Source organism: Tenacibaculum skagerrakense (assembly GCF_004345825.1).
Taxonomy (GTDB): domain Bacteria; phylum Bacteroidota; class Bacteroidia; order Flavobacteriales; family Flavobacteriaceae; genus Polaribacter; species Polaribacter skagerrakensis.
Map to the genome: position 1 here is coordinate 115343 of NZ_SLXM01000006.1, position 115343 is coordinate 230685.

Annotated in this window: 101 protein-coding genes and 6 tRNA genes (2 of these 107 running past the window's edge); 62 read left to right on the forward strand and 45 right to left on the reverse strand. The window is 31.0% G+C overall.

Translation table 11 applies throughout. The features are described from left to right. Nucleotides 1-95 carry the 3' portion of a tetratricopeptide repeat protein gene (locus EV195_RS10795; RefSeq protein WP_132794970.1) on the forward strand. Its footprint begins 1150 nt before the window's first position, so the window shows 95 of its 1245 coding nt (coding positions 1151-1245); its start codon lies beyond the left edge, outside the window; the stop codon is at nucleotides 93-95. Nucleotides 96-154: 59 nt separating this feature from the next. Here the strand turns inward: EV195_RS10795 and EV195_RS10800 are convergent, their stop codons facing one another. Continuing rightward, nucleotides 155-922 (reverse strand): C40 family peptidase, encoded by a 768-nt coding sequence (locus EV195_RS10800; protein WP_132794971.1) that lies wholly within the window; start codon nucleotides 920-922, stop codon nucleotides 155-157. 18 nt (nucleotides 923-940) lie between these two features. Beyond that, the gene (locus tag EV195_RS10805) at nucleotides 941-2116 is read right to left on the reverse strand and encodes an acetyl-CoA C-acyltransferase (RefSeq protein ID WP_132794972.1); all 1176 of its coding nucleotides are present in this window, start codon (nucleotides 2114-2116) and stop codon (nucleotides 941-943) included. Nucleotides 2117-2218: 102 nt separating this feature from the next. Here EV195_RS10805 and EV195_RS10810 point away from each other — a divergent pair, with 102 nt between their 5' ends. The 4 genes from EV195_RS10810 to EV195_RS10825 all read left to right on the forward strand — a co-directional run bounded on the left by EV195_RS10810 (nucleotide 2219) and on the right by EV195_RS10825 (nucleotide 4634). After that, on the forward strand, nucleotides 2219-4279 hold the full coding sequence (locus tag EV195_RS10810; RefSeq protein WP_132794973.1) for an HD family phosphohydrolase: 2061 nt from the start codon (nucleotides 2219-2221) through the stop codon (nucleotides 4277-4279). Nucleotides 4280-4362: 83 nt separating this feature from the next. Further along, a tRNA-Ser gene (locus EV195_RS10815) sits at nucleotides 4363-4445 on the forward strand. Between the two features lie 24 nt (nucleotides 4446-4469). Then, a tRNA-Pro gene (locus EV195_RS10820) sits at nucleotides 4470-4544 on the forward strand. Nucleotides 4545-4560: 16 nt separating this feature from the next. Beyond that, a tRNA-Arg gene (locus tag EV195_RS10825) sits at nucleotides 4561-4634 on the forward strand. Between the two features lie 57 nt (nucleotides 4635-4691). Here EV195_RS10825 and EV195_RS10830 read toward each other — a convergent pair. Together EV195_RS10830 and EV195_RS10835 are read right to left on the reverse strand one after the other, a co-directional pair. Then, nucleotides 4692-5864 (reverse strand): S1 family peptidase, encoded by a 1173-nt coding sequence (locus tag EV195_RS10830; protein WP_132794974.1) that lies wholly within the window; start codon nucleotides 5862-5864, stop codon nucleotides 4692-4694. 1 nt (nucleotide 5865) lies between these two features. Next, nucleotides 5866-8733 (reverse strand): rhoptry family protein, encoded by a 2868-nt coding sequence (locus EV195_RS10835; RefSeq protein ID WP_132794975.1) that lies wholly within the window; start codon nucleotides 8731-8733, stop codon nucleotides 5866-5868. A 500-nt stretch (nucleotides 8734-9233) separates the two neighbouring features. Between EV195_RS10835 and EV195_RS10840 the strand changes: the two genes are divergently transcribed. The 15 genes from EV195_RS10840 (at nucleotide 9234) to EV195_RS10910 (ending at nucleotide 28189) form a co-directional block, all read left to right on the forward strand. After that, on the forward strand, nucleotides 9234-10949 hold the full coding sequence (locus EV195_RS10840; RefSeq protein ID WP_132794976.1) for a hypothetical protein: 1716 nt from the start codon (nucleotides 9234-9236) through the stop codon (nucleotides 10947-10949). A 4-nt stretch (nucleotides 10950-10953) separates the two neighbouring features. Then, nucleotides 10954-13656, forward strand: a complete 2703-nt coding sequence (locus EV195_RS10845) for a hypothetical protein (RefSeq protein ID WP_132794977.1) — start codon at nucleotides 10954-10956, stop codon at nucleotides 13654-13656. A gap of 6 nt (nucleotides 13657-13662) precedes the next feature. Next, nucleotides 13663-14298, forward strand: coding sequence for a hypothetical protein (locus EV195_RS10850; protein WP_132794978.1), 636 nt, complete (start codon nucleotides 13663-13665; stop codon nucleotides 14296-14298). 183 nt (nucleotides 14299-14481) lie between these two features. Next, nucleotides 14482-14901: an HYC_CC_PP family protein gene (locus EV195_RS10855; RefSeq protein WP_449649455.1), complete on the forward strand. Its 420-nt coding sequence runs from the start codon at nucleotides 14482-14484 to the stop codon at nucleotides 14899-14901. An 85-nt stretch (nucleotides 14902-14986) separates the two neighbouring features. Continuing rightward, entirely contained in the window at nucleotides 14987-18718 is a 3732-nt protein-coding gene (locus EV195_RS10860; protein WP_132794980.1) for an efflux RND transporter permease subunit, read from the forward strand. Further along, entirely contained in the window at nucleotides 18705-19946 is a 1242-nt protein-coding gene (locus EV195_RS10865) for a TolC family protein (RefSeq protein WP_132794981.1), read from the forward strand. Before EV195_RS10860 ends, EV195_RS10865 begins: the two co-directional genes overlap by 14 nt. A 4-nt stretch (nucleotides 19947-19950) precedes the next feature. Further along, nucleotides 19951-20676, forward strand: a complete 726-nt coding sequence (locus EV195_RS10870) for a heavy metal translocating P-type ATPase (protein WP_132794982.1) — start codon at nucleotides 19951-19953, stop codon at nucleotides 20674-20676. A gap of 5 nt (nucleotides 20677-20681) precedes the next feature. After that, entirely contained in the window at nucleotides 20682-21392 is a 711-nt protein-coding gene (locus EV195_RS10875) for a PepSY domain-containing protein (protein WP_132794983.1), read from the forward strand. Nucleotides 21393-21395: 3 nt separating this feature from the next. Then, nucleotides 21396-23099 carry an efflux RND transporter periplasmic adaptor subunit gene (locus EV195_RS10880; protein ID WP_132794984.1) on the forward strand — a complete coding sequence of 568 codons (1704 nt, stop codon included), beginning with the start codon at nucleotides 21396-21398 and terminating at the stop codon, nucleotides 23097-23099. Between the two features lie 10 nt (nucleotides 23100-23109). Further along, the gene (locus EV195_RS10885; RefSeq protein ID WP_132794985.1) at nucleotides 23110-23544 is read left to right on the forward strand and encodes a heavy-metal-associated domain-containing protein; all 435 of its coding nucleotides are present in this window, start codon (nucleotides 23110-23112) and stop codon (nucleotides 23542-23544) included. 133 nt (nucleotides 23545-23677) lie between these two features. Then, nucleotides 23678-24007: a YegP family protein gene (locus EV195_RS10890; RefSeq protein WP_132794986.1), complete on the forward strand. Its 330-nt coding sequence runs from the start codon at nucleotides 23678-23680 to the stop codon at nucleotides 24005-24007. A 276-nt stretch (nucleotides 24008-24283) separates the two neighbouring features. After that, nucleotides 24284-24697 carry a response regulator gene (locus EV195_RS10895; RefSeq protein ID WP_132794987.1) on the forward strand — a complete coding sequence of 138 codons (414 nt, stop codon included), beginning with the start codon at nucleotides 24284-24286 and terminating at the stop codon, nucleotides 24695-24697. Between the two features lie 122 nt (nucleotides 24698-24819). After that, nucleotides 24820-27129, forward strand: coding sequence for a PAS domain-containing sensor histidine kinase (locus tag EV195_RS10900; RefSeq protein WP_132794988.1), 2310 nt, complete (start codon nucleotides 24820-24822; stop codon nucleotides 27127-27129). 7 nt (nucleotides 27130-27136) lie between these two features. Beyond that, on the forward strand, nucleotides 27137-27454 hold the full coding sequence (locus EV195_RS10905) for an Hpt domain-containing protein (protein ID WP_132794989.1): 318 nt from the start codon (nucleotides 27137-27139) through the stop codon (nucleotides 27452-27454). Between the two features lie 15 nt (nucleotides 27455-27469). Continuing rightward, complete coding sequence (locus EV195_RS10910) at nucleotides 27470-28189, forward strand: LytR/AlgR family response regulator transcription factor (protein ID WP_132794990.1); 720 nt, start codon at nucleotides 27470-27472, stop codon at nucleotides 28187-28189. An 876-nt stretch (nucleotides 28190-29065) separates the two neighbouring features. Here EV195_RS10910 and bglX read toward each other — a convergent pair. Both bglX and EV195_RS10920 read right to left on the reverse strand, forming a co-directional pair. After that, on the reverse strand, nucleotides 29066-31366 hold the full coding sequence (bglX, locus tag EV195_RS10915) for a beta-glucosidase BglX (RefSeq protein ID WP_132794991.1): 2301 nt from the start codon (nucleotides 31364-31366) through the stop codon (nucleotides 29066-29068). A 129-nt stretch (nucleotides 31367-31495) separates the two neighbouring features. Then, on the reverse strand, nucleotides 31496-32368 hold the full coding sequence (locus tag EV195_RS10920; RefSeq protein WP_132794992.1) for an AraC family transcriptional regulator: 873 nt from the start codon (nucleotides 32366-32368) through the stop codon (nucleotides 31496-31498). Nucleotides 32369-32582: 214 nt separating this feature from the next. Here EV195_RS10920 and EV195_RS10925 point away from each other — a divergent pair, with 214 nt between their 5' ends. The 9 genes from EV195_RS10925 to EV195_RS10965 all read left to right on the forward strand — a co-directional run bounded on the left by EV195_RS10925 (nucleotide 32583) and on the right by EV195_RS10965 (nucleotide 49180). Next, the gene (locus tag EV195_RS10925; protein WP_132794993.1) at nucleotides 32583-35615 is read left to right on the forward strand and encodes a SusC/RagA family TonB-linked outer membrane protein; all 3033 of its coding nucleotides are present in this window, start codon (nucleotides 32583-32585) and stop codon (nucleotides 35613-35615) included. A gap of 22 nt (nucleotides 35616-35637) precedes the next feature. Then, nucleotides 35638-37179, forward strand: a complete 1542-nt coding sequence (locus EV195_RS10930; protein WP_132794994.1) for a RagB/SusD family nutrient uptake outer membrane protein — start codon at nucleotides 35638-35640, stop codon at nucleotides 37177-37179. A 118-nt stretch (nucleotides 37180-37297) separates the two neighbouring features. Further along, a complete protein-coding gene (locus EV195_RS10935) occupies nucleotides 37298-40591 on the forward strand; it encodes an FG-GAP-like repeat-containing protein (protein ID WP_132794995.1) in 3294 nt (1097 codons plus the stop codon). Continuing rightward, nucleotides 40591-41562, forward strand: a complete 972-nt coding sequence (locus tag EV195_RS10940; protein ID WP_132794996.1) for an SMP-30/gluconolactonase/LRE family protein — start codon at nucleotides 40591-40593, stop codon at nucleotides 41560-41562. The genes EV195_RS10935 and EV195_RS10940 overlap by 1 nt, the downstream gene beginning before the upstream one ends. 16 nt (nucleotides 41563-41578) lie before the next feature. Continuing rightward, complete coding sequence (locus EV195_RS10945) at nucleotides 41579-43840, forward strand: glycoside hydrolase family 3 N-terminal domain-containing protein (protein ID WP_165915720.1); 2262 nt, start codon at nucleotides 41579-41581, stop codon at nucleotides 43838-43840. Further along, entirely contained in the window at nucleotides 43833-45704 is a 1872-nt protein-coding gene (gene gnd / locus EV195_RS10950; protein ID WP_132794997.1) for a decarboxylating NADP(+)-dependent phosphogluconate dehydrogenase, read from the forward strand. The genes EV195_RS10945 and gnd overlap by 8 nt, the downstream gene beginning before the upstream one ends. Continuing rightward, nucleotides 45704-47050, forward strand: coding sequence for a GntP family permease (locus EV195_RS10955; RefSeq protein WP_132794998.1), 1347 nt, complete (start codon nucleotides 45704-45706; stop codon nucleotides 47048-47050). Before gnd ends, EV195_RS10955 begins: the two co-directional genes overlap by 1 nt. A gap of 26 nt (nucleotides 47051-47076) precedes the next feature. Further along, the gene (locus EV195_RS10960) at nucleotides 47077-48474 is read left to right on the forward strand and encodes an MFS transporter (protein ID WP_132794999.1); all 1398 of its coding nucleotides are present in this window, start codon (nucleotides 47077-47079) and stop codon (nucleotides 48472-48474) included. Then, nucleotides 48461-49180, forward strand: a complete 720-nt coding sequence (locus tag EV195_RS10965) for a hypothetical protein (RefSeq protein WP_132795000.1) — start codon at nucleotides 48461-48463, stop codon at nucleotides 49178-49180. Before EV195_RS10960 ends, EV195_RS10965 begins: the two co-directional genes overlap by 14 nt. 200 nt (nucleotides 49181-49380) lie before the next feature. On the opposite strand, the gene EV195_RS10970 is transcribed toward EV195_RS10965, so the two are convergent. The 6 genes from EV195_RS10970 to EV195_RS10995 form a co-directional block, all read right to left on the reverse strand. Further along, complete coding sequence (locus EV195_RS10970) at nucleotides 49381-51480, reverse strand: thioredoxin domain-containing protein (protein WP_132795001.1); 2100 nt, start codon at nucleotides 51478-51480, stop codon at nucleotides 49381-49383. A gap of 90 nt (nucleotides 51481-51570) precedes the next feature. Then, a complete protein-coding gene (locus EV195_RS10975) occupies nucleotides 51571-51996 on the reverse strand; it encodes a DUF2147 domain-containing protein (protein ID WP_132795002.1) in 426 nt (141 codons plus the stop codon). Between the two features lie 77 nt (nucleotides 51997-52073). Beyond that, entirely contained in the window at nucleotides 52074-52523 is a 450-nt protein-coding gene (locus EV195_RS10980; RefSeq protein WP_132795003.1) for a DUF1772 domain-containing protein, read from the reverse strand. Between the two features lie 72 nt (nucleotides 52524-52595). Continuing rightward, nucleotides 52596-53171 carry a Crp/Fnr family transcriptional regulator gene (locus EV195_RS10985; protein WP_132795004.1) on the reverse strand — a complete coding sequence of 192 codons (576 nt, stop codon included), beginning with the start codon at nucleotides 53169-53171 and terminating at the stop codon, nucleotides 52596-52598. 20 nt (nucleotides 53172-53191) lie between these two features. After that, nucleotides 53192-53719: a KdsC family phosphatase gene (locus tag EV195_RS10990; protein ID WP_132795005.1), complete on the reverse strand. Its 528-nt coding sequence runs from the start codon at nucleotides 53717-53719 to the stop codon at nucleotides 53192-53194. Beyond that, complete coding sequence (locus tag EV195_RS10995) at nucleotides 53712-54506, reverse strand: Rossmann-like and DUF2520 domain-containing protein (RefSeq protein WP_317128222.1); 795 nt, start codon at nucleotides 54504-54506, stop codon at nucleotides 53712-53714. Before EV195_RS10995 ends, EV195_RS10990 begins: the two co-directional genes overlap by 8 nt. 97 nt (nucleotides 54507-54603) lie before the next feature. Here EV195_RS10995 and EV195_RS11000 point away from each other — a divergent pair, with 97 nt between their 5' ends. From EV195_RS11000 to EV195_RS11020, 5 genes are all read left to right on the forward strand, one after another. Beyond that, nucleotides 54604-56013 carry an MATE family efflux transporter gene (locus EV195_RS11000; protein ID WP_132795006.1) on the forward strand — a complete coding sequence of 470 codons (1410 nt, stop codon included), beginning with the start codon at nucleotides 54604-54606 and terminating at the stop codon, nucleotides 56011-56013. Nucleotides 56014-56072: 59 nt separating this feature from the next. Further along, nucleotides 56073-57224 carry a trans-sulfuration enzyme family protein gene (locus EV195_RS11005; RefSeq protein WP_132795007.1) on the forward strand — a complete coding sequence of 384 codons (1152 nt, stop codon included), beginning with the start codon at nucleotides 56073-56075 and terminating at the stop codon, nucleotides 57222-57224. A gap of 9 nt (nucleotides 57225-57233) precedes the next feature. Next, complete coding sequence (locus EV195_RS11010) at nucleotides 57234-57872, forward strand: hypothetical protein (protein WP_132795008.1); 639 nt, start codon at nucleotides 57234-57236, stop codon at nucleotides 57870-57872. Continuing rightward, the gene (bshB1, locus tag EV195_RS11015; RefSeq protein WP_132795009.1) at nucleotides 57869-58585 is read left to right on the forward strand and encodes a bacillithiol biosynthesis deacetylase BshB1; all 717 of its coding nucleotides are present in this window, start codon (nucleotides 57869-57871) and stop codon (nucleotides 58583-58585) included. Before EV195_RS11010 ends, bshB1 begins: the two co-directional genes overlap by 4 nt. A gap of 55 nt (nucleotides 58586-58640) precedes the next feature. Then, nucleotides 58641-58716 (forward strand) — tRNA-His (locus EV195_RS11020). A gap of 149 nt (nucleotides 58717-58865) precedes the next feature. Here EV195_RS11020 and EV195_RS11025 read toward each other — a convergent pair. After that, nucleotides 58866-59768, reverse strand: coding sequence for a lysophospholipid acyltransferase family protein (locus EV195_RS11025; RefSeq protein WP_132795010.1), 903 nt, complete (start codon nucleotides 59766-59768; stop codon nucleotides 58866-58868). Between the two features lie 91 nt (nucleotides 59769-59859). On the opposite strand from EV195_RS11025, the gene EV195_RS11030 reads away from it, so the two are divergent. Next, entirely contained in the window at nucleotides 59860-60504 is a 645-nt protein-coding gene (locus EV195_RS11030; RefSeq protein ID WP_132795011.1) for a rhomboid family intramembrane serine protease, read from the forward strand. 38 nt (nucleotides 60505-60542) lie between these two features. Here EV195_RS11030 and EV195_RS11035 read toward each other — a convergent pair. Beyond that, nucleotides 60543-60615, reverse strand: a tRNA-Gly gene (locus tag EV195_RS11035). Nucleotides 60616-60678: 63 nt separating this feature from the next. Beyond that, nucleotides 60679-61125, reverse strand: coding sequence for a GNAT family N-acetyltransferase (locus tag EV195_RS11040; RefSeq protein WP_132795012.1), 447 nt, complete (start codon nucleotides 61123-61125; stop codon nucleotides 60679-60681). A 27-nt stretch (nucleotides 61126-61152) separates the two neighbouring features. On the opposite strand from EV195_RS11040, the gene EV195_RS11045 reads away from it, so the two are divergent. Continuing rightward, nucleotides 61153-61590 carry a GNAT family N-acetyltransferase gene (locus EV195_RS11045; RefSeq protein WP_132795013.1) on the forward strand — a complete coding sequence of 146 codons (438 nt, stop codon included), beginning with the start codon at nucleotides 61153-61155 and terminating at the stop codon, nucleotides 61588-61590. Nucleotides 61591-61807: 217 nt separating this feature from the next. Here EV195_RS11045 and EV195_RS11050 read toward each other — a convergent pair. Further along, nucleotides 61808-61881, reverse strand: a tRNA-Met gene (locus tag EV195_RS11050). A 105-nt stretch (nucleotides 61882-61986) separates the two neighbouring features. Between EV195_RS11050 and EV195_RS11055 the strand changes: the two genes are divergently transcribed. Together EV195_RS11055 and EV195_RS11060 are read left to right on the forward strand one after the other, a co-directional pair. Next, the gene (locus EV195_RS11055; protein ID WP_132795014.1) at nucleotides 61987-62370 is read left to right on the forward strand and encodes an START-like domain-containing protein; all 384 of its coding nucleotides are present in this window, start codon (nucleotides 61987-61989) and stop codon (nucleotides 62368-62370) included. 96 nt (nucleotides 62371-62466) lie between these two features. Beyond that, nucleotides 62467-63294 (forward strand): aminotransferase class IV, encoded by an 828-nt coding sequence (locus tag EV195_RS11060; RefSeq protein ID WP_132795015.1) that lies wholly within the window; start codon nucleotides 62467-62469, stop codon nucleotides 63292-63294. On the opposite strand, the gene EV195_RS16705 is transcribed toward EV195_RS11060, so the two are convergent. The 3 genes from EV195_RS16705 to uvrA all read right to left on the reverse strand — a co-directional run bounded on the left by EV195_RS16705 (nucleotide 63291) and on the right by uvrA (nucleotide 67106). Then, complete coding sequence (locus EV195_RS16705; protein ID WP_165915722.1) at nucleotides 63291-63446, reverse strand: hypothetical protein; 156 nt, start codon at nucleotides 63444-63446, stop codon at nucleotides 63291-63293. The genes EV195_RS11060 and EV195_RS16705 overlap by 4 nt on opposite strands. A 145-nt stretch (nucleotides 63447-63591) precedes the next feature. Next, a complete protein-coding gene (locus tag EV195_RS11065; protein ID WP_132795016.1) occupies nucleotides 63592-64149 on the reverse strand; it encodes a YqgE/AlgH family protein in 558 nt (185 codons plus the stop codon). A 170-nt stretch (nucleotides 64150-64319) separates the two neighbouring features. Next, nucleotides 64320-67106, reverse strand: coding sequence for an excinuclease ABC subunit UvrA (gene uvrA / locus EV195_RS11070; RefSeq protein WP_132795017.1), 2787 nt, complete (start codon nucleotides 67104-67106; stop codon nucleotides 64320-64322). A 255-nt stretch (nucleotides 67107-67361) separates the two neighbouring features. Here uvrA and EV195_RS11075 point away from each other — a divergent pair, with 255 nt between their 5' ends. Beyond that, nucleotides 67362-67946 carry an RNA polymerase sigma factor gene (locus tag EV195_RS11075; RefSeq protein WP_207899785.1) on the forward strand — a complete coding sequence of 195 codons (585 nt, stop codon included), beginning with the start codon at nucleotides 67362-67364 and terminating at the stop codon, nucleotides 67944-67946. Between the two features lie 244 nt (nucleotides 67947-68190). Here the strand turns inward: EV195_RS11075 and nth are convergent, their stop codons facing one another. Next, nucleotides 68191-68847: an endonuclease III gene (nth, locus tag EV195_RS11080; RefSeq protein ID WP_132795018.1), complete on the reverse strand. Its 657-nt coding sequence runs from the start codon at nucleotides 68845-68847 to the stop codon at nucleotides 68191-68193. A gap of 35 nt (nucleotides 68848-68882) precedes the next feature. On the opposite strand from nth, the gene bcp reads away from it, so the two are divergent. Next, nucleotides 68883-69335, forward strand: coding sequence for a thioredoxin-dependent thiol peroxidase (bcp, locus tag EV195_RS11085; RefSeq protein WP_132795019.1), 453 nt, complete (start codon nucleotides 68883-68885; stop codon nucleotides 69333-69335). 50 nt (nucleotides 69336-69385) lie between these two features. Here bcp and EV195_RS11090 read toward each other — a convergent pair whose 3' ends face one another. The 5 genes from EV195_RS11090 to EV195_RS11110 form a co-directional block, all read right to left on the reverse strand. Then, complete coding sequence (locus EV195_RS11090; RefSeq protein ID WP_132795020.1) at nucleotides 69386-70324, reverse strand: sterol desaturase family protein; 939 nt, start codon at nucleotides 70322-70324, stop codon at nucleotides 69386-69388. 62 nt (nucleotides 70325-70386) lie between these two features. Next, the gene (locus EV195_RS11095) at nucleotides 70387-71022 is read right to left on the reverse strand and encodes an alpha/beta hydrolase (protein ID WP_132795021.1); all 636 of its coding nucleotides are present in this window, start codon (nucleotides 71020-71022) and stop codon (nucleotides 70387-70389) included. A gap of 5 nt (nucleotides 71023-71027) precedes the next feature. After that, nucleotides 71028-71357 (reverse strand): hypothetical protein, encoded by a 330-nt coding sequence (locus EV195_RS11100; RefSeq protein WP_132795022.1) that lies wholly within the window; start codon nucleotides 71355-71357, stop codon nucleotides 71028-71030. A 4-nt stretch (nucleotides 71358-71361) separates the two neighbouring features. Beyond that, on the reverse strand, nucleotides 71362-72621 hold the full coding sequence (locus tag EV195_RS11105; protein ID WP_132795023.1) for a dihydroorotase: 1260 nt from the start codon (nucleotides 72619-72621) through the stop codon (nucleotides 71362-71364). Beyond that, complete coding sequence (locus tag EV195_RS11110; protein ID WP_132795024.1) at nucleotides 72618-74555, reverse strand: BatA domain-containing protein; 1938 nt, start codon at nucleotides 74553-74555, stop codon at nucleotides 72618-72620. The genes EV195_RS11105 and EV195_RS11110 overlap by 4 nt, the downstream gene beginning before the upstream one ends. Nucleotides 74556-74672: 117 nt before the next feature. Between EV195_RS11110 and bshC the strand changes: the two genes are divergently transcribed. Further along, on the forward strand, nucleotides 74673-76283 hold the full coding sequence (bshC, locus tag EV195_RS11115; protein ID WP_132795025.1) for a bacillithiol biosynthesis cysteine-adding enzyme BshC: 1611 nt from the start codon (nucleotides 74673-74675) through the stop codon (nucleotides 76281-76283). Between the two features lie 7 nt (nucleotides 76284-76290). Here the strand turns inward: bshC and EV195_RS11120 are convergent, their stop codons facing one another. The 6 genes from EV195_RS11120 to EV195_RS11145 all read right to left on the reverse strand — a co-directional run bounded on the left by EV195_RS11120 (nucleotide 76291) and on the right by EV195_RS11145 (nucleotide 81132). Further along, nucleotides 76291-77202: a peptidoglycan DD-metalloendopeptidase family protein gene (locus EV195_RS11120; protein WP_132795026.1), complete on the reverse strand. Its 912-nt coding sequence runs from the start codon at nucleotides 77200-77202 to the stop codon at nucleotides 76291-76293. A gap of 64 nt (nucleotides 77203-77266) precedes the next feature. Further along, nucleotides 77267-78577 (reverse strand): M23/M56 family metallopeptidase, encoded by a 1311-nt coding sequence (locus EV195_RS11125; protein WP_132795027.1) that lies wholly within the window; start codon nucleotides 78575-78577, stop codon nucleotides 77267-77269. Then, the gene (locus tag EV195_RS11130) at nucleotides 78570-78953 is read right to left on the reverse strand and encodes a BlaI/MecI/CopY family transcriptional regulator (protein ID WP_132795028.1); all 384 of its coding nucleotides are present in this window, start codon (nucleotides 78951-78953) and stop codon (nucleotides 78570-78572) included. Before EV195_RS11130 ends, EV195_RS11125 begins: the two co-directional genes overlap by 8 nt. 99 nt (nucleotides 78954-79052) lie before the next feature. Beyond that, nucleotides 79053-79592: an RsmD family RNA methyltransferase gene (locus tag EV195_RS11135; protein WP_132795029.1), complete on the reverse strand. Its 540-nt coding sequence runs from the start codon at nucleotides 79590-79592 to the stop codon at nucleotides 79053-79055. Continuing rightward, on the reverse strand, nucleotides 79593-80420 hold the full coding sequence (locus EV195_RS11140) for a DUF3822 family protein (protein ID WP_165915723.1): 828 nt from the start codon (nucleotides 80418-80420) through the stop codon (nucleotides 79593-79595). Further along, nucleotides 80395-81132 (reverse strand): hypothetical protein, encoded by a 738-nt coding sequence (locus EV195_RS11145; protein ID WP_132795031.1) that lies wholly within the window; start codon nucleotides 81130-81132, stop codon nucleotides 80395-80397. Before EV195_RS11145 ends, EV195_RS11140 begins: the two co-directional genes overlap by 26 nt. 106 nt (nucleotides 81133-81238) lie before the next feature. Between EV195_RS11145 and EV195_RS11150 the strand changes: the two genes are divergently transcribed. The 5 genes from EV195_RS11150 (at nucleotide 81239) to EV195_RS11165 (ending at nucleotide 87232) form a co-directional block, all read left to right on the forward strand. Beyond that, nucleotides 81239-82666 (forward strand): ATP-dependent DNA helicase, encoded by a 1428-nt coding sequence (locus EV195_RS11150; RefSeq protein ID WP_132795032.1) that lies wholly within the window; start codon nucleotides 81239-81241, stop codon nucleotides 82664-82666. 144 nt (nucleotides 82667-82810) lie between these two features. Beyond that, a complete protein-coding gene (locus EV195_RS11155; protein WP_132795033.1) occupies nucleotides 82811-85312 on the forward strand; it encodes a PIG-L family deacetylase in 2502 nt (833 codons plus the stop codon). Nucleotides 85313-85397: 85 nt separating this feature from the next. Further along, nucleotides 85398-86354: a hypothetical protein gene (locus EV195_RS11160; RefSeq protein ID WP_132795034.1), complete on the forward strand. Its 957-nt coding sequence runs from the start codon at nucleotides 85398-85400 to the stop codon at nucleotides 86352-86354. Between the two features lie 220 nt (nucleotides 86355-86574). Continuing rightward, nucleotides 86575-86721: a hypothetical protein gene (locus EV195_RS16710; protein ID WP_165915724.1), complete on the forward strand. Its 147-nt coding sequence runs from the start codon at nucleotides 86575-86577 to the stop codon at nucleotides 86719-86721. Between the two features lie 40 nt (nucleotides 86722-86761). Next, nucleotides 86762-87232 (forward strand): Hsp20/alpha crystallin family protein, encoded by a 471-nt coding sequence (locus EV195_RS11165; protein WP_132795035.1) that lies wholly within the window; start codon nucleotides 86762-86764, stop codon nucleotides 87230-87232. Nucleotides 87233-87313: 81 nt separating this feature from the next. Here EV195_RS11165 and EV195_RS11170 read toward each other — a convergent pair whose 3' ends face one another. The 4 genes from EV195_RS11170 to EV195_RS11185 form a co-directional block, all read right to left on the reverse strand. Continuing rightward, complete coding sequence (locus EV195_RS11170) at nucleotides 87314-88930, reverse strand: class I SAM-dependent methyltransferase (protein WP_132795036.1); 1617 nt, start codon at nucleotides 88928-88930, stop codon at nucleotides 87314-87316. Between the two features lie 130 nt (nucleotides 88931-89060). Then, the gene (locus tag EV195_RS11175; protein ID WP_132795037.1) at nucleotides 89061-89825 is read right to left on the reverse strand and encodes a hypothetical protein; all 765 of its coding nucleotides are present in this window, start codon (nucleotides 89823-89825) and stop codon (nucleotides 89061-89063) included. 41 nt (nucleotides 89826-89866) lie between these two features. Further along, nucleotides 89867-90412, reverse strand: coding sequence for an NUDIX hydrolase (locus tag EV195_RS11180; RefSeq protein WP_132795038.1), 546 nt, complete (start codon nucleotides 90410-90412; stop codon nucleotides 89867-89869). 2 nt (nucleotides 90413-90414) lie between these two features. Beyond that, nucleotides 90415-91575, reverse strand: a complete 1161-nt coding sequence (locus EV195_RS11185; protein ID WP_132795039.1) for an aminotransferase class V-fold PLP-dependent enzyme — start codon at nucleotides 91573-91575, stop codon at nucleotides 90415-90417. 125 nt (nucleotides 91576-91700) lie between these two features. Here EV195_RS11185 and EV195_RS11190 point away from each other — a divergent pair, with 125 nt between their 5' ends. Continuing rightward, nucleotides 91701-92876, forward strand: coding sequence for a cytochrome-c peroxidase (locus EV195_RS11190; RefSeq protein WP_132795040.1), 1176 nt, complete (start codon nucleotides 91701-91703; stop codon nucleotides 92874-92876). 71 nt (nucleotides 92877-92947) lie between these two features. Here EV195_RS11190 and EV195_RS11195 read toward each other — a convergent pair whose 3' ends face one another. Genes EV195_RS11195 through EV195_RS11205 form a run of 3 tightly spaced genes read right to left on the reverse strand, consistent with a single transcriptional unit; the run spans nucleotide 92948 to nucleotide 95554 of the window. Continuing rightward, on the reverse strand, nucleotides 92948-94039 hold the full coding sequence (locus EV195_RS11195) for a M42 family metallopeptidase (RefSeq protein ID WP_132795041.1): 1092 nt from the start codon (nucleotides 94037-94039) through the stop codon (nucleotides 92948-92950). 37 nt (nucleotides 94040-94076) lie between these two features. Further along, nucleotides 94077-94880, reverse strand: coding sequence for a lysophospholipid acyltransferase family protein (locus EV195_RS11200; protein ID WP_132795042.1), 804 nt, complete (start codon nucleotides 94878-94880; stop codon nucleotides 94077-94079). A 38-nt stretch (nucleotides 94881-94918) separates the two neighbouring features. Next, nucleotides 94919-95554 carry an NUDIX hydrolase gene (locus tag EV195_RS11205; RefSeq protein WP_132795043.1) on the reverse strand — a complete coding sequence of 212 codons (636 nt, stop codon included), beginning with the start codon at nucleotides 95552-95554 and terminating at the stop codon, nucleotides 94919-94921. A gap of 82 nt (nucleotides 95555-95636) precedes the next feature. Here EV195_RS11205 and EV195_RS11210 point away from each other — a divergent pair, with 82 nt between their 5' ends. Beyond that, entirely contained in the window at nucleotides 95637-95939 is a 303-nt protein-coding gene (locus tag EV195_RS11210) for a hypothetical protein (protein WP_132795044.1), read from the forward strand. Here the strand turns inward: EV195_RS11210 and EV195_RS11215 are convergent. Both EV195_RS11215 and EV195_RS11220 read right to left on the reverse strand, forming a co-directional pair. Next, a complete protein-coding gene (locus tag EV195_RS11215) occupies nucleotides 95936-96247 on the reverse strand; it encodes a DUF6787 family protein (protein ID WP_132795045.1) in 312 nt (103 codons plus the stop codon). The genes EV195_RS11210 and EV195_RS11215 overlap by 4 nt on opposite strands. Before the next feature lie 91 nt (nucleotides 96248-96338). Next, a complete protein-coding gene (locus tag EV195_RS11220; protein ID WP_132795046.1) occupies nucleotides 96339-96980 on the reverse strand; it encodes a DUF937 domain-containing protein in 642 nt (213 codons plus the stop codon). A 175-nt stretch (nucleotides 96981-97155) separates the two neighbouring features. Here EV195_RS11220 and EV195_RS11225 point away from each other — a divergent pair, with 175 nt between their 5' ends. The 6 genes from EV195_RS11225 (at nucleotide 97156) to EV195_RS11250 (ending at nucleotide 102820) form a co-directional block, all read left to right on the forward strand. Continuing rightward, nucleotides 97156-98481: a dicarboxylate/amino acid:cation symporter gene (locus EV195_RS11225; protein WP_132795047.1), complete on the forward strand. Its 1326-nt coding sequence runs from the start codon at nucleotides 97156-97158 to the stop codon at nucleotides 98479-98481. A gap of 132 nt (nucleotides 98482-98613) precedes the next feature. Next, nucleotides 98614-99645 carry a glutathione synthase gene (gene gshB / locus EV195_RS11230; protein WP_132795048.1) on the forward strand — a complete coding sequence of 344 codons (1032 nt, stop codon included), beginning with the start codon at nucleotides 98614-98616 and terminating at the stop codon, nucleotides 99643-99645. Beyond that, nucleotides 99635-100477, forward strand: coding sequence for a sulfurtransferase (locus tag EV195_RS11235; protein ID WP_132795049.1), 843 nt, complete (start codon nucleotides 99635-99637; stop codon nucleotides 100475-100477). The genes gshB and EV195_RS11235 overlap by 11 nt, the downstream gene beginning before the upstream one ends. A gap of 2 nt (nucleotides 100478-100479) precedes the next feature. Then, nucleotides 100480-100806, forward strand: coding sequence for a hypothetical protein (locus EV195_RS11240; RefSeq protein ID WP_132795050.1), 327 nt, complete (start codon nucleotides 100480-100482; stop codon nucleotides 100804-100806). Continuing rightward, nucleotides 100807-101637: an N-formylglutamate amidohydrolase gene (locus EV195_RS11245; RefSeq protein WP_132795051.1), complete on the forward strand. Its 831-nt coding sequence runs from the start codon at nucleotides 100807-100809 to the stop codon at nucleotides 101635-101637. A gap of 25 nt (nucleotides 101638-101662) precedes the next feature. Then, the gene (locus EV195_RS11250; protein WP_132795113.1) at nucleotides 101663-102820 is read left to right on the forward strand and encodes a flavohemoglobin expression-modulating QEGLA motif protein; all 1158 of its coding nucleotides are present in this window, start codon (nucleotides 101663-101665) and stop codon (nucleotides 102818-102820) included. Here EV195_RS11250 and EV195_RS11255 read toward each other — a convergent pair. The 3 genes from EV195_RS11255 to EV195_RS11265 are packed head-to-tail and all read right to left on the reverse strand — an operon-like array spanning nucleotide 102798 to nucleotide 104577. Beyond that, entirely contained in the window at nucleotides 102798-103511 is a 714-nt protein-coding gene (locus EV195_RS11255) for an SMI1/KNR4 family protein (protein ID WP_132795052.1), read from the reverse strand. The two genes, EV195_RS11250 and EV195_RS11255, sit on opposite strands and share 23 nt — an antisense overlap. Beyond that, nucleotides 103511-104161 carry an HAD family hydrolase gene (locus EV195_RS11260; protein ID WP_132795053.1) on the reverse strand — a complete coding sequence of 217 codons (651 nt, stop codon included), beginning with the start codon at nucleotides 104159-104161 and terminating at the stop codon, nucleotides 103511-103513. Before EV195_RS11260 ends, EV195_RS11255 begins: the two co-directional genes overlap by 1 nt. Beyond that, a complete protein-coding gene (locus tag EV195_RS11265; RefSeq protein WP_132795054.1) occupies nucleotides 104161-104577 on the reverse strand; it encodes a thiol-disulfide oxidoreductase DCC family protein in 417 nt (138 codons plus the stop codon). Before EV195_RS11265 ends, EV195_RS11260 begins: the two co-directional genes overlap by 1 nt. Before the next feature lie 130 nt (nucleotides 104578-104707). Between EV195_RS11265 and EV195_RS11270 the strand changes: the two genes are divergently transcribed. From EV195_RS11270 to EV195_RS16910, 6 genes are all read left to right on the forward strand, one after another. Continuing rightward, entirely contained in the window at nucleotides 104708-105409 is a 702-nt protein-coding gene (locus tag EV195_RS11270; RefSeq protein ID WP_132795055.1) for an ABC transporter ATP-binding protein, read from the forward strand. Nucleotides 105410-105419: 10 nt separating this feature from the next. Then, nucleotides 105420-106649 (forward strand): ABC transporter permease, encoded by a 1230-nt coding sequence (locus EV195_RS11275; protein ID WP_132795056.1) that lies wholly within the window; start codon nucleotides 105420-105422, stop codon nucleotides 106647-106649. Between the two features lie 2 nt (nucleotides 106650-106651). Beyond that, nucleotides 106652-107893 (forward strand): ABC transporter permease, encoded by a 1242-nt coding sequence (locus tag EV195_RS11280; protein ID WP_132795057.1) that lies wholly within the window; start codon nucleotides 106652-106654, stop codon nucleotides 107891-107893. A gap of 31 nt (nucleotides 107894-107924) precedes the next feature. Further along, on the forward strand, nucleotides 107925-109043 hold the full coding sequence (locus tag EV195_RS11285) for an efflux RND transporter periplasmic adaptor subunit (RefSeq protein WP_132795058.1): 1119 nt from the start codon (nucleotides 107925-107927) through the stop codon (nucleotides 109041-109043). Between the two features lie 190 nt (nucleotides 109044-109233). Next, complete coding sequence (locus tag EV195_RS11290; RefSeq protein ID WP_132795059.1) at nucleotides 109234-111807, forward strand: DUF6923 family protein; 2574 nt, start codon at nucleotides 109234-109236, stop codon at nucleotides 111805-111807. 181 nt (nucleotides 111808-111988) lie between these two features. Continuing rightward, the gene (locus EV195_RS16910) at nucleotides 111989-112111 is read left to right on the forward strand and encodes a hypothetical protein (protein WP_262708535.1); all 123 of its coding nucleotides are present in this window, start codon (nucleotides 111989-111991) and stop codon (nucleotides 112109-112111) included. 138 nt (nucleotides 112112-112249) lie between these two features. On the opposite strand, the gene EV195_RS11295 is transcribed toward EV195_RS16910, so the two are convergent. Then, entirely contained in the window at nucleotides 112250-113137 is an 888-nt protein-coding gene (locus EV195_RS11295; protein ID WP_132795060.1) for a 3-hydroxybutyryl-CoA dehydrogenase, read from the reverse strand. Between the two features lie 26 nt (nucleotides 113138-113163). Then, nucleotides 113164-114129, reverse strand: coding sequence for a Gfo/Idh/MocA family protein (locus tag EV195_RS11300; RefSeq protein WP_132795061.1), 966 nt, complete (start codon nucleotides 114127-114129; stop codon nucleotides 113164-113166). A gap of 119 nt (nucleotides 114130-114248) precedes the next feature. On the opposite strand from EV195_RS11300, the gene EV195_RS11305 reads away from it, so the two are divergent. Together EV195_RS11305 and EV195_RS11310 are read left to right on the forward strand one after the other, a co-directional pair. Further along, nucleotides 114249-114890, forward strand: coding sequence for a protein-L-isoaspartate(D-aspartate) O-methyltransferase (locus tag EV195_RS11305; protein ID WP_132795062.1), 642 nt, complete (start codon nucleotides 114249-114251; stop codon nucleotides 114888-114890). 44 nt (nucleotides 114891-114934) lie between these two features. Beyond that, a protein-coding gene (locus EV195_RS11310; protein WP_132795063.1) for a T9SS type A sorting domain-containing protein crosses the window boundary here: on the forward strand, nucleotides 114935-115343 show its 5' end (the start). It continues 2588 nt past the right edge of the window; the window shows 409 of its 2997 coding nt (coding positions 1-409); it begins with the start codon at nucleotides 114935-114937; the stop codon falls past the right edge of the window.

The following is a 115343-nucleotide window of genomic DNA, read 5'->3' on the forward strand; positions in this document are numbered from 1 at the left end:
TAGATACAGTTAAGTCTTTAATGAGTATTTATGAAGTACTTGAGATGCAAGATAAAGCAAAAGAATTTAGAGATTTATATAAATCGATGCAATAATCTCTATTCACTAACATATAAAAAAAGAGAAGCAAAAATTGCTTCTCTTTTTTTTGTTGTTATATCATCTTTTTTATAACTCGTAATCGGTGACTGTGTTGATGAGTATCTGTATTGTAAATTCCACTATGGTCGAGTTTGTCAATCCTAACTTTACCATGAGCATGAATGATGTTGTAATCATTCATAATTATTCCAACGTGGGTAATAACGCCTTCATCATTATCAAAAAAAGCTAAATCTCCAGGTTCACACTCTTCAATAAAGCTCAAAACTTCCCCTTGACTAGCTTGCTGTTTAGCATCTCTTAATAAATTGTATCCACAGAGTTTATAAACTGTTTGGGTAAAACCAGAGCAATCAATACCAAAAGGAGTCTTTCCACCCCATAAATAAGGTGAATTTAAAAACAAATAGGCTGTTTCTACAATGGCGTTCTTTGTTAGTTTTTTTCCAGCTATTTTACCTTCGTATTTATAAAGAGTATTATTAATACTAAAAATACTGTCTTTTAAAAAAGGTAATCTAGCTCCAATAGGAATAGTAGTAAGATTGTTCTCAGAACCTGTAATAAAATCAATTAAATCACCTGAAAATATTGGTTCTTCATTTTCAAGTTCGTTAAATAAATTTTCAGAAATTTCTTCATACTGTTTATTGTCAATAAAACCTTCGTAACCATCAAAAGCTAGCTTTATTTTACTCCATTTCTTGGTTTTTTCAAGTATTTGAAAATGCTCTCCAAAAATAACTTGACTTACCATTTCAGAAACATCATTAGCTTCCGATCGTAAAGGAACAATACTTAAATTACAGATTCCGAACAAAAATATACCTTTTAATTATTAAATTCTTTCGATTACCATTGCACTAGCACCACCACCACCGTTACATATTCCAGCAGCACCAATTTTAGCATTGTTTTGCTTTAGAATAGAGGTAAGTGCTATGATAATTCTAGCTCCAGAAACGCCTAATGGGTGCCCTAATGAAACTGCACCACCATTAACATTAACTTTATCTGATGATAATCCTAAGATTTTCATGTTAGCTAATCCTACTACAGAAAAAGCTTCATTTAATTCAAAATAATCCACTTCATCAATAGCAACATTTGCCTTAGCTAGGGCTTTTGGTAACGCTTTTGCTGGAGCAGTAGTAAACCATTTTGGTTCATGAGCAGCGTCTGCATAACCTCTAATTTTAGCTAACGGTTGAATTCCTAATTCTTTAGCTTTTTCAGCCGACATTAATACTAAAGCAGCGCCTCCATCATTTATGGTTGAAGCATTTGCGGCAGTTACAGTTCCTTCCTTAGTAAAAGCAGGGCGTAAAGCAGGAATCTTATCCATTTTTACATTTTTGTATTCCTCATCTTCACTAAAAATAATTGGCTCTCCTCTTCTTTGTGGAATCTCTACTGGTACTACTTCATCTGCAAACTTTCCTTCGCTCCAAGCTTTAGCAGAACGATTGTAAGATTCAATGGCAAAAGCATCTTGGTCTTCTCTCGAAAAGTTATATTCAACAGCACATTCATCTGCACATACTCCCATAGCTACTTTTTCGTAAGCATCAACTAAACCATCTTTCTGCATTCCGTCTTCCATAGTAACCGGGCCAAATTTAGTAGCAGATCTAGCATGTTGATAATGTGGAATCATACTCATGTTTTCCATACCTCCAGCAACAACAATATCAGCATCACCTAGTGCAATTGCTTGGGCTCCTAACATAATAGACTTCATACCTGAAGAACAAACTTTGTTTACTGTTGTACAAGGAACCGTGTCTGGTATACCAGCCATAATAGCCGCTTGTCTAGCAGGTGCTTGCCCTAAACCAGCAGACACTACATTTCCCATAAATACTTCATTAACCATTTCTGGTTGTAAGTTGATTTTATCTAGAGCGCCTTTAATAGCAACAGCTCCTAGTTTTGGAGCAGGAGTACTTGATAATGTTCCTAAAAAACTTCCAATTGGAGTTCTTGCTACAGATGCAATTACTACTTCTTTCATGTTATGTTTGTTTGTTAAATAATGCAATGCGAAAATAACCATTTTATACTTAGAACTCAAATAATACTAAAAGGTTATATTTACGCTAAGAAACAAAATGAAATGAAGAAATTGATAAGCTATTTATATAGAAATAATTCCATAGTTTATAAAGTCTTATTATTTATTAGCACAGCTTTTGCCATTGTATATTTTTTTCCGAAAGGAGGTAAGTTTAGATATGATTTCTCAAAAGGAAAACCTTGGCAGTATGAAAATTTATATGCACCTTTTGATTTTGCTATTCAAAAATCAGAAAAAGAAATTAGTGATGAAATAACTCAAATTACTTCGTTGTCCAAACAATATTTTCTTTATGATACTCAAAAAACTAAAGCGATAGAGCAAAGTTTTGTTGAAAAGATGAAGGAGATTGATCCATCGGATAGTTTGACAGAAGAAGAAATAAAGAAGCTTACAAAGAGTGGTTTAGAATTAATAAAAACTATCTATAAATACGGTTTTATAGATGATGTTTCAAAAAATAAAATCAATAAAAGCGCTATAGTAATATTGCGTAAAAATGATGTTATTGAAGAAATTGCTTTTCAGAATTTGTTTCAATCGAAAGATATTTTAACAACTATAAACGATAAGTTTACTGATTACAAAAACTCTAGAGGTAAAAATTATGTTTTCGAGATCTTATCTGAGTTAATTCAGCCAAATGTAAGTTTTGATGCTGAGTACACTCAAAAAGAATTGGACGAAAATTTAAATGATGTTTCATATACCAAAGGAATGGTGTCTAAGGATGCATTGATTATTCAAAAAGGAGATATTGTAGAAGGAGAAAACTTAAATGTCTTAAAATCTTTTAAAGAAGCTTCTAAATCGCTAATTTGGAATAAATCCAACTACAATTGGTTAGTGTTAGGATACACTCTTCTTGTTTCATTAGCTTTATTGATGTTGTTGTTGTTTTTAGACAAGTATAGAAGAGAGATTTTTTTAGATAATACAAAAGTTACTTTTATCTTTTCTAATGTATTGTTAATGATTGTCGCACAGACAGTAATGGTAAAATACAATCCAGATTTTTTATATGTAATTCCTCTAAGTATTTTGCCTATTGTATTAAAGGCGTTTTTTGATGCTAGATTAGGTTTATTTACTCATGTGCTTACAGTTTTATTACTAGGATTTATTGTTCCAAATAGTTTTGAGTTTATTTACTTACATATCATAGCAGGAATCGTTACTATTTTATCGGTTACCGAATTGTATAAGCGAGCAAGTTTATTTATGTCAATTGCCCAAATAACGCTCATCTATATGATTACTTACTTTGCTTTTTCTATCATCAAGGAAGGAAATATAACGAATATAAAATGGATGTATTTTGGACTGTTTGCTGTGAATGGACTATTGTCGTTTTTAGCTGTTTTCTTTATTTATTTTTATGAAAAAGTATTTGGATTGGTATCAGATGTTACGTTGCTAGAATTGTCTAATACAAACTCTAAACTGTTAAGAGAACTTAATGAAAAAGCACCAGGAACTTTTCAACATTCTATGCAGGTTGCTAATTTAGCAGAAGCTGCTGCTAATGAAATTGGAGCCAACTCTATGTTAGTTAGAACAGGAGCTTTATACCATGATATTGGTAAAATGAAGAACCCAAAATTTTTCACTGAAAACCAAATTACTGGAGTAAATCCACACAACGATTTATCTCCTACAGATAGTGCTCGAATCATTTTAGATCATGTGATTAACGGAATAGAAATAGCTAAGAGAAATAATATTCCAGACCGTATTATTGACTTTATACGAACACATCACGGAACAAGTTTGGTGTATTATTTTTATATGAAGGAAAAAGATAGAAATCCAAATTTAGAGGTAGAGGAGAAGAAGTTTAGATATCAAGGTCCAATTCCGTTCTCAAAAGAAACAGCAATATTAATGATATGTGATGCAGCAGAAGCAGCATCTAAAAGCTTACAAAATCCTTCAGCACAATCAATAGATGAGTTAATAGATAAAATAGTAGAAGGACAAAAAGCGAATAATCAATTCATAAATTCGAATATTACCTTTAGAGAAATAGAAAAAATTAAAAAGGTGATAAAAGGTAAATTAATGAATATCTATCATTTACGAATTGAATATCCAGAATAGTGTTTTTTTTTGGTTAAAATATTTGTGAGATTGCTTTTCTAATGTTACATTTGCACTCGCAATTTTTAACTCTTTTGAGTTAAGGAGAGGTGGCAGAGTGGTAATGCAGCAGCCTGCTAAGCTGTCATCGTTTTTCGATGCCCGGGTTCGAATCCCGGTCTCTCCGCAAAAAATTGCAGATAACCATTTTCGGGGTGTAGCGTAGCCCGGTCATCGCGCCTGCTTTGGGAGCAGGAGGTCGCAGGTTCGAATCCTGCCACCCCGACAAAAAAATAGTTATTGGTCGCGTAGCTCAGCTGGATAGAGCATCTGCCTTCTAAGCAGACGGTCACAGGTTCGAATCCTGTCGCGATCACAATAAGCCTTACTAAAACTAGTAAGGCTTTTTTGTTTTATAAAATTATCTGTTTTTTTAGTTTTTTATGATATTTTCAATGCGCACCACTTTTTCGCCTAAACATTGAGGATATTTACATAAAGTAGTTTTGTAACAACTTCCATTAAACTCATAATCTAGTTGTCCAGAAACTAAAATTCCTATTACTTTATTTGAACATAAATTAAAAACGGGTGATCCTGAATTTCCTTGAAAGCTATCCAAAGAAGTATAAAAGAATTGTAGTTTAGAGTTGTCTATAATATCAGCATTTAAGGCAGCTTTTTTAGGTAATCCTGTAGGATGACCAATCATGTAAATTTCGTCTTTTTTTTGGAGCGTTCTAGAGTTTTCCCATTCTAATATAGGAATGGATTTTGGGAAAGTTCTATCTACTTTAAATTGTACTACATCTAACTCTTCAAACTCTTTTTCAATTTTAGTAGGGTAATAAATATTAGATGCAAGTACAATTGATGAAATCTCTTTTTTTTCATCTAAGAATTGAAAACCAAATACGATGGCATAATCATTTATTGATCTTTCAAAAACATGCTTTGCGGTAATCATTGTTTGTTCACTAATAACAAAAGCGGTTCCAGAGCCTACAACAGGTTGATTGGTAAAGGCTTCATTAGCACATAAATTATATGTTTTTTGCAACGTATTGTAAAAATCTAATTGATATTCAAAATTAGAAATAGCATGTAATCGTTCCTTTTCTATAATCATAGCTACAGATTTTGACGTTTTAATAATTGAAGATTGCCATTTTACGAGTGAATCTAATGCTGTTATTTCTAATCTACTATCGTATTTTCCTATTCCTTTTAACCGTTCCACTCTTTTTCCACAGGAGGTTATATATTTTGAGTTTTCATTGATATGTACCATAGTACTAACAACAACTTCTTCTAACTCTTGAACTTCTAGTGTAATGTTAATTATATTTTCTTTTGCAACCGTTTTTTCTATGGCTTGCATACCTGTAAAAGTAAAAACTAGAATATCTCCTTCTTTTGCTGCTATTGAGTATTTTCCATCATAATCAGTTACCGTTCCATTGGTTGTATTTTTAATTAAAACACTTACACCAGGAAGAGGTTCTTGTCCATCTTTTACCACACCTCTTATAATCCTTTGTTGAGCTAATACACTATGAGATAAAAAAAGAAAAAAGAGATATTGATATGTTAAGAATTTCTTCATTTTACTTAATTCCTTTGTTGTATAAAGTAAAAAGAGGAATATCAATAACAAACCCAATTCCTATTCGATAAGATTCAATATCTGTGAATTCTCCATTTCCATTATCGATATCTCTTAACTTTGGCCCGTACTGGATTCCAGCATTTATGGCAAAAGGAGATCTATTAAATCCATAGCTTACGTAAAGTCCAGGAGAGAAAATATCTTTAAAATTGAAATCGGGTAAGGTTCCAGTATCGTTGTTATTATCTAATCGAAATCTAACTGGCGCACCAATGTCTATTATAGGAACAAATATTCCAAGAGAACCTTTATTAAGATTCCAAAATTGTCCATATAACCCTATTGGAGCTGTTATACCTGCAAAATTTGCATTGTCGATTGTATTGTTACTAATTTCTCTTCCAAATAATATACCAGGGAATGAGTTAATAGAAACATAAGTAGATGTTTCTTCTTTTATAGAAGAACTTCCCGTTGGTAATGCGAAAGATTCAAGTGCATTTTCTACATCTTCAGAAGTGTTAGAGGTAGCTATATTACTTATAAAGTGAACTAAACGTATTACATTATTATCTTTGACACGGAATACATTGGTTGTTAATTCAGGTAAATAAACAGGTATTAATCTTAAAAGATTATTGGTAGTGGTTTCTAGCTCTTTCTCTTTGTTTTCATTAAAAATTACACTTTTAAAAGTTAATGAAGCATATTCTTCTATAGTTATTATAATTTGATCTTTAATTCCTGGAGGAAGTTGACTTACTTTACTAGCTAAAAAAGCTTCAATTGGGGCTTTAAAAGTTTCGTTAAAATCTATTTTTGCGTATTCTTTGAGAATAATTATAGCTGTATCACTGTTTTCGATAGCACTTTTAAATTGAGTAAGATACTTTTCAAATTCATCTTTTTTATCATTTATTATGGTTTTATATAAAGTAGTGTATTGTTGTTTTAAATTAGCTAATGAAGCATTGTTTGAACTATTTAAAATATAATTAAGCTGTTCAGCTATCTTTTTAAAAGCTTCTTTTTTATCGGTGTTAGTAGGGATGCTTTTATAAGAAAGGAATTCTTTTAATAGAAGTAAATTATTGGCATTTATAAAGTCATTTTTTAACTCAAGGAGTTTATTCAAAGAAATGTTATTATTGCTAAAATTTGAAGGTATCTCCAATGCATTTATAATAGCAGTAGTAAATTTCTTTTGATGAAGATCCAAAAATATTTGATTAACACTTGTAGCTGTTTTGAAATAAGGTTTTGTTTTTTGTAAAATGGATACGGTATCTAATTTGGCTTCGAAAAAATTTAATTCTATTCCTTTTCTAGTAATATTTTCAGCAGTTTTAGTAATTTCTTCAGAGAAACCAATTAATGTGTTTATCAATTCATATACATCTGTATAGAAAACTTTATCATTAGTTTTATTCGATTTTTTTACTTGTTCTATGTTTTTTTGAAGTTTTTCAGAATAGGATGAAATATTAGTGATGTTTTCTTTTAAAAAAGAAATAACATCTTTAATTTTTTCTTCATTTGCATCAATATTAGTAGGATCCGCACTCGTCATCAATTTCTCTAAATTAAAGTCTATTACATTAGTGTCGTTTCTGAATTTTATATTGAAGTACTTACTGTTTTGTTGATGTAAAAAACCAATATATAAGTAATAAAAATCTCTCATAGAGCCGTAATCACTCATAAAATCTAAAGAAACTAATTTTTGTTTACCGTCATCTATAACCAACATGCTGTGTGCTAGTAATGAAGTTAATTTAATAGTATTAGAAATATTGAATTTAATAGGATCAGTATCTTTTCCCCAACGCTGAATATTTCTACTGTTTTCTAAAATATCAAAGTATTCAATGGGGTTCTCAGTTTTTGAAATTTGAGAAATCAAATCAAAAGCCTCAAAAGCAAAATCTAAATCTGGATTTTCTAATATTAGTTTTTGAAATCTAGGTGTAGTTCTTAAATCATCTAAATTGGAAATAAGATTATTTAAATCTTGTTCTATATACTGTTTCAAATCATCTATAAAATTTAAAACTTGATTTGCATCAAAGTTTTTAAGATAATCTGTAGTAGTTGGTAATAAAACTAAAAGTTCGTTAATATAACTTTCCTGAGATGGGTTGTTTAGATATTCTTTTACTTTATCTATAACGTTAATAGTAAGTTCTTCTTTTATTCTTTTTGCTAAGAACCTAGCAAGCCCATCTATTAGTGTTTCAAAAGCTAAATCTCCACCTAAAAAAGGAAGTGCTTTTTGTACAGAAGAACTATGGTTTACTTGTGCAAATGTGTCTGATTTAAATAAAAAGACTGTGTTATATTTATTTATGAATTTATCTAGTAAAAATGATAAATAAATGTTTTTTTTATCTCTTTTGTAAGTGTTTTCTAAACAAAGTAAACTTGAAAGGTCTAGATAGAATTTTGATTCATAGTAAGTGTTTTTAATTTCTTCAAAATCAGGGTCGCTATAGTTTTCTTTAAGTTGTTGTATTTTAAGAAGATTATTATATTCTGTTAAATTAGCTGAAATAGCATCAATTTTTTGTTTTATAACTGGATAAGAAGGAGTGTTATATTTGCTGCCTAGAGTACTAAAAAGCGGCATGGAAGAACAGTCGGTTAGAGTTTTCCTTTCTGTATCAGTTAAGTAAGAGTTAAAAATAGCAACAGCTTTTGCCATGTCATTAGCAATAGTTTCAGTACGTAATTCGGTACTAATAGTACCATAATCTTTTCTTAATAAATCAATGAGTGTTGCTGCATCCCCAGCTACTGGAGAAGATTTTTGTGCTGTGGTTAATTGAAAAAATAAAGCACAAAAAATTAAAGTAATTTTTAATTTCATTTTTATATTTTGGTTAGTTAGGTCAGGGGAATAGCTTAAAAGCAATTAAATATACGAGAAAAATTTAAAGGATAAAATGGTATAAAAAATGCTAATAATTGATTGAATGTAAAAAAGCAAAACACTTTTTAGTTTTATAAGATTATCTCAAATGATTTTTTTAAAACCTTTTCTTACACTGTAGTATAACTACAATATATAAGTGTTTCAAATTTCTAGAAGTATAGAACTATTTTCCAATTTCTCTTAAAACTATTAATTTTTAATAAGCAAATTCTTAATATATAAAGACTTAAGTAGTTAATAGAATTCACAACAAAAAAGATATAGTATTAAAGTTGGTTTATACTTAGTTAATCTACATTTATGAGTTAAAAGCTTTCGTTTAAGGTTTTTATTTAAAAGCATAGTAAAATAAAATCAATCTTTGAGAAAAGAACAGGAAAGAAATTATAAAAAATTGCATCATTTAGAATTATTAACCAAATAAAACTCTAATTATGCAGGGTACTAAAACACTTGCCGGCTACGACATGGTGCTAGCGTTGTCGCAAAATACCATTAATTATCAGTTTTCTCAATTACATAAGCGTAATATCATTCACAAAAAATGGGGTGTTTTGGGCGGAAAAACTGATGATAATAAAAACTTTCACATTACAGATCAAGATGCCAATTTTAAACAAAAAATTAATGCTTGGATTGCTATTCAAAAAGATATTGAAAAGGCTCGAAAAGATAATAATTGGACTGAAATTGGTAATTTAATGAGCAAAGTGAAATCTGATAACCTAAACTTTAGATTTGGTTGGGAAGCAGTTTTACTTGCACCTGAAGTCAGTTTTATAAAAGATAATACTAAAGAAGTTTTTCTTGAACTTCAGTTTAAAAGTGGAAAATTATATTTCAGAGAAGAAGAAACCAAAGCAGTTTCAGTATTCGACTTAAAAGACGTTTTATATGCTTTTAAAGTTCCTATCGGACAACTTAAAATTTCCAAAGAAAATATGATTTTAGACGCTGGTGAAAGTGCAAAAAAAATCATTCGTGAAAGTGGTTTATCTGATGAAGATTTCACGATTCAAAGTTTGTTTTTGCAATTTGAGAATGCCAACATTTCCAGTTTTGATAGGTCAAAAAGTAAGTTACCTACTGGTAGTGATGAAGCTTTTCAAAATGCGATTGAAAATTATTTTAATATGACAATTGCTGGAAGCGACAATCCATATGTATTGGGTTATGGGATTCAACGTAAGAAAATAAAAGCTACCGAAAAAGCAATGTTTCAACCGACTTCACTTGCATTTTCTACATCATACAGTATTAAAAACAAACAACCAGGAGTGTTTAGTGCACTTAATTTTTTGATGATGCTTAACGATACTAAGCCACCAAGTTCAACAACGGCAGGGATTCTTCCACAAAGTTTAATTGAACTGGGAAAAGATATAAGCAGTTCTACTGATGGCGTATTTTCGATACAACAAAGTCATTTTAATACGTACTTAAACTCATTAGATGCGTATGTGCAGTCAACATTTACAAATCTTGAAGGTGTAACCTTAGTACATGGTTTTGAAAATGGAGTTATGAAACTAGAAAAAAAAGACAAACACATAGATGATACAATAGACACGCTGTATACCATTACGAAAGAATATGTAAAAAACACTGATGACAATTCGGGAATTAAAGTTCGTTATAAAATTGAAATTCACATTACTGTTGTAGTAAAAGCATGGTTCGTGAAAGTAGGCGAAATTACGTTATCAACGAACGGACAATACACTAAAGGTGATGTAAAATCAAAAGGTAGTGTTGGATATTTAGATTTCACTATTAAGAGTGGAAAAACTGGACGTTTTGATTTGATGCATGAATTAACAAAGCCTTCTATCGCGTATGATGAAAATCCGAACTATTTTGAAGGAGGTTTTTGGAAAGTCTTTTCACATATTTTACTGCTCATTTTTGCTTGGGTTTTAGCAATTATTGATGCCATTGTAACTCAAATTGCAGTAGATCTTGGAAAAGACAGTGCTTCGAGTTCTAGTGCTCTAATCGATACACTCAATGATATAGATGTACTAAACCAAACTAATAAAGTGATTCTTCCACTTGGTAGAGTATATGCTTTTAAAAATTTACGTATGGATGCTGAACATGATATTGTAGCGTATGATATCGCGTATGCACCAGTAATTGAAAAACAATAGCCTTATGAAAGTAGACCCAAAATTTCAAATAACGAAAAACGACAATGTAACAGTCGATTTTCAAAGTGAATTAATGAATAATTATTTTCCAGAATCTTCTATAGAAGCTGGAACAACTATTCGTTCATTAATGGTTGGACCTGAACAGCCTTTTATTTTTTGCTTGACAAATGATGGGAAATTGCAAGGTATTTTACGTACCGAAGGTTCCGCTTCTGGCTGGATACAATTGCTACTCTCTAAAGGAAAAGTAACTTCTTTTGAACTTGAATATAACACAGATGAAGATTATTTCCAGATTGCTAAAGTAGAGGATAACAAAGTATGGATTTCTGATCAAATTCCACTCAATGCAACACAATTTGCCACTTTAGATAAAAGTTTATCGTGGACAAGTATGGAAGCAGTAAATGCTGATGAAATAATCAATAAAGTATCTATTGGTGTAGAAAGAGTTGTGTTTTCTACAACGACTAAAGGGAAGGATGCCAATTATTACGTAGCAAATTTAGACGGCTTAATACCAAAACTTTGTACACTATTTGAAAATGGAATGAAAATCATTCAGTTTGAATTAGGTAATTTTCAATACAACGATGGTGTTTTTATGTTGTATGATATTGGAAAAGAACGTTCGTTTGTGTTTCAATCGTTTCCTGATGAACGTTTTGGTAAATCTTCCAAAGCACGTTTTGAAAGTGATGATTATGTAAATTGTTTTGCGCTAGTAGAGTCTGATGATACTAACGACATTGTATATGCTGCTGGGAAAAATATTCATCAGTTTGTAACTGGGATTGAAGATGAAGAAGTAGAGGTAATCAAATTACCAGGAAACTTTGAGGATATTACTAGAATTCGTGCTGCACGAAATAGTGATTATCACAGTGTATGGTCGCTTAACGAAAAAGGCTTGCACTATCAAACCAATCACTTTTTTGAGCAAAAAACGCAACAATTTGTCTCTACTCAATGGACGCAACCTATTGTCATGGCGTCAGATGCAGAACAATTTTGTTGTGTAAAAGGCAACGGAATTCGTAATCAATTGTTTTCTATTAGTACTAAATATGGAAGTGAACTCACTAGTTTATGGCAAGATGCTACAACAACGTTGTGGAATAAGAAAACGCTTTCCATCAAAGAAATTGATAGTCTAAAAAAAATAGAATCGTACTCTGCACATGTTCGATTTCGCAGTAAGGCCACTAAAACATTTCAAGGATTACAAGTAAAGTTGAGTGCTGAAAGTAATTTGTTTGTGTATGTTGATAACGAAAGTTACCATATTGGTCCTGACACAGAAGTGCAAATTCCTTTAAATGTTAATGCGGAGTTCACTATCATTTGTCCGGTAAAAGAGTTGGGATCTTGCCGAATTTTACTCAATGCAAATTTTTTAGAAAACACTATTGCTATTAATCTAGCGCAACAAGTACTAGAAGATTTACAGAAAAAAGCTTCTTCTGGTAAAGATTTGGCAGCTGCTCGCAAACAAAATGGCGATTTGTTGGTACCAAAAGGGACAGACATAAAAACACTAAACAGTGCTGCTGATGGAATTCAGAAAATGTTAGAAGCTGCCAAAACGTTGGAAAGTGATACCGGTACAAACTTGCATCGTTCTTCATTTACTGTCGGACAACAAATCGCTACAAACACACAAATGCGAGTTAGTAATGTGAATACAAGTACTGTTTCACATCACGGATTAACATTAGGTGATTTTTTGCATGCTGTTTGGGATGGAACGAAACAAACTGTCGAATTTATTGTTGAAAAAATAAAAGATGGTTTGCAATTTGTTATCAAAATTGGAGAACAAGTCTTTAATTGGATTGTAAAAACCATTCGGGAAATAGGTGCATTTATTCAGAAAATATTTGATGCGATTAAAGTGTTTTTTAAAGATTTGTTTGAATTTTTAGCATTTTTATTCGATTGGGATGCAATTGTGGATACTAAAAATGCTTTTAAAGAATTTACCAACGTGGCTATCATTTCTTTAAAGGATGAATTAAAAAATATTCGCAAGTTTGTAGATGATACGTTGGACAAACAGATTGAGAAATTTTCTCCAGAATTGGTAGATATTCCCGATTCGCTTGGAAAAATTGATCCTTCTCAACCTTCAGATGAAAAAACAGCTGATCCACGTGCGAATTGGTTAAATTCTAAAAAGAATTATTTACATGATAGTTCAGGGAAACCTATCAGTTCACAAATTCCAACAGATTTTACAGATGTTTTTACTTCGTTTACTACACAATTAAAAGACATTCTAGTAAAATCAGGAGAAGGCTTCAAGCTACAAATGGATATTATTTTTGAAGGTTTTAAAAAAATGATTCAAGGAGAAATGTCATTTTTAGACTTCTTAAAATTACTCTTGCAAAAACTCGCAGGACTGAGTCTGTTTTTAGTTAAACAATTAATGGATTTGATTTTTGTATCACTGGATACTCTTATAGGTCTAGCGCAAGTTGGATTGAATAAACAATGGGAAATTCCGATTATAACGCAAATTTACAAGTCTGTAACTAAAAGTAACGAGTTAACATTTTTAGATGTAATGTGCTTGTTTGTGGCAATTCCTACTACCATTTTATACAAAATTGGGGAAGGAAAAGCACCATTTGGTGAAGGAAAAACCAAGGAAGAATTCATTAACCGAGGTAAAACCATATTTCAACTTAACTTAAACTAATTTATCATGGCACAAGAAATAGATAACTCCATAGAAAATACACTTAATGATGTAGATAAAGTTTTTGCTATTAGTGGTTTAGCATTATCTGGTTTGTCTCTTTTGTTTTATCCAGCTGAAGAAATTGCAGATAGCACAGAAACCGATTTAGGTTTTGTAGGAGGCATTACCAAAACAATATCAATGCTTGGTTTAGTTGGAACATTTTGGTCAATGGGATTATTATACCATCGAAAAGTAGAGGTTTCTCCAATTGTAAAGTGGGTGTTGATTCCGCTGTTAGTGTTAGATGTTTTATTGTTAGCGCTTCTGTTTTCTATGATGGCGCTAAACACTGCTAGTGTCGCAAAAGTTGGAAAATTGGCGTTGAAATATGTAAAGCCTGCTGTATGTTCTTTAGGTGCAGTAGGAATGATTGTCGGAATGGCTGTGATGCCAAAACAACTTCTAAATATGAAGTTTATAGGAAAAACCATTCATTATTTACCAGCAGCATTGGGTTATGCCCCTATTAATAAGCATCCATTTTATGTATTGGTAGTTTTTGTTCGTACTGGCGGATTAATTACTTCATTAGCGGGAGGTATTGTAAATGTTGCGACGGAGGATAACGATGATGAACAATTAAAATTGGAGAGTTAGGGTTTATCTCTGTATTAACTAAGTGATAAAAAATTAACATAAGTACAAGTTTAAATCCTGAGGAGATTATAACAAGCCTTACTAGTTTTAGTAAGGTTTTTTTGTTGTTTGAATATCAGTCACTTATAAAACAACACAAACTCATTTGTTGATTTTTAATTTTTTGTAACTTTGTATTCAGAGATGAAAAGTGTTTTAACTAAAATAACAGCTGTTCTAATGACATTTGTAGTATTATTTTCTACAATGTCAATTACCGTTAATAGTCATTATTGTGGTGACTATTTAGTAGGTGTTAGCTATTTTGGTAAAGCTAAATCATGTGGAATGGAAATGGCTTCGAATAATAAATCAGAAGAATGTTCTATTACCAAAAAAAACTGTTGTAACGATACTGTACATGTAATTAAAGGACAAGACGATTTAAAAAATTCACTTTTTGATTCATTGTCATTTCAACAACAGTTATTCATAGTTTCGTTCTTTATATCGTATCACAACCTTTTATCTCAAACTTCAAACACCAAATTATCTATTGGAGAGTATGTCTCCCCAATACTGGTCAAAAATATCCGACTTCTTATTGAAGTATATTTAATATGATTTAAATAACTTAAAGGCAGTCTTTTAGCATTTTTTTAGCTAAAAGTCTTTACTATTTTTAAGTTAAATGTTTAAAACATATTATATGCTAAACGCAAGCATTAAATTTTTAATAAATAATAAATTAGTTGCATTTTTATTGGTATTCTTATGTATATCAATAGGGATTGTTACTGCACCTTTTAATTGGGAAACTGGTATTTTACCTAGTAACCCTGTTGCTGTTGATGCAATTCCAGATATTGGAGAAAATCAACAAATAGTTTTTACAAAATGGGATGGGAGATCTCCTCAAGACATTGAAGATCAAATTACGTATCCTTTAACAACTTCTCTACTAGGAATTTCGGGAGTAAAAACTATTCGAAGTTCTTCCATGTTTGGCTTTTCTAGTATTTACATCATTTTTGATGAAAATGTAGATTTCTACTGGAGCAGGTCTCGTATTCTGGAGAAATTAAATTCCTTGCCTAGTAATTTATTACCAGAAGGTGTAAGTCCTTCACTAGGACCAGATGCAACGGCATTAGGACAAATTTTTTGGTACACCTTAGAAGGAAGAGACGAAAACGGAAAAGTAACAGGCGGATGGGATTTACATGAATTGAGAAGTATTCAAGATTACTATGTAAAATATGCACTTTCATCTGCTAGTGGAGTTTCAGAAGTCGCTTCAATAGGTGGGTATGTGCAAGAATACCAGATTGATGTTAAACCAGAATTGTTACGTCAATATAACATCGGATTACAAGAAGTTGTTAAAGCAGTTAAGTTTAGTAATCAAGATATAGGTGCCCAAACTATAGAAATTAATCAAGCTGAGTATTTAGTAAGAGGGTTGGGGTATATTAAAGAGATTGCTGATATAGAAAATGCGGTGATAACGTCTACTAATTACACTTCTATTAGAGTAAAAGATGTAGCAAAAGTTTCTTTAGGAACAAAGGCACGAAGAGGTGTTTTAGATAAAGAAGGTGCAGAAGTTGTTGGTGGCGTTGTGGTTTCTCGCTATGGAGCAAATCCGTTACAGGTTATCAATAATGTAAAGCTGAAAATAAAAGAACTCAGTGCTGGTTTGCCAACTAAAATTTTAAAGGACGGAAGAGTTTCTCAATTAACTATTGTTCCTTTTTATGATAGAACCGAGTTGATTAAAGAAACTTTGAATACGCTTAACGAGGCATTAAGTTTAGAAATCTTAATTACGATTTTAGTAATTGTAGTGATGGTATTCAACTTGAGAGCGTCTATTTTAATTTCAGGATTATTACCAGTGGCTGTTTTAATGGTTTTTGGAGCGATGAAAGTTTTTGAAGTAGATGCAAATATTGTAGCACTTTCTGGAATTGCTATTGCTATTGGAACCATGGTAGATGTCGGTGTGATTTTGGCTGAAAATATCATTCGACATATTGAGGTAAGTAAACAGAATTATTCTATGAATAAGATTGTTTACAAAGCTACTGCTGAAGTATCAGGTGCTATTGTTACTGCTGTAATGACTACCGTTATTAGTTTTTTACCCGTATTTACAATGATAGGAGCTGAAGGAAAGTTATTCCGTCCGTTAGCATTTACTAAAACTTTCGCATTAATAGCAGCAATTATTGTAGCATTATTCATTATTCCGCCAATAGCAGCGCTTGTTTTCAAGAAGAGAATCATCACAAGAAAACTAAAGTTTTTACTAAATGTAATGGTAATTTTAGTAGGAATAGTAAGTGTTATTTTTGTTAGTTGGATTGGGTTGCTTTTAGTTGGTTTTGGTATTATAAGTTTTTTAATTTACTACGATATAATTGATTCCAAAAGAGGAAATCTTCTAAATGTTAGTATTTCCGTTTTTACCATTGTTGTATTGTTAGCTAGTTATTGGAGGCCATTAGGAGTAGATAAAAGCATTTTGTTGAACATCTTTTTTGTGGCTATTATTTGTTTTGGTTTATTAGGTTTCTTTTCTTTTTTCCAGAAATATTACAGTCAGATTTTACAATGGGCACTACAAAATAAGTTGTTGTTTTTTTTAATACCGATAACGGTATTAGTATGTGGTTTTTTAATATTCAAGAATACGGGTAAAGAGTTTATGCCTTCCTTAAATGAAGGATCGTTTCTTTTAATGCCAACTTCTATGCCTCATTCTGGCGTAGATGAAAATAAACGTGTATTACAGCAACTCGACATGGCTGTTGCCAATATTCCAGAAATAAAAACGGTTGTTGGAAAAGCTGGAAGAGTTGAGTCAGCATTAGATCCGGCTCCTATGTCTATGTATGAAAATGTAATATTATACAAGTCAGAATATTTGATTAACGATGAAGGAGAACGACAACGATTCAAGGTAAATGAAAAAGGATTGTATTTGTTAAAAAATGGGAAGACTGTTGCAAATCCGAACACAACGGATAAAATCTCTGATGTACTTTTTTACGAAGTAAATTCTAAAGATCTTATTCCTGATGAGAATGGTGAATTCTTTAGGAGTTGGAGGCCATCAATTAAATCTCCAGACGATATTTGGAATGAAATTGTAACAGCAACTAAGTTACCAGGAGTTACTTCTGCACCTAAATTACAACCTATAGAAACCCGTTTGGTAATGTTACAAACCGGAATGAGAGCTCCGATGGGGATTAAGGTGAAAGGGCAAGATTTAAAACAAATAGAAGCTTTTGGTTTACAATTAGAAAGCGTTTTAAAAGAGGTTGAAGGAGTTAAGAAAGAAGCTGTTTTTGCAGATAGAATTGTAGGGAAGCCGTATTTGTTAATTGATATTAATAGAGAAAAATTAGCACGTTACGGAATTTCTATTCAAACGGTACAAGATGAATTAAAAGTTGCAGTTGGAGGAATGGAAATAACACAAACGGTTGAAGGAAGAGAACGATATGGTGTGCGAGTTCGTTATCCAAGAGAGTTACGCTCAACTCCCACAGATTTAGAAAATATTTACATACCTATTCCTAAAGGAAATTATGTTCCGTTAAGTGAATTGGCATCAATTCGCTATGAGCAAGGTGCGCAAGTTATTAAGAGTGAAGACACTTTTTTAATCGGTTATGTGCTATTTGACAAATTAGCTGATTTCGCTGAAGTTAACGTAGTTGAAAAAGCGCAGGAAGTTATTCAACAAAAAATAAGTAAAGGAGAATTAGTTGTTCCTAAAGGAATATCGTATCAATTTACAGGAACGTATGAAAATCAAACTAGAGCAGAGAAAACGTTATCAGTTGTTGTGCCTTTGGCATTGATAATAATATTCTTGATTCTATATTTTCAATTTCGATCAATTTCAACTTCTTTAATGGTGTTTACGGGAATCGCTGTGGCATTTGCGGGCGGATTTATAATGATGTGGTTGTACGGGCAAGATTGGTTTTTAAATTTTAGTGTATTTGGGAAAAACTTAAGAGAATTATTTCAAATGCATCCAATTAATTTAAGCGTAGCTGTTTGGGTAGGATTTATTGCTTTATTCGGAATAGCTACGGATGATGGAGTAGTAATGGCTACCTATTTAAAACAGACATTTGATAAAGAGAAACCAACTACAGTTGAAGCTATAAGAGCAGCTGCTTTACATGGAGGAAACAAACGAATTAGAGCGTGTTTAATGACTACGGCTACCACAATTTTAGCTTTGTTACCTGTCTTAACTTCAACAGGGAGAGGAAGTGATATTATGATTCCAATGGCTATTCCAGCTTTTGGAGGAATGATTATAGATGTTACTTCGTATTTTATAGTGCCTGTGCTATATAGTTTACGAGAAGAATTTTTATTAAAACGAAGTAAAAATCAATATGAAAATGAATAAGTCTTACATAAAATATGTAGTTGCATTGGGTATTGTTTTTTTGTCGATTAATTTGACAGGGCAGGAATTAGAGACGTATATCCAACAAGCTTTGGAAAGTAATCTGGAAATTCAGCAAATTGAAACACAATATAAACGTGTTTTAGAAAAACAAAATGAGGTAAATACATTGTCTAATACAGAAGTGGGTGTTGGAGTTTTTGTGAGTTCACCAGAAACTAGAACTGGGGCTCAAAAATTCAAAGTTTCTGTTAAACAAATGCTTCCATTTTTTGGTACAATCACAGCAAGAGAAAATTACGCTTCATCTTTAGCAGATGTCACTTATCAAGATATCGTTATCAAGAAGAGAAATATTGTAGCTTCAGTATCTCAATCGTATTATACGTTGTATGAAATAAAAGCTAAGCAAGCTGTTTTAGATGATAATATTGAATTACTTGCTACTTATGAAAAATTAGCGTTAACCTCTGTGGAGGTTGGAAAGGCATCGGCGGTTGATGTGCTAAAACTTCAAATTCGACAAAATGAGTTGAAACAAAAAAAGGAGGTTTTGCAAGAGACCTTTTTAGCTGAACAAGCTTTTTTTAATAAACTTTTAAATAGAAAAACATTAGAAGAAGTTGTGTTGGTTAATCGTTTAGAAATGCCTAAAAAAGTAGAAGTTGTAGCTGCGGAAGGTTTAAAACTTCATCCAGAACTAATTAAGTACGATCGTTTATTTGCGTCTGTTGAAAAATCTGAAGTGCTCAATCAAAAACAACGCAATCCAATGTTAGGATTTGGTTTGGATTATATCAACGTAGAAAAAAGACCTGATATGACTTTTGATGATAATGGAAAAGATATTTTAATGCCAATGGTGTCAGTATCTATACCAATCTTCAATAAAAAATACACGTCTATTAGCAAGCAACACAAGTTGCAACAGGATGAAGTATTAACTCAAAAACAGCAGCGATTAAATAGTTTAGAAGTGAAACTTCAAAAAGCTATTTCTAGTAGAAATACTGCGTTTATACAATTTAAAACGCAACAGCAAAATTTTAGCCAAGCAAAAAATGCTCAAGACATTTTGATAAAAAGTTATGAAACAGGAACTATAGATTTTAATGATGTTTTAGATATTCAGGAATTACAACTAAAATTTCAAATGAATATGATAACATCCTCAGTTGATTATTACAATCATACTGTTACAATACATTATTTAACACCACAAAACTAAAGAAATGAAACACACATATAAAGTTACAGGTATGACCTGTGGAGGTTGCAAAGCTTCTGTTGAAAATAGTTTAAAATCTCTTGGAGGTATAGAGGATGCAACTGTTAATTTAGAGCGTAAAGAAGTTGAGGTAAAAATGAGTCATCATTTAAAACTATCAGAACTTCAAAATGCCTTAACCGAAAAATATCAAATTACTGAAGAGGTAAAGCAAGTTGAGCAAAGTTATACTTCAAATGAATTTTTTGAAGAGGAGAAAAGTAAGTTTCAACAGTTAAAACCACTATTTCTAATTTTATTCTACATTACTACTGCCGCAATTTTAATGCATAGAAAAGATTGGAGTTGGAATGGTTTTATGCTCGATTTTATGGGGCTGTTCTACATCGTATTTAGTTTCTTCAAAATGCTCGATTTAAAAGGCTTCCCAGATTCATTTAGAATGTATGATCCGTTGGCAAAGAAAGTGCCAGTGTATGCTAAAATATACCCGTTTTTAGAAACAGCTTTAGGGCTACTATTTTTGCTGCGTTTTGAAGTTACAATAGCTTTAATAATTACGTTAATTGTTCTTGGTATTACAACCTATGGTGTAACAAAAACATTGCTAGATAAAAAGGCAATTCGTTGTGCTTGCTTGGGTACGGCTTTAAAACTACCAATGACCGAAGCAACTTTTATTGAAAATGCTATTATGATTGTAATGGCAATTCTGATGCTAATAAATTAGGAAAGATGGTAAAACGACAGACAGCAATTAAGATTAGAAAAGCACATCGTTACTTAGGATTGTTTTTAGGAATTCAGTTTTTATTATGGACTATAAGTGGCTTGTATTTTAGCTGGACAGATATTGATGAAATTCATGGAGATCATTTTAAAAATTTAACGAATCAACCTAAAGCCTTTGATAGTTTAATTAGTCCTACAAAGCTTGGAATTTCAGGCGGAATTAGAACAATCGAATTAAGAGATGTAAATAACACTCCGTATTACTGGATTAACAAAAACCATTTGTATAATGCTTTTAATGGTAGTAAAAAGGAAGAAATTACTCAAGAGGAAGCTTTATATATCGCTAGTAATTATATGAAATCCAATTTAGAAGTAACGTCAATCGAACTAATAACAGAAGTAGGTAAGCATCACGAGTATCGAGAAAAATTATTACCAGCTTATGTGGTGTCGTATAAAACTGATGAATCGGTTAAAGCCTATGTTTCTGTTAAAGATGGAAAATTTCAAACTGTAAGACACCAAAGTTGGAGATGGTTTGATTTTTTATGGATGACACACACTATGGATTATGAAGGGAGAGATGATTTTAATACCATTGTATTAAGAGCATTTTCTTTACTAGGATTAATAACAGTTTTAAGTGGTTTCTTACTGTGGTATACATCTTCGCCTACACTAAGAAAAATATTTAGTAGAAAAAATAAATAAAAGATGAAGAAATATATAGTTTATATAGTAATTCTATTGGTGGGTTTATTTTTAGGTTGGTTACTTTTTGGAAATTCATCTGATAAAGAAGTAGCGCATGAACATTCAGAAAAGAGTGATGTAAAACAGATGTGGACCTGTTCTATGCATCCTCAAATTATGCAACCAGAAGCAGGTGATTGTCCAATTTGCGGGATGGATTTAATTCCAGCAGCATCTGGATCTGAAGGATTAGCAGCTGATCAGTTTAAATTGACAGAAAATGCCATGGCATTGGCTAATGTTCAAACAACGGTTATTGGTGATTCTTTAGAAGAAGGAAATACGATTACATTGTCAGGTAAAATTGTTGAAAACGAAGAAACAAACTTGGTGCAAGCGAGTTACTTTCAAGGAAGGATAGAGCGATTGTATATTAACTCTACAGGAGAGAAAATTACGAATGGACAATTATTAGCAACTATTTATGCTCCAGAATTAATAAAAGCGCAACAAGAATTGTTAACAGCATCTAGTTTAAAAGAAAGTCAACCAGCATTGTATGAAGCGGTTCGAAAAAAGCTTAAACTATGGAAGTTGTCTGATGCTCAAATAAAACAAATAGAGAGTTCAAAAAAAATAAAAGAGAATTTTCCAATTTATGCAACGGTTTCAGGTGTGGTTATTCAAAAGATAGTAGCCCAAGGAGACTATGTAAAACAAGGAGAACCATTGCTAAAAGTTTCTAATCTTTCTACAGTATGGGCAAATTTTGATATTTATGAAAATCAAATAGGGAGTCTCAAAAAAGGACAAGAAATCATGGTGTCAACGAATGCATTTCCAAATGAAGTTTTCAAATCTAAAATAGCTTTTATTGATCCAGTAATGAATCCATCAACAAGAACAACAAGTGTAAGGGTTGAACTAAGTAATAAAGATAGTAAGTTCAAACCAGGAATGTTTGTGATAGGGAAAGCAGACGTACATAAAACGGATAATGATAAAGAGCTAAGCATTCCAGCTTCTGCTGTATTATGGACAGGTAAAAGATCAATAGTTTATGTGAAAGTGAAATCTGATGCACCTGTTTTTGAAATGAGGGAAGTTGTTCTAGGCAATAGAGTAGGAGATAATTATATAATAGTAAGCGGTATTAATTCTGGAGAGGAAGTGGTTACAAATGGAACTTTTACTATTGATGCTTCTGCGCAATTAGCAGGAAAAAAATCCATGATGAATCATAGCAAATCTACCGCTGATGTGTTTGAGGTGTCTAGTATGTTTAAAGACCAATTACAGAAAGTGTATAATAATTATATCGTTCTAAAAGATAACCTGATTACTTCCAATAGCGCAACTGCAAAATTAGATGCTGAGAAACTAAAAAAGAGCCTTGAAGATATTGATATGAAATTATTAACGGATGCTAAAGCTCATGAAAAATGGATGATTTTATACAAAACTTTGAAGTCTAAGAGTACTTTGATAGCAAAAACATCTGACATCAAAGAACAGAGAAGAGAATTCAAACCCCTATCAAATCATTTAATAGCTGCTGTAGAATCTTTCGGAATTACAGAAACTACCTACAAATTGTATTGTCCAATGGCAGATAGTGATAAAGGTGGTTTTTGGTTAAGTAAAGAAGCTAAAGTGTTGAATCCATACTTTGGTGATATGATGTTAAAATGTGGAGAAATAAAAGAAACAATTAATAATAAATAAATATATAATCATGAAAAAAGTAATTTTAAGTGTCGCTTTACTAGCGATTATAGGTATGGCAAGTTGTAAAAGCGAGCCAAAAAAAGAAACTACAACTCAAACCGAAGAAACAACTAAACAGGAAGTTGCAGTAATGGAAGGAACATTTGGCGTTAGAGGAAACTGTGGAATGTGTAAAAACACTATTGAAACTGCTGCGAATGGTGTAGATGGTGTAAGCCAAGCTGAATGGGATAAATTGAGAAAAAAAATTAAAGTTGCATACGACGCATCAAAAACAGATATCGATGCTATTCATAAGGCAATTGCAGCTTCTGGGTACGATACGGATAAAGTAATGGGAGATGAATCTGCCTATGAAAATTTACCAGGTTGTTGCAAGTACGATCATGAAATGGAAATGAGCATAAAAGGTGAGGTTAAAGAAACTGAAGATATGCATTAATCATTTTTGTTTTCTTATAAATAAAAAGATTTAATTATTCTATTTAATAACAGACCTTACTAGTTTTAGTAAGGTTTTTGTTTTTTTATAATTAAAATATATATTTATGAAGAATATATAAATCATTTTAAGAATGGGAAAATTTGAAATTTATAAAGACAAAGCACAGGAGTTCAGATTTAGATTAAAAGCAGGAAATGGACAATCAATTTTAGCTAGTGAAGGATATGCTTCTAAAGCTTCTTGTACTAATGGAATTGAATCTGTAAAAAAGAATTCAGCTAAAGATTCAAACTTTGAAAGATTAGAATCAAAAGACGGTTCGCCATATTTTAATTTAAAAGCTTCTAATGGCCAAGTAATTGGAACGAGTGAAAAGTATTCATCTACTAGTGCAATGGAAAACGGAATTGAATCAGTTAAGAAGAATGCTCCTGCAGCTTCTGTTGAAGATTTAAGTTAGAAACGATAGTAATTTATATATAAAACTACAGTGTTAATTGGCATTGTAGTTTTTTTATGCAACCCATTGTTTTTGTTGTTGAAAATTAATTTAAAGTCATAAATAATTATTGATACACTGCTTATTTTAACTTTTTTAACTTTTCGTCTGTTAGGTAAATCTGTTCGTCTATACTTTTAAACCTTTTATCGTTTAATAACATAGGTTAAACTAAAGTATTTGAAGATTCAAATAATAAGCATTAAATTGGCGTTTAGGGATTAAATAAATTTAGGAATGCAGAACATATTAACAATAATGTTAATTGAAGATGATCAGATTGAAGTAATGAAATTCAATCGGATTTTATCCAAGATGGATATGAATCATAACGTAATTGAGGCTAATAATGGGGAAGAGGCTTTAAATTACTTATTAAAAAAAGAAAATCTACCAAGTATTATTCTTCTAGATCTTAATATGCCGAAAGTAAACGGTATTGAATTTTTAAAGATTTTAAAGAATGACGATGTGTTAAAATACATACCTACAATTGTTTTAACAACATCAAATAACTATAAAGATATCTTCGAATGCTATAAAATAGGTATAGCAGGTTATTTAGTTAAACCATTAAAATACGAAGATTATAAAAATAAACTAATAAAATTATTATCTTACTGGAGCGTTAATGAATTGATTACAGTTTAAACCATAGGTCGCTACCAAACTTTTTGTGGCTAATAGTCAGTATTTAAGCTTGTTAATTTCTTCATTTCAAAAACATAAGTGTTTGTAGAGTAGAATTTAATTAAATTCTAAAACTAAAGTTTATGAACGAGAATGAAATTCTGAGTTTAAAAAAGGCTTTAGAAGAAGAACGTGTCGCAAGAAAATTAGCTGAACAAAAACACGCTAAACTAGAGGAAAGTTTACTTCAAAAAGAGTCTGAATTTAAAGGTATATATGAGAATGTCAACGATGCATTTGTATTGATTGACTTGAACGGCTATGTTTTAAAAATGAACAAAATAGCCGAACAAATGTTTGGGTACCAAAATAATGGTAAGCCTTTAAACTTAATGGAAAAAGTACATCCGAAGGATTATAAATACACTTTAGATGCATTTAAAAAACTTCTTAAAACTGGACGCTATTCCAAATATAGATCAAGAATTATAGCACCAGACGAAACTGTAAAAACACTAGAGGTAAATTGTAGTTTGGTATTCGATAAAGATGGTCAAATAACAGGAGCACTAGGTATTGCAAGAGATGTTACTCAAGAGATAGAAGTTCAAGAGCTTTTAGAACAGCAAAAAAAGCAGATGGATATTATCTTTGATAATTCCCCAGTTGGAATTGTTTTATCTAAAGAAAAGGACGATGATTTTCTATTGATTAATAAAGCCATAGGTGATATGTTGGGGTATACTATGGAAGAAATGAAAGAGGTAACTGTCAATCAGTTTACGCATCCTGATGATCGAAAAATATCACTAAGATTTAGAGAACGACTATCTACTGGAAAGATTGATAATTACAATATTGAGAAAAGATACATTAAAAAAAGTGGAGAAGTAGTTTGGGCTAAAACTGTTGTGAATTCTGTAAAAGATAGCACTGGAAAGGTGAAATTTCAAGTTGCCATTGTTGAAGATATTACAGAGAATAAGTTGGCAAAAGAAAAGCTTATAGAATCTGAAAATAGACTTTCGTCACTCATATCAAATTTAGACAGTGCAGTATTATTGGAAAATGAACAAAGAGAAATTGCTATTGTTAACAAAAAGTTCTGTGATATTTTTTCAATGCCAATGTCTCCAGAAGAACTAGTAGGTCAAGATTGTGCTAAACTGCTTAGAGAGTCAATAGGTTTTTTTGAAGAACCTGAAAGGATTGAAAGTAGGATTAACAAGTTAATCAAAGATAAAAAAGTCATCTTAGGAGATGAACTCCGTTTAATAGATGGTAGAATTTTAGAAAGAGATTATATTCCAATATCTCAGGATAGCGAGTACAAAGGTCACTTATGGACCTATAGAGATGTTACACTATCTAGAAATTACAGAAAAAATCTTGAGACTCAGAAAAAGAGATACAGTAATATTATCGCTAATTTAAAATTAGGTCTTGTAGAATTGAGTGGTGAAGGCAAAATCCTTTCAGCAAACAAGAGTTTTGTTAAAATGACTGGATTTGAAGAAGAGGAAATATTAGGAAAGAGCTTAAGAGGGCTATTCAAGAAAGAAAGAATAAAAGACTTAATTCAGCAAAGGAATAAAAATAAGCGAGAAGGAAAAACAGGTTCTTATGAGTTTAAATTCATCAACAATTCTAATGAAGAGAAAATACTTCTGGTAAGTGCTGCTCCAAGTTATAGTATTAAAGGAGAAATGATTGGTTCTATAGGTATTATTTTAGATATTACTCATATTAAAAAATTAGAATCGCAGAAGGAGGAACTTCTTAAAACATTAGAAATGAGAAATGTTGAGCTGGAAGAATACGCACATATTGTTTCTCATGACTTAAAATCTCCTTTACGAAGTATATCTGCTTTAACTAGTTGGTTAAAAGAAGATTATGGTGATAATATTGGGGAAGATGGTAAAAAGAATATTGATCTGATTCAAGAGGTAGTACAAAAAATGGAAACCTTAATTAATGATATTCTAAATTACTCTAGTATTAAAGAGAAATCGAATGATTTAGAAAACGTAGATATTTATGAGCTAATTAGTGATATTAAAAAGTTAATCTTTGTACCTAAGCATATTACAATTAATATTGATGAGAATTTACCGGTAATTAAAGCAGATAAAGTTCGTATTCAGCAGTTGTTTCAAAATTTGATAAGTAATGCTGTAAATTATACAGACAAAGAAAAAGGCTATGTTAATGTAGGCTACCAAGAAAAAAAGAAGCATCATTTATTTACAGTAGAAGATAATGGAGTAGGTATTGCTAAAGAATATCACGATAAAATTTTTAAAGTTTTTGAATCACTTGGAGATCATAAAGACTCTACAGGAATAGGTTTATCTATAGTTAAAAAAATTGTGGATGTGTATGAAGGCAAAATATGGTTAGAAAGTGAAGAAGGAAAAGGAACAAATTTCTTTATCGAATTTAAAAAATAATACCAAAATGAAAGAGCAGCCAAATATTAACTACATAAAGCAATTATCTGGAGGTGATGTTGAATTTGAAGAAAAAATGCTGTCAATTTTACAGAAAGAGCTCCCAGTTGAGGTAGAAACGTATTTAAATACCTTAAAAATCAATAACTTACAACAAACTGCTGAAATCGTTCATAAAATTAAACATAAAATTAGTATTTTAGGCTTGGAGAAATCATATCAGTTTACAGTTCAATACGAAAAGGAACTACTTGAGGGTAATAAAAGTAAACATGAAGATTTTTTAAAGATATTGAACACAATGTCTGATTTTTTGACCAAATAAATAAAAACATCTTAAATGAATTGTTTAATTATTGATGATGAATCTGCTGCTAGAGCTATAGTGGAGCAGTTGTGTAAAAATGAGGGAACTTTAACTGTTATTGATCAATTTTCAAATGCAATACAGGCAATTAAATATTTAAATCAAAATGATGTCGATTTGATTTTCTTAGATATTCACATGCCTGATTTTACTGGTTTTGATCTAATTCAAACATTAAAAAATCCACCAAAAGTTATATTAACAACTTCAGATGCTCAGTTTGCTATAGATGCCTTCGAATACGAATGTATCGTAGATTATTTAGTAAAACCAATTACGTTACCAAGATTTCAAAAAGCAATTGAAAAGGCTAAGAATTTTACCATAAAAAATACTGGTCAAGAAAAGGCAGTTACTTCTAAAGGCGATGCTAAAGATGAAGAGTCTCAATTGTATATTAATATTGATCGTAGGCTTATTAAAATTGAAATTCCTAGTATTTATTTAGTTGAGGCTAAAGGAGATTATATTTTAATTAAAACAGATTCAAAAAATTACACTGTTCATTCTACGCTTAAAAAGATTGAAGAGAAATTACCTAAAGAATTATTCTTAAAAGTTCATAGATCTTACATTATTAACCTTAAAAGGATTATAGATATTGAGGATAACAGTGTGTTAATAGCTAAGGATGTTGTACCTGTGAGTAGATCTAATCGATCTGAACTTATGAAACGACTCAACTTATTGTAATTTTTTAAAGTTTCAATAGATTCCTTTTTTCCGTTTATCGACAATTACATCCATTTAATCTACAGTTAAGGGGACTATATCGATTGGTTTCCTAATTACTTTCGATTTACACCTATATTTGAAGTGTATTTAAGATTGAGACATTAAATACATAAAGTACACTTTTGAAAAAAAGTTTTTTTCATTTTTTGAGTTTCCCAACTCGTAAAATTGAAGGTTTTTAGATTTATTTGGTTGATTAATATAAACCCTTTCATACACTTCTACAACAATGAAAGGGTTTTATTTTGCCCTTTATTTTCCTCGATTTTTTTTCTGATTTACAGTTTGTCGTTACAACCTAACTATTGGTCTATTATTGTGTTTGAATATAACGAATAATGAAAATTTTAGGCTTTAATCTAGCTTATCTTTGAGGTGTAGTTAAGTTTTAGTTTTTTTTCATTTTAACCATATTAAAAGAAAAAATAATTAAAGGTTTTTAGATTTATTTGGTTGATTAAGAACCCTTTTGCCGCTCTTCTTTGTGCAATTGGGTTTTTTCATTTTTATACTAAATTATAATGTTTTTTATAGAGCACTATTTTAGAACGGATATTCTATTTATCGAAGAATTAAAACCGATAATCTACAGTTACAAGAGAAGTTAACGAAATATATGGTATTGATTGTTAGTAAGATACTATATTTGAAGTGTATTTAAATAAGTAAATACATTTAAGTACAAAGTTTTGTTTTTTCATTTTTGAAAAATCACTTCATAAAAATTGAAGGTTTTTAGATTTATTTGGTTGATTAAAAATCCTTTTACACCCCCAATGTGTAAAAGGATTTTCTTTTTTGTTTCAAGTAAAAAAATAAAGTAATTATTGGTTTTTAATCGATGAGATAGAACTCTTCTTTTAAAGTTGTGATAGAATTACCTCCTACATAAACCTCAAAATCACCAGATTCAACAATAAAATCTCCAGTAGCATTAAAGAAACCAAGTTCATCTTTAGTTAAATTGAATTCTATTGTTTTAGATTCACCTTTTTTAAGCTCAATTAACTCAAAACCTTTTAGTTCTCTTACAGGACGTGTTAAGCTACCAAAAAGATCTCTGATATATAATTGAACTACTTCTTTACCATCATAATTACCAGTATTAGAAACTTTTACTGATACATTGATAGTTTCATTTATTAATGGTTTTTTATTGCTGATTTTTAAGTCTGAATATTCAAAATTCGTATAGCTTAAACCATAACCAAACGGATAAAGAGGTGTGTTTTCAGAGTCTGTATAGTGCGACCAAAATACATGAGATTCTGGATTTGGTCTTCCAGTACTTTTATAGTTATAGTAAATCGGTACTTGTCCTACGTTTCTTGGAAATGTCATAGGTAGTTTTCCGCTAGGATTATAATCACCATACAACACTTGAGCAATAGCATTACCAGATTGAGTTCCTAATTGCCAAGCTTCAACAATAGCAGGAATGTTTTTGTCTGCCCATTCAATTGCTAACGGTCTTCCATTATTTAATACTAAAACAATATTTTGGTTAACAGCATATACCTTTTCTAGTAATTCTTGTTGAAGACCAGGTAAATCTAATTCAGTTCTACTTCTACCTTCACCACTTTGAAATCCATGCTCTCCTAATACCATAACCACAACATCTGATTGTTTTGCAATTGTAATTGCTTTATCTATGTCTGTTTTGTTTAAGGTCTGATTTATAGTTAATGGTTGAGTAAAAGCTTCTCTTCCTGATATCAAATCTATACCTTTTTCAAAATAAAGGGTGTTTTCTTTGTATGTAGCCATTCCTTCTAAAACAGAAACAGCAGTGTTGTCATCAGATGCTAATCTCCAACTACCTAATGGACTATTTTTATCATTTGCTAAAGGTCCAATAAGCGCTATTTTCTGTCCGTTTTTCTTAAGTGGAAGTAAGTTATTTTCGTTTTTTAAAAGAACAATAGATTTTTTTGCAACATCTAAAACGGCTTCATGGTGTTTAGCATTTCCAATGTTCTCTTTTTCATTAGTAGGGTCACAATATTTAAAAGGATTATCAAATAGACCTAATTCGTATTTTACTGTTAAAATACGTCTAACGGCATCATCTAAAATACGCTCTTCTACAATTCCGCTTTTTACTAACTTGGTAAGTTCTTCGATATAAACATTTCCTTCCATATCCATATCAGAACCTGCAGTAGCAGCAATTTTAGCAGCTTCTTTTTTATCTTTCGCGTGTCCCCATGCTATCAATTCATTCATTGAAGCCCAATCAGAAACAACAAAACCGTTAAAATTCCATTTACCTTTTAAAATTTCTCGTTGAAGAAAACTACTGCCAGTAACAGGAACTCCATTCAATTCATTAAAAGAGTTCATTAATGTTTTAACATTACTGTCTACCGCTGCTTTGAAAGGAGGAAGTACAATATTATATAAAGTCGCTGTTCCAATATCAACAGTATTATATTCTTTACCCGACTCGGAAAATCCATAAGCAGCAAAATGCTTTGCACAAGCGGCTATTGTATTAGGTTTGGATAAATCGTCACCTTGAAATCCATTTACACGAGCTTTAGCAATTTTAGCTCCAAGATAAGGATCTTCACCGCCACCTTCCATAACTCTTCCCCATCTAGCATCTCTAGAGATATCTACCATAGGAGCAAAAGTCCAGTTTATTCCAGCGGCAGATGCTTCAATTGCAGCGGTTCTAGCAGATTTTTCAATCGCTTCTAAATCCCAACTTGCTGCTTCAGCAATAGGAATAGGGCTTAAAGTTTTATAACCATGAATAACATCAAAGCCAATAATTAAAGGTATGCCTAATCGTGTTTCTTCAACAGCAATGCGTTGCACTTCTCTTACGTTTTCAGTACCTCTAACATTAAGCATTGAGCCAACCCAGCCTTTACGTAAATGATCATATTTCTTTTTTGCGTTACCATTCTCTGGGACAGGTCCCGTTACATCCCAAAATCCATTATATTGATTCATTTGACCAACTTTCTCTTCAATGGTCATTTTAGAGAGTAGTTGATTAACTTTTTCATTTATAGTTTCATTTTTTGTATCTATCATCGAATTATCTTTTTTATCACCTGAGCATCCAGAAATAAATAGCGCAGTAGCATAAGTTAGTATCGTTTTTCCTAAATGACGGTTCATGAATTTTTGTTTTAGAAAAGTGATGTAAATTTAGGATAGATAGATGTAAATAAATGTGCTCAATTAATCAAAATATGGTACTTTTTTGTTTTTAAAGTGTATTTTAGTGTCTAATATGATTAAATAGTATTAAAAAGCTTTTTGTATTCCGTTAAACTCTGATCGAAACTCACTTGGGGTATTGTTTTTGATCTTTTTAAACATTCTATTGAAGTTTGCTAAGTTGTTGAATCCGCACTTGTAAGCAATCTCACCAACACTTAAATCGGTTTCAAGAAGTAACCTACTTGCATAACTGACTCTAGTACTATTTATATAAGATATAAATGTCTTTCCTGTTCTTTTTTTAATGAATCTATTAAAAGATACAGGAGTCATATTTATAAGTTCAGATATTTCATCTAGTGTAATTTTTCTTTGAAAGTTTTTTTGAACATACTCATAAACCTTTTTTATTTTATCACTGTTTTCAAAGTCGTTAAAGTTTGAAAATGAAGTTGATAATAGTTTTTGGTTTCTAGAATTTGATAAGTCGTGTAATATAGATATGAATTCTAAAAAATAATCAATTCCCGATATTTTCGGAAGTTCCATTAGTCTGGGCATGAGTTCTTTAATTGTTTTTTCGGAGAAGGAAATACCGTGTATAGATCTGTTTAACATATCTCTAATTGACTTGAAAACTCTACGAGATAGAAGTTTCTCGTCAAGCAAGTCGTTGTGTATATGAATGGTAATTTCATGGATCTCTTTGTTTTTGCAATTATGTAGTTCCCAGCAATGAGGTAAGTTAGGTCCTACTAGCACAAGTTCATAATCGCCTATCTCTCCCATGTGGTCACCAATAACTCTTCTTACTCCTTTTCCTTTATGGATAAAGTTTAATTCGTATTCAGGATGAAAATGCAAAGGAAAATCAAACTCGTCTTTTACTCTGTAGTAGACTAAAAAGCTATCTGAAGGAGATAGTTGTGTTATCTCTCTATGGATGTTTTTATTCATGATTTGTTTGTTTTGTGTTTAACAATATTAAAAAATTATTAATGATTGATAAAATTATATTAATGAATTGTTAATATTGGATATACATTTGTGTAAAACAAATCAGTTTTATGATAAAAGTGGATTTGAATTGTTTATCTAGGTTTGTTTTAATGATAAATTAGATACAGATAAATTACTTTTTAGTCAACAAAACGCCAAATTAATTATCAATATGAAAAAAAATATCTTTAAGTATTTTTTACTAATGTTAGCGCTCTCTTTCTCTTTTACAGTGAGTGCACAAGATGTAAAAGGTGTAGTCTCAGATGCTTCAGGAGAATTGCCTGGTGTAAGTGTATTAGTTAAAGGAACTTCTCGTGGTACCGAGACGGGTTTAGATGGATCGTATTCAATAAAGAACGTGAAATCTAATGATGTGTTAGTTTTTAGTTTTATTGGCTATAAAACCATAGAAGTCCCTGTTAATGGTAGAACAACAGTAAATGTAACATTAGAAGAAGATTCAGATACTTTAGAAGAAGTTGTTGTAGTAGGTTATGGTACCAAAAAGAAAAGTTTAGTAACGGGTGCTATTTCTAGTATAGATAGTAAAGAAATTAAAAGTATATCCAATCAAAGAGTAGATCAGGTGCTACAAGGTAGAGCATCGGGTGTTACTGTTTCTTCTTCATCTGGTTCACCAGGGTCTGGTACAAAAATTAGAATTAGAGGAACAGGTTCGAGTGGAAATGCTGATCCTTTATTTATAGTTGATGGAATGAAAGTTTCTACCATTGATAATATAGCTCCATCTGATATTGCAAATATAGAAGTATTAAAAGATGCTGCTTCTGCTGCAATTTATGGTACTGAAGGTGCTAATGGGGTAATTATTGTTACTACAAAAAAAGGAACCCGAGGAGGTTTGCAAGTTAATTTCAATACACAGATTGGTTTTCAATTTGTAAATACTGACATGGAATTGATGAACGCTTCTCAATTTGTAACATATTTAAATGAAGCGGGAAATGCTTCTGTAGTTGCTAATGGAGTTGATACAAACTGGATTGATGAAACTTTTGATACGGCTTTTATGCAACGTTATGATGTAAGTTTATCGGGTTCTATGAAAAATACATCATATTATTTTTCGGGTTCTCATACCAATCAAGCAGGAGTGGTAGTTGGAGACAATTCTACATTTAAAAGAAATACTTTCCGATTAAATATTCAAAGCCAAGTTACTGATTGGTTAGAAATAGGTGTAAATTCTAATACCTCTTTTATTGATAGAAAAGGGATTGTTGAAAATAGTGATACCAGAGGTGTAATTCAAAACATGTTAATCATTGATCCTTTAACACCAGTAATTTATACAAATGGTGTTCCTGCAGATGTTTTTGATCGTTCTGCGGCAAATGGTGTTCCTGTATTGAGAGATAAAGATGGTAATGTTTATGGGTATCCGGCCTATTCTACAGGAGAGGTTATAAACCCTGTTGCTTATGCAAATGCTATTCAAGAAAATCTAAATGAGAATGATCAGTTCTTAACTACTGTGTATGGTAAGTTTAATATCCTTGAAGGATTGAGTTTTACCTCTAGATATGGTTATGAGCAAAATCAGTTTTTAAATCAAAAAAACACAAATGCGTATTATGTAGCTTCTGAAGCGGCAAACACTCAGTATAACATTAATAGGTCTAAGCAACGTTTTAGAAGATGGTTATGGGAAAATTTTGCTACATATGAAAAGACTTTTGATAATCACAGTTTTAAATTGCTAGCGGGTTACTCAGCTGAACAAAGCAGAAGACCAGCATATACTAATGAAGCGTATTCTATTGCAGTAAATGATTTTAATGGATTTAATATTAATTCTCCAACTACTGTTTTTGACCCTAATTCACCAAGACAGCTAACTTTTAGAGATAACTTGGTTTCTATGTATGGTAGATTATCTTATGATTTCATGGAGAAATATCTTTTTGAAGCATCTATAAGAAGAGATAAATCAGATAAATTCCCGGCTGATAACAGAGCTGCAGTATTTCCATCGTTCTCTGCTGGTTGGGTGGTTTCTAAAGAAGATTTTTGGAAAGACAGTTCGTCAATTAATTATTTAAAAGTAAGAGGTAGTTGGGGACAAAATGGTAATAAAAATAACTTAAGAGGTAATGCAGATATTATAGCAATTACCAATCAAGTTGGTGGTTTAGAACTAAACTATTTAGGAAATGTTGGTGCGCAAATTACAGGTTTTGCTAATGAGAATTTAGTTTGGGAAACTTCTGAACAATTAGGTTTTGGTATCGATTTGCGAGCGTTCAACAGTAAATTAAATTTTACAGCCGATTATTATAAGAAAACAACAAACGATTTAGCATTTGTTGCAGGAGAGCTAATTACACCTGGTTCTGCTGGTTTTGTTTCAAATGATTTTAACGGAGGAACCGTAGTGAACCAAGGTTTTGAATTTGAAGTTGGATATTCTGATACAACAGCAGGAGATTTTAGCTATCAAATTAACGCAAATTTATCTACCTTAGATAACGAAGTAACTGAGATTCAGTTTGTGCCTGAAGGAACATCAATAGTTGGAGCTGGAGCTCCACAAAATGCTGATGGAGTTACTAGATTTACGGAAGGATTACCAGCTTGGTATTTCTATGGTTATAAAACTGATGGAATTGATCCTGCTACAGGTGAAATTAACAGAGTGGATACTAATGGAGATGGAAATATTACCAATGATGATAAAACAATGATTGGTTCTCCTCATCCTGATTTATTGTTCGGTGGTAATATTAGATTAGGGTACAAAGGTTTTGATTTTAATGTGCAATGGCAAGGAACTATTGGTAATGAAATTATGGCAACATATCATCAACCTTCTCGTCCAATTACAAACAAACCATTACACTTTTTTGAAGGAAGATGGACTGGTGCCGGTGATGCAGATGCAGTTTTTCCTGCTCCAGGAAATATAACATCTGCCTATGATACTGATTTAGTTGTGGAAGATGGTTCTTTTATGAGAATCAAGCAAATTCAATTAGGATACACGTTACCACAGAGTATTACAAATAAATTACATGTAAATAGTTTGAGAATGTATGTGTCTTTTGATGATGTTTTTACATTCACAAATTACAAAGGACTTGATCCAGAGATTGGAAATTTCGGATTTAATGATATCGGTGTTGATAGAGGATTTTACCCAACAGCTGCAAGAGCTTTATTTGGATTCTCTCTTAACTTTTAATGACTAAAAACTTATACAAAAAATGAAAAGAGCAATTTATTTTATAGCATTTATTTTGTTTCTAGGTGCTATGTCATGTAGCGAAGATTTTACCAATAATCCTCGTGAAGATGTTCAGGATATTACTACATTTTTCTTAGAAGAAGAAAATGTAGAACAAGCCGTAATTGGTGTTTATGATTTAATGCAATACAATTACAGTAGAGATTGGCACAGTGCTTTCTTTGTGAAACTATTACCAGGAGATGATGCAAACGCAGCAGGAGGTAACTCTAATGATCAACCACAATTACAAGATATTGATGATTATGCAAATGTTGCAACTTCAAACCCTTCAATAGAAAGTGTTTGGAATCTATTCTACAGAACCATTGCGATGTCAAATTTAATTATTGAAAATTTAGCAGATAGTAATGTAAGCAATAAAGATAGAGCTATAGCGGAAGCAAAGTTTTTTAGAGCTTGGTGTTATTTCGAATTAACTACCATGTTTGGAGATATTCCGCTACGTTTAACCGTACCTAAAGGAGCGCAAGATTTTGGACTAAAAAAGTCTACTAGAGCATTAGTTTATGAAGCTATTGAAGCAGATTTAAATGAAGCGATTGCAAATTTACCAGAAAAGTCGGCAATAGCTGATCCATTTAGAGTTTCAAAAGGAACTGCTCAGGCTGTTATGGGAAAAGTATTGGTTTTTCAAGAAAAATATTCAGAGGCTATTCCATTTTTTCAATCCGTTATTAACAATCCATCGCATGATTTAGAGTCTAATATAGAAGATGTTTGGTCTGTAAACAACGAGTTTGGAACAGAATCGTTATTAGAAATCGGATTTATTTCTACTTCGGGTAGAGATTGGGGGAATATTGCTTGGGGAGGAAGAAATGAGAGTAATTTACATATACAACTTATGGGACCTAGAGGTGATGGGATTTTTGGTGTCGATCCAGTTGGATTGTTAAATGGTTGGGGATTTAATTTACCTACTAGTAAGCTTGCAAATACTTTCGATGCTGCTGGTGACACACAACGTAAACGTGCAACGCTAATGACAGAATCTGAGTTAATTGCTGCTGGTGGTTCTGTTGATGCTTCTGTTGCTACCGGTGGCGTTATTTGGGATTACGAAGGTTCAATAAGAATTAAATATGCTACCAAAGCGGAAGATACTAGTTCAGATGGAGTTAGAGAATTAAATTATAGTACTAATTTCAGATTGTTAAGATATGCTGAGGTGCTTTTATTAGCGGCTGAAGCTTATAATATGTCAGGAAACGATCCTCAGGCTAGAATAGAATTAAATAAAGTAAGAAATAGAGCTGGTTTAGCAGATGTTCCAACAACAACTTCTGGTACTGATTTATTCGATGCTATCGTAAACGAGAAGTTTTTAGAGTTAGCACATGAAGGTCAGCGTTTTTGGGATTTAGTTCGTTGGGGAAGGGCAGCAACTGAATTGGCAGGAACAGGATATACAAATAAGAATAATTTGTATCCAATTCCTCAAACAGAAATCGATAAAAATTCAGAGTTAACAGCTGCGGATCAGAATCCAGGATATTAAGTTTGTAGACTTTAGATTATTTGTAGATTGTATTTGAATTAATAATCTAAATATCAGGTAAAGCAGTATGAGCATACATACTGCTTTACTAATTTAAAACCTATACTTTACGCTAAAAATGAAAAAAGTTATTTCCCTTTTTTTTCTTGCTTTTATAATAATTAGTTGTTCAGAAACTAAAAATCAAAACAAGTCTGGTAAAATTTTTTCAAAGCTTTCCTCTGAAAAATCGAATATTCATTTTGCTAACAATTTAACAGAAACAGATTCCTTAAATTATTTTAAGTATACATCAATATATATGGGAGGTGGTGTGTCTGTTGGAGATGTTAATAATGATGGATTATTAGATGTTTTCTTCACAGGTAATCAAGTTTCAAACAAATTATACTTGAATAAAGGAGATTTAACCTTTGAGGATATTTCTGAAAAAGCAAAAATTACGGGCGATTCAAGATGGTACACCGGAACAACGATGATAGATATCAATAATGATGGTTTTCTAGATATTTATTGTTCTGTTGCTGGAAAAGATGGAAATAAAAGAAATCAATTATTTATCAATAATAAAGACAACACTTTCACAGAATCAGCTGAAAAATATGGTTTAGCGGATGAGGGAAATTCTGTACAAGCTACTTTTTTTGATTATGATAATGATGGCGATTTAGACATGTATTTAGCCAATTACCCAATTTCACATCCTTCAACACCAAATATGATTTATAAACATCGAATGGTCAATGTAAAAGATGTTGAATCTGATAAATTATATGAAAATCAAGAAGGGTATTTTGTTGATGTTTCTGAAAAAGCTGGAGTGAAAAATTATAGTTTTTCACTTGGAATTACAGCTGCTGATTTAAATAATGATGGTTGGACGGATTTGTATGTGTCTAATGATTATAGCATTCCAGATTTTATGTACATTAATAATCAAGATGGTACCTTCAAAGAAGTTATTAAAGAAGCTACTTCTCAAACTGCTTTTTATGGAATGGGAATCGATATTGCAGACATCAATAACGATGGTTATTTGGATATTTTTCAGGCAGATATGGATTCTGATGATAACAGAAGACAAAAAGCAAATATGTCTAGTATGAATCCAAAGTTGTTTCATGAAACAGTGTTGTATGGGTTTCATTATCAATACATGCATAATTGTTTACAACTAAATTCTGGTTACAGTGAAAACGGTGTGCCAATATTTTCTAATATTTCTAGACTTACGGGAACTTCTTCAACAGATTGGAGTTGGGCTCCTTTGTTTGCCGATTTTGATAACGATGGTTTCAAAGATTTATATGTTACCAACGGAACTAGAAGAGAAGTAAACAATAAAGATTTTTTTAATAAGGTTGATGGAGAGGAGTTGAAAGAGGTTTCTCTTCTGGAAAAAACGAAATTAATTCCGAGTGAGAAAATTGACAACTTCATGTTTAAAAACTTAGGAGGAATAGAATTTAAAAAAGTGAATAACGATTGGGGAATTTCACATGAAGGTTTTTCTAATGGTGTGGCTTATGCGGATTTGGATAATGATGGTGATTTAGAACTTATTGTTAGTAATATCGATGAGGAAGCAGTTGTTTTTGAGAATACTTCTTCGGTAGATAGAAATTTCTTGAAAGTTAAACTAAAAGGAGATGACAAGAATACTTTCGGATTAGGAGCAAAGGTGTTCGTTTATTCAAAGGATTCAGAGCAAGTTCAGGAATTAACTTTAACCAGAGGTTTTCAATCTTCTGTTGCACCAGAGTTACTTTTTGGTCTGAACCAAAACTCAAAAGTAGATAGTGTAAAAGTTTTTTGGAATACTGAAAAAGTCCAAATAGTAAAAGAAGTTAGCTCAAATCAAACTCTAGTTTTGGATTTTAAAGATGCTAAGGAGGTTGTAAAAGAGACTAAAGTTCACGAAAAAATATTTACAGCAAATTCTAATTTCGATAATACAATCAAACATACCGAAAATATTTACGATGATTTTGATACTCAAGTGTTATTACCACATAAAATGTCAACTTTAGGTCCGGCCGTAGAAGTTGCAGATATAAATAACGATGGATTAGAGGACATCTTTGTTGGTGGAGCTTATGGAAAATCAGGTGCCATATATTTTCAAACGGCTAATGGTTTTGAAAAACAACATCAAAAAGCATTTAAGCAAAATGAATTATCAGAAGATATTGGAGCGTTGTTTTTTGATGTTGATAACGATAATGATTTAGATTTATATGTGGTAAGTGGTGGTTATGAATTTGAAGAGGATTCAAAACGATTAAAAGACCAACTATATATCAATAATGGAAAAGGTGAATTTACAGATGCTTCTAATTCTTTGCAAGAGATATATTCAAGTGGATCTAAAGCATATAACATAGATTTTAATAAAGATGGTAAACAAGATGTTTTAGTTTTAGGTAGACAGATTCCAGGTAAATATCCGTTACCAGCTTCTTCCTTTTTATTAAAAAACAATTCAGATTCAAACACTATAAATTTTGAAAATGTTACTACCGATTCTGCTCAAGGTTTACTTGGTTTAGGAATGGCTACAAGTGCTGTGGTAACTGATTTTAATAATGATTCTTGGGATGATATTATAATTGTTGGCGAGTGGATGTCAATTAAAGTCTTTAAGAACAACAAAGGAATTTTTGAAGAGGTTTCTGAAGAATTAGGTCTAACAAAAGATACAACTGGTTGGTGGTGGAGTATTCAGAAAGCAGATTTCGATAATGACGGTGATATAGATTATATGCTTGGAAACAATGGTCTCAATTATAAATACAAAGCTTCAGAAGACGCAACTTTCGATATTTATGCAAAAGACTTCGATAAAAACTTTACTTCTGATATTGTGTTAAGCTACTATAATAAAGGAAAGCAATATCCGGTAAGAGGAAAACAGTGTTCATCTGAACAAATAGCTGGAATCAAAAAGAAGTTTAAAAATTATGACGAGTTTTCAAAAGCTACTTTAATAGATGTGTATGGGAAAAAGAATTTAGAGGACGCGTTGCATTATCAAGTAAAATCATTCGCAAGTATTTACTTAGAAAATAAAGGAAATCAATTTGTTATCCATAAACTTCCAATTGAAGCGCAATTTTCTAGTATACAACAAATAATTCCAGAAGATATTGATGGCGATGGTAACATAGATGTAATAATTGCGGGGAATCTCTATAATTCTGAAGTAGAAACACCAAGAAACGATGGTAGTTACGGGTTAGTTTTAAAAGGTTTAGGTAATGGAAGTTTTAAACCTCTTACCGTAAGTGAAAGTGGTTTTTATACAAAAGGAGATGTCAAAGATTTGAAGAAAATAAAAATCGGAAAAACACCACACATCATTTCGGTTAAAAACAATGATTATTTAGAGTTTATAAAAGTCAATAAGAAGTAATGAAAAAGTTAGGATTGCTAGTATTGTTATGCTTTCTAGTTTGTTGTAAAACAAAAAGTAAGGAAGAAATTAATGTAGAAGTAGCTTATGAAACTAAAGCGATGTTAGGTGAAGGTGCATTCTGGAATTATAAATCAGAAGAGTTGTATTGGGTAGATATTGAAGGGAAAAAATTACACATATTTTCTCCTAAAAACGAAGAAAATAAAACTATAGAAATGCCTAGCCGAATTGGAACAGTTGTTCCTGTGGCTAATAAGAATAAAGCGGTGGTCGCTTTGGAAGATGGAATTTATATTGTAGATACAATTACAAAAGAATTAAGCTTACTATCTAATGTGGAATCTGATATCGTTGAGAACAGATTCAATGATGGAAAATGTGATCCTAATGGAAATTTATGGGTAGGCTCTATGCATTTAGCACAAACACATCCTAAGGCAAATTTGTATAAAATTGATGGATTTGGAAATGCAAATAAAATGCTAGATAATATTACTATTTCAAACGGAATTGTTTGGACTAGCGATAAAAAAACAATGTATTATATCGATACGCCAACAGGAAAAATTAAGGCATATGATTTTGACGATAAAAGTAATACGATAAAAAACGAACGAGTTGCTGTTGTTGTTAATCCTAAAGATGGTTTTCCAGATGGAATGACTATCGATGAAAATGACATGCTTTGGGTAGGCATGTGGAACGGAAATGCGGTGGCAAATTACAATCCTAATACAGGAGAACTGATAAAAAAAATTGAAGTTCCTGCGCATAATGTTACTTCATGTGCTTTTGGTGGAGAAAACTTAGATGTTTTATACATTACCACAGCAAGTTTAGATATGACAGAAGAGGAACAGAAAAAATATCCACTAGCGGGTTCTGTATTTAAAGTACAACTCAAAGAAAAAGGAGTGAAAGGAAGCTTTTTTAATTCACCAAACTTAAAAACAGCTCAACGTAACTAAATTGAATCAACTTAAAATGAGAAAACTAACCATTATAGCAATAGGTGTTGCAACTTTTTTGGGTGCTTGTAAAACAGACTTTAATTCTAGTGAAAGTTCAAAAGATACGGTAGTAGAGCAGCGAGTTACTGATTTGCTTTCTAAAATGACGCTTGATGAAAAAATTGGTCAACTGAATCTTAGAGGAACATCAAGTAGAGTGAAAGGAAGTTTGCCGGAAGAATTAAAACAGGCTGTAAGAGAGGGTAAAATAGGCGCTTTTTTGAATGTTATGAATACAGATTATGTTGATGAACTACAGAAAATCGCAACCGAGGAAAGTCCGAATAAAATTCCGCTAATCTTTGCAAGAGATGTCATTCATGGATTTAAAACCATTTTTCCAATTCCGTTAGGTTTAGCGGCATCTTGGGATACCGAAGTTGCTAAAATTTCTTCAAGAGTAGCAGCTATAGAGGCTTCTTCTGTTGGAATTCGTTGGACGTTTGCACCAATGTTAGATATTTCTCGTGATAGCAGATGGGGAAGAGTAGCTGAATCTCCAGGAGAAGATCCGTATTTAGCCTCTCTTTTAGGGAAGGCGTATGTAGAGGGTTTTCAAGGTGATAGTTTAAATGATCCAACTAGTTTACTTGCTTGTGCAAAACATTTTATTGGTTACGGAGCGGCAATTGGCGGAAGAGATTATAACACGGCGATAATCAATAAAGAATTATTGCATAATGTGTATTTACCGCCATTTAAAGCTGCTTTTGATGCTGGTAGTCAAACAGTAATGACTTCATTCAATGAAACTAATGGAATTCCAGCTTCTGGAGATAAACAGTTACTTCGCGATATTTTAAGAGATACATTTCAGTTTGATGGGTTTGTGGTAAGTGATTGGAATTCGGTTACAGAAATGATTCCTCATGGTTTTGCTAAAGATGAAAAACATGCGGCAGAAATTGGAATAAATGCTGGTTTAAATATGGAAATGACTAGTAAATCCTATGAAAATCATGTGAAAGAATTGTTGAGTGAAGGAAAAGTAACAGAAAAGCAAATCAACGAATTGGTTGCAGATATTTTGAGAGTAAAATTCAGAATGGGACTTTTTGAGAATCCTAATAGGGTTCAGAAGACAACCAAAGTTTTATATGCAAAAAATCATTTAGAGTTAGCTAAAGAAGCTGTTATTAAAAGTTCTGTTCTATTGAAAAATAACAACAATGTTCTTCCTCTTAATAAGAACACTAAAATTGCAGTTATTGGTCCGCTAGCTGATAAACCACGAGAGCAACTAGGAACTTGGACGTTTGATGGTGAAAAAGAACATACCATAACTCCAATTAATGCTTTTCAAAATGAAAAGGTTGATTTCAAATTTGTTGAAGGATTATCATACAGTAGAGATAAGTCAGAAGCACAGTTTCAAAAAGCTATCCAAGCTGCTAAACAATCTGATGTAATTGTTTTTATTGGAGGAGAAGAAGCAATTTTATCTGGAGAAGCGCATAGCAGAGCCGATATTAATTTACCTGGTGCTCAAGAAAAATTAATCAAAGAATTGGCTAAAACAAATAAGCCGATTGTGCTAGTGATTATGGCAGGTAGACCAATTAGCATAACAAATATTATTGATGATGTAGATGCAGTTTTAATGACTTGGCATCCTGGAACTATGGGTGGACCGGCAATTTATAATATGATTTTTGGAGATAAAGAACCAGGAGGGAGATTACCAATTACATGGCCAAAAGTCGCAGGACAATTACCGCTTTTTTACAATCATAAAAATACTGGTAGACCAGCAAGTCCTGAAGAGTTTGTTCATATGGATAGTATTCCCATCGGAGCTTGGCAAAGTTCTTTAGGAAACACTTCTCATTATTTAGATGCTGGATTTACACCGCATTTTCCTTTTGGTTATGGTTTAGGATATACAGAATTCAAGTACACTAATTTAAAACTGTCTTCAGATAAAATTTCAAAAGATCAGAGTATTAAAGTTACTGTTGATATCGAAAATACGGGAAAAAGATCAGGAGAAGAAGTTGTTCAATTGTATGTGCAAGATGTGGTAGGAAGTATCACTAGACCTGTAAAAGAGTTAAAAGGATTTGAAAGAATAGCTCTACAGCCAGGAGAAAAAAGAACTATTTCTTTTGAGATAAAACTTGAAGATTTAAAGTATTACAATAGTGAGCTAACATATGATGTTGAGAAAGGAGATTTCAATGTTTGGATAGGAAAAAACGCATCAGAAGGTTTAAAAGCTAGTTTTACATATGAATAAGCTAATAATTGTTATGGGAGTGAGTGGTTGTGGTAAATCAACCATTGGAAATTTGTTATCAAAAAGAATGGAAATCCCATTCATCGATGCTGATGATTTTCATCCAAAAACAAATATTGAGAAAATGAGTCGAGGTGAAGCGTTAACTGATGATGATCGCTTACCATGGTTACAAGCTTTAAATGCTGAGTTGAAAACGAGGGGAAAAAGCGATGGTGCTATTTTGGCTTGTTCTGCTTTAAAAGAAGAGTATAGAAAAGTTTTATCTGATTGTATAAATACCATTCAATGGGTGTTTTTAGAAGGCAATTTTGATTTGATTAAAAATAGAATTGAGAAAAGAAGTAATCATTTCATGGATGCTATATTGCTACAATCTCAATTTGATACGCTTGAAATTCCCAACTACGGAATAAAGGTGAGCTGTGAAAAATCACCAGAAGATATTACAAACGAAATTATAAGAGCAATGCAAAAATCAGCCTTTGGAATTTTTGGAATCGGAGTAATGGGGAAAAGTCTTGCGTTGAATATGCTGAATAAAGGAATTTCCGTTTCTGTGTATAATAGAGATGAAGGAGCAGAAAAAGAAATGGTAGAGAATTTTCTAAAGGAAACTGAAAATAAAAATGTAGTCGGATTTACAGAATTGAAAGATTTTGTGCATTCACTACAAACACCGCGTAAAATTTTACTGATGGTAAAAGCAGGAAATGTAGTTGATGCGGTAATTGATAGTATTGTTCCTTTTCTGGAGGAAGGAGATGTTTTAATTGACGGAGGAAATTCGCATTATAAAGATACAGAACGAAGGGTAAATGCTTTGAAAAATAAACAAATTCACTTTGTTGGCTTAGGAGTTTCTGGAGGTGAAGAAGGAGCATTGAAAGGTCCGTCTTTAATGCCTGGAGGAAGTGAAGAAGGATATAATTACGTTGCTTCCTATTTGAATCTTATTGCCGCAAAAGATGAAAATGGAAATCCATGTTGCAATTATACAGGTCCGAACGGAGCAGGACATTTTGTAAAAATGGTGCATAACGGAATTGAATATGCAGATATGCAATTACTAGCAGAATTATATGTTTTATTGTCTGTGACTAAATCATATGGAGAGATTTCTGCAATTTTTGCTAAATGGAATGAAGGTGAATTATCAAGTTACTTATTAGAAATTACTACTAAGATTCTTCTAGAAAAAGAAGGGAATTCAAATCTATTGGATTTAATTTTAGATAAAGCAGGTAACAAAGGAACTGGATCGTGGTCGAGTGTTTCAGCTTTAGAATTAGGTGTTCCAACTACTATGAAAACTGCTGCTGTATATGCTCGTTATATTTCTTCGTTTAAAGAAACGAGAATGCAATTATCAAAAAATATAAAGGATAATATTCCAAAGGAAAATTTAAATATTAACCTCTTAAAACAAGCTTATGATTTTGCTAGAACAATTAATTTACAACAAGGATTACAGTTACTTCAATCTGCATCTGATGAGTATAATTGGAATTTAAATCTTTCTGAGATTTGTAGAATTTGGTCAAGCGGTTGTATTATAAAATCTGAAAAAATTAAAGCGTTTAGTAAAATTCTAAAGACTTCTAATAATCTATTTAAAAGTGAAGAAATCCTTGAGAGTTTATATAATAAAGAGGCCACCTTACCTTATGTAATTGAGTATGCTTTAAAAGCAAGAATAAGCATTCCTTGTTTTTACGAAGCTTATAATTATTGGGTAGCGATGACAACAGCGCAATCTTCAGCAAATATGATTCAAGCACAACGAGACTTTTTTGGAGCGCACAAATTCCAACGAGTAGATGCTGAGCAAGAAAAAATGTTTCATCATAACTGGAGTTGCTAATGTTGGATTATAATTTATTGTTAGCTGTTTTTTCAGGAGTAATAATCCTTTTGGTTTTAATCCTACGATTTAAAATTCAAGCATTTATTTCCTTATTAATTGCGAGTATTGTTGTAGGTATTGTTGCAGGAATGCCTCCAAAAGAAATTATCACCACAATGCAACAAGGAATGGGAAGTACGCTCGGTTTTGTTGCACTCGTAGTAGGATTGGGAGCCATTTTTGGATCTATACTAGAACAGTCTGGTGGAGCTGAAGCGTTAGCAAATTATTTATTATCAAAATTTGGTGATAAACGTGCTTCTTGGGCGTTAATGTTAGCGGGTTTTTTTATTGCAATTCCAGTTTTTTTCGATGTTGCATTTATCATTTTAATTCCTCTAGTATATTCTTTACAAAGAAGAACTAAAAAGTCATTGTTGTTATATGCAATTCCTTTATTGGCAGGTTTAGCAATCACACATTCTTTTATTCCACCTACTCCAGGACCTGTTGCAGTTGCCGATATTTTAAAAGCAGAGTTAGGTTGGGTTATTTTATTTGGATTTATTGTTGGTGTTCCAACAGCAATTGTAAGCGGACCATTATTTGGAAATTATATTGCGAAGAAAATTTACATAGAAGCTCCAAAGATGGAGTTCAATGAAAAAGAAGCAAAAGAGTATCCCGCAGTTCGGTTGATTTTATTGATTATTGGAATTCCAATTGTACTAATTATTGCGAATACGGTTTTAAATAGTCCGTTAGTTTCTAGTGATAGTATTAGTGTTCTATTTAAAGAATGGATGGCAATGATTGGAAATCCGTTTGTTGCTCTAATTATCGCGAACTTAATTGCTTGGTATGTATTAGGAATCAAAAGAGGATTGTCTAAAGATGAATTGCTAAAAATCGCTACAAATTCTATGGGTCCGGCTGGTTTGATTATTTTGCTTACCGGTGCAGGAGGAGTTTTCAAGCAAATGTTAATCAATACTGGAACAGGAGAAATGTTGGCAAATTACTTTGCTACTATGGGAATTAGCTTGTTGTTCTTTGGTTTTTTTATCGCAGTTTTAGTAAGGGTTTTACAAGGTTCGGCAACGGTTGCAATGATAACAGCGGCTGGAGTTACAGCTCCATTATTAATCAATACAGATATTACTCAAATTGATAAAGCATTACTTGTTATTGCCATTGCCTCTGGTGCATCAATCATGTCTCATGTAAATGATAGCGGATTTTGGTTAGTAGGAAAATATCTCGGACTCAACGAGAAACAAACGTTTAAAAGTTGGACAATAATGACTACTATTTTAGCGGTAAGTAGCTTTTTTATGGTTAGCTTACTCAGTTTAATTTTATAATTAATATCGAAAAATAAAAATATAAGATGTCAGAAATAACGAAGTTGTCAATCAAAGAAAAAATAGGGTATGCATTAGGTGATACTGCCGCAAATATAGCATGGAGAACTATCGGTCCTTTTTTACCCATTTTTTATACGGATGTTTTTGGTTTAGGAACTGCTGCAGTTGCAACTTTACTTCTAGTAATTCGTTTAGGTGATGGTATTACCGATTTGATAATGGGGAATATCGCCGATAGAACAAGAACAAAATGGGGGAAATTTAGACCTTGGTTATTATGGACTGCTTTACCATTTGGAGTTGCTTTAGTATTACAGTTTACAACTCCAGACCTAGGTTTGTCAGGTAAATTGTTTTGGGCATATGCAACATCTATATTTTACACACTGGCTTATACAGCTAACAATGTTCCTTATTCTGCTTTAATGGGAGTGATGACGCCAAACGTAAAGGAGAGAACGGTCTTATCATCGTATCGATTTTTTGGAGCTTATCTTGGTGGAATTATTGCTACAATTGGTGTGATTTCTTTGGTAGATTTCCTAGGAAAAGGGAATGAAAATTTAGGATATCAATACACCATGTATGTGTTAGCGTTTATTTTAGCGGTTTTCTCTTTTATCACTTTTTATACTACAAAGGAACGTGTTAAAGCTGTAAAGACTGATGATATTTTTACAGATTATAAAGATTTATTAAAAAATAAGCCTTGGTTGATTTTGTTATTCATAGGTTTCGTTTTTGTGACTTATAACATCATAAAGCAAAGTTCAATCATGTATTATTTCACACATTATGTACAAGATGAAAACGGATTCTTTGGAGCGCTTACGGAATGGGGAGGTAAAAACGGATTAGCTGGATTGTATTTGCTATCGTTATTAGTTGTATCGATGATTTCTACAGTTTTTGCTCCGGCATTGACAAAGTATTTTGGAAAAGTAAGATTGTTTATGTTTAGTATTTTGTTTTCAGCTGGGTTTGCTGGAGCCATGTATGTATTAGAATCAAATGAAATTGGATCAATTTTTACGCTCGGAATTCTATCTGAATTTGGAGCAGGCTTAATGCCAATCTTGTTTTTTGCAATGTTGGGCGATTCAGCGGATTATTCAGAACTGAAAAATGGTAGACGAGCAACTGGATTAATTTTTTCTGCGGGTACGTTTGCTATGAAATTTGGTTCTGGAATGGCGGGTGCAATTACCTTAGCAGTATTGAATTTATATAATTATGATGGCCAAGTTTTGGTGAAAACTCCTGAAATGTTAGAAGGAATAAAATTAAATATGAGTATTGTCCCAGCTATTTTTGTGTTAATTGGGGTTGTAGCATTATTGATGTATCCATTAACTCCTGAAAAGATGAAAGAAGTAGAAGAGGAGTTGCTTATTCAACGAAGTGAGAGTGTTTCAGAATAATACAATATATTTCTTTTTACTATTTAGTTTTTTTCTGAGTAGCTGTACTAATTCTAAAATTATTTTTACGGATGATTTTGAAAATGATTACTTAGATAAGTGGAGTGAAAGTGGAGAAGGAAAAGTGTATCTAGATACTTCAAAATCTTATTCAGGAAAACAATCAATCTGTTTTGAAAGTGGGGAAGGATTTAAAAACAGAGCTTTTATTTCATTAGAAAATAATACAATAAAGTCATGTACTCAATTTTACGGTTCAATGTATATGTATGTTGAAGAAGCTTCTCCAGATGGTGTGCATTGGACAATGATTCAGGCTTCTGGTAAAACTTCTAAAGGATTTCATGCTGAAATACGTTATGGCGGGCAGCATCAAAAAAGAATCATGGCAAATTATGATACTAATCCTATAAAAACTGATTGCTGGCATCATACTCAGTTTAAAATCCCTGAAAAGAAATGGTTCTCTGTGCAATGGTTTTTCGATAGAGAATCGAATAATGCTAAACTTTGGATTGATGGTGAACTTGTACATGAACTAAACGCAAATGACATTGACAAAGGCTGTTTAGCAAATGATAACAATCAAAATTGGACTTTTCCTGTTTTTGAACAATTAACGCTGGGTTGGGTTGATTATCAGAAAGGTGGTGGTTCTAGAAAAATCTGGATTGATGATGTAATTCTTTCGCAAGAGAAGTTATAACCATTCAATTCGTTAAGCATATAGAAATTTAAACAATCATTAATTGTCAGTTCGAGTACTTTTGAGGTACGAAAAAGTGTATCGAGAACTATTTTGAAGTTAAAAATTCTTATTCTCGATATAATTTTTCTTTATTTCATTCCGAAAAATCACTCGAATTGACAGAATTTTATTTCAAGTGAACAACGAGGTTTAACAAATCAATTCTTCATAAGCTGAATAGCTCTGTCAATATCTTCTGTAGGTAATTTACATGCTTTATTTACGCAAACATAAATTAATGTTTTGTCTTGATTATATCGATTTAAAAGTAACGGTAACTCACTTTTGTTTGTACTTCCAGAAATCAACATGTTAGGAATGTACTGTTTTTGATATAACAATTTTGTCTTTAAAATAGCTTCTTCACCACAAATTACAGTTTCGTAAAAAGGAAAAACATAGTTTAAATAATTATCTAACCAGTTTGAATAAGCATGAGGATATTTCTCAATTTGAGATTGCATGTTGTGTAGCATTTTTTTGCTAAGTTTTACATATTCTTTATTGTCAAAATAATGCCCTAGGTACAATAAGTTTTTACTCATTACAGAATTAGAAGAAGGAATAACCATATCTTCTATTTCAAAATTGTTGGTAATTAAGTCAGCATTGTTCTTGTTAGAATATTTAAAAAACTCTTGATCTGAATCGTAAAAACTCTCAAGACAAGTTTTTATTAATTGGTTTGAAATAGTAAGCCATTTTTCATTAAATGTAATTTGATACAATGAAATGTACGCGTTAATCAATAAAGCATAGTCATCTAAGTAACCGTCAATTTTTTTAGTCTTATTGTTTATAGTTCTCAAAACTTTTTCATTGGTAGTAATAGCCTCTTTTTGTAGTGCTATTCCATTCTGAATTGCTTTGTCTTTAAAATTTACATCGCCGAAAACTTTAAAAGCATCAGTATAGGCTTGTAATAAAAGTGCATTCCAAGCCGTAATAATTTTAGTGTCTAAAGATGGTTTTTTCCTTTTTAATCTTGCTTCTAAAAGTTGTTTATTCCAATTTTTAACTAGCTTTTCAAGTTCTTGTATTGACAAGTTGTTTGTTTTCGCAAATACAGAATCTGTAACTCTTTTAACTAATGCTGATTTCCCTTCAACTTTTTTTACCTCATTAATTCCGTAATATGCATCAAAAAGTGTTTTGTTTTCTGTAATTAGAGATGCTAATTCTTCATTATTCCATGTATAATAGGCGCCTTCTTCTAGTTCGTTAAATTCGTTAAAACTATCGGCATTTAAAGAAGCAAAATACAGTCCGTTTTTATGAAACTCTTTCTCTATAAATTCAACGGTTTTGTAAACAGTTTCTTTATAAAATGGTTTTTTGGTAACTTGATAAGCATAGGATAATAAAGAAATTAATTGAGCATTATCGTATAGCATTTTTTCGAAATGTGGAATATGCCATTTATTATCAACAGTATATCTAGCAAAACCTCCTTCTAAGTGATCATGCAAGCCGCCCAAAACCATTTTATCTATGGTTTTCGTAACAAAGTTCAGGAGTTTATTGTTATTTGTTTGATAGGCATATCGCAATAAAAATTGATAACTATTAGGTCGTGGAAACTGATTTATACCAATTAAACCTCCATTTATAGTATCTAGTTGTTGAGACCATAATTCAAGGTTTTTATTCAAGGCTTCTTTTGAAAACGTAACCTCGGTATTGTTTTTACTTATAGCCTGAAGTGATTTTATATTGTTAGCCAGTTGTTCTGCGAAATCATCTGTTTTTTCAGGGTTTTCGATGTAAAACTGCTGAATATTTTTAAGATTTTCTAACCATTCATCTCTTTCAAAATAAGTTCCTCCCCAAACAGGTTTTCCATTAGGAAGTACAATACAATTCAATGGCCAGCCACCGTTTCCAGTCATAATTTGAACTGCATTCATGTAGGTTTTGTCAACATCTGGATGTTCTTCTCTGTCAATTTTAATGTTGATGAAGTTATCATTCATAAATTTTGCAACTTCTTCATCTTCAAAAGTTTCTTCTTCCATAACATGACACCAATGGCAAGAAGAATAACCTATAGAAAGCAATACAAGTTTGTTCTCCTTTTGTGCTTTTTCTAAATATTTTGTATCCCACGGAAACCAATTTACTGGATTATGTGCGTGTTGCAATAAATATGCACTTGATTCATGTATTAAACTATTCGTGTGTTTTTCTTTGTGTTGAGAGCAGGAGAAAATAAATAGTAAAACAAAGAGTGAAAAGATTTGATATTGAGTGAAACGCATAACTCAAATATAACGAATACGAATTCACTAAAAACAAAAAGAGATTGCCAAAATTGACAATCTCTTATATAATTTTATCAAAAGAAATATTTATTTTTTTCTAAACCAATAAGCGGTTCTTCCTAATAAAGAGAACCCAATGTATCCTCTGATTTTTAATTTATCGGCATCTACAAGCTGAATGTAGCACTTGTATTTTTTTCCGTTTTTAGGATCTAAAATTTTACCACCAGACCATTCTTCTCCATCTTTTTGCAGTCCAGTTAAAATATTCATTCCTAATATTTTTTGATCTTTATTTTTTCCGATACACTTATCACAAACAGCATCTTGTCTATTTTGATCTGTAATTTCTACAATCTTAGCATATGCTTTTCCATCTTTTTCAAATACTTCAATTACACTGTCTACTTTACCGGTTTCTTCATCACGGTTTTCCCATTTTCCAAATATTGTTTGCGCGCTAATGTTAGTTACAAATAAAGTAATCAAAAAAGTAAAAACTAGTTTTTTCATATTATGTAGTAATGTTTATTTATTATTTATAGATGTATACAAATTTCTTACCAAGATAGTATTATTAAAGTTCAAATTTAATTCTTTACTAGCAATATTAAAGAACATACAAATGAAATTGTTTCAAAAACAATTCTAATCCAGTGCCAATGTTCCCATTCTTTTAAAGAGTAATTTAATTGATTGTCATTGATGTTTCTATTAGCAAAACTTTTGTTAGCCTTTTTAAAATATAAAAAGTAGGTTGAAAAAAATGCCAATGTAAATATTCCCATACAAAAAGCTATCCATTGCATAGTGTTTGAGGTTTGAATAATAAATAGACTAGTTGTCAATGGAATTACGGTTGCTACAATAGTAATTGGAGCATAAAAGCGATGTATCTTTTTGCCATATGTTTTATGAAGCTGAAAAAAATCGTTTGGAGCTAAACTTTTCCAGTAAGGAACTATAAGTATCGCTTCAGTAATTTGCGTTCCTAAGAAAAAACCTAAGAAAGCTGAGGAAAGTACCATCAAAGTATTCATAATCGTAATTTTAATATAATTACAAAATTGACTTACAAGTCTAGCAAAATCAATTACATATGTAAACAAAAATTAAGAATGAAGAATTTTTTTTCTAACTCTACTTAATTGAGTTCTAGAGATACCTAAATAGGAAGCTATGTAGTACTGTGGAATTATAGATTCTAAACCTGGGAAGCGTTCTTTTAAAATAAAATATCTTTTATCAGCATCAAGCAAAGCCATCTCAATTTCTTTTTGTTCTTTTTCTAAAAAATAATATTCAGCAATTTTTCTACCCAACCGTTCAATTTCATGATACTCTTCATATAATTTTTCAATATTAGAATATTCTGCTACTAAAATAGAGCAGTCAGTTAAGGCCTGTTGTGCTATTTTATTAGGTTGTTTTGTTAGTAGAGACGCGTATGCTCCAATAATAGAAGGACCTGTAAAAAATTGTTTATTGTATTCTTTTCCCTCTTGGTTAAGAAAATATGCTCGAACAACACCATCTTTTAAAAATCCTATTTGCCGAGCATATTCTCCTTCTCGAACAAAGAATTCTTTCTTCTTTAATTCAAGCGGATAAAAACATTTTAGTAGTTTATTTAATGTTTCCTCCTCTAATTCAATAATGTTATTTATATATTCTTTAATAGTACTCATAGAAGAAGAAACTTAATTGTTTAATCGTATTGTGCGTCAAAATTATCTTGCCATTTGTTTTGTACACGCATCACTTGTTCTATAACATCTCTTGCGCATCCTTCACCACCATTTTTATCAGAAATATAAACAGACATAGCTTGTAACTCCCTAACGGCATCTTTTGGGCAACAAGGAATTCCTACTCTCTGCATAACAGGAACATCAGGAATGTCGTCTCCCATATATAAAACGTTCTCGTTTTTTAAATCGTATTTTTCAACTAATTCTTTGTATTGATCAATTTTGTTGTGAGCTCCTAAATAGATATCTGTAATTCCTAAACCTTCTAAACGTTTACGAACTCCTTCATTTTTTCCTCCTGAAATAACACATACTTTATATCCTGAATTTACAGCAGCTTTTAACGCATATCCGTCTTTAATATTCATCTGACGAACTAATTCTCCATTAGGAAATACTGTTACAATTCCGTTTGTTAATACACCATCAACATCAAAAATAAATGTTGTTACGTCGTTAAAAAGTTGTTTATAGCTTTTATCCATTTTGGATTGATTTTGTTATAAGTTGATAAATTTCTTGTTGTTTAGTATCTAGTAAATTCAAATGTCGCTGAATAGTTTCTTGATCGTTACGTTTTGCAGGACCAGTCTGTGCTTCATTTGGTGAAACTTCTTCAATTTTTGCTGCGGTTTCTTTAATTAAAGGAAGTAGTACTTCAAAAGGAACATCGTATTGTTTACAAATATCGTTGCCAATTTTATACATATGATTGGTGAAATTATTCACAAATACGGCAGCTACATGTAGTTTACTGCGCTGATCAGATGATATTTTATAAACTTTTGGAGAAATGTAATAAGCAAGTTTTTCCAATAATTCTAAATCTTTTGAGTTTTCTGCTTCAATACAAATAGGAATTTCACTAAAATCTACAGGCTTTGTTTTTGAAAAACTTTGCAACGGATAAAAAATACCTTTTCTTCCTTCATTTTCTAAAGAATCCATTGAAACGCTTCCAGAGGTATGAACTACTAGTTTATTACCAAATAGTTGGTGTGATAAATCACCAATAGCATCATCAGAAATAGCAATGATATACACATCTGCTTCTTCTAGTAAATTTAAGTCATCAGTTATAGAAACATCATGTTGAAATTTAGCAACAGAAGTTGCATTTCTAGCGTATAGTTGTTTCAAAATAATATCTTTAGAAGCTAAAAAAGCTTCAGCCAAATGATGAGCAACATTTCCTCCTCCAAGTAATACAGCAGTAATCATGAAAGCGAATTTATTGAATTTTATCCAAAGCGATTGGTTAATTTTTTGCATATTTGTTACATGATTGTTTAAGTCTACCCGTAGGACATATAAAAATTAAGTTACATCCTTTAGTCTTTTAAAGGATTACATTACTAATAGAATTACAATGACAACAAACAATCAAACTTCAAAACAAAATATAATTCAACTTTTTAAAGAAGCTGTTTTAGGTAAACAGCAAGATTTTACACAAGGCAGTATTAAAAAAGCAGTTTTTATGCTTTCGATTCCAATGATATTAGAAATGTTAATGGAATCTATTTTCGCCTTAGTAGATATCATTTATGTTTCAAGAGTAAGTGTTAATGCTGTAGCAACTGTTGGATTAACTGAATCTGTATTAACGTTAGTTTATGCGTTAGCTATTGGTTTAAGTATGGCGGCAACAGCTTTGGTAGCTAGGCGAGTTGGAGAAAAAAATATAGAAAAAGCTAATGAAACTGCGGTTCAAGTAATATTTCTTGGAATTCTAATATCTATAGGTATTAGTATAGTTGGTATCCTTTTTCCAAAGGAAATTCTCGGATTAATGGGAGGAGAGCCAGCATTAATAGAAGAGGGTTATGGATATACAAGAGTTTTACTAGGAGGAAATATAACAGTAATGCTACTGTTTTTAATCAATGCCATATTTAGAGGAGCGGGTGATGCATCTATAGCAATGTGGACGTTAATTTTATCAAACGGATTAAACATTATTTTAGATCCAATTTTTATTTTCGGATTAGGACCAATTCCAGCTTATGGAGTAGAAGGAGCAGCAATAGCAACTACAATTGGTAGAGGTACAGCAGTGGTAACGCAATTACTAGTTTTATTTTATGGAAGTGGAAAAATTAAACTAATGCTAAAGGATTTAGTATTAAAGTTAGCACTGATTTTTGACATTATAAAAGTTTCTTTAGGAGGAATAGGACAGTTTTTAATTGGAACATCAAGTTGGGTGTTCTTAATGCGAATCATGTCTGAGTTTGGTAGTGAAGTATTAGCTGGATACACGATTGCTATCAGAATTATGATGTTTACCTTAATGCCTGCTTGGGGAATGAGCAATGCTGCGGCAACTTTAGTCGGACAAAATTTAGGTGCAAATCAACCTGAAAGAGCTGAAAAGTCTGTTTGGATTACTGGTAAATATTGTGCGTATTTCATGGGCTTAGTTTCAATAATTTATATTGCTTTTGCACCAACTTTCTTGTCTTGGTTTTCAGAAAGTGAAAAAGTTATAACATACGGTTCTCTTTGTTTACAAATCATGGCTGCAGGTTATATAGCGTACGCATATGGTATGGTTGTGATTCAATCTTTTAACGGTTCAGGAGATACAAATACACCTACAATTATCAATTTCATTTGTTTTTGGTTAGTGCAGTTACCTTTTGCTTATATCATGGCAATAGTGTTAGATTTCGGCCCACAAGGTGTATTTTGGGCAATTACAGTAGCAGAAGTTTTAATAGCGGTAATTGGTATTTGGCAGTTTAAAAAAGGAAGGTGGAAAACAGTTATGGTATAGTTGACTTTTTGTAATTTAGCTACCAATCATTTCTTTATCTACAAACCTAAATACCGTTTATGGATTCAAAAAATAAATACGGAATTAATACTATTTGCACGCATGTTGGAGAGTTAAAAGATGAACAGTTCAAAGGAGCTGTTTCTCCAATATATTTATCTTCTTCTTATCAATTTTATGATGTTGATGTGAAAAGGTATCCGCGTTATTTCAATACGCCAAATCAAGAAGCTTTATCCAAGAAAATTGCTGCATTAGAAAAAACTGAAAATGCATTGATTTTTGGTTCAGGAATGGCAGCTATTAGTACAAGTTTGATGGCTTTTTTACATAAAGGAGACCATGTAGTGCTACAAGAAACCTTGTATGGTGGAACGTATAATTTAGTGGTTGAAGAATTCGATAAATTCGGAATTGAATATACATTTACTGATAGTTTAGAAATAGAAGACTTCAAAAAAGCTATTCGCTCAAATACAAAGGTGATTTTTATAGAAACGCCATCAAATCCGTTATTGAAGTTAGTTGATATTAAAGCGGTTGCTGATTTAGCCAAAGAACATGGAATTGTTACCATGATTGATAACACGTTTGCTTCTCCAATTAATCAAACTCCAATTGATTTTGGCATTGATATTATGATTCATTCGGCTACAAAATACATGGGAGGTCACTCTGATATTTTAGCTGGAGCAGTTGCAGCATCTAATGAACATATCGATAAGATTTGGAATATTGCTAAAAACTTCGGAGGAAGTTTAAGTGATTTTACCGTTTGGATGTTAGAAAGAAGTATTAAAACCATGAACTTACGTGTGAAATGTCAAAATGAAAACGCGTTAAAAATGGCAAACTATTTAGAGCAAAATCCGAATGTAGATAAAGTGTATTATCCTGGTTTAGTTTCTCATGAAAATTATGAACTAGCTAAAGCACAAATGAAAGGTTTTGGAGGTATGTTATCGTTCGAATTAAAAGAAGGAATCGATTCTATGGAATTCCAACGTAATTTACAGCTGATAAAACCGTCTATGAGTTTAGCTGGAGTAGAAAGTACGTTGTTAAGTCCATCGCAAACATCTCATGCTTTATTGTCTCCAGAAGAACGAGCAAAACAAGGAATTAAAGATGGTTTAATTCGTTTTTCTGTAGGAATAGAAGAGTTTGAAGATTTAATAGCGGATATTGAGCAAGCAATAGAAAAGATTTAGATTTTAATTATGTGGAAAAGAAGTATTGTTTTTTTATCGTTGGTTCTATTTTTTTCTTCGTGTAAGAATAAAAAAATAATCAATGCCCCTTTTTACTATACAGAAGGATTAACCTGTGATGATTTATTTGTAAATGGGTATAAATGGGTTCCTGGTGTAGATGTAACATTATTAGGAAAGAAAATAGGAGATACTATTATTCATTATCAAATTCACCAAAAATTAGAACCTATTAAATATGAGGATTATGATCTTGAGGAATTAAATGAAATAATAGAACCAGAAGATGATCAAGAACTGGATGTGTCTCAGTACTTAGAAAAAGATCCATTAACTCTTACTGATTCAATTTATAATTTGGTCTGGGGAGATACAAAAAAACAGCAGAAGAATTTTTGCAATAATAGCAAAGTAATATGGAGAAATTTTATTTTGAAGATTGATGACCTCGATATTGAAAAGATTATAAACGATATAATTATAAAAAAGGACAGTTTTGAAATTATCAACCATAAGGAAGATAAAAGTGATTATACTTTAGAAAATTTCGAATTAATTAATATGGTTAAAAAAGATACTTTTAATTGTTCAATTTATAAAAAAGATGGAGAGTTTTATTTTTCTTCATCAGTAAAAATTAAACAATGAAACTAGATATATTAGCGTTTGGAGCGCATCCAGATGATGTAGAATTAGGTTGTTCAGCAACTATAGCGAAAGAAATTTCTTTAGGGAAAAAAGTAGGAATTGTAGATTTAACCAGAGGAGAACTTGGAACTCGTGGTTCTGCTGAACTAAGAGATAAAGAAGCTGCTAATGCAGCAAAAATTTTGGGAGTGTCTGTACGTGAAAATTTGGGTTTTGCTGATGGTTTCTTTGTGAATGATAAAAAGCATCAGTTAGAAATCATAAAAATGATTAGAAAGTACAAACCTGAGATTGTCTTATGTAATGCAATTGATGATCGTCATATCGACCATCCAAAGGGAAGTAAAGTAGTATCTGATGCTTGTTTTTTAAGTGGATTGGTAAAGGTTGAAACAGAACTTGATGGTGTAAAACAAGAAAAATGGAGACCAAAAGTTGTGTATCATTACATTCAATGGAAAAACATTGAGCCAGATTTCGTTGTGGATGTTACAGGTTTTATGGATAAAAAAGTTGATTCAGTAATGGCGTATAGTTCTCAGTTTTTCGATCCTAAAAGTAATGAACCAGAAACACCGATTACCAGCAAGAATTTTATAGAAAGTATAGAATATAGAGCAAAAGATCTTGGAAGGCTAATAGGAGTTGAGTTTGCAGAAGGCTTTACGACAGAACGTTACGTAGCGGTAGAAAATTTAAGTAAATTAAAATAAAAAAATGTTTTGTCATATTTGATAAAAGAATTATATTTGCACCCGCTAGTTAAATGGTGATTGTAGCTCAGTTGGTTAGAGCGCCGGATTGTGGTTCCGGAGGTCGCCGGTTCGAACCCGGTCTTTCACCCTTTAAAACCCTCTCAGTCGAGAGGGTTTTTTTATATGTGAAATTTAAAGTATTAATTAAATATAGGGTGAGAAGTTTATACTGAGCGGAGACGAAGTAAATCCCGGTCTTTCACCCAGAAAAAAAAGCTTCTCATTCGAGAAGCTTTTTTTATTTTTTATACTTTTCTACCCATTCCTGGTATCTATGTCTGTGTTTAAAACGTTTGTGAGACCATAAATAAAACTCAGGTTGTTTTCTAATGTTTCGTTCTGTAATAGCTATAAATTTGTCCGAAATTTCATAATCTTTAAAATCTCTAGGAGTATCTGTAATTAACTCAAATTCGGTTTCATAATAACCGCGTTTAATTTTTCGTGTAACATAATTTACAACGGTTAAATCAAACTTTTTTGCTAACATTTCTGCTCCAGAATGCACTGGTACATTTACTCCAAAAAATTCTTGCCAGTGATGTGTTTTTTGCAAAACAGGAGATTGATCACTAAGTAAAATATAAACACCTTGAATTTTATTAGTGTAGTTATTAAGCATGGCTTTAACGGTTTCAGAAGTTTTAAATCCTACTACGCCAAATTTCATTCGAGATTCTTTAACGGTTTTTTCAAAATATTTGTTTCCTAAACGCGTGTAAGCTCCAAAAACTGTTGTGTCTAAAACCAAAGGCAAGCTAAAAGACCATTCCCAATTTGCTTGATGTGCTCCAGTTAAAGCAATGCTTTTACCTTCTTTAATGATTTCATTTACCAATTCAGGATTTTTGTATTTGTATCGCTTTAATACTTCTTTTTCGCTTATTGAGAACGATTTGATGCTTTCAACTATTAAATCAGTTAAATGCCTTAAAAACTTCTTTGATATCGACTTAATTTCATTTTCTGATTTTTCTGGAAATGCTGTTTTTAAATTCGCTACAACTACTTTTTTTCGGTAACCAAAAACATAGTATATCATAACAAATAAAAAGTCAGAAAAAAGATAGAGTACTCTCATAGGTAATCGAGACATTAACCAAATGATAGGGTACACCAATGCATAAATAAGTAAGTCCATTAAAAATGATTTTTGCAAATATCGTATTTAAATATAAAACAGCGGTACCTAAATCTTTTCATTAAGTTTGTGTTTTATATAAATAATAAATATGAATAAGATTGTTCTAGGATTAATTGTAGCGAACTTTTTAGCTACAGTTAAAGGTTTTCAAGATGATAGTTTTTTTAACAAGTACAAGTTCCAAGTGGGAAAAATTTTAAACGGAGAAAAAATCAGGATGGTAACCTCTGGATTTTTGCATGCAGATTGGCTTCATTTTGGGTTTAATATGTATACACTCTATTTGTTTGGGCGAATAGTTGCTAATAGTTTTTCGGATGTAAATTTTTTGCTTATCTATTTTGTTAGTTTATTAGCAGGAAGTATGTATTCATTATTTCAAAATAAAAATGATTATTATTATTCTGCAATTGGAGCATCAGGAGCTGTTTCAGGAATAGTTTTTTCGGGTATTATGTTGTATCCGGGTATGGAATTAATTATGTTTCCTTTACCTATTCCGCTTCCAGGTTATGTTTTTGGAATTGGTTATTTGTTGTATTCTATTTATGGAATGAAAGCTAAGATGGGAAATATAGGACACTCTGCACATCTTGGAGGCGCAATAGGAGGTTTCTTAATAACGCTTTTACTCAGGCCTTCTGTATTTAATAATAATCCCACGATGATACTTGTAATGGGAGGTATTATTGTCGCATTATTTTTGTTTGGAGATAAATTAGAAAAGTTATAAAAATAAAAAAACCGAAACAAATGTTTCGGTTTTTTTTGAGCGGGAGACCGGGTTCGAACCGGCGACATTCAGCTTGGAAGGCTGACGCTCTACCAACTGAGCTACTCCCGCGTCGGTATTGCGGGTGCAAATATAGCACCCTTTTTTAATTCTACAAACGTTTTTTTAATTTTTTTAATAAAATTTTTTGTCTTCGCGTAAAACTTTTAAAAAGTGAAAGGCGTAAATATTAAAATCTTCGTTGTAATAAAATTTATGTGACTTAGTATTAGCGGTATAGGTGTTTAGTTCTATTGCTTCACATCCTTTTCCTTTTGTATACTCATAAATCCAATTAAAAAATAATTTTCCTAAACCTTTACCTCTATACGCTTCAGATATGATTACATGATCGGGTTCCACACTCTTTCCGATGTAATGTCTAGTAGAATACCAAAGACCACAAATGCCTATTATTTTTTCATTATCAAATGCAGCTACACATTCATAATTTTGGTAATTTACCATTTCTAAAACTCGCTTTTTTAAAATGTCTGGAGGAGTTTTAGTATTTATTATAGATAGTAAAGGTAATATGTCTAAAATATCTTTACTATCAATAGTGTTAAAAGTAATATTCATTGTAATTATAATTTCAGTATAAAAATAATGGTTTCTGTAAAGAAAATTAGAGCGGAGGAAACATTTCCTTTACGATTAGAAGTATTAAGAAAGAATATTGATTTGCCTCATCAATTTGATGGCGATTTAGATGATGAAACCTTTCATTTAGGAGTTTTTGAAAATGAAAAACTTGTCTGTATTGGTACATTTGTTAAAAACGCTATTGAAGAAATTAAAGGAACTCAATACCAATTAAGAGGTATGGCAACTGCAACTGATGTTAGAGGAAAAGGTTATGGAAAGTTATTATTATCATTTGCTAGTGATGAATTGTTAAATCGTAGTATAAATTTCTTATGGTGCAATGCAAGAGAAGTTGCGGTGCAGTTTTACGAGAAAAATCACTTTCAAATTATTGGCGATTTATTTGTTAATAAGGTTGGACCACATTATAAAATGTATAAAGAAATCAAGAAAAAATAAGGCATAAAAAAACCCACTCACGAGAAACCGGAGTGGGAAAATTGCTATGAAAAAGAAAAAGTGTCTGAAACGTCTCTCAGACATTGTAAATTTAATAAAAAATTCACATCAAAAAAATAATATTTTAATTTTTTTTGGATTTTTTTTATTCTGAAAATAAAAAATCCGTAGAATCAATACTTTACGATTCTACGGATTAACAATTAACTTCACTTAGTAGCGAAGGGGGGACTTGAACCCCCGACCTCAGGGTTATGAATCCTGCGCTCTAACCACCTGAGCTACCTCGCCAATTGCGGACGCAAATATAAAGTAATTTTCAAATACAGCAACAAAAGAAGATAATTTTTTTTAAAAAGAATATTTATATATATTGTACAACAAACTTAAATATAAATGGGTAAAGTCAAATTTGAACTAGAAGTACCAGTACACGCCTCTCCAGCTTTATTATATCAATATTTTGCTACTCCATCAGGATTAGAAGAGTGGTTTGCGGATAAGGTTAATTCTAGAGGTAAAATCATCACCTTTTTTTGGGATGATAGTGAGGAAGAAGCTACAATAGTAACTAAAAAGACCGATGAAAGGATAAAATTCAAATGGACAGAGAGTGAAGATGATGATAGTTATTTTGAATTTAGAGTTCAGGTTGATCCTTTAACTAAAGATGTATCGTTAATTGTTACTGATTTTGCAGATGATGAAGATTCAGTAGAGGAGTCCAAAATGCTATGGGAAAATCAAATTGATGAACTTAGGCATTTAATTGGTGCCTAACCTAGCAAATAAATGTATCAAGAGCTCGACATAGTCGAGCTTTTTTTATGAATTATCGTTATATAATTTAGTAATTTCGCATTTCAAAATTTTCTTATGATTAATTACAATGGAAGTTTAATTTCTGAAGACGAATTACAACTTACACATCAAAATAGAGCATTTAAATACGGAGATGGAATTTTTGAAACTATAAAAGTCCAAAACAATAAAATTATTTTTTTAGAAGATCATTACTTTAGACTAATGGCTTCAATGCGTATGCTTCGTATGAAAATTCCTATGAAATTTACATTAGAATTTTTAGAAGAAGAAATAAACAAAGTAATTACTTCTTATGATTCACAATTACTAAGAGTTCGTGTGAATGTTTATAGAAAAGATGGAGGTTTGTATACTCCTGCAACAAATGAGATAGACTATTTGATAGAGGTTAAAGAAATAAAAGCCACTTCTAAAGAAACATATAAGGTTGATTTATATAAAGATTTTTACAACTATTCAGGATTGCTTTCTACTGTTAAAACAACCAATAGGATTTTAAATACTGTTGCTGCTATTTATGCTAAAGAAAATGATTTAGATAATTGCATCTTACTAAATGAAAGGAAAGGTGTAGCAGAGGTAACTAATGGGAATATATTTGTTGTAAAAGGAAATGTTATTAAAACTCCTTCTTTAAGTGAAGGATGTATAAAAGGAATTATCAGGAAAAAGGTTATAGAAATAATTGAAAAACATCCTGATTTTACTATTGAAGAAACAAATATTTCTCCTTTTGAATTACAAAAATCAGATGAGGTATTTATTACAAATGCAATAATTGGTGTTCAAGCTATTACTAATTACAGGAAAAAAGAATTTAAAACAGAAATTTCTAAAAAAATAAAGAAAAGCCTTTCTTTAATGACTATTACGTCTTAGTTTAAAAACACACTAACATTTGTTTTGTCTACAAAGAAACCTTTGTTAGAATATCTATTAACAGTTAATGTATAATCTGCTACAGGTAGGTTTATTTCAAACTCATTACCACTCGTGGTAACAAAAGTTAATTTTTTAGGGTTATTTTTCATACTCAAAACATTTATACAATACAATAGTATAGATAATAGCTCTTTCCTTACTTTTTTTTAGATGTATGGACTTGTTTTGTTGTTGAATAACCTAAGACTAAAGGTTTACAGAACTGTAAATATGGGGTTTTTAGACGAACTAAGTTTAGTTCATATTAATATCGGCAGGAGCATTTGCCCATATTTTATACTTACCACCCTTTTGAAGAAGTTTATTTTTCCAGATAGATTCCTCATCTTCACAAAAGATATTTTGAAAATCGTTTTCGGTAATAAACCAAGAATTTGTGTTTAATTCATCTTCTAATTGATTAGCTCCCCATCCTGAGTAGCCTAAGAAAAAACGAATATCTGTGGCTTGAATTAGGTTTTCTTTTAATAAGTTCTTTAAAGATTCAAAATTACCTCCCCAATAAATACCATTGGCAACTTCAATGCTATCCAATAATAAATGTGGAACACGATGAATAAAGTACAAGTTATCCTGTTCTACAGGTCCTCCTTGATACACTGTAAAGTTACAGTTAATATCAGGGATTAAGTCTTCAAGAACATATTCAAGTGGACGATTAAGAATGAATCCTACTGTACTATTCTCAGAGTGCTCTGTGAGCAAAACTGTAGTACGTTTAAAAGAATCATCATTTAAAATTGATGGTTCTGCAATTAAGAGTCTTCCTTTTTTTGGGGCTAACATTAATATATTGCTAAAATTCTATAGAAAAATAATAATATTTTTTCAAACTTTTAACTTTTCTTTAATAAAAAGTGTAGTAGCTGAAAGTTTTTTTTAGCTATTTTATAGGCTTACATAAACTTGTGATTAGTTAATTCCTTTTTTATGAATTACTTATGTTGAAAAAATAAATACTGTTAAATTTTTTCTTTAATGTATGTAGCAGTATACGATTTTTTGTTTTTAACTAATTCTTCGGGTGTGCCTTCAAAAATTAAATTACCTCCTTTTTTACCGCCTTCTAATCCTAAATCAATAATATGGTCTGCACACTTAATAAGATCTGTGTTATGTTCGATTACTATTACAGAATGTCCACGATCTATTAAAGCGTTGAAAGAGGAAAGTAATTTGTTTATATCATGAAAATGTAAACCAGTAGTAGGTTCATCAAAAATAAATAGCGCTTTGTCTTTAGTAGTTCCTTTAACTAAAAAAGAAGCTAGCTTTATACGTTGTGCTTCACCTCCAGATAACGTTGAAGAAGATTGTCCTAGAGTAACATATCCTAATCCGACATCTTGAAGCGGTTTTAATTTAGAGGCTATTTTCTTTTCTTCATTTTCAGTAAAAAACTTAATAGCATCATCAATAGTTAAATTAAGAATATCGTCAATGTTTTTACCTTGAAAAGCAACTTCTAATACATCTTTTTTGAATCGTTTTCCTTGGCAATTTTCGCACTTTAAATGTACGTCAGCCATAAACTGCATTTCAATAGTTACTTCTCCTTCACCTTTACAAACTTCACATCTACCACCATCAACATTAAAAGAGAAATGTTTTGCCTGATAGTTTCTTATTTTAGAAAGTTTTTGAGTTGCTAATAGTTTTCTAATATCATCATAGGCTTTTATATAAGTAACAGGGTTAGACCGAGAAGAACGACCGATTGGATTTTGATCTATAAACTCAATATGTTTTAAATTATCATAACTACCTTCTTCAGAACTATACTGTCCTACTTTATCTCCATAACCTATCAGTTTTTTCTGCATAACTGGATAAAGTATTTTCTTTACTAAGGTACTTTTACCGCTACCAGAAACTCCAGTTATTACAGTTAGGTTATTTAAAGGAAATGTAACATCGATGTTTTTTAAGTTGTTTTCTCTTGCGCCAATTATTTTAATATAATTTTTAGTAACACGTCTTTTAGTAGGAACTTTAATTTTTAATTTTTCTGATAAGTAGTTTGCTGTTAAGGTGTTTGATTGTAAAATTTCATCATATGTTCCTTCTGCTACAACTTGTCCTCCATAAGTACCTGCTTCTGGACCAATATCAATAATGTAATCAGCTTCTTTCATGATTTCTTCATCATGTTCAACTACAATCACAGTATTACCTAGGTCTCTTAAATTTTTTAATACTTTAATTAAACGCTCTGTGTCTTTTGGATGCAAACCGATACTTGGTTCGTCTAAAATGTACATAGACCCAACTAAAGAACTTCCCAGTGAGGTAGCTAGATTAATACGTTGACTTTCTCCTCCTGATAGGGAGTTTGAAGTTCTATTTAACGTTAAATAACTTAAACCGACATCTACTAAGAACTGTAAACGATTGTTAATTTCTGTAAGTAGTCGTTTTCCTATTTTTTCTTCATATGAGTTTAGCTTTATTGATGTAAAGAAATTTGCCAGTTCATCTAAAGGTAAATTGACTAAACTTGAAATTGTTTTTCCATTAATTTGCACATAGTTTGCTTCTTTCCTAAGTCGTTTTCCTTCACATTCACTACATTTAGTTTTTCCACGATAACGAGAAAGCATAACTCTATTTTGAATTTTATAGCTTTTTTCTTCTAATGTTTTAAAAAGATGATTGATTCCGTTAAACTTTTTAGTTCCTTTCCAAACTAAATCTTTTTGTTCTTCAGTTAATTCAAACCATGGTTTGTGAATAGGAATGTTAAATTCAGAAGCATGTAAAATTAAATCTTCTTTGTATTTTAAGAATGAATCTGTCTTAAAAGGAAAAATAGCATCTTCATAAATAGAAAAGCCAGTATTGGGAATAACTAATTCTTCATCAATACCAATAACACTTCCATATCCTTCGCAGACAGGACAAGCACCGTAAGGGTTGTTAAAACTAAATAGATGTGTATTGGGTTCTAAAAATGAAATCCCATCCAATTCAAATTTATTACTGAATTCTTCTTTGCCACCAGTATCTAAATTTTCAACATAACAAATACCTTTTCCTTCAAAAAAAGCAGTTTGAATAGCATCAGCCAATCGATTAAAAAAATCTTCTTCATGTTGAACAATTATTCTATCAACCACTAATTCTAGAATTGAACCATCATAATCATCAATTGGAAATTTATCTATCCTGTAAACTTTATTATTAAATTTTAAACGAGCATAACCTTGTTGAGTAAGAACTTGTAAAACAGTTGATAAATCCCTTCCTTCTGGAATTGTAATGGGAGCAAGTAATAAAAGTTTAGTATTTTCTGAAACTTCTTTTATATAATTGATGACGTCGGATACTGTGTGTTTTTTAACTTCGTTTCCTGAAACTGGAGAAATCGTTTTACCTATTCGTGCATACAACAGTTTTATATAATCATACACCTCTGTAGATGTTCCTACTGTTGATCTAGGATTGGTAGAATTTACTTTTTGTTCTATAGCGATGGCTGGAGCAATTCCTTTGATATAATCCACTTTAGGCTTGTGAAGCTTTCCTAAAAACTGTCGTGCATATGAGGATAAACTCTCTACATAACGTCTTTGACCTTCTGCATATAAAGTGTCAAATGCTAATGAAGATTTTCCAGAACCAGATAAACCTGTAATAACAACAAATTTATTTCTAGGAATTACAACATCAATATTTTTTAAATTATGAAGCGAAGCTCCTTTTATAATTATATTTTCTTTAGGATTTATACTAGAAATAGGTGTTTTCATTTCAATAAAAGTAAACATCAAAAATAATCATTTTACAACGGACAGTTAATGTAAATTGTATTAAAACTTATGGCTAAAAAAATATCATTACTTAATTAAAATGGAATAAAATTTGTTAATTATGATAAAAAATTACATATTTGCCTAATAAATTAATTATTAAAGCGTTACGCCTATACATTAAAACTACTTTTAAAATTATTATATAACCCCAATCGAAGAGTCATGTACTTTTCGCTAGATAAAAGTAGAATTATGTTTAGGAATCAATGTGATGATAGTGTCTTAGTGAAAGATTATATCAACGGTAAAGAGGCTGCTCTAGAGCTTCTAATCAAAAGGCATCAGCAAAGAATTTTTAGTTTTATTTACAGTAAAGTCCAAGATAGAGATGTAACTGAAGATGTGTTTCAGGATACTTTTATCAAGGTTATTAAAACCTTGAAAAGAGGTAACTATAATGAAGAAGGTAAATTTTTACCATGGGTAATGAGAATTGCACATAATTTAGTAATAGACTACTTTAGAAAGAATAATAGAATGCCTAAATTCAATAACTCTGAAGAGTTTGATATTTTTTCTATAATTAGCGATAATTCTTTAAATGCTGAGAAAAGAATAATTAAAGATCAAATATTATCTGACGTTAGAAATCTTATAGAAGAGCTTCCAGAAGAACAAAAAGAAGTTCTAAAAATGAGAATGTATATGGACATGAGCTTCAGCGAAATTTCTGAAAGTACTGGAGTAAGTATAAATACGGCATTAGGTAGAATGCGATATGCATTGATAAATTTGAGGAAGGTAATTGAGAAAAATAAAATTATTTTAGTAAATTAATACTAAATTAATAAATTGAGCGTTAGTTAGGTAAACATTTTTACCAAACAATAATCTATGGCGCACATTTACTCAAGTAAATCATCAAATTATAAGATGAATCCAAAACAAAAAACAGTGGAGTTTTTATTAAACTTCTCTAAAAGCTTCAAAACAGTTAGAACAAAGACGAACGTTCTCATTGAATTGAATTTGAATTAAGAGTGAAAAAGCTTCAGCCTAAAAACTGAAGCTTTTTTATGTATTATTTTTTCTTAGAATAATATTCATCAATTACTGTTTTTCTTCCTATTGTAGAGGTAATACTATCATTTTCTAATTTCCAACCTCTTGCAGGGCAATATTCTCTTCCATAATATATAATTTGTAGATGTAGTTTGTTCCATAGTTCTTTAGGAAACAATCTTTTAGCATCTTTCTCCGTTTGCGCTACACTTTTACCGTTTGATAAGTTCCATCTATACATCAATCTATGAATATGTGTATCTACTGGAAATGCAGGAATGTTAAAAGCTTGAGCCATAACAACACTAGCAGTTTTATGACCAACAGCAGGTAGTGCCTCCAAATCTTCAAAATTTTGTGGAACTTTGCCATCATGCTTTTCAATTAAAATCTTTGATAAGCCATGAATTCCTTTAGACTTCATAGGAGATAAACCAACTGGCTTTATAATTTCTCTAATTTCATCTACAGTTAATTTAACCATGTCATATGGATTATCTGCTTCCTTAAACAAAAGAGGTGTAATTTTATTGACACGCTCATCAGTACTTTGAGCAGACATCAACACAGCTATTAATAAAGTATAAGGATCTTTATGGTCTAATGGAATAGGTGTTTCTGGATACAATTTCTCTAAGGTATCAATTACAAACTGAACTTTTTCGGTTTTGTTCATTTTTTCAGTATTTTTACTTAACAAAAATACAAATTATGACTACACTAAAAATAGGCGATAAGGCACCAAATTTTGAAGCAAAAGATCAAGCAGGAAATACCATAAAATTATCTGATTATAGTGGTAAAAAATTGGTGTTATTTTTCTATCCAAAAGCTAGTACTCCAGGTTGTACAGCAGAGGCTTGCGATTTAAGAGATAACTATCAAACATTTTTATCTAAAGGATATGAAGTTCTTGGAGTGAGTGCAGATAGTGCAAAACGTCAACAAAACTTTATTACCAAGTACGATTTACCATTCCCATTATTAGCAGATGAAGATAAGAGTGTTATTAATGCTTTTGGAGTTTGGGGACCAAAAAAGTTTATGGGGAGAGAATTTGATGGAATTCACAGAACTACTTTTGTTATTGATGAAAATGGAGTTTTAGAAGATGTTATCACTAAAGTAAAAACGAAAGAACATGCTAATCAGATTTTAGGTTAGAAAAAAATATCTATTAAATAAAAAACACTGCTTTTTGCAGTGTTTTTTTATTATTTAATCTTTATTCGTAGTTCTTCTTGTAATTCTTTACTTGTCTGACTACTTCCATCATGACTCCAACCTGGAGGCATAAACACATATTTTAACCTTGTTCCTAGAGGTAAATCCTTTTTTCTATGAAAAAAATCTTTGTAAATTTCTTTCCATTCGTGGAAAATGATATTGATTGGTCCTTTATCTTCAAGAGGTTTAGTTAACCCAAATTTTAATTTTTCATATTCCATTTCATCCTCTTCAGCTTGAAAAGTACCAAACATTCTATCCCAAATAATTAAAAACATTCCCATGTTTTTATCTAAGTATTTGATATTTGAAGCATGATGTACTCTATGGTGAGAAGGTGTTACAAAAATGTACTCCCATATACTTAATAAAAATCCTGCGACTCCTTTACGGTTGTTCTTTTTTATAAAATTTGTGTGACACAAAGTACCGTAGTTTTGGTTCATTGCATACGCAAACATTATATGTAATGGTTGAATTCCTATCAAAATTAAAGGAATTAGGAACATAAAACGATAAAACGGTTGTAAAACAGGTGAACGGAATCCTGTAGATATATTGTAATATTCTGAATTATGATGTGTTACATGAACTGCCCAGAAAAAGCGTGAATGATGATCTACATAATGATGAATATAATACAGGAAATCTTGACCAACAAAAGCAATCACCCAATATAATACTCCAGTATTTTCCCAATTAATAAATCGGTAATCATAGAAGAAGTCCATTACTATAAATGAAACTCCATACATTAAACCGTCCAAAAGAACATTTACGATGGCAAAGTAAACGTTTGTTGATACATCTTTAAACTCATAGTTTTTAGCTTTTCGTTTGTAGCTAAAATACATCTCAATACCAATTGCTAAAGCACAAATTGGCACAAACCACTTGTAAGCGTTTTGATGAGTAAATATATCCATTTCAATAAAAAAAATTAGGTCACAAATATACTAGATATTAGAATATAATAGTGGGCTAAATTTTACTTTAACCTTTTTTCAATCCAAGCTTTAAAACTGTAAAAGTTTTGAGGAGCAACACCATGCCCAACTGGATATTCAGAGTATTCGTTTTTTAATGATAAGCTAGTTAGCTTTTCAGGCGCTTTTCTGGCCCAAGAAACAGGAATTACTTGATCTACAGAACCATGCGAGATGTAATAATCAGTAGTTATATTTTCTGAAATTTCTTGAGGTAATAATTCATCATTTAGATATCCACTTAAAGCAATAACATGTTGTACTTTGTTAGGAAAATTTAAGCTTAACGAATAACTTAAAATAGCTCCTTGACTAAAACCTAAAAGAAAAATTTTAGTTGGATGATATTGTAATTTCAATTCATCAATAAACTCAGCTATTTTTTGAACAGACTGTTTTGCTTGTCCAATATCAGAAAACTTATTTTCATCAGCATCAAAATTAATTGCATACCAAGCGTAACCTCCATACCCCATTTCGTAAGGAGCTCTAACACTTATAATTCTTAATTCATCGGGTAATTCTTCCGAAAACGAAAATAAGTCATCTTCGTTACTACCGTAACCGTGCAATAATATTAATAAACTCGAATTTTCTGAAGCAATTTTAGGTTCTCTAACCTTGTAATATAAACTCATGTATACTATAAACTTTTAAACCATTCTTGGAAGTGTTCACCAAAAACAGGTATTAATTTTTTATCACCTGATATACAACCGATAAAACTGATAATCCAAAATAAAATTAAAATAACACCGATTATCCATTTAAAGAAACCTCCAAAAAAACTATATATTAACCATCCGTTTAAGAATGCTAACAAATCCCAACCAAGCATTTGTCTTACATAAAAGCTTGTATAATCATTTTGTTTTTTCAAGTTTAAAATCCAGGCTATAACTGTTCCAATAAACCAGAAGTGAGAAATTATTGCAAGTGTTTTTCCTTCCTCTACAGATGTTAAGTTTTTCATATTTTTAGGTATTTAGTAAAAGTTGATTTTTAGCATATATACCATATGCTTTCCCTTTTAAATTATGTCCTATAAATATACTGTTTTTTGATGTTGATAGAATATCTTCTGTGGTAAATTTGTATGCTGTATCTGGATTAAAAAATGTAAGATTTGCTTCTTTATTTACATCTATATGTTGATTTTCTATTCCAAATATTCTTTTTGGATTATCGCTTAAACAAGCTACTATAGTATCTAAATCAAGTTTAGTGTGTAATGCACCAAAAGCACTTTCCATACCAATTGTTCCACTTTTTGAAATAGAAAATTCCACTTTTTTATGTTCAATATCAATTGGGTTGTGATCAGAAGTAATTATATCGATTGTTCCGTTTTTAACACCTTTTATCAACGCATCAACATCTTTCTTAGTTCTTAAAGGCGGATTCACATTGTTATTAGCTTCAAAGCCAAATAAAGCTTCATCAGTAATTAGTAAGTTATGAACGGCAACACTACAAGTTACATTTAATCCTTTTGATTTTGCTTCTTTTATTAACGCAACAGATTTAGCTGTAGATATAGTTGGTATGTGTAGTTTTCCACCAGTATATTCTAATAAGAATAAATCTCTTGCAACTTGTATTTCTTCTGCAAGATTTGGAATTCCTTTCAAACCTAGTTTAGTAGCATTTACACCTTCGTTTGCAATTCCTTCTCCAGCTATTTTCCTGTTTTTAGGAAAGCTTAGTACCAAACCATCAAAGTTTTGTGCATATAACAGCGCAATCTTCAATAGGTTTTCATTTTCAATAGGTTTTTTATAATCTCCAAAAGCAATCGCTCCAGATTGTTGCATATCGTACAACTCAGCCATTTCTATTCCTTTGCTTTGTTGGGTTAAAGCTCCGATCGGATATACACTTACGGCTTTAGCAGCAGCTTTGTTAATTAAATATTCTACAGAAGATTTATTGTCTACAATCGGATTTGTATTCGCATTAATTGCTACGCTTGTAAATCCGCTTTTAGCAGCCACATGTAAACCATTATCAATAGTTTCTCTTTCTTCAAAACCTGGTTCTCCTAAACTAACACTGGTATCGAACCATCCAGTGGAAACATGGAGATTATCTAGATCGACAATCTTGTAATCTTTTTTAGAGTTGATGTTATCGTTAATTTCAGTAATAACACCGTCAATAATTAATAAGTCTTTTGTTTGTTTGTGAAACGGACTGTTAGAGTCAATGATAGTCGCTGATTTTATAAGCGTAGTCATACTTTAAAGTATTTTAGAATCAAAATTTCTAGCAACAAAGATACAATGGCTAAACCTAAAAACCATTTCCAAAGCCAATGAACTTTATTTTTTTGAGTTATTTTTTTTACAGTTTCTTTAACTGAGTTAGATACAGTGATGTTTTGATCACTACTAAAAGCATTTTGTAAGTTTGGAAATTGTAATTTGCTTTCAGATTTTTTGGTGTTATACGCTATAGTTTGAAGAGGTGTATCTTTTTTATATACAGTATAAAACCCTCTATTTTCTGGTAACTCATTAGTAGTTAGTTGCACTTTATTCTGGTAAGTTTGTTGTAAAGGAATAAAGGAGTTTTCATTATTATTTATTGAAAGAATATCATCTTTACTTAACTGAGCATTTACTTCTATCGTATTAGTTTGCTGTAATCGATAGTATAATTTTGATAACTGTAAACTTTCTTGCCCGATATTATAAAACACAGGAACTATTAATGGAGAGTTCGTGAAATTACTTTGTGTTTTGTTAATTGGAGAAGAAAACCAATATACTTTTGAGGTGCTTAAATTTAGTTGAGAAACAAAATTCTGATTGTTTTCTAAGCCAATTACTTTACTTGCATTCGAAAAATGAGTAGCATAAAAAGTAGTTATATATGGATACTGAAAGTTGTTAACTTTTTTATCGAATACATTTTTAAAAAGAGGATGATTATAATTGATGGTAGTAATTTTTAATGAATCATTTTTCTTAGGATTGATACTACCTGTTTTGACAACATTTTTTAAAAAAACATTGTAAGAGTTACTATCTGAATTTTCGCTAGGTATAATTATTAAATGCCCTCCATTAGCAGTAAAGTTAGAAATTGATGTTACTAAACTTTGGGGAATTTTATCTATTTCATTTAAAATGATAAGTTGTTGTTGATCAATAAGATTATAATTTGTGTTTTGCAGACTATAACTGTTGAAATTAAATTCATCCTTCTGATAAATTCTAGACAAAAACTCGTTTGAATCGCCTATTGCTAATACATTTATTCTCTCATCTGCATTTAAGCTGAAATAAAATGTATTGTCGAAAGGATACGTATCATTAAAATTTATTTCTAAGAGACCTTTAAACGGACTGCTTTTTTCAATTGAAAAAGGGATAGTTTTTTCTTCGTTTTCTTGAATTGAAAAAGTTTGTTTACTCAATAATTTATTTTCGTTGTATAAAGCAACAGCAATATTTTCTTTGGGATTTCCTTGATTTTTTATGATAGCATTTACAACTAGAGAGTTAGCTTCATTTTGATTGATATATACACTATCTACAGAAAGATTGTTTCTTTTTTCTGGTATTAACTGAACTAAAGAAAGATTGGTTGCAGTACCTTCAAAAGCATCAGGTGTAATGTTTTGAAAGTCGGAAACAATAACATTTTCAGTAGTATTTTTTAAACTAGCTATTTTAAGCAATACATCTTTTGTGCTTAGTTGTTTAGAAGTATTTTTTACTTTTTTAAGATTGTTTTTTAACTCTTCAAAAGAAATATTTCTGAAGAAATTGGTATTTGTTAAAAGACTATAATCACCAGTTTCCGTTCCATGTTCAATTAATTCTTGTGAAGCTGTTTTTAACATGTTTCCAGAGCTTCCATTCGCACTTGTGCTTAAAGAATTGTCTAGATAAATAAAAGTATGCTGAATAGTCTCTTTAGATTGATTGCTAAAAAAAGGTTGTGCAAAAGCAATTACAATTCCACCAATAAGTAATAACCTACAGCATAATAGTAACCACTTTTTTATTTGTGAACTCTTACGGTTATTAATAACTAACTTTTCTAAAAAAGCTACATTGGTAAAAGGAACTTTTTTAAACTTTCTCAGTTGAAAAAGATGTACCAGAATAGGAATGATGAGTAGCGATAAGAAATATAAAAATTCTGGATGTTTAAATTGCATATTCAAGTTAATTACTCCGTAAAAATAGAGAAATAGATTAATAAAATTTTGTTAAGAAGGAATACAAGTTGTAAGCAATGGCTTAAATTTGTTACTTTACTTAAAATATTTTTGCAAATGTCGTTAACCGAATGTGATTGTAGTGCTTACATACCTTTTCAAAAAACAGGCTTCTTTTCTACAATAATGTCTGATTATCTTGAACAATCGGAAAAAATAGCACCTTTTTACGGTAATTTTCCAAGTATTGAAAACTTTGAAAATCAGATTTTATCAAAGCAACAATCCTATTCAAAAGACAATAGAGAAGTTTTAGTTTCTGTATTGAAACAACAATATGCAGAGGTTTCTACTTCTGAAAAGACATTAGAAAATATTGATCTTCTAGGTAAAGAAAACACATTTACTGTTACTACTGGACATCAGTTAAATCTTTTTACTGGACCATTGTATTTCTTGTATAAAATTATTTCTGCTATTAATTTATCAGAAGAGCTATCCGAAAATTATCCTAACTATAATTTTGTTCCAGTGTATTGGATGGCTACTGAAGATCATGATTTTGAGGAGATTAATTATTTTAATTTTAAAGGAAAGAAAGTACAGTGGACTTCAGATCAAACTGGTGCAGTTGGACGATTTTCAACCGAAGGTTTAGCTCTTGTTTTTGAAGAGTTTCAAAAGTATTTAGGAACTTCTAAAAATGCAGAGTTTTTAAAAGAATTGTTCAAACAAGGATACTTACAACATGATAATTTAGCTGCAGCAACTAGGTATATAGCAAATGAATTATTTACCGAATTTGGTTTAGTTATTATTGATGCTGATAGCAAAGAGTTAAAGCAGTTATTTATTCCTTACATAAAAGAAGATTTAATAAACAGTACTTCTTTTAAAGCAGTAACTAAGACAAATGAGTTGCTTGGTGAAATCTATAAAATTCAGGTTAATCCAAGAGAAATTAATTTATTTTATATAAAAGATACTGTTCGTGAACGTATTGTGTTTGAAGATTCAGTATTTAAAGTAATAGATACTACTATAGAGTTTACAGAGGAAGAGATTTTAAAAGAATTGCAAAATCATCCTGAACGTTTTTCTCCAAATGTAATTATGCGCCCACTATATCAAGAGGTAATTTTGCCAAATTTATGTTATATCGGTGGAGGAGGAGAGTTAGCATATTGGATGCAATTAAAAGGTTTTTTTGATACTGTATCTGTTCCTTTTCCTATATTATTGTTACGTAATTCCGTTCAAGTGGTAAGTGCAAAACAATTTGGTAAATTAGAGCGTTTGAATATTTCTTTGGAAGAATTATTTTTTAATCAACACGATTTAGTAGCTAAAAAAGTAAACGAAAATGCCGAAGTTAGTTTTGACTTTAAACAACAGAAAACTTTTTTAGAAGAACAATTCAATACTCTGAGAGAAATTGCCGCTAAAACTGATGTTTCTTACATTGGAGCAGTTAATGCTCAAGAAAAGAAACAAAAAAAGGGGTTAGAGAACCTTGAAAAGCGTTTGTTGAGAGCTGAAAAAAGACGACAATCAGATTTAGTGGATAGAATAAAAACAATCCAATCTGAAATATTACCTAATCTAAGCCTTGAAGAAAGAAAGCGCAATTTCTCTGAATATTATTTAGAGTATGGTGCTGATTTTATCACGACTTTAAAGAATAGTTTAAAGCCTTTAAAATTAGAATTTTTTGTTTTGGTTAAATAAATTAGGGTTATAAAATCAATCGCTGACCAATTTTTAACGTAGTTGTTTTCTTTATTTTATTTGCCTTACAAATTCTTCTAATAGGAACGTGGTTTTTGTAGGCAATTCCAGATAATGTATCACCGCTTTTTACGATGTAAATTTTTCGTTTTCTTTTTTTGTATGCTGTTGCTTTTTCAAAAGTATCGAGTGTTACAAGATTACTTTGGCGTGTTGAAATATGATAATAAGGTGTTGCCCAATCTTTAGTTATCCAAACATTTTTAGAGCGTATATTAGTGTTGCCTTTAAAAGTAAATACATGCTCAGGATTTATGTCGATGCCTTTATATCGAACTTCTAAATGCAAGTGACTTCCACGAGATCTTCCTGTATTTCCACCTTTTCCTATTAATTGTCCCTTTTTTACAATAGTATTTACTTTCGTGTTGTATTCAGACAAATGAGCATATACAGTTTCTAATCCGTTATAATGACGAACCACGATTGTTTTACCATGTCCTGGGTGATATCCAACATATCTTACTTTTCCATCTAAAATACTATAAACATCATCACCAGTAATTAAATCAATGTCAATTGCACGATGTGCTCTTCCTCGTCGCCATCCATATCTTGATGTAACAACATGGCTTCTGGCAATTGGTGAAGCATACGTTTTTTCTAAGAAACTGATTTCAAAAGGAAAATCAATTTTATGCTTCTTATACGGATTAAAATGAATTGTATCCCAGTTTTCATTAAAGTTTACAATACTTAAACTATCTTTTATAGCATTAATTTTTACAATATCTTCTTTATGTTTTTTTATTATTGAAGGCAATTGTAGCCAATTTTTATCTAATATTTGACTGTGTAAATTGGATAATTGAAAAGATACTATTAATAAAACAAGTATGGTTTTTCTCAAGTTTTTCATAAAATTAGTTACGTTGTAATTAGTAGTAAGTTCCAAAGTTTGTATTGTAAGATTTATTATTATGTTATTTTATGTAGTCTATTGGATTTACAAATTCATTATTCAACTTTATAGCATAATGTAAATGAGGGCCTTTTACTTTACCTGTTTCACCTGAATAACCAATAACTTCTCCTTTTTTTACTACTTGACCTTTTTTACAGTTAAAAGAATTTAAATGTGCATATAAAGTTTCAAAGCCATTTTCATGCTTAATAATTAGTAGGTTTCCCCAATTTCCTTCAGAAGAAGCACTCGCTATTACACCATCAGCAGTAGCAACAATCGTTGTACCCACAGCAGCTCTGATATCTATTCCATTATGTTGTCTTGTAGTATTTTTTAAGAAAGGATGTTTGTTTAGTCCAAATTGAGCTGTAATGTCTATTTTGGAGTCACTTTTAATAGGTGAAATAGAAGGTTTGCTTGAATAAACTACCTTTTTAATAGGAAGTATTGTAGTCGCTTTAGTAAATGAAACCATCAATAAAAAAATTACAGGAAGTATAGCTAAATATTTTATTTTCAACATGGTATTTGATTTTGATTTTGCGATCATTTTTATTCTTTTTTTAATTGTTGGATGTCCGAAGTAACTATATAAGTTAGTTTGAATTGAATTTTCTATTTCTCTTTTTAACAAGTTTAGGTAATCAATCTTATTAATATTTTGATGTGTTAGCAATTCATTATCAACTTGATATTCGTGAATCGACTTTAAGGATTTTCTATACAAGTACACAAACGGATTAAACCAAAAAACAACTATAAAAAGTTCTGTAAGAAGCAAATCAAACGTATGAAGATAATCCACATGTTTCTTTTCATGTTCAATAATTATATGCTTATCCTTATTGTTATCAGATGTAGGTAAGAATATCCAGTTAAAACAAGAAAATGTTTGTGTAACATTTGAATAAATAAGAGAGTACTTGCCTTTTTTAATACTAGTTGAATTTCTTTTTAATTGATAAAGTTTTAGAAGTGATTTAATAAACGAGAATAAAAAGAATAAAGAACCAAGTATATAAATATATAAAATCGGTGATTCACTTTTTGTACTCTTTATTTTTGTGTTTGTACTTTGTTCTATGTTCAAAAAAGTAGCCACAGTTTTAGTTCCTATCTCAGAAAAAGAAGGAATTTCAATACTTTTAGTTTCTATAGGAATTACTGCCTTTAAAGTAGCAGTATAAATAGACAGCGGGATAAATAACAACAGAACAATCCTGTTTAATTGATAAAAAGTATGATTATTAAACAATAATCTGTAAATGATATAGAGTAGGGTAAATACTATACTTACTTTACATAAAAAAAAGATGAAGCTATTCATTTTTATCCTTTATATGATCTATTTTTTCTTCAATTAACTGTTTTATTTCTTCTAACTCAGAAAGATTTAAATCTTCATTTTTAGTAAAATAAGACGCAAATTTTCCAGAGGAACCATTAAAAAAGCTGAAAATAAGATCGTTCATATATTCAGAAAAATACTTCTTCTTACTTATCAAAGGAAAGTATTCTCTTGTTTTTCCAAAAGTTGTATAATCAATAAATCCTTTTTTAACTAAAACTCTTACAACTGTTGAAATAGTTGTATAGGCTGGTTTAGGGTCAGGGAATTCTTCAACAATATCCTTCAGGAAAGCTTTTTTAAGTTTCCACAGATAATGCATTATTTGTTCTTCTGGTTTTGTGAGTTTGTTCATGAGACAAATATAGGTGTTTTCATTACTACAACTATAGTTGTAGTAATGAAATATATGTTAAAAAATAAAAATCTATTTTTAATCTTGAAAATCAACAGGTTAACTTTGTTCAAAAAAGCTAAAAACACTTCCTCCATATCTCTTTTGGTAACTTAAGTTTGGGTGAGAAGTAATATCTGTATGTTTAGAATGTTCAATAATTAATATGCCTTCTTCATTTAGCAATTCATTTTCAAATACTAAATCTGCAATTTTTAAAAATTTTGAATCTTCAAAATCATAAGGAGGGTCAGCAAAAATTATATCCGTTTTAACTGAAGTCTTTTCTAAAAATTTAAAGACATCACTTTTAAAAGTAGTAATCTCCAAATCTAATTCCTTAGCAATTTGATTGATGAATTTTATACATCCAAAATGAACATCTACAGCATAAATTGTTTCTGTACCACGTGAGGCAAATTCATAGCTAATATTACCAGTTCCAGCAAACAAATCTAAAACAGTAATAGAATCAAAATAATATAAGTTGTTTAAAATATTAAATAAAGATTCTTTAGCCATATCTGTTGTTGGACGGACAGGTAAGTTTTTTGGTGCGCTTATTCGCTTACTTTTATATTTTCCAGAAATAATTCTCATTTAGGATAGTAGAATATAATTTGAATGAGGAAAAAAATGTTCTGATTCTTCTAAGAAATCATGTTCAGGTTCTATGAAATTAACATTTTTCACGTACTCTTTAACTAATGCAAAAGTAGAAAAATCTTGATTGATATTCCCAAGGAAATGAAGTAGGAAACTCTCACTATTTAACTCCAACTGTTCAGCAACAAAGAGAATATAGTACAAGAAATCTTCTTTAGAGTTGTATTGAAAAGAATTGAATAATGTAAAATGACCTTGCTTAAAAATGATAATGTCAATACTTTTTTGAGATACATTAACATACATCGAATCTTTAGAATCTTTAGGATGATTTTTAACCAAATGCTCTAAGAGTATTGTAGAATGATGTTTGTACTCAAATTCTCCGAAGTTTTGAAACAAAAAATTGTTTACGTTCACATATGGAATATAAACATTTTTAGCGTTAAGACTTTCTAAATTGTCATAGGTAATATAATCGGTAGAGAAAGTTTTGATGTTATAATCTAAGTATGATTTTAAATTATTCTCATCAAAAAAATCCTCTGGTATTTGAGTAACCAATTGATTTTGATGAATTGCAGTAATACGATCAAATTCAACTTGTAACTCTTTATCTGTCTCAAAAATATTCTTTATTTTTTCTTCTAATAAATGAGGGTTTTCAAGTGTTTTATTGAATGTATACTCAGATAATAAAAGAGGTTCTTTAGAAGAAATATCTTTGATACAAAAAGAAAATCCATCCAAACTAAATTGGATGGATAAACTTTTATGTTTTGATGTTATTTCTTTTCTATTCTTCTGAATCAGTTTTTTCATCTTTACCATCATAGAAAGGAGGCCAGTTACCACCTGTTGAAACATCTTCTAAAGATCCTACAGAAACAAATTGACCTTTAATTTGATCAGCTTCTATAGCTTCTAATTCTTGTTTAATTAAGTGATTAGGTAATCCTTTTAAGATTTCTTTCTTTTCAGTTTTTACTTCAAAAACTGGAACAAAAAGACCTGTAATTTTTTCGATTTCACCAGTAGCCATTTCAAATTCTTTTTCAGTACCAGGAACACTAAACATTTCTTTGTATGGTTTATCTTTAAAATATTTTAAAGCAGGTTCAAAACCAGTAGTGTCAATCTTCTTTACAGAAATCTTTTTAGTAATTCCACCACCTAAAGTAATTTCTTTCTCAACGTTAATTGTTTCAGTAATTACTAATGAATCGTTTTCAATGAAATTAATTAAACTAGATTTATCTTTAGCAAATACACCTTTAGCATCTTTAAACTTTATCTGTGCATCTCTAATTATTTTTAATTGCTCAATAACTTTAGCATAACGAACCTTTTTTTCTTTATTAAATTTTATAGGTTCCATAACACCGTCGTATATTTTTACAACAAGAAATACAGCAGCAAGAAGTAATAATATAGAAACTAACCATCTTAATTTTAATGGTATATATTTTACTATTACAAAAGCTAAAAGGATTGCGACTACGACAGCTGCTATAATCGTTAATATTAAATTCATTGTATCTAGATTTTTTAATATGATATGTACGCAAATCTACAATTTTTTTTCAATCATGAAAACAAATATTTGTAAATAGACTTATCTTTGATTTTTTATTTAAAGTATGATCAAGAATCCTGCCGATTTTTACAAAGAGCTTATCCAAAAATTTTCCTATGAACCTACAGAAAAACAATTACAACTAATAAAAGAGTTATCTTATTTTGTTTTTGATAATAATAATGAGTCTTTATTCCTATTAAAAGGATATGCAGGTACTGGTAAAACAACTGTAATAAGTACCATAGTAAATAGTTTATGGAGAGCTGGAAAAAAGGCGGTGCTACTTGCACCAACAGGTAGAGCGGCTAAAGTTATTTCAGGTTATTCTAATAAGCAGGCATATACTATTCATAAGAAAATTTATTTTCCCAAGAAACAAACTAGCGGAGGAGTAAGTTTTGTAATGCAACCTAATAAGCATACCGATACGCTATTTATAATAGACGAAGCATCCATGATATCTGATCAAGTTCAAAATGCAAAGCTTTTTGAAAATGGTTCAGTTTTAGATGATTTAATCTCATTTGTGTATTCTGGTAAAAATTGTAAACTTTTGTTTATTGGAGATACAGCCCAGTTGCCTCCTGTGAAATTAGAGGTAAGTCCTGCGTTAGATGCCGATAAATTATCGTTACACTACAATAAAGATATTTCAGAAATTGAATTAGATGAAGTAGTTCGACAACAACAAGATTCTGGAATATTAGCAAATGCAACCGACTTGAGGTTATTAATTCAAAATGAAGGAGTCGATTTTAAGTTTGATGTTAATTACCCAGATGTTATCAGATTACAGGATGGATATGATATTCAAGATGCTATAACACAGGCATATGATGGAGAAATAGGTGTTGAGGATACAGCAATTATTGTTCGTTCAAATAAAAGAGCTAATCAATATAATCAGCAAATACGTACCAAAATAAGAGGACAAGAGAATGAGATTTCTGTGGGAGATTATGTTATGGTTGTAAAGAATAATTACTTCTGGTTAAAAGATTCCTCCTCTGCTGGTTTTATAGCAAACGGTGATACTTGTGAAGTAATGCGTATTAATGCCATAAATGAATTGTACGGGTTTAAGTTTGCCGATGTGATTGTTAGAATGATTGATTATCCTGATATGAAACCTTTTGAGACGGTTTTATTGTTAGACACGTTAACTAGCGAAAGTCCTTCCTTAACTTATGAAGAGTCTAATAAATTATACGAAGCTGTTAAAGAAGATTTTGCTCATGAAAAATCGAAATATAAACAATTCATGGGGGTAAAACAGAATAAATACTTCAACGCTTTGCAAGTCAAGTTTTCTTATGCAATTACTTGTCATAAATCTCAAGGAGGTCAATGGAAAACAGTATTTATAGAACAACCTTACTTATCAGATGGAATAAGTGTAGAATATTTACGATGGTTATATACAGCGGTTACTAGAGCTCAAGAAAAGTTATATTTAATAGGATTTAGAGACGATTATTTTTTAGAGTAAAGTGTTAGCATTTTGTTAAACTAAATTATTAACAGGCTAAAAATTATAAATTTGTTGGAATACTAACTTGTCACCTCGAGCGGAGTCGAGAGGAAAAACAGTTAGGTCTCGACTCCGCTCGACCTGACAATTTATTTTACATAAATGAAGAAAACGTTTTCACTATCATTCGTCTTATCATTGCTGATTTTCTCATCAGCGATTGCTCAAAAGCCACAAAAATTAACAACCAATCAGATTTACGAAAAAGTTCAGAAACTTAATTTTTTAGGTTCTGCTTTATATGTAGCCGCTCATCCAGATGATGAAAATACACGTTTAATTGCTTATTTGGCAAACAATGTAAAAGCAAGAACAGCTTATTTATCTCTAACAAGAGGTGATGGAGGTCAAAATTTAATCGGACCAGAAATTCGTGAATTATTAGGTGTAATTCGTACTCAAGAATTATTAGCAGCAAGAAGAGTAGATGGCGGTGAACAACGTTTTTCTAGAGCTAATGACTTTGGTTATTCAAAACACCCGGATGAAACCTTAGAAATTTGGAATAAAGATAAGGTGTTATCTGATGTAGTATGGGCAATACGAACATTTAAACCAGATGTAATTATTAATCGATTTAATCACAGAACACCTGGTACTACCCATGGTCATCATACATCTTCTGCAATGTTAAGTGTAGAGGCTTTTGATTTGGCGGGTGATAAATCAAAATATTCAGAGCAACTAAAATACACGGATGCTTGGCAACCTAATCGTTTGTTTTTTAATACTTCTTGGTGGTTTTATGGAAGCGAAGAAAATTTTAACAAAGCAGATAAAAGCAAAATGATAAACTTTGATATTGGAGTGTATTATCCTTTAAAAGGTTTGTCTAACAATGAATTAGCATCTATAGCTAGTAGCCAACATTTATGTCAAGGTTTTGGAAGATTAACTACTAGAGGTGCTCAAACAGAATGGGTTGAGTTTTTAAAAGGAGATTTCCCAAAAGATAAGAAAGATATATTTTCAGGTATTAATACCACATGGAATAGAGTAGAAGGAGGAGGAGCTATTGGAGATATTCTATACGAGGTTGAAAAGAATTTCGATTTTGTAAACCCATCAAAACATCTGCCAAGTTTATTGAAAGCCTATGGGTTAATCAATAAGTTGAATGATGAGCATTGGAAAGCAATAAAATTAGCTGAAATTAAAGATATTATTGAAGCTTGCGCAGGTTTGTATCTTGAAGCTTCAGCAACTACATCTAGCGCAACGCCAGATTCTTCTATTAAAGTAGATTTTGAAGTACTAAATAGAAGTGCTATTTCTATGGATTTAACTTCTATAGAATGGTTACCATCAAAGAAAAAAGTAGCTAAGGACATTGATTTATTAGCAAACAAAAAGCAAAATTTTACTGAAGAAGTTTCTTTAACTGGAATAAAGTATTCTGATCCTTATTGGTTAAAAGAACCATGGGATTTAGGAATGTATTATGTTAAAGATCAAACGTTGATTGGAAAGCCTGAAACACCAAGACCAATTCAGGTGAAATTCAATTTAATGATTGAAGATACTCCTGTTTCTTTTACCAAAAATGTTATTAGAAGGTATTCTCAAAGAGATGTAGGTGAAATATATGAGCCTTTTGAAGTGTTACCTAAAGTTACTACAAAACTAAAAGATAAGGTTATCATTTTTGCAGACAATACTTCTAAAAAGATTGTTGTAGAAGTAAGGTCTGGCGAAGCAAATGTAAAAGGAAATGTTACTTTAAAAGTGCCGACTGGCTGGAGTGTTTCACCAACAGCAATTCCTTTTTCAATTGATCAAAAAGGAGATAAAACTGTTGTTAATTTTACGGTTACTCCTTCGAAAGAACAATCAGAAGGATTTATTAATGCTGTAGCTACAGTTGATGCTAATGAATTTAATAAAGAATTAATAGAGATTACTTATAACCACATACCTAAGCAATCAATATTATTACCATCTAAAGCTAAGGTTGTTCGTTTAAATATTCGAAAGGAAGGAAAATCAATTGGTTATATTCAAGGATCGGGAGATGCAGTGCCAGAAAGTTTACGCCAGATAGGTTATTCAGTTACAGAAATAGCACCAGAGAATATTAATGAAAATACCTTAGGAGGTTTTGATGCTGTTGTGGTTGGAATTAGAGCCTATAACACAAAGAAAGAACTTCAGTTTAAACAAAAGTATTTGTTAGAATACGTAAAGAACGGAGGAAATGTAATTGTTCAATACAATACAAACAGAGGTGTAGATGTTCAAGCTCCTTATACATTACAACTTTCTAGAGATCGAGTTACCGATGAATATGCTAAAGTAACTATGTTAGCTAAAAATCACGGAGTATTAAATTATCCAAATAAAATATCAGATTCAGATTTTGATGGTTGGGTACAAGAAAGAGGGTTGTATTTTCCAAATGAATGGAGTGCAGAATATGAACCAATTTTAGCGATAAATGATAAAGGAGAAACTGCTAAAAAAGGTAGTTTACTAGTTGCTAAATATGGAAAAGGTAATTATATCTATACAGGATTAAGTTTCTTTAGAGAGTTGCCAGCGGGTGTTTCAGGCGCTTATAAACTTTTTGCAAATTTACTTTCGCTAAAAGAAAATGAAATTAAGTAACTATATTACTAGTTTATACATAAAAAACCTCGAATAATTATTCGAGGTTTTTTGTTTTGCTATATTTACTTTAAAGTTAGAAAGTATGTTTAAAAGGTTAGTATTTTTATTGTTATTGCAGTTTTTAATGAGTTGTAGCAATACTGAAAACTCAAATGAAATTGAAAAACTAAATAAGCAATTGCTTCAAAAAGAGGAATTAATTACTGATTTGAATAAAGAAATTGAAAGACTAAGGCAGCCTAAAGATTCAATTTCTAGAAGTTATTATCGTTTTGTAGAAACATTAGATTCAGAAATTAATGTCGTTGAAAAATTATTTGGTGGAGAACATAAAATTATCAATAGAAAATATTTTAATGACACCATACAAAAGGTAGACAGTATGTTTGTTTATGAACATTTTTCTACTATAACTCAAACGTCTAAATCAGATTTTGAAGCTGTACTAAAAGATTTTCATCAAGAAAAGTCTATTTACGGAGATGATTTTTTTGTAAGAGTTATGACGTTTTATAATGGAGAAAAATTACCTATTGAAACTGAAAATTCTAAAACTGATATCCATATTTTAATTCAAGCTACCGAATTAGGTTATGAAAACAAAACTTTTGTAATATCAGATTTTTATGATGTTAATATTACTTCTTTGATTAAGTTAGAGAGTAATAAAGTAGCACTGATTTTTGAGCACGGAGCTATTCCAAAAAAGAAAGAAACGATTATAATAAGTCCTGAATTGGTTAAGTTTAAGGAAGATGTAGTTGCTGTAGATTTAGGTCTTCTTTACGGAGTTTGGGCTTCAGATGTTTCTGATCCTCATGCCGAATTTATGATTAATACAGATGAGTTTTATTTAGCCGATACAGATGGGGATGCTTCGTATAAATATACCTTAGAAAATAATTTATTAAAGGTGTTTTATAAGAATGCAACTCAGTCTGGAGAAATTATCTCTGTAACCAAAGATTCTCTTAAAATTAAATGGGGAGATACCGATACTATTACAAAGTATGTTCGATTCCCAGAGAATCAAGACTAAATACTAATTGAATAAGGTTTACTTTTTTCTTAATGTAAAATTGACAGTTTTCTACATAGTAGTATTTGTATTCACGTTTTTTAAGTTAACTTTTTTTGTAGTTTAAAATGTCATTTTGACGGATTAATTACGTCAATTTCAATTGGCATAAAATTGGTGTATTCTTAAGTGAATTTGTTTTTGATGGTTTATTAATTTTTTAGATTAAAATTTTTGGATTATGAAAAAAACTAAAGTAAAATTTCTAGGTAAAGAAAACGACAACTTCAAAATTAAATTTCCTTATTTAAAAGTACCAGTGTTTGTAAATGAATATTACTACAATAAAATGCGTAGTAGTGGTGATTATATTTTTACAAACCTATAAGTTTAGTAACCAATTGTCTAACTTTTTTAAAATTTTAATTATGAGCAATTTAGCAACATTATCAAAAAATGGAAGTTTGGCGAATACTAAGACAAACTATCCTAAAAGGTCTACGTTATTTGACGATTTTTTTATGAGTGGATTTCCTTCATTTTTTTCATCAGATGTAACACCAAATAGTGCTGTTCCAAAAGTTAATATTAAAGAAACTAATGATAGTTTTATTGTGGAAATGGCGGTGCCAGGAATGAAAAAATCAGATTTTGATGTAAATGTAGATAACAACTTGTTGTCTATTTCATCGGTTGTTGAGTATGTTAATGATGAAACAGTAGAAAATTATACAAGAAAAGAATTTAGTTACTCATCTTTTGAAAGAAAATTTAAACTTCCTGATACAGTAGATGATGAAAAAATCAGAGCTAATTATACAGATGGTATACTAGAAGTAATACTTCCTAAGAGAGAAGAAGCTAAGAAAAAGCCTGTAAAAACTATAAAAATTTCATAATGGGATTTATAAGAAGCGGGAAGCTACTTTTAATTTAGTACTTCCCGCTTCAAATTACTTATTATAATATTTTATTTCGGTTTATTTAGACTTGAATAAGTTAATTGAAACCGTTGCTAAGTCTGAATTTGGAAACTTTCTGAAAGTTGAATCATCGGAAGTTAACCCGATTTCTTCCATCGCTTTCATGTACTCTTCAATTTCTATAATGTATTGGTCAGAATATCCATGAGTAGCATCGTAAGCTGTTGCAGCTGTTTTTCCGATGTTATTTTTGATTAATTCAGGTTTTGACGTGTGCAATTCAATTAACAATAAACCAAACTTACTAACAAACGGTTTCCATTTATTAAAATGTTGTTTTAATGATTCTATAACTAAATCGTTGTTTATGCGAACTCCTCTGTAAGCGTAAGCTCCAGAACAATTGGTGGCAGTAATTTTTCCATTAAGTTTAGGTTCTTCCCAAATTCTATTATGGTCTAAAAATGTTCGAACGTTTAATAAATCTGATAGATTAATACCATATTTTTCAGTTAAATCTTTAGACATTGCTTCAGGATCTCCAATATCTCCCCAAATTACCTTTGCCCAAATATCTGCCTGCACAAGGTTTTTACGAGTAATCTTTAAAGCAGCTTCGTTATAATCAACACCAATTAATAAAAGCGGATAATCTTCTAATACTTTTCCGCGTTCCGTTTGATTTTCAATAACATTAAATAAATGCTTTAAAAAAGCACCATTACCGCAACCAACATCTAAAATTCCTTTAGGCTGCTCATGAATAGGTTTATTAAAAAGTTTAATGATAATTTCATCAATTACTTTGAAATATGAGGCATGAGCACCACCACTTCCCCAAACATTCATTTCTCTATCCACATGAATTTCCTCATTTCCAATTCCTTCAGATCTGAATATTGTAGGGTCACCAAAAATAAATTTATCTAATTTTCTTAGCGTCGGAATATAAGAAACAGTTACACCATAAGCACTTGCACGACGAGAAAAAAACAACCCTTTATCTGTAAATTCATAGGAATCTCCCGTTTTTTTAAACCAACCTAAAAAGGTTAAAATATCTAGTAATCGAGCAAAGTTTTCTGGATCTCTATGGAATTCCTCAGCTTTAAACTTTGTTTGCATAAAATATTTATGAAACATTCCATTCATTCCTAATAATACTAGCGTAGGGCCCACAATGATTCCTTCAATATGGGTAAGAATTTGTTTTTGTATCGCTAACGTTTTGTGATCTGAAGAAAGTGTAATTCCAAAATTGTCTTTAAAATTAAAATACAAGCTCTCTAATTTTAAAAAAGGTGCTAGTTCAAATTTTCTAGAACTATATTGTTCTGAAAATTTAAGTAATTCTGCAGCTTCTTTGTAAAGGTTAAAGTTCTTAAACGCTATTTCAGAATATTCATTTGTATTTACTGTAACTTTATTGGTTTCGTTATTTACTTCATAAGCAAGCCAACCTTGAGAAGCCAAAGTTCTAAGGGCAACATTTAAATAACCTTCGTTTGCTTTAAAAGTCTTGGATAATTCGGTTACATCTATTTTTTTATTGTTTATAATGTGAGTTGTAATATCTTTTTTATGTAACTCATAAGCTGCTGGGCAGGTGACAATTCCATCTAAGTGACGAAATAATGTGCCTCTTAGTTCAGACTTTTCTTGTTTTGAAAGCATTTAGTGAAGTTTTATTAGGTTGATTGTTATGTCTTAAATTTATAAATTAACTCTAAAAAACACAGATTTTTTTCAAAAAAAAACTCATCTAAAAGAGATGAGTTTATTGTTTATAAAGGAATTATGATTTTTAAATCACATCCGTCTTTTTCAACCTGATGAAATTAATTGTTTCTAATAAAGAATCTAACGAATTTCTAATTTCTTTAGATTCAATCTTTTTAAGAACAGTATTTACTTTTTCCTCAACACGTTTATAATCAGCTTCTGGATGCTGCATGATAAGCTTTGTAAAGTAAGTATCTATTCCTTTGATAAAGAATTCTTTTTCATTTTCATAAAAAGCATCTTCATCTTTAATCAAATTCATGTATTTAGAAAAGTTTTTAACTAATTCAGTCATGTTTTCATTAATACGATTTATTACTTTATCTCCATTCGGATTAGCAGAAAAGGTATAAATAGCATTATTACCAATAGTAAAATATTCCATGTGAAATTCTAAACCAAAATGCCAAACTGCTAATAATTCCTTACCGTATATGTATTTATTATTAGCGTCTTTTTCTTCATAAATAGAAGTCATTTCTTTCCATTGGTCAAAAAAATCATGTGCAAATTTATTTCGCTCTTTAAGATTTATTGTAGTATCATCTAGAATAACTTTGTAGTTCTGTTTATCTAACAATTTTTCTACAATAATTCTTTTCTCAGGATTATCAAAAGTAGGTTTAGGTTCGTTGTTTAGATAACCAAATCTTAGGTCTAAAATTGCTTTATCATAATCTTTAATGTCCCAATATTGTTTTTCAAGAGGGAAATCGTGTTTGTTAGTTGTACAATTAAAAATAGAAATAGATGTGATGAATAAAAGTAATACCTTACTGATTTTCATTTGTTTAAGTTTTTTTGAATTAAGGCGCAAATCTAAGAAAACTATCTGTTTAAAAGAGTATAAATTGTATTAAATACAAATTCGTAATAATCACTGTATTCGGGAAGAAGTACATTTTTAAATTTTGAAGTGTTCTTTAAAATATCTAATTCGAACAATTGTAACTCATCAACTTCACTTTCTTGTATCACAAGTTGTTCAATAGGTACTGTTAATTCAGAAATGAAAACATGATGAAATTCGTTGTCAATAATTCCGTTTGTATGATTTACCTGATGTTTTCTAGTGCCAATTTTAATAAGATTTTCAGGAAAAATAGTAAAACCTATTTCCTCTTCAACTTCTCTTAATGCCGCAATTTCAATCTTTTCACCAGCTGCTATATGACCTGCAACAGAAATATCCCACAAACCAGGAAATACTTTTTTTGATAAAGCTCTTTTCTGTAATAATATTTTTCCATCGGAAGTATAAATCCATATATGAACAGTAGGATGGAAGTAACCATATTTGTGAGCTTGGGACTTTAAACAGGTTTTTCCAGTGTACTTGCCATTTTCATCAACAATATCTATTAATTCATCCATGGTTATTGAATTTCAGATAGAAAACACTTGGTCAATTTGTCAAAATCTTCTTTTGTATTGAATAAATGACAAGAAATTCGAACATAATTACCTCTGTAAGAAACAAATATCTGTTCTTGTTGTAAACGATTTTTTATACTCTCTATGTTAACATGATTTGGAAGTTGAATTCCAAATAAATGCTTAGCTCTAAATTCGTCTTCTTCAATAATGCAGCCAACTTCTCGAAGTTTTTTAATAAAATCTGATGTAATAGATAGACAGTATTCTTGAATTTCAACCGGATTCCATTTTAAAAGTTGCGTTAATGCTGCAATTTGCATTTCCGTATAAATAAAGCTTCCGTGTTCACCAACGCAGTATCGATTGGCAAGTGGTTTGTATTCAGTTTGATAATTGGTTAATCCGCTTAAATTTTCGCTATTGAGTCGATTCGACCAGTTCTCTTCTAGAGGAATTCCATTGTCAAAATAAGAACCGAAATATCCATAAGCACAACCATAAGGTCCAAATAGCCACTTATAACCCGCGCATATTAAAGCATCAGGTTGTAATTCTTCAACAGAGAAAGGTAATGCACCAACAGATTGACTTCCATCAATAATAAATAATGAATTATGCACTGTTGCTTTTTCTCGAATAGCTTTTAAATTGAACAAAGTTCCGTTAGCCCAATGAATATTTCCCATAGCTATCACTGCTGTTTTGTTCGATATAGCATTCAATATATTTTCGTTCCAAAGCTTTCCTTTGTTTTCAGTTGTATTTGGTTGTTTGGCAATTTTTATAGTAGCCTTGTATTTATTTGCTAATCGTTCCCACACATAATAATTACTAGGGAATTGCTCTTCAATTAGCAATATTTCATCACCTTCATTGAGTTTTATATTATTTGCTACAGTTGACAATCCATAAGAAACAGAAGGAATACATGCAATTCTATTATAATCATCTGCTTTTACAAGTTGAGCGAAAAGTTTTTTGAGTTTAACAATTGGATCAAAATAACGAGATGCAGTAATTATATAAGGTTTACTTTTTTCTTTTACGGTTTTAATTCCGGCTTCTTCCACACTTTTAAAAGAAGGAGACTGACTGGCTATATTTAAATAAGTAATCCCTTCTGGTAAATCAAATAGATGCTTTTGGTTGGTTAAACTCATATTGATGGTATTTCTTGTAAAAATAAAAAATGCTGCATAGTATTTTATTTATCAGAATAATTTTTTACGTTAAATTAAACCAATAGAGGTTGTTGTAGTCTTACTCTAAAACTAATTAATAATTTATGGTAAAGTCGATGTATTCCCTTGTGTTGTTAGTAATTGTTTTGATTTGTTTCGCTTGTAGTAGTGAAAATGAGAATTATGAACCTGTTTCTGCTAGTATTTTAAATCTACCAAACGAACCTTATGATTATATAAACCTCAACCTACCAAGTCATTTTATCAATAATGTACCAGGACAGCCTTTACCAACATCAGTTAATGGTATCGATAACACTCCAGATGATAATCCAATTACAAATGATGGAGCTACTTTAGGTCGAGTACTTTTTTATGATAAAAAATTAAGTGCAAACGGAACTATATCTTGTGCTTCTTGTCATAAACAGGACAAAGGATTTTCGGATGATGAGGTTTTAAGTATTGGTTTTGATGGAGGAACAACAGGAAGACATTCCATGACGTTGATTAATTCTAGATATTACCAAAGAGGCCGCTTTTTTTGGGATGAAAGAGCTGCTACCTTAGAGGAACAAGTGTTAATGCCGTTTCAAGATCCAGTAGAAATGGGAATGACTATAGAGCAAGTGGTTAGTACTGTGCAAGAGCAAGAGTATTATCCTGAATTGTTTGAAAAAGCGTTTGGTTCAACAGAAATTACAAGTGATAAAATTTCAAAAGCCTTGGCGCAATTTGTTAGAAGTATTGTTAGTTATTCTAGTAAATATGACCAAGGAAGAGCTTCTTCAACTTCACCAGGCGCAAACTTTGCTAATTTTACAGCGGAGGAAAATTTAGGAAAAAATTTATTTTTTCAGACAATTCCAAATGGAGGAGGAGCTTGTTTTGGGTGTCATACAACAGAAGCATTTGTGAGTGCTAATCCTGGTCCGCAAAACAACGGACTTGATTTAGTTTCTACAACCGATTTAGGAGCAGGAGCTGTATATACTAATCCGATTTTTGAGGGACGTTTTAAAACATCAACTTTACGAAACATAGAATTAACTGCACCGTATATGCACGATGGAAGATTTGCAACGTTAGAAGAAGTCGTTGAACATTATAATAGCGGTATTCAAGCGCATCCTACACTTTCTCCAGCATTAACTGATGATAATGGAAATCCTGTAAGGCTTAATTTTACAGAAGCTGAAAAGGCTGCGTTAGTCGCATTTTTAAAAACATTAACAGACAATACAGTTAGTGATGAAGTAAAATGGAGTAATCCTTTTTAAAAAACGATAATTAAATGTAATTAAATAAAAAGGCTTAAACTTTACATAAGTTTAAGCCTTTTTAGTAAGCTTTATTTGAAGTAAGAGAAATCTTCTCCGTCTTCAATTTTTAATAATGCGTGATAAATCATTCTAATAACGTTCTCCACATCTTCTCTATGCACCATTTCTACAGTGGTGTGCATATAACGTAAAGGTAAAGAGATTAAAGCAGAGGCAACACCACCATTACTGTAAGCAAAAGCATCTGTGTCTGTTCCTGTAGCTCTTGATAAAGCAGAACGTTGGAACGGAATATTATTTTCTTCTGCGCCTTCAATAATTAAATCTCTTAATTTTTGTTGAACTGCAGGTGCATAAGCAACAACAGGACCTTTTCCAATTTCTTGATGACCTTGTGTTTTCATATCAATCATTGGAGTGGTTGTATCATGAGTCACATCAGTAACAATAGCAACATTTGGTTTAATTGTATGCGTAATCATTTCGGCACCACGAAGTCCAATTTCTTCTTGAACAGAGTTTGTAATATATAATCCGAAAGGAAGTTTTTTCTTATTTTCATGTAACAAACGAGCAACTTCAGCAATCATAAATCCACCCATTCTATTATCTAAAGCACGACAAACAAATTTGTTTTCATTTAAAATATGAAACTCATCTGGGTAAGTAATAACACAACCAACATGAACACCTAGCGCTTCAACTTCTTCTTTATTTGCACAACCTACATCAATAAAAATATTATCTTGTTTAGGAGGAGTTTCGTTTCCTTTATCTCTAGTATGAATTGCTGGCCAACCAAAAACTCCTTTTACAATTCCTTTTTTTGTATGAATATTTACAACTTTACTAGGAGCTATTTGATGATCACTTCCTCCGTTTCTAATAACATAAATTAATCCTTTGTCAGAAATATAGTTTACATACCAAGAAATTTCATCAGCATGTCCTTCAATAACTACTTTGTATTTAGCATCAGGGTTTATAACACCAACAGCACTTCCGTACGTATCGGTTATAAATTCATCAACGTAAGGTTTTAGATAGTCCATCCAAATTTTTTGTCCTTCCCATTCATAACCTGTAGGAGCAGCATTGTTTAAATATTTTTCTAAAAAGTCAATTGAATCTTTAGTTAATATGGTTTCTTTGTTTGACATAATTGTAACTAAGTTTTTTATGTTTAAGAAGTATTGGTTATCCCCAAAAACTTCTACTTTCAATAAATTCTTCTTGTTCTTTAAGTTGTTGCGGAGTTAAAACCTTTAAGAAAGAAGGATGTTGTTCTATAGCAAATTGAATTTTTTCAACAATGCTATCTACACTTTCATTTTCATAATCAATTTCCAAAGGTTCTTTAATTACCATAGACTGTAATACGTTACGCTTTTTAATCATCAATCCTTTTTTATCAAAAGATCTTCTGAATCCGTCAATAACTATTGGAACTACAGTAGGCTTAAATGTTTTGATAATATGAGCTGTTCCTCTTCGAATTGGTTTAAATGGAGTAGTAGTACCTTGTGGGAAGGTAATTACCCATCCGTCTTTTAAAGCAGTTCCGATATTAGAGATATCAGACAATTTAACTTGTCTATTAATATCTTTCCCAGAACTTCTCCATGTTCTTTCTACAGAAACAGAACCAACATAGGCAAAAATTCGAGGTAATAACCCTGATTTCATAGTTTCGCCAGCAGCAACATAATAAAGGTTTAACTTAGGTTTCCAGAGGTATCCAATATTTTTAATATTGTCATCACGACCTTTTAAAGAAGCATTAAAAACATGAAACATAGCTGCTACATCAGCAAAATAGGTTTGATGATTTGAAATGAAAAGTATGTTCTTATCTGGAAGTTGTCTTAATATTTCAGAACCTTCAATTTGCAAATTATTAAAACTCCTGTACCTACTATGAGATATAAGTCCTAATATTTGAATTAGAAAGCGTTTTATAAATAGAATATGTCCAAAAGGATTCCTTTTAAATAGGGGCATAAAAACTAATTTAGTTAAACAAATTTAAAAAAACATTTTCATTCAATTTCTTTCATTAAATCTTTTATTTCAGATAACATCATTGCAGTAGCACCCCAAACAATGTGATTATAAAATTTAAAGCACGGAACCTCAATCTCTTTCATGTAAGAAGTTTCTAAAACTACAGAAGAAACATTTTCATCATTTAGTAGAGCTTTAGCTTCGATTTCAATAAGTTTTGCTACTTCTTCATTAGGTGTAAGTATAGGCTTTTCGTCTAAAAAACCTATAAAAGGAGTAACCATAAAATTACTTGGTGGGATATAAGTATCAGATAATTGTCTAATTATTTCAACTGAATTTTGAGCCACTCCAACTTCTTCTTCAAGTTCTCTTAAAGCGGTTTGTTGTAATGAATTATCAATTTTATCGTATTTCCCTCCAGGAAAACTTATCTGGGCAGAATGAGTACCATTGTAACTTGCCCTTTGTGTTAGTAAAAAAGTAGTTTTATTATTTTCATCAGGATAAAAAAGCGCCATAACTGCAGCTTTCCTTGGATTACTTTTTTTTATTTTTTCTTCAGAAATCTTAATTCGTAATTCGGGAACGAGCTTAAATTGCGATTCTAATCCGCCTAATGGAGCTGATTTTATTTGATGAATTTGATTTTTGAAATATGAAAACTTCATTAATACTGTTACTTTTATGATTTTTTGTGTCTAATAAAGTGACTTGAAAATTGGGGAGAATTGTATACTAATTATCAAAAATATGAATATAGAAAATAAATATCAAAAATTACTATTAGGAATACTATTCGATATTATTGGATATGCTTCTTTTATAATACCTGGATTAGCTGAATTAACTGATATTGTTTGGGCACCAGCTTCTGCTTATTTAATGACTAAAATGTACAAAGGAAACAAAGGGAAAATAGCAGCTGTAATTTCATTTGTTGAAGAAGCAATGCCTTGGTTAGATGTTCTTCCTACTTTTACATTTATGTGGTTGTATACTTACGTGTTTACTAATAAGAATAAGAAGGAGACTAAAAAAACGATTGATGTTTAGTTTTTTCTGTTAAATAAAAACCCAAACCCTAAACGACTTAAAAATTTCTTTTCAAACTCCCAAAAGAAATTAAATTGACCAAATAACCAACCAACAATAGGTAATGTTGTTTGATAAATAGGAAATATTAAAAGAATACGTAAAGGATAGTAAATCCATGGATTTAACGTTTCTGATGATAATCCAAGAAAACTAGTTATTGGTTTAGCTACCCAAGCAGAGAATGAACCGTTAATAGCAAAAACAATTAATACAGCAATTACATCCCAATTAGTTTTTAAACCCCAACGTTCTTTTAGTTTTTCCAAAATAAGAAGTTAAATATTTGGGGGCAAAAGTATAGAAAAGAAAAAGGGTAAGCAAATGTGCTTACCCTTTTATTGTTATGTAGATTGAATCTTATTTTTTACCAAACAAACCACCTAAAAGACCACCTAATAAGCCTCCAGATTTCTTTTGACTTCCGCCTAAAACCATACCAGCAACATCATCAATGATACTTCCATCACCATCAGCGTCTAATATTTTTTCTAAAAAACTTTGTTCGTTTTTAGTTTTGCTACCGCCTAACATTCCGCCTAATAAATCACCTAAACCACCAGCATTACTAATGCCATTTTGCCTAGATTGTTTTCCTAAAACACCCATTAATATTGGAGCTGCAGTTTTTAGAATATCAGCAACAGCACCCGTATCCATTCCAGCTTTTTGACCAATTACTTGTTGAACACCTTGCTGTTTTGAACCTAAAATATGTCCAAGTATTTTACCACCATCGTCAACAACTTCTTTATTAACACCTCCACTAAATAAATCACCTAGATTATCTAAAATTCCTCCATCGTGTTTGCTTAAAGCTCCCATTAAACCTTCTGCTCCTTGTGGCGTCGCAGCATTTCGTTCCATAGCTTTCATTAATACAGGTAAGGCCATTGTTAATACGCTTCCTGTTTTACTATTATCTTGTCCCGTTGAACCAGCTACACCGCTGATGATAGTTTTTCCGATAGGGCTGTTTAGTAAATCTAAGATTCCTTCCATTTTTCTAAAGTTTTAAAGTTTAATGATATTTTAATTGTTACTTTGACAGTTATTTGACACAAGATACAAAATCAAAGTCACAATTTTTTTAATTTTTCACCGTATAAGTATCACTTCGTTATAATTGTTATCAATTTTATATTTTTACAGCTTACACATAAACCAAAATAAACAAATGAAGAAATTAGCACTGCACTGGAAGATTATCATAGGAATGGTTCTTGGGATATTTTTCGGGTTTATAATGAATACTATAGATGGAGGTAAAGGATTTGTTACTAATTGGATTGCTCCATTTGGTAAAATCTTCATTAATCTTTTGAAATTAATAGCAGTTCCTTTAATCTTAGCTTCACTTATTAAAGGTATTTCAGATTTAAAAGATATCTCTAAAATTAAATCGATGGGGTTAAAAACCTTAGGTATTTATATTGCCACTACTTTGGTTGCCATTGTTATTGGTTTAAGTATTGTTAATACAGTTAAACCGGGTGCAGGAATGTCTCAAGAAACCATTGAGAAAATTAAAGAGAAATATGCTAATGATGCAGGTGTTGCAGATAAGCTAAAAAAAGCTTCAGATCAGAGAGGGGCAGGACCTTTACAACCACTAGTAGATATTTTTCCTAGCAATATTTTCAAATCATTTTATAATGCGTCAATGTTACAGGTTATATTTTTTGCATTATTTGTTGGGATATCTTTGCTTTTAATTGATGAGCGAAAATCAAAGCCTTTAATTGATTTCTTTGATTCCCTTAATGAAGTCGTCATGAAAATGGTAGATTTAATAATGTTATTCGCTCCTTATGCAGTTTTTGCATTATTAGCAAATGTTATTATAGCCTTTGATGATACTGAGATATTGGTAAAATTACTTTGGTATGCACTATGTGTAGTAACAGGATTAGCAATTATGATTGGTTTTTATCTTATACTTGTTAGTGTATATGCAAAAAAGTCACCAATGTGGTTTTTACAACAAATTAGTCCAGCACAATTATTAGCATTTTCAACTAGTTCAAGTGCGGCTACCTTGCCTGTAACTATGGAACGAGTTGAAGAGCATATAGGAGTAGATAAAGAAGTTTCCGGATTTGTTTTACCAGTGGGAGCTACTGTAAATATGGATGGAACAAGTTTATATCAAGGAATAGCTGCAGTATTCATTATGCAAGTTATATGGCCAGAAGGATTAACATTTTCAAATCAATTAATAATTATTGCTACTGCATTACTGGCATCTATAGGTAGTGCGGCTGTACCAAGTGCAGGGATGGTAATGTTAGTTATTGTGTTAGAATCTATAGGTTTTCCTGCTGAATTATTACCAATTGGATTGGCACTTATTTTTGCTGTGGATAGACCGTTAGATATGTGTAGAACTGTTGTTAATGTTACTGGAGATGCTACAGTTGCTACTTTAGTTGCAAAATCTGTTGGAAAGTTAGGGAATCCGAAACCAAAAAATTGGGATGATAACTACGATAAGGTAAAATAATTTTATTTACATCCTCATTATCATATAAATAAAAAAAGAGTACTTTTATAAACGCCAAAACGACAGTCGTTATTGGTGTTTTTTTACTTAAAAATTTAAAGAAAATACTAATCAAAAACTATAACTAATTAAATGAATATTTGTTTTTTAATGTACCCTTGGGAACAAATTAAGCCTGATACCGATTCTTCATTAACTTTAATTCATGAATGTGCCAAAAGAGGTCATGGAGTTGCCATTTGTACACCTTCTAACTTAACAATTAGGAATAGTGTTACGAGTGCTTTTTGCACAATTATTGAAAGAATGGATAAAGTGCCTACTTCTCCTAAAACGTACTATAAAAAAGCAAGTACTAGAGAAGAAATGCTTCCTTTAGCTGGATTTGATGCTATTTTTATGCGTGCTAATCCACCATTAGATCCTTTAATGCTTAATTTTTTAGACTCTGTTAAAGATGATGTTTTTATAATTAATTCAGTGCAGGGAATGAGAGAGGGTAATAACAAATTATATACTGCGGTTTTTGAAGACCCTAATAATGAAATTATTCCAGTTACACACGTTTCTAAAAATAAAGGGTACCTTATAAAAACAATCGAAGAATCAGATTCTGATAAAATGATTTTGAAACCTTTAAATGGTTACGGTGGTTCTGGTGTTATTTTAATTGAAAAGTCGGCAATGGGAAATATCAATTCTTTGCTAGATTTTTACATTAGTAAAAGCGATGGTTCATCAGATTATGTAATTCTTCAAGAATATATTGAAGGTGCTGATAAAGGAGATGTACGAATTTTACTATTAAACGGAATACCTATTGGTGCAATGAAAAGGATTCCAGGAGATAAAGATCACAGATCTAATATTACAGCAGGTGGAAGAGTTGAGAGACATCGATTAACTCAGGCAGAAAAAATATTATGTAAGAAAATTGGACCAAAATTAGTTCAAGACGGACTTTATTTTGTTGGTATTGATGTGATTAATGGAAAGTTGGTTGAGGTTAATGTTATGAGTCCAGGAGGAATTACCTACATCAATAAAGTTTCAAAAGTTAAACTTCAAGAAAAAGTTGTAGACTTTTTAGAGAGCAAGGTTCTTGAAAAGAATGCGGCTTTTAAAAGAATGACAGATTTAAAGAAGCAAGTAGATGACGCTTAAAATTACCTCTCCGGTTGTATCAGTCGATTGGTTATATGAAAATAGAGATGCAGATAATTTAATTATTTTAGATGCAACTATTAAAAAAGTTGGATCCTCAGATACTTCTCTTGAGAAAAAAATGCAAATACCCAAAGCTGTTTTTTTTGATTTAAAAGATGTTTTCTTAGATAAGAAAGGTGCGTTTCCAAACACAATTCCTCAAGAAGATTATTTTGAGAAGCAAGTTCAAAGTTTAGGAATTAATAATGATTTTTGTATTATTATTTATGATGATTTAGGAGTGTATTCTTCTCCTAGAGCTTGGTGGCTTTTTAAATTATTTGGTTTTGATAATGTTGCCGTTCTAAATGGTGGACTACCAAGTTGGAAAGCAAAAGGTTATAAAGTAGAAAATCAATCTGCTACCCAATTATCAAAAGGAAATTTTAAAGCTGTATTAATTGAAGATAGAGTTGTTTCGTATCATAAAGTTTTAGATGCTATTTCTTCTGATGAATATTGTATAGCCGATGCTCGATCAAATGATCGTTTTTTAGCTAAAGTTCCTGAGCCGAGAGAAGACTTAAAAGGAGGGCATATTCCAAACTCAATAAATTTGTCTTATACAGAAGTGCAGTTGAATGGTGAAATGAAATCTAAAGAAGAATTAGAGTTGTTGTTTAAAGCTATTAATTCAAATAAAAAGAAATATATTTTTACATGTGGATCGGGAATTACTGCTTGTATTTTAGCACTAGCTCTTGAAATTACTGAAAATACTAACTACTCGGTATACGATGGTTCATGGACTGAATGGGCAAGTACACCTAATCTACCTATTGCGAAATAATTATGATTATAGAATGGACAAAAACTGAATTTGAAGCCTATGTTTTGTTATATGCTGCTCAGTGTAATTTCTTAGAAACGGAAGAAGAACGCAATTATATTCTTTCTAAAGTAGATGAGAAAACTTTTAATAAAGTACATACTCAAATTGTTTTTGATAGAGAAGAAGATATTATCGAAAACATTAAGGAGTATTTGTTAATGAATAAGTATTCAGTAGAGGAAAAAAGAAGTCTTATTAATGATATTAAAGAGGTTTTTTTTGCTGATGGTACCGTTGATAAAGTAGAGAGACAAATTTTTGCTGCATTACAAAAAATTTTGAAGTAGATGGATAAATTATCGATTGAACAAATAATTCAAAAAATTAAAAACGAAGAATGTTTTGAAGCTGTTTCCTCAGACTATTCTTTTACAATAAAGATTGAAGAATATGTGCCTTATGTTTGTGCAGCTGTTCATGATGGACATCAGTTTCGAAAAGAGTTATGGCATAATTGTTTGCACACAGAATATGAGCGTTGGTACGAAGAGGATCCATGTACTAAAGAAATGATTGCAGAGCACCCTATTGTTATAACTGGTTTAGACTCAAGATTTGAATATGATTTGAATAGAGCTCCAGAATCGGCAATTTATGAGGATGCTTGGGGTAAACAACTGTGGAAGTCTCCTTTGCCATTAGAAATGAAAGAAAAAAGCTTAGCGAAGCATGATGCTTTTTATGATGTTGTTGAGGCTTTAATTCTAAAACTTGAAGAAAAATACGAAAAGTGTATAGTTTATGATATGCACAGTTATAATTGGCAACGTTGGGAGAGAGAAGTACCTACATGGAATTTAGGTACTGCAAATGTTGATAATAATAGGTTTGGAACAGATATTGAGGAATGGAGATTGATATTAGAGCAAATGCCATTACCAAACGGAATTAAATCAACTTCAAAAGTTAATGACACGTTTCAGGGTAATGGATATTTCTTAAAATTTATAACTCAAAAATTTGAAAACACCTTGGTGCTAGCTACAGAAATAGCTAAGGTGTATTGTGATGAGTTGGACCAAATTATTTATCCAGAAGTGGTAAATGCAGTAAAAGTATATTTAAATAGTAAGTTAAAAGAACACGCAAAAGATTTTTATAGAAGACATAAATCTTAAATTTGTAGCGTAGAACTTTATAATGATGATTGATACTTCGGTGAATACACAGAAACTATTTGAAATAGACGAACGAATTGATCGACTGGTAAAAGAAATAGAATTACTTAGATATGTAAATCCGGTTAATATAGAAGAAGAAAAAACAAAATTTTTTGCTTCCAAATATTTAACGGATCCTAATTTTATATATCCAGAACGCGATTTCGATAAATTTAAATTGCATAGCGAGTTTTTTGCTTTGCCGCTTGAAGATATCGAAGATGAAATGATTCGAGATTTATATGAAGAAATTATTTACTTCTATTCTGGTTTGATTCAATGCATTGAGACAATTGGTGAAGGAAAAAAGTTTTACTACAATAGTTTACGTTCTTTCGGGTCGCCTACTGAAGATGATGTAGAGAACGCTAAATTCATTCTTCATTTTGAAGACGAAGATGTAACAGCTCCAGCTTTTAAAGCCAAGTATTCTTCTAAAGACGCAGAACAAGTTTTTGTTGATTATGGAAAGAAGTACGACTTTGATTTCAGTATAAGACATTCAAAAAAGATGAGTGCTATTGCTATGGTTTTAAATAGTAAACGTGCGTTAGTCTTAAATGAAAATTATACCTATTCAGATAATGAACTGGCAATTTTAACAAACCATGAAATTGGAGTTCATATGGTTACTACTATGAATGCTTTAGAGCATCCTTTAAAAATTTTCTCACATGGTTTTCCTAATAATGAAGAAACTCAAGAAGGATTAGCTGTTTTTAGTGAGTATATGTCTGGAAATCTTACCTTAACAAGATTAAAAGAACTGGCTTATCGTGTGTTGGCTGTTAATGGTTTAGCAAAAGGATATTCTTTTTCAAGAACTTTTCGATTATTGCACAATTCTTTTGATTTAGATCGTGAGAATGCATTTTATATAACGCTAAGAGCATACCGTGGAGGAGGTTTTACTAAAGATTACTTGTATTTAACAGGACTTAAAAAAATCTATAACCATTATAAAGAAGGTAAAGATTTGAGTAATTTGCTTACCGGTAAAGTAACCTTAGAATTTGCAAATCATATTAAGTATTTAATAGAGAAGGGATATGCAGTTCCTTCAAAATATATAACTGATTCTTATTCAGTTAATAATAATACCAATGAAACAATAAATTTTATTTTAGATAACTTGAAGTAATTGCATCACTACTGACACCAGCATTTTCTAGATTTTGTAATTCAGTAACTACATTATTTTTACTTTTCACTAGAAATTCTAACCATTTTGTGAAGTTTTCTACAGTATATTCTATAGATAGATTTTTAGAATTGAAACAAGCTAAGCCCCATTCATTATTATCAAGAGATTGGTCAACAACCCAATACCAAGCAATTTCATTATTGTTCTTATTTGTTAAAGAAAGCAAAGAACTACTTTGAATTGTTTCATCTTCAGTGGATAATTCCTCTGATAAATCTTTAAACTGATTGGTAATATATGTAGCTTCTGATGTTTTCATTACTTTAACATTGTAAACTAAATCAGCACCATCACCAAAGTATTTTAAAAATAATTTATATGATTCTGGAAACGTAAGGTTTAATTTTTCTTCAATTTTTTCAATTTCAATATCAGAAAGCTTAGTGCCTACGTTTTTATGTTTGTCATAATCATCAGCTAAACTGATTATTAATTCCATCATAGTATCTTCTACAAAAGAAGATTGTTTGATAGAGTCTATCTGTTGCTTCGCATTCTTAATCAAGGTTTTATCAGAAACATTATGTTCTATGCTTTTAGAAGCGTCCTTGTTTTTTAAATACACAAACCCCATTGCTAAAATTAATAACACAGAGATTACAAAAATTTTTAACGTTGATTTTCCCATTAGCAAATTTCAATTAGTTCGTTATAACTAGAAATAACCATATTAGCGTTTTCTAATGTCTGATTCGTAACCAACGGGTTTTTATAACCCACGGCAAAAATCCCAGCATCATTAGCCGCTTTAATTCCATTATCAGAATCTTCAATAACAATACAATGAGTTCTGTCGTGTCCTCCTAAAATAGCTGCTTTTTCAAATATTTCTGGATGAGGTTTTGAAGCTTTTAAATCTGCACCACTTATTTTAGCTGTAAAGTACTTGTGCAAATCAAAACGATCAAAAACACGATTAATATTTACCATAGCAGATGATGAAGCCAAAACAAGCGTATGACCTTTTTCGAAAAAATGTTGAATAGCATCCTCAACTCCATTAATCAAACTTAGATTAGGATCGTTTTCAAAAAAGTTTACATATCTTTTTCGTTTGTTTATTACAAGTTCTTCAGGAATTTCATTCAAATTAAAATGAGAAACTAATTTTTGAAAAGCATTAAGCGTAGAAGATCCTGTCATTGATTTATATAACTCCTCAGTTACATTTATATCTAAAGACTCAAATACTTCATAATATGCTTTTCTGTGTAACTCCTCCGAATCAATTATTACACCATCCATATCAAAGATTACGCATCTTAAATTCTGTATCATTAATCTAAAAATTTTGATAGTAATTCTGGAGTAGGAATCATGCATTGATTTTTTTTACCAAACCATTTGTATCGATTCTTTGCAATAATGTCGTATACAAAATCTCTGATAAAAGAGGGGAAAAACAATAGAAACTTACTTACCTCCCAAATTCCTCCAAAGTTACCAAATATTTTTAAAGCGGCAGTAGATTTTAAATAATAAGCTTGATTTGGTTCAAATAATATAATTGAATCCACTTTTGTGGTATCAATTTTTAAATAATCAATAATTTCTTTTCCTGTTTCAGATTGTAAGGAAGTAAACCTGAAAGTATCTTTTTTATCAAGTTTAATAATTCGTAATACCGTTTGATTGCAAAGGTTACAAACACCATCAAACAAAATAATTTTTTTATTTTCAGGAAACTCAATCATACTAATTTTTATTTTTTTTCAAAATTACAATAACTTTCTGTAACATAATTTAAAAACAAGCGTCTAGTCAGTGTATGTAAATGAAGTCGATACTTTATAAGCGTACAAACCAGAAAAATTAACTAACTATATGATAAAAATAGAAGGACTACACAAATCTTATCCAATCGGGAAAGATTCTCTTCATGTTTTAAAAGGACTTGATTTACACATAAAAGAAGGAGAATTTGTATCTATTATGGGATCTTCTGGATCGGGTAAATCTACTTTGTTAAATATTGTTGGACTTTTAGATACTCATGATGAAGGAAATTATTTCTTAAATGGGCAACTAATTCAAAACTTAAACGAAAAGAAAGCAGCTGTACTTCGAAACAAGTTTTTAGGTTTTGTATTCCAATCGTTTAATTTAATATCATATAAAACAGCTTTAGAAAATGTTGCATTGCCTTTGTATTATAAAGGTATGGGTAGAAAAGAACGATTAAAGATAGCGCAAGAGTATTTAGAAAAAGTAGAGCTTGGACCTTGGGCAAATCATTTACCAAATGAACTTTCTGGAGGTCAAAAACAACGTGTAGCCATTGCACGAGCTTTAGTTACAAACCCTAAAGTTATTTTAGCTGATGAGCCTACTGGAGCATTAGATTCTAAAACTACTGATTCTGTAATGGATTTGTTAAAAGGTATTAATGATGAAGGAATGACCGTATTTGTAATTACACACGAGGAAGATGTAGCCGAGCAAACAAATAGAATTGTTAGATTAAAAGATGGTGTGATTATTAGTGATGAATATACTAAAGCAGGTAAACTTAAAACTGTAAAATAAAAGCTTCAATATGTTTGACTTAGATTCTTGGCGAGAAATATTTCAGAGTATCAATAAAAATAAGCTTAGAGCAGTACTGTCTGGTTTTACTGTTGCCTTTGCCATTTTGTTGTTTACTTTATTATTCGGAATTGTAAGTGGTTTGAAAAACACATTTGCTGAGGCTTTTGTTGATGACGCTGCAAATTCTATGTTTGTTAGAGTTTGGAAAACTTCTAAGCCATACAAAGGACTGCAATCTGGAAGAAGTATTCAGTTGAAGAACAAAGATTACGATTATGTTGAAGAGAAATACAATAATAAGATTCAGTATTTAACAGCAAGAATCTATAAAAATGTTAGTATTTCATACAAAAGTAAACAAGATTCATATAATCTAAGAGCTGTTCATCCAGATCATCAATTTTTAGAAAAAACGAATATTATTGATGGAAGATATATTAACGAGTTAGATCTTCAACAGGCATCTAAAGTTATTGTAATAGGTAGATTAGTTAAAGAAGATTTATTTGGGGAAAGACCCGCTTTAGGAAAGCAAGTTAATGTAAATGGTATTTCGTATAAAGTAATTGGTGTATTTACTGATGATGGAGGAGATAATGAGGAAAGATTAACATATATGCCAGTTACTACAGCGCAAAAACTATATGGAAATAATGACTATATCAGTCAGATTAATATAGGTTATGATCCTAAGTTAGATTTAAATCAAGCTATTGCTTTTGGAAATCAATTAGAAAGAGATTTAAGAGAGAAGTTAGATATACATCCAGATGATCAAAGTGCTTTGTCGGTTAGGAACATGGCAGAGGCTAATAAAGGTGTAAATCAATTTATGATAGCCTTATATTTTATTGTAATTTTTGTAGGTTCAGGTACTTTAATAGCAGGAATTATCGGAATTAGTAATATCATGATTTTTTCTATTAAAGAAAGAACCAAAGAGTTTGGTATTCGTAAAGCTTTAGGAGCAAAACCATCTTCTATTATTGCAATGGTAGTTAAAGAATCGTTATTAATTACGGCACTTGCAGGATATTTAGGTTTATTATTAGGAACCTATATTCTCAATCAAATAGGAGATAGTTTAGAAGAGTATTTTATTAAAAATCCAGGTGTTGATACAGGTATCGTTGTTGGAGCAACAATAACCCTAGTTATAGCTGGATTAATTGCAGGATATTTACCGGCAAAGAAAGCAGCCCAAATTAAACCAATAGTAGCCTTAAGAGCAGATTAATTATGTTTAAATTTTTATTTGATTCAGATACTTGGCAAGAAATTTACGGAGGAATTCGTAAGAACAAAACACGTACTATAATTACTATTATTGGAGTTTTATGGGGAATTTTCTTGTTAGTAGTACTTCTGGGAGCAGCCAGAGGAATGGAAAACAATTTTAAAAATTTGTTCGGAGATTTTGCAACCAATAGTGTTTTTATGTGGGCGCAAAGAACTGATAAACCATTTAAAGGTTTCCAAGAAGGACGAAGAATTCGTTTGACAACAAAAGATATTGAAGTTTTAAAAAGTGAGTTCAAAGATATTAAGTATTTAGCGCCTCGAAGCCAAACAAGTACAAACATCATCAACGGATTTAAAACTGGTGAGTTTAGTATAAGTGGAGATTATCCAGTTTTGGATAAAGTGCAAAAGAAAGATTTAATTTATGGTAGGTTTATCAATGAGAATGACATTACTAATAAATCAAAAGTCATTGTAATTGAAGAAACTGCCTATAAGCAACTGTTTGAAAAGAATGAATTTCCTATTGGTCAATATGTAATTGCAGATAATATCAATTATAAAGTAGTTGGTGTATATAAAAGAGGAAACATAGGTATAGATGGAGATGCAGCTTACATTCCGTTTACTACATTTCAACAAATATATAACAGAGGAAATTATATAGACTGGATGATGGTTACTGGGGATACAGGTGTAGATATCAAACAATTAGAGAGTGATATAAAGTTAACACTTAAAAACCTACATAAGGTTGATCCAGAAGATAATAGAGCATTTGGAAGTTTTAATTTAGCAGTACAAATAAATAAAGTAACTGGCTTTTTAACAGGAATGCAATTTTTAACCTGGTTTGTTGGAATTGCTACCTTAATCGCAGGAGTTTTTGCAATTGGTAACATTTTATTAATCACAGTTAAAGAACGAACTAAAGAAATTGGAATTAGAAGAGCATTAGGTGCTACACCAATAGAAATAAGACAGCAAGTAGTATTAGAATCAGTTTTTTTAACTACTGTTGCCGGAATGTTAGGAATTGTTTTTGGTGGACTTATACTTTTCTTAATAGATACAACATTAGGCTCAGGTCCAGATCCAACATTATTAAATCCTACAGTTAATATCCCAATAATTCTTTTCGCATTTTTTATACTTGTGGTATTGGGAACTTTAATAGGATTAATTCCGGCGTATATGGCAACATTAGTGAAACCAATTGAAGCATTAAGAGAAGAATAAAAATAATAATCAGACTATATAAATAAATACAATGAGTAAAAGAGCAAAAATTATATTAATAACTGTGTTTGTGTTGTTTGCAACCGTATTAATTTGGTTTGCGAAAAAGAACAAGAAAAGTGTTGTACAATTCGAAACTGAAAAAGCATTTAAAACAACTATTGTTAAGAAAACAGTTGCTACGGGTAAGGTAGTTCCTTTAGAAGAGGTTGAAATAAAGCCTCAAATAGCTGGAATTGTTGATAAAATAGTAGTAGAAGAAGGACAAGTAGTAAAAGCTGGAGATTTATTAGCAACAGTAAGAGTAGTACCTAATGTAGAAGCATTAAACTCAGCAAACAATGAAATTAAAAATGCACAATTAGCTTTTGATAACGCAAAAATTCAATTTGAGCGTAATAAAAGTTTATTTGAAAGAGGTGTAATTGCTCGTCAAGAGTTTGAAAACTCTCAGTTGTCTTATAATAATGCACAACAGCGTTTAGCGAATGCTCGTTCGAATATGGACATTATAAAAAGAGGTACTACAGCAGGTTTAGGAAGTGCAGCTAACACAAATATTAGAGCTACTTCTTCAGGAATGATAGTTGAAATTCCAGTTAAAAGAGGGTATCAAGTAATTCAAAGTAATAGTTTTAATGCAGGTACAACCATTGCAACTATTGCAGATATGAACAAAATGATTTTTGAAGGAAAAGTTGACGAATCTGAAGTTGGAAAACTGATAAAAGGAACAGAGTTAGAAGTTTCTTTAGGAGCAATTGAGGATAAGAAATTTCCTGCATTGTTAAATTTCATCGCACCAAAAGGAACAGAAGAAGGTGGAGCAGTTCAGTTTAAAATAAAAGCGGATGTTTCTTTAGATGATAAGTATTTCATTAGAGCTGGTTATTCGGCGAATGCAGATATTGTTTTAGAGAAAAAAGATAGTGTTTTAGCTATAAAGGAGGCCTTACTTCGTTTTGATAAAAAAACTGAAAAACCATATGTTGAAATAAAAACAGGTGAAGATTCTTTTGAAAAGAAAGAACTGGAACTTGGAATTTCTGATGGAGTTAATATTGAGGTAAAGTCTGGTATTTCTGCAGAAGATGAAATTAAAATATGGAACAAAGCATCTAAAAGCGAAAAAGATAAAGACAAAAACTAAAAAACTATAGATTAACGGTAATAAAAGCACCTCATTGAGGTGCTTTTGTATTTTTTAAACTTTTTTATCCCACAATATTTGTTGCTAAACCTCAGCTAATGGTAAGTATAATCTAATAGCGCTACTTTGAAAACTAAGCAAATTAAATTTGTAACAGAAGTTGTCACATCAATAATTAAAAAGGCTTAGTATGAAAAATAAATACATAAAATTAAAAGCGATAGTAATCTTATTATTAGTAGTTAGTATCAATTTAAATTCTCAAAGTGAGCCGTTTAATTGTGTTACCGAAGCGTATTTGTTTCAAAGTAACGATGTGTATGCACAAAACCTAGCTTCTGGTAATGCTACATTAGAAGGAATTGATATTGATCCTTCTATTATAAATGGTGTAGGTTATAATCCTAAAGATGGATACATTTGGGGATCGTTAAAGAGTCCATCAAATACTATTATTAGAATAGGTAATAATTACGAAACTACTCATTTTACACTATCTAATGCTCCTTATTCGTATGTAGGAGATGTTAATCAAGATGGAATTTATTTCTTAAAAAACGGAAGTTCTTCTTTTTATAAAATCGATTTAGATCCAAGTTCACCAAACTATCTTACCAATATTGGAACTGTAAATTTATCACAAGCGATAAGCAATCATGATTGGGCTTTTAATGCAGTAGATGATATGCTTTACACTGTTGAAAAATACACCAATATCTTATACAAAATAGATCCAGTTTCAGGTAATGTTCAGGCGCTGGGTGAAGTTCCAATTCTTTCAGGGTTAGATTATACTTATGGAGCTGTGTATTTTGATGTTGATGGTAATTTTTATATCTCAGCAAATCAAACAGGAACAGTATACGTTATTTACGGAGTTCAAAATGTTACGAGCAGTTTAGATATGCAGTCTAACTTGTTTGCTTATGGTCCGTCTAGTTCTCAAAACGACGGTGCTCGTTGTCCGACAGCACCAGTCCCACAAGAAAATTGTACAAACGGAATTGATGACGATGGAGATGGATTAATTGATTGTGACGATCCTTCATGTTCTGGGGTAGCATCTTGTCCTGAAATGTCTGCAACTTCAACCGGTAATGATGGAGGTTTAGAGAGTAACAATCGCTTATCTCAACAAATAAATCAAAGAAATTTAAACAGAGTTAAAACAAACTATAAATTTGAAGTTAGTTCGGCTAAAAAGATAATCAAAAAGGCTTCATATGGGAAAAAATCTACTACTGAAGTTACATTGTGGGATTTTATACCAATGGAAGTAATCGAAAATACATATGTGGTTGAGAGTTCACCAACAGATTTAAAAGACATTACAAATGCTGTTGATGTGTTATCAGTAGATTATATTACTACTAATAACGAAGGTCTGGGAACTATTATGGTTTTAGAAACAGAAAACTCAGTTTACGAACACACCAAACATATTTGCGATCGATTTACTGGTGCAGAATTACTTTCGGTTTCTAATATGGAAATTAACGACCAAGTGTTTATAAAATCAATCGTAAAAAGACCAGATGGAGGAATTGAATATGTTGCTAGTTTTTCTGTATCAGAGTCTCAAGATAAGAACTCTTTCATAGTTGAATCTCATTGGAATTTAGATAAATATTCTCAAAAAGGGTTTTATAATTTTCAAATATGGGCGAGCAGTATAGACCATCTTTATAAACTTTCTAAAGAAGTATTGGACTTAATTAATGTACAAAAAGAAATTTCATCTTATATAAGTTCTGAAGCGCCACCAGTTTTTATCAGAAAGGCAACTTATAATAATGGTAAGATTGATATGGAGGTTGTGAGTACTATTGGAGCAACTACAATTTCAATAGATGGTTATAAAAGAGCAACTGAAACTTCTGAAAGTGAGAATTTAAATTTTACTGTGGCATTAGAGAATTCGTTAAATACTGTTTCTTTAGAAACTGATAAATTATATGATTTTGGATTTAGATTGTCTAATGAATATGGAATGACTCCTGATGATTTATTCTTGTCTGACGGAACTTGGGGAATTGACTACAGTTCGGAATCTTTTGTAAGTGATTTTTCGATAACGCAAAACGCAACTAATTTTGGAGAAGAAGCTTATCAGGTAGAACGAAATATGGCTGCAAGCTTTTTAACAAATCAAGATGTGTCAATATACAGATCTTTAACACCAAAATTTGAAAAAGTAGATTTATCAGATTATGATATAATGTCTTTTATAGCAAAAGGGACTGGTAAGCTAAAAATCACATTGATTAAAGAAAGTATTTCATCATGGGATAATCAACCGTATATAATAATTGATTTAAAAGAAGATGAAAAAGAATACGCTTTATTACTTAGTGATTTCAATAATATGTTAGATAATGAAAGTTTAACTGATGTTAAGATGTTGTTCTTTACAATGCTCTCTGAAAGTTCAATTGCCGAAAGCAAGTTTATTGAAATGAATAGTCTTCACTTTTTGAAAGGAGCTACTGCTTCAGTAGTAGATAATGAGAGTAATAATATTATAAAGATAGTGCCAAATCCTGTTGTTAAATCATCACAGCTTAAGTTTCATACGCAAGAACTTGGTAAATATAGTTTTGAAGTGTATACTATTTTCGGTAAGCAAGTGCATAAAGAGGTTTTTGAATCGAATCTAGGTGCTAATACTCTAATTTTTAATAGAAATGACTTAGCCGCTGGGATATACTTTTTTAAGATATATTCAGGTAAAAAAGAATGGAAAGGTAAGCTGTTACTAAGGTAGTTTCTTGGGTTAAAACATAGTAAACCCGATGAATTGATATTTATTTTTTACTTATCGACAAAATAATACCACTTATCGGCTCATCGTCTACTACAAGTCTAAAATTTAAAAAGTAAAGAGGTAATGTGTTGTAATTTAGCGGTGTCAAACAAAAGGATAACCCCTTAAAACATCTTTTAATATGAACATTTTTCAACCATTAAATCAGTTAGTTAAAGTTTTATTTGGATTTTCAAATTCAGGACTTAGAGTAGAAAGAATCCCAGTATATGTAAAGAATAATAGAAGTCCCTTTAACAAGTAACATTCCCCCCAAAAAAGGTTCCCCGAAAATCGTCAAGTTTTCCCCTTAGATTACTTTATAGTAATTGATCACAATAATCCCCAATCTAAAAGAGAGCTCAATTGAGCTCTCTTTTTTTATTTTTCTTTTAGGTATCTTTTAGCTAAACATTTTAGCTACGTTCTCTGCTTTTCTGCTTTCCGAGTAATCATAGAATCCTTCACCAGATTTAACACCTAGTTTACCTGCAGTAACCATGTTTACTAATAACGGACATGGAGCGTATTTAGGATTTTTAAAACCTTCATACATTACATTTAAAATAGATAAACAAACATCTAAACCGATAAAGTCTGCTAATTGTAATGGTCCCATAGGATGTGCCATACCTAATTTCATTACAGTGTCTATTTCTTTAACACCAGCTACACCATTGTACAATGTTTCAATAGATTCATTTATCATTGGCATTAAAATACGATTAGCAACAAAACCAGGATAATCGTTTACTTCAACAGGAACTTTATTTATCTGTTTAGTTAAATCAACAATAAAATCATTTACCTGATCTGAAGTATTATACCCTCTAATAATCTCTACCAATTTCATAATTGGTACAGGATTCATAAAGTGCATTCCTATAACTTGCTGAGGTCTAGAGGTAACTGCTGCAATTTGAGTAATGGAAATAGAAGAAGTATTGGTAGCTAAAATTGTGTCTTCGGGACAAACTTCGTCTAGTTCTTTAAAAATTTTCAGTTTTAAATCGATATTTTCAGTAGCAGCTTCTACTACTAAACTAGCATATTGAACACCTTCTTTTATACTAGTGTAGGTTCTGATATTATTTAATGTAGTTGTTTTATAATCTTCAGATATTTTCTCTTTAGCTACCATACGGTCTAAATTTTTAGAAATTGTAGCTAAACCTCTATCTAAAGCAGCTTGAGAAACATCAATTAATTGTACGTTGAATCCGAATTGAGCAAAAGTATGAGCAATTCCATTTCCCATAGTTCCTGCACCAATTACTGCAATATTATTCATGAAAATTAAATTTTAGTAGTTATATATTATTTAGAAAAACAATCAATTATTTTGTGAGCTACTCTTAAAGCCTCAGTTCCTTGTGTTAAAGAAACGATAGGAGTTGTATCATTATTGATAGCATCGGCAAATGAGTTAAGCTCATCTAAAATTGCATTGTTTGGTTCTATTTTTGGATTTTCAAAGTAAATTTGTTTTTTAATGCCTTCTGCATTTTGTAAAATCATAGCGAAGTCACCAGGTATCTCAGGTGCATCTTTCATTTTAACTATTTCCGATTTTTTTTCTAGAAAATCGACAGATATATAAGCATCTCTTTGAAAAAAACGTGTTTTCCTCATGTTTTTCATAGAAATTCTACTAGCAGTTAAGTTAGCAACACAACCGTTTTCAAATACAATTCTTGCATTTGCTATATCTGGCGTTTCTGAGATAACAGAAACTCCACTAGCAGATATGCTTTTAACTTTTGATTTTACAACTGATAATATAATATCTATATCGTGAATCATTAAATCTAGCACCACAGGAACATCTGTGCCTCTAGGATTGAATTCAGCCAAACGATGTGATTCAATAAACATTGGCGTATCAATAGTGTCTTTAACAGCTGTAAATGCAGGGTTAAATCGTTCAACATGACCTACTTGTCCGCGAACGTGATTTTGACTAGCTAATGTTCTAATAGCTTCAGCTTCTTGTAATGTATTTGTAATAGGCTTTTCAATAAAAACATGTCTGCCTTTTTCAATGGCATTTTTAGCACAATCAAAGTGAGAAAGTGTAGGAGTAACAATATCTACAACATCTACAGCATCAATTAAACTATCAATAGAATCGAATAGGTGGTAACCAAATTCATCAGCCACTTTTTGAGCGTATTCCTCATTAGGATCATAAAATCCAATTAATTCATATTTATCTGACTCTTGAAGTAAACGCAGATGAATTTTACCTAAATGACCCGCTCCTAAAACTCCGGCTTTTAGCATATGTAATTAAGTTTTAAATGATTGCCAATAAAATATAATCGGCGCAAACAAAGATACACTTTTATACATTTTTTTTGGCGAATAATTACTACTTTTAAAACCCCAAAAATCAGCTTTTTTTGAGAGATACTACTAAACACCAAGGCCTTAGAAATCAATTAGCTAACGTTTTGTTAGGAAAAGGAATTACTGACCAAAAAGTACTAAATGCTGTCAGAAAAATTCCTAGACATTTATTTATTGATAGTAGTTTTGAAGATCATGCCTATCAGGATAAAGCATTTCCTATAGCTGCAAATCAAACTATTTCTCATCCTTATACAGTAGCTTTTCAGTCACAAGTTTTAGAAGTTAAGGAAGGAGAAAAAGTGCTTGAGATTGGTACTGGTTCTGGATATCAAACTGCAGTTCTTTTAGAGTTAAAAGCAGAGGTGTATACCATTGAAAGGCAGCATGAACTATTTAAGAAAACTTCGTTGTTTTTACCGAAAATAGGTTATAGACCTAAGAAGTTTATTTTTGGTGATGGGTATAAAGGATTGCCTGAAAAAGCTCCTTTTGATAAAATTATTGTAACAGCTGGAGCTCCTTTTATTCCTAAAGCGTTGTTAGGTCAATTAAAAGTAGGAGGGAAGTTGTTAATTCCTGTAGGTGATGAAACGCAAATCATGACGTTGTTGATTCGTAAGTCTGCTAAAGAATTTGAACAACACGAATTGGGTGATTTTAAGTTTGTGCCGATGCTGGAAAAGAGGAACTGATTTTTGTGTATCTTGCTGATCATTAACAATATCCCCTAGTAATTATGAAATTTCCCTTTAGTTTCACAGTAGCGTTATTTGTCAGTTTTTTAAGTTTTAAGAATTATTTCTCTATTTCTAATATTTCTTCAGAAGGTTACACTAAAGTAGCGTCAAAAAAATCCAATACAAATTTATTACCCGTAGAAGTTCTCGGTGAAGAAGGAACGATTAAAAGTCTAAACTTCAATATTACTAATGAAATAAAAAATCAAACTAGTAAAATTTGGTTATTAGTAAATAATTTAAGTTATGAAAATAAAGGATCCATTAAGATTAATGATGAGAATTGGGTTTCATTAAATCACTCAACTACACAAGTTAATCAAAAGGAATTGGCATATGGCGGTATGGTTCATGGTGGATTTAATACTATTAGACTAACAATACCTGCTACAGGTATAAAAGAAGGAG

What these genes read in the sequence shown, in the direction of transcription:
- EV195_RS11165 (WP_132795035.1), top strand. Translation starts at nt 86,762, where the DNA reads ATGAGCAATTTAGCAACATTATCAAAAAATGGAAGTTTGGCGAATACT.
- EV195_RS11045 (WP_132795013.1), top strand. Translation starts at nt 61,153, where the DNA reads ATGGTTTCTGTAAAGAAAATTAGAGCGGAGGAAACATTTCCTTTACGA.
- EV195_RS11130 (WP_132795028.1), bottom strand. Translation starts at nt 78,953, where the DNA reads ATGAACAAACTCACAAAACCAGAAGAACAAATAATGCATTATCTGTGG.
- EV195_RS11235 (WP_132795049.1), top strand. Translation starts at nt 99,635, where the DNA reads ATGACGCTTAAAATTACCTCTCCGGTTGTATCAGTCGATTGGTTATAT.
- EV195_RS11000 (WP_132795006.1), top strand. Translation starts at nt 54,604, where the DNA reads ATGACAACAAACAATCAAACTTCAAAACAAAATATAATTCAACTTTTT.
- EV195_RS10930 (WP_132794994.1), top strand. Translation starts at nt 35,638, where the DNA reads ATGAAAAGAGCAATTTATTTTATAGCATTTATTTTGTTTCTAGGTGCT.
- EV195_RS11270 (WP_132795055.1), top strand. Translation starts at nt 104,708, where the DNA reads ATGATAAAAATAGAAGGACTACACAAATCTTATCCAATCGGGAAAGAT.
- EV195_RS16910 (WP_262708535.1), top strand. Translation starts at nt 111,989, where the DNA reads ATGAACATTTTTCAACCATTAAATCAGTTAGTTAAAGTTTTATTTGGA.
- EV195_RS10835 (WP_132794975.1), bottom strand. Translation starts at nt 8,733, where the DNA reads ATGAAATTAAAAATTACTTTAATTTTTTGTGCTTTATTTTTTCAATTA.
- EV195_RS10985 (WP_132795004.1), bottom strand. Translation starts at nt 53,171, where the DNA reads ATGAGTACTATTAAAGAATATATAAATAACATTATTGAATTAGAGGAG.
- EV195_RS11125 (WP_132795027.1), bottom strand. Translation starts at nt 78,577, where the DNA reads ATGAATAGCTTCATCTTTTTTTTATGTAAAGTAAGTATAGTATTTACC.
- EV195_RS11275 (WP_132795056.1), top strand. Translation starts at nt 105,420, where the DNA reads ATGTTTGACTTAGATTCTTGGCGAGAAATATTTCAGAGTATCAATAAA.
- EV195_RS10860 (WP_132794980.1), top strand. Translation starts at nt 14,987, where the DNA reads ATGCTAAACGCAAGCATTAAATTTTTAATAAATAATAAATTAGTTGCA.
- EV195_RS11120 (WP_132795026.1), bottom strand. Translation starts at nt 77,202, where the DNA reads ATGAAAAACTTGAGAAAAACCATACTTGTTTTATTAATAGTATCTTTT.
- EV195_RS10970 (WP_132795001.1), bottom strand. Translation starts at nt 51,480, where the DNA reads ATGCGTTTCACTCAATATCAAATCTTTTCACTCTTTGTTTTACTATTT.
- EV195_RS10880 (WP_132794984.1), top strand. Translation starts at nt 21,396, where the DNA reads ATGAAGAAATATATAGTTTATATAGTAATTCTATTGGTGGGTTTATTT.
- EV195_RS11030 (WP_132795011.1), top strand. Translation starts at nt 59,860, where the DNA reads ATGAATAAGATTGTTCTAGGATTAATTGTAGCGAACTTTTTAGCTACA.
- bcp (WP_132795019.1), top strand. Translation starts at nt 68,883, where the DNA reads ATGACTACACTAAAAATAGGCGATAAGGCACCAAATTTTGAAGCAAAA.
- EV195_RS11180 (WP_132795038.1), bottom strand. Translation starts at nt 90,412, where the DNA reads ATGGATGAATTAATAGATATTGTTGATGAAAATGGCAAGTACACTGGA.
- EV195_RS11090 (WP_132795020.1), bottom strand. Translation starts at nt 70,324, where the DNA reads ATGGATATATTTACTCATCAAAACGCTTACAAGTGGTTTGTGCCAATT.
- EV195_RS11220 (WP_132795046.1), bottom strand. Translation starts at nt 96,980, where the DNA reads ATGGAAGGAATCTTAGATTTACTAAACAGCCCTATCGGAAAAACTATC.
- EV195_RS11005 (WP_132795007.1), top strand. Translation starts at nt 56,073, where the DNA reads ATGGATTCAAAAAATAAATACGGAATTAATACTATTTGCACGCATGTT.
- EV195_RS10895 (WP_132794987.1), top strand. Translation starts at nt 24,284, where the DNA reads ATGCAGAACATATTAACAATAATGTTAATTGAAGATGATCAGATTGAA.
- bshC (WP_132795025.1), top strand. Translation starts at nt 74,673, where the DNA reads ATGTCGTTAACCGAATGTGATTGTAGTGCTTACATACCTTTTCAAAAA.
- EV195_RS11100 (WP_132795022.1), bottom strand. Translation starts at nt 71,357, where the DNA reads ATGAAAAACTTAACATCTGTAGAGGAAGGAAAAACACTTGCAATAATT.
- EV195_RS11290 (WP_132795059.1), top strand. Translation starts at nt 109,234, where the DNA reads ATGAAAAATAAATACATAAAATTAAAAGCGATAGTAATCTTATTATTA.
- EV195_RS10875 (WP_132794983.1), top strand. Translation starts at nt 20,682, where the DNA reads ATGGTAAAACGACAGACAGCAATTAAGATTAGAAAAGCACATCGTTAC.
- EV195_RS10945 (WP_165915720.1), top strand. Translation starts at nt 41,579, where the DNA reads ATGAGAAAACTAACCATTATAGCAATAGGTGTTGCAACTTTTTTGGGT.
- EV195_RS11095 (WP_132795021.1), bottom strand. Translation starts at nt 71,022, where the DNA reads ATGAGTTTATATTACAAGGTTAGAGAACCTAAAATTGCTTCAGAAAAT.
- EV195_RS11170 (WP_132795036.1), bottom strand. Translation starts at nt 88,930, where the DNA reads ATGCTTTCAAAACAAGAAAAGTCTGAACTAAGAGGCACATTATTTCGT.
- EV195_RS10975 (WP_132795002.1), bottom strand. Translation starts at nt 51,996, where the DNA reads ATGAAAAAACTAGTTTTTACTTTTTTGATTACTTTATTTGTAACTAAC.
- EV195_RS11145 (WP_132795031.1), bottom strand. Translation starts at nt 81,132, where the DNA reads ATGAATTTAATATTAACGATTATAGCAGCTGTCGTAGTCGCAATCCTT.
- EV195_RS11160 (WP_132795034.1), top strand. Translation starts at nt 85,398, where the DNA reads ATGTTTAAAAGGTTAGTATTTTTATTGTTATTGCAGTTTTTAATGAGT.
- EV195_RS11105 (WP_132795023.1), bottom strand. Translation starts at nt 72,621, where the DNA reads ATGACTACGCTTATAAAATCAGCGACTATCATTGACTCTAACAGTCCG.
- EV195_RS11245 (WP_132795051.1), top strand. Translation starts at nt 100,807, where the DNA reads ATGGATAAATTATCGATTGAACAAATAATTCAAAAAATTAAAAACGAA.
- EV195_RS10920 (WP_132794992.1), bottom strand. Translation starts at nt 32,368, where the DNA reads ATGAATAAAAACATCCATAGAGAGATAACACAACTATCTCCTTCAGAT.
- EV195_RS11185 (WP_132795039.1), bottom strand. Translation starts at nt 91,575, where the DNA reads ATGAGTTTAACCAACCAAAAGCATCTATTTGATTTACCAGAAGGGATT.
- EV195_RS11210 (WP_132795044.1), top strand. Translation starts at nt 95,637, where the DNA reads ATGAATATAGAAAATAAATATCAAAAATTACTATTAGGAATACTATTC.
- EV195_RS10910 (WP_132794990.1), top strand. Translation starts at nt 27,470, where the DNA reads ATGAATTGTTTAATTATTGATGATGAATCTGCTGCTAGAGCTATAGTG.
- EV195_RS10900 (WP_132794988.1), top strand. Translation starts at nt 24,820, where the DNA reads ATGAACGAGAATGAAATTCTGAGTTTAAAAAAGGCTTTAGAAGAAGAA.
- EV195_RS10865 (WP_132794981.1), top strand. Translation starts at nt 18,705, where the DNA reads ATGAAAATGAATAAGTCTTACATAAAATATGTAGTTGCATTGGGTATT.
- EV195_RS11280 (WP_132795057.1), top strand. Translation starts at nt 106,652, where the DNA reads ATGTTTAAATTTTTATTTGATTCAGATACTTGGCAAGAAATTTACGGA.
- EV195_RS11195 (WP_132795041.1), bottom strand. Translation starts at nt 94,039, where the DNA reads ATGTCAAACAAAGAAACCATATTAACTAAAGATTCAATTGACTTTTTA.
- EV195_RS11225 (WP_132795047.1), top strand. Translation starts at nt 97,156, where the DNA reads ATGAAGAAATTAGCACTGCACTGGAAGATTATCATAGGAATGGTTCTT.
- EV195_RS11140 (WP_165915723.1), bottom strand. Translation starts at nt 80,420, where the DNA reads ATGAAAAAACTGATTCAGAAGAATAGAAAAGAAATAACATCAAAACAT.
- EV195_RS11260 (WP_132795053.1), bottom strand. Translation starts at nt 104,161, where the DNA reads ATGATACAGAATTTAAGATGCGTAATCTTTGATATGGATGGTGTAATA.
- EV195_RS10840 (WP_132794976.1), top strand. Translation starts at nt 9,234, where the DNA reads ATGCAGGGTACTAAAACACTTGCCGGCTACGACATGGTGCTAGCGTTG.
- EV195_RS11300 (WP_132795061.1), bottom strand. Translation starts at nt 114,129, where the DNA reads ATGCTAAAAGCCGGAGTTTTAGGAGCGGGTCATTTAGGTAAAATTCAT.
- EV195_RS11285 (WP_132795058.1), top strand. Translation starts at nt 107,925, where the DNA reads ATGAGTAAAAGAGCAAAAATTATATTAATAACTGTGTTTGTGTTGTTT.
- EV195_RS16705 (WP_165915722.1), bottom strand. Translation starts at nt 63,446, where the DNA reads ATGAAAAATAACCCTAAAAAATTAACTTTTGTTACCACGAGTGGTAAT.
- EV195_RS10960 (WP_132794999.1), top strand. Translation starts at nt 47,077, where the DNA reads ATGTCAGAAATAACGAAGTTGTCAATCAAAGAAAAAATAGGGTATGCA.
- EV195_RS10905 (WP_132794989.1), top strand. Translation starts at nt 27,137, where the DNA reads ATGAAAGAGCAGCCAAATATTAACTACATAAAGCAATTATCTGGAGGT.
- EV195_RS10885 (WP_132794985.1), top strand. Translation starts at nt 23,110, where the DNA reads ATGAAAAAAGTAATTTTAAGTGTCGCTTTACTAGCGATTATAGGTATG.
- EV195_RS11110 (WP_132795024.1), bottom strand. Translation starts at nt 74,555, where the DNA reads ATGCAATTTAAACATCCAGAATTTTTATATTTCTTATCGCTACTCATC.
- EV195_RS11250 (WP_132795113.1), top strand. Translation starts at nt 101,663, where the DNA reads ATGATTGATACTTCGGTGAATACACAGAAACTATTTGAAATAGACGAA.
- EV195_RS11265 (WP_132795054.1), bottom strand. Translation starts at nt 104,577, where the DNA reads ATGATTGAGTTTCCTGAAAATAAAAAAATTATTTTGTTTGATGGTGTT.
- EV195_RS11055 (WP_132795014.1), top strand. Translation starts at nt 61,987, where the DNA reads ATGGGTAAAGTCAAATTTGAACTAGAAGTACCAGTACACGCCTCTCCA.
- EV195_RS11200 (WP_132795042.1), bottom strand. Translation starts at nt 94,880, where the DNA reads ATGCCCCTATTTAAAAGGAATCCTTTTGGACATATTCTATTTATAAAA.
- EV195_RS10830 (WP_132794974.1), bottom strand. Translation starts at nt 5,864, where the DNA reads ATGAAGAAATTCTTAACATATCAATATCTCTTTTTTCTTTTTTTATCT.
- EV195_RS10995 (WP_317128222.1), bottom strand. Translation starts at nt 54,506, where the DNA reads ATGCAAAAAATTAACCAATCGCTTTGGATAAAATTCAATAAATTCGCT.
- nth (WP_132795018.1), bottom strand. Translation starts at nt 68,847, where the DNA reads ATGAACAAAACCGAAAAAGTTCAGTTTGTAATTGATACCTTAGAGAAA.
- EV195_RS16710 (WP_165915724.1), top strand. Translation starts at nt 86,575, where the DNA reads ATGAAAAAAACTAAAGTAAAATTTCTAGGTAAAGAAAACGACAACTTC.
- EV195_RS11010 (WP_132795008.1), top strand. Translation starts at nt 57,234, where the DNA reads ATGTGGAAAAGAAGTATTGTTTTTTTATCGTTGGTTCTATTTTTTTCT.
- EV195_RS11175 (WP_132795037.1), bottom strand. Translation starts at nt 89,825, where the DNA reads ATGAAAATCAGTAAGGTATTACTTTTATTCATCACATCTATTTCTATT.
- EV195_RS10870 (WP_132794982.1), top strand. Translation starts at nt 19,951, where the DNA reads ATGAAACACACATATAAAGTTACAGGTATGACCTGTGGAGGTTGCAAA.
- EV195_RS11255 (WP_132795052.1), bottom strand. Translation starts at nt 103,511, where the DNA reads ATGGGAAAATCAACGTTAAAAATTTTTGTAATCTCTGTGTTATTAATT.
- EV195_RS10990 (WP_132795005.1), bottom strand. Translation starts at nt 53,719, where the DNA reads ATGGATAAAAGCTATAAACAACTTTTTAACGACGTAACAACATTTATT.
- gnd (WP_132794997.1), top strand. Translation starts at nt 43,833, where the DNA reads ATGAATAAGCTAATAATTGTTATGGGAGTGAGTGGTTGTGGTAAATCA.
- EV195_RS11075 (WP_207899785.1), top strand. Translation starts at nt 67,362, where the DNA reads ATGTTTAGGAATCAATGTGATGATAGTGTCTTAGTGAAAGATTATATC.
- EV195_RS11135 (WP_132795029.1), bottom strand. Translation starts at nt 79,592, where the DNA reads ATGAGAATTATTTCTGGAAAATATAAAAGTAAGCGAATAAGCGCACCA.
- EV195_RS10940 (WP_132794996.1), top strand. Translation starts at nt 40,591, where the DNA reads ATGAAAAAGTTAGGATTGCTAGTATTGTTATGCTTTCTAGTTTGTTGT.
- EV195_RS10935 (WP_132794995.1), top strand. Translation starts at nt 37,298, where the DNA reads ATGAAAAAAGTTATTTCCCTTTTTTTTCTTGCTTTTATAATAATTAGT.
- EV195_RS10805 (WP_132794972.1), bottom strand. Translation starts at nt 2,116, where the DNA reads ATGAAAGAAGTAGTAATTGCATCTGTAGCAAGAACTCCAATTGGAAGT.
- EV195_RS11190 (WP_132795040.1), top strand. Translation starts at nt 91,701, where the DNA reads ATGGTAAAGTCGATGTATTCCCTTGTGTTGTTAGTAATTGTTTTGATT.
- bglX (WP_132794991.1), bottom strand. Translation starts at nt 31,366, where the DNA reads ATGAACCGTCATTTAGGAAAAACGATACTAACTTATGCTACTGCGCTA.
- bshB1 (WP_132795009.1), top strand. Translation starts at nt 57,869, where the DNA reads ATGAAACTAGATATATTAGCGTTTGGAGCGCATCCAGATGATGTAGAA.
- gshB (WP_132795048.1), top strand. Translation starts at nt 98,614, where the DNA reads ATGAATATTTGTTTTTTAATGTACCCTTGGGAACAAATTAAGCCTGAT.
- EV195_RS11040 (WP_132795012.1), bottom strand. Translation starts at nt 61,125, where the DNA reads ATGAATATTACTTTTAACACTATTGATAGTAAAGATATTTTAGACATA.
- EV195_RS10810 (WP_132794973.1), top strand. Translation starts at nt 2,219, where the DNA reads ATGAAGAAATTGATAAGCTATTTATATAGAAATAATTCCATAGTTTAT.
- EV195_RS10955 (WP_132794998.1), top strand. Translation starts at nt 45,704, where the DNA reads ATGTTGGATTATAATTTATTGTTAGCTGTTTTTTCAGGAGTAATAATC.
- EV195_RS11240 (WP_132795050.1), top strand. Translation starts at nt 100,480, where the DNA reads ATGATTATAGAATGGACAAAAACTGAATTTGAAGCCTATGTTTTGTTA.
- EV195_RS10925 (WP_132794993.1), top strand. Translation starts at nt 32,583, where the DNA reads ATGAAAAAAAATATCTTTAAGTATTTTTTACTAATGTTAGCGCTCTCT.
- uvrA (WP_132795017.1), bottom strand. Translation starts at nt 67,106, where the DNA reads ATGAAAACACCTATTTCTAGTATAAATCCTAAAGAAAATATAATTATA.
- EV195_RS10850 (WP_132794978.1), top strand. Translation starts at nt 13,663, where the DNA reads ATGGCACAAGAAATAGATAACTCCATAGAAAATACACTTAATGATGTA.
- EV195_RS11150 (WP_132795032.1), top strand. Translation starts at nt 81,239, where the DNA reads ATGATCAAGAATCCTGCCGATTTTTACAAAGAGCTTATCCAAAAATTT.
- EV195_RS11155 (WP_132795033.1), top strand. Translation starts at nt 82,811, where the DNA reads ATGAAGAAAACGTTTTCACTATCATTCGTCTTATCATTGCTGATTTTC.
- EV195_RS10980 (WP_132795003.1), bottom strand. Translation starts at nt 52,523, where the DNA reads ATGAATACTTTGATGGTACTTTCCTCAGCTTTCTTAGGTTTTTTCTTA.
- EV195_RS11025 (WP_132795010.1), bottom strand. Translation starts at nt 59,768, where the DNA reads ATGGACTTACTTATTTATGCATTGGTGTACCCTATCATTTGGTTAATG.
- EV195_RS11205 (WP_132795043.1), bottom strand. Translation starts at nt 95,554, where the DNA reads ATGAAGTTTTCATATTTCAAAAATCAAATTCATCAAATAAAATCAGCT.
- EV195_RS10845 (WP_132794977.1), top strand. Translation starts at nt 10,954, where the DNA reads ATGAAAGTAGACCCAAAATTTCAAATAACGAAAAACGACAATGTAACA.
- EV195_RS11060 (WP_132795015.1), top strand. Translation starts at nt 62,467, where the DNA reads ATGATTAATTACAATGGAAGTTTAATTTCTGAAGACGAATTACAACTT.
- EV195_RS10855 (WP_449649455.1), top strand. Translation starts at nt 14,482, where the DNA reads ATGAAAAGTGTTTTAACTAAAATAACAGCTGTTCTAATGACATTTGTA.
- EV195_RS10890 (WP_132794986.1), top strand. Translation starts at nt 23,678, where the DNA reads ATGGGAAAATTTGAAATTTATAAAGACAAAGCACAGGAGTTCAGATTT.
- EV195_RS11295 (WP_132795060.1), bottom strand. Translation starts at nt 113,137, where the DNA reads ATGAATAATATTGCAGTAATTGGTGCAGGAACTATGGGAAATGGAATT.